Consider the following 115343-nt stretch of genomic DNA (forward strand, 5'->3'; position numbering starts at 1 on the left):
AGAAAGAAGATTTTCTCTACGACGTGAGGGTTGCCAACAGGCATATCAGAGAAGGCGTGATCACGAAAAAAGACTACGACAAGTATTTAAGCAGCCTTCCCGACGTCGAAGACAAGAGCGAGCCTCTCATAATCGAGGATGAGAATGAAGAGGGCCGGGCGGAGACCGGGCGTGAAGAGGAATGAATTCGATGAAATGGGACTATAAGGTAATTTCTGTAGACAAGCTTTTTCAGGGCAGCGAAGACCACGATATAGCGGTATCCAAAGAAGCCGCAATGGCCAGAAGGAACAAGGTAGGTCACGGCATGGAAAACACGCTTAACGAGCTCGGAGAGGAGTCCTGGGAGCTCGTCGCGATAGCCGGGGATTTCGGAATTTTCAAAAAACCTAAAAATTAAGATATGTGGCCGCTTCGTCCGCGGACCGTCTCATTCCCATTCGATCGTGCTCGGGGGCTTGGTCGATATATCGTACACGACCCGGTTGACGCCCCTCACCTCATTGATAATGCGGACCGATATTTTTTCGAGCAGGTCGTAAGGTATGCGCGCCCATTTGGCCGTCATTCCGTCCAGGCTCGTTACCGCCCGGAGAGCGATTACGTTCTCGTACGTCCTCTCGTCACCCATCACGCCTACGGTCTTGACGGGCACGAATACGCAGAACGCCTGCCATATGTCGTCGTAGACCCCGCCCTTTTTTATCTCTTCGATGAATATTCTGTCGGCCTGCCTCAGTATACCGAGCCTCTCCTCGTCGATCTCTCCTATGATCCTGATGGCGAGCCCCGGCCCCGGGAACGGATGGCGGCCGAGTATCTCGTCCGGCACACCGAGCTCGCGGCCCACTTCCCTCACCTCGTCCTTGAACAGCTCTCTCAGCGGCTCGATCAGCTCGAGGTTCATCTTTTCCGGGAGCCCGCCCACGTTATGGTGGGACTTGATTGTCGCCGACGGGCCCTTCACGCTGACGCTTTCTATCACGTCCGGATATAGTGTCCCCTGCGCGAGGAAGCGGGCGTCCTTGATCTTGGACGCCTCCTCATCGAAAACGTTCACGAACTCCTCGCCGATGATCTTTCTCTTCTTCTCGGGGTCGGTAACGCCGCGGAGCCTTCTCAGGAACCTCTCGCTCGCGTCCACGTGCACCAGGTTGAGGCCCATGTGTCTGAACGACTCAACTACATCCTCCGCTTCGTTCAGTCTCAGGAGCCCCGTATCCACGAATATGCAGCGGAGCCTGTCCCATATGGCGCGCTGTATGATTACCGCGGCGACGGCGGAGTCCACTCCGCCGGACAGGCCGCATATGACTGTCGCGTTCCCCGCCTTTTGCCTTATATCCTTTATCGCGGTCTCGACGAAGGACTTGGGAGTCCACTCCCCCTTGCAGCCTGCGATCTTGAATAAAAAGTTCGATAATATTTCCCTGCCGAATTTCGTGTGGACGACCTCCGGGTGGAACTGGGTCCCGTAGATTTTCATCTCACGGTTCTTCATGGCCGCCCTCGGTGAGTTCTCGCTCTCCGCAATGGATTCGAAGCCGGGCGGCAATTCGAGCACGCGGTCTCCGTGAGACATCCAGATGTCGCTCTTGTCCGGGATCCCGCTCAGGAGGTCGAACCCGTCCGTTATCGTGAGAGTCGCAGGACCGAACTCCCGCACCTTCGACCGCTCGACGATCCCGCCCAGGAGCTGCGCCGCGAGCTGCATCCCGTAGCATATTCCGAGGATCGGTATTCCGAGCTCGAAAAGACCCTTGTCCACGGTCGGGGAGTTATCGTCCCAGACGCTCGCCGGGCCCCCGGACAGTATCACGGCCTTAGGTTCCGTTCTCTCTATTTCTTCGAGCGGCGTGCCGTAGGGCTTTATCTCCGAATACACGCCCAGCTCCCTTATCCTGCGGGCGATCAACTGCGTATACTGGGAGCCGAAATCGAGTACTAGAATAGTTTCACGCATATTGCCTGTAGTAGTGCATTATCGTTTCCGGGATTGGTGCGACGGTAAATAATGAGCTTCGGACCGGCGAATTATTCGATCCTGTAATTGGGCGCCTCTTTCGTGATTATTACGTCGTGGACGTGGCCTTCTCTGAGTCCCGCGTTGGTGACCTTTATAAACTTCCCGTTGCTCCTGAGGTCATCTACTGTCCCGCACCCGGTATACCCCATGCCGGCCCTGAGCCCGCCGATGAGCTGATAGACTGTGCCGCCTATCGGCCCCCTGTAAGGTATCCGCCCCTCTATCCCCTCGGGCACGAGCTTTGAATCTATCATGTCGTCGCCCAGGTTCTGCGCGTACCTGTCCTTGCTGCCCTTCTTCATGGCCTCGATCGAACCCATTCCCCTGTATACCTTGTACGTCCTGCCCTGAAACAGTATGACCTCGCCCGGGGCCTCGTCCGTCCCCGCGAACAGGTTCCCTATCATCACCGAATGGGCGCCTGCCGCGATAGCCTTGACTATATCGCCCGAGTATTTTATCCCCCCGTCGGCGATTACCGGTATTCCGTGGAGCTCGGCTACCCGCGTGACGTCCTGTATCGCCGAAACTTGCGGAACTCCGATGCCAGCTATAACGCGGGTAGTGCATATGGAGCCCGGTCCTACGCCTACCTTCACGCCGTCGGCGCCTGCCTTGATGACAGCGTCTGCGCCTTCCCCCGTTCCGATGTTCCCGGCGATCAGGTCTACCTTGGGGAAATTCGACTTCGTGGATTCTACCGCGTCTATAACCCTCTTCGAATGGCCGTGGGCCGTGTCTATCACGATCACGTCGCACCCGACCCCGATCAGCGCTTCTATCCTTTCTTCCCTGTCGGGCCCGACGCCTACGGCTGCCCCGCACCTGAGCCTTCCCATGAGGTCCTTGGACGCCGTCGGATATTTCTCTATCTTCTCTATGTCCTTCATCGTAATAAGCCCGCGGAGCCTGAACTCCTTGTCGACAACCGGGAGCTTCTCTATTTTGTATTTGTGGAGGAGTTCCTTCGCCTCTTCGAGCGTGGTCCCTTCGCCCACCGTTATTAGCCTCTTCTTGGGGGTCATGATCTGCTCGACCCTGAATTCGAGATTTTTCTCGAACCGCAGGTCCCTGAAGGTAATAATTCCCAGGAGCGTATCGTCTTCCTTCGTGACCGGGAGGCCCGTGATGTTCTGCTTGAGCATTATTTCGAGGGCGGCCCTGACCTTGTGCTTGGGCCTTACGGTGAGGGGGTTCACTATCATTCCGCTCTCGTACTTTTTAACTCTCTTGACTTCCGCGGCCTGGTCCTGAATGTCCAGGTTCCTGTGTATTATCCCGATACCGCCTTCCTGGGCCATGGCTATAGCGGTGCTCGATTCAGTGACCGTATCCATGGCGGCGCTGATGAGCGGTATGTTGAGCTTGATATTCCGGGTGAGCCGGGTGGATACGTCGACCTCGTTCGGCAGTATCTCCGAATAGGCCGGCACTAAAAGAACGTCATCGAAAGTTAGACATTCTTCCACGTTTTCAACGCGCATAAAAATTTTCCTTTTTACCTTTTGGATGCAGCTCTTCTGGAAGCGGTCTTTACCGGAGCTTTCTTCTTCCTGCTCGCCGCGGGCGGGGCTTTTTTCTCTTCCGCTACGGCTATAAGTCTTGCCGGCGTTTTAACGATCTCTATTATCTTCTTTCTCATTTCCGGCAGCGTCACGCCGAGCTCTATCTCGATTTCCTGGTCTTTTTCTCCAAGGTTTATGAATACGGGCAGCACGCCTACGTAAGTCTTGGCATCGACCCTCTCGAACCCTAGGGCCTTGAGTAATTTTTTAGGGAGGGCGGGGAATTCGAGAGTCGCGATTTCCGCCGTTTCCTGAGGCAGGAGGCCGTCCTGACTTACACTGATCTTTAGACGGGTCGATTTCATATATTCCCTCACCTTGCGGAGATGATAAACATCCCTTCCGTGTTTGATAAATGCTTAATTATACGCCCAACTTGAATTTCTGTTTTTCCCAGAAATCAGACTGAAAGGTAAAGCCCTCTTATCCGCTATTAAGCTAATTATTGTAATTGATTCTGGAAGATTTATCAAGCGGAAGACGGCTCCGGAGCCGTGCCGCTCGATTATTCAGGGCGGTCTTTACACCCCGCCCGCTCACTCATAACCGGCGACCTCGAGGTCATATTTGAGGCCGAGCATCCTCCCTGAAGCCGGGAATACGGTGTAAAACGGAATGGACTCCCCAGGCTGTATGTTCGAATTGAGCCCGGCGAGCTTCTCGGCGTTGTAAAAATCTACATCGCCTGACCTCTTTTTGAGTTTGAGCAGCGTGTCCTGGAGCGGAGATACCCTGAGTTCGTTTTCGGTGAAGGTATTGCCGGCATATACGACGTTATCATAAACGATCTGCCCTTCCGATATAAATTCACTCCTGATTTTTATGTAACTGACCGGGTGTTCGGATTCATTCGTAACGGTTCCTGATACGACGTACATAGGTCCGTTCCTCGTATCGAGCCATTTACCCCCGTGCGCGGTTATCATGATATCGTGTTTCAGAGACCCGGTTATGCCGACGGGGACGAGCGAGCTCACCAGCCTTTCTATCCTGTCGGCGCTCTCCTTGGGGATAATTCCTGTATTCGAGAGGATGATATAAGAAGCCCCGACTATCACGGCAAATACGATCAGCGTGAGGAGCGTGTATGCCGCTCTCGCAAAAAAACCGCCCCCCTGTCTCTCTCTCGTCGGATGGATCCTGAACGTGTCGCGATACGAGGGGCCGGGCGCGCTCCGGTAGCTCCCGGCCGCGTGCGCGCTCCCGGCGAGGACGTCCATGTCCACGCTCAGGTTCTCGGGGGAATGTCTCACATACGCCCTTTCCTTTGGCCGGGTTTCCTCCCCGACGGTATCCGACACCGCCACGACGTGGGTCGCCTCGTCCTTCATTATCATGAGCTCGTCGTCAGTACCTTCGTCTTCGAACATCCTGGGGACCCTGCTGACGGCGTCGACCGGCTCTTCGTTTATCCTGAGACTCTCCCAGTTAAAATCCGATTCCTGTCTTTTCGTGTCCCGGTGATCTTCTATCCTGAAGTCGTCAGTGGTCCTTTCGGTCTTGCTGATGTTTACGAATTCCTCCCAGTTCCCCTCGTCTCTGGGCGCCGGTTCCGCATCACGAACGCCTTCGTGTTCGTTACTCCCGCCGTTGTGCATCTCTTTTTCCGCTGTTTTAGTTCCCTCGCTGTTTATCGGATACCTGAATTCGAAACCTTCTACTGCCTCTCCGCCGAAGCTGTCTTCCATCCGGACGAGTGTGATGTGACCGCACTCGGGGCATCTGACATCGCTCCCTGCGGGCCTGATGCCGCCCTCGTCTGGATCGAAATTTTTCCCGCACTTTTCGCACTGAATTGTCACGGCCTGCCCTTTGCTTATATATTTCTAATGATATGAACTCGTTACATTGTAAAAACTAATGCTATCTTTACCAAAGTCAATACATGGAAATATTGATTGTTATTTCCAGATACCCGCCCACCCCGGGGTCCTGTGAAAGTCGGTGTATACACTGTCAATTATGCTATCCTCTAAAATTATATCTAATATGTGATATCCGTTTTTAACCCGGTTCAATTTATGCGTTCACTCTTTCTCTGCATTCTTGCCGTCCCGATAATCACTCCCGCCTTGGCGGGCTCCCCTGACGAAGGTGCGTTGGAGAGGGCCCAGTTTCACATGGGGACTTACGCCCGCGTGCTCATTTACGGCGGGACAAATGCGGACGCCGATGCCGCCTTTTTAAAGATAAAGAAGCTCGACGCCCTGCTCTCCGATTATGATCCCGGCAGCGAGATATCGGAAATAAACGGAATGGCCGGGAAGGGCACTCTCAAGGTCAGCCCGGAGGTTCTGGAAGTGCTGAAACAGGCCATCTACGTCGCCGGGGAGACGGACGGCGCATTCGACCCTACGATCGGCGCTCTGACTATCGGCGTTTATCGGTTCGGGCGGGAAGGAGCCGGGGTCCCGACCGACGAAGAGGTGCGGAGAGCGAAATCCCTTGTCAATTACCGGGAGCTCCTGATTACGGGAGAAGAAGTCTATCTTGAAAGAGAAGGCATGAAGCTCGACCTTGGCGGGATTGGCAAGGGGTATGCCGTCGAAAAAGCTGTCCGTGAGCTTAAGCAAAGGGGAATTAAAAGGGGCATGGTCTCGCTCTCGGGCGACATCAAGGTTTTCGGCAACGATATAGAGATAGGGATTCGTGATCCGAAACGAGAAGGGACTATAGCTTCGTTTCATACGGGCACTCACGAGCTCGCCATATCGACGAGCGGGGGATACGAGAGGGTCATAGACCCTATGGGGAAGGTCTATCACCATCTCCTCGTCCCCGCTTCCGGGAAGCCCGGCAGGGATTTCCTTTCCGTCACGGTAGTTCTCGAGGGGGACAGCGCTCTGGCCGATGCCTTCGCTACGGCTCTTTTCGTAATGGGGAAAGACAAATCCGTCGAGTTTTTAAAAAAGCATCCCGAGATCGGGGTCTTCGCCGTCATGCCTGATCGCGAAGTCTACTGCAACGAAAGCATGAAAAGACTTGTCCGGGGTTTAAGATGCGATGATAATTGAAAAACGAGCCTTCCCTCTCCCTTTCCGCCATGTTCCCGGCGGACGGATGCCGTGGGATAAAGGCGTGTCCCGACTGGATTTTACGGCGCGCTCAACTCTAATTTGACAAAACAGGGCTGTCGCTTATATTGTAAGTCGGATAACCTTGGTAAAAACATAAGCGATTTCAATTATTTCAGGGTTGAGGTAGAAGAAAACATGCCAATCAGTTCCATAGAAGAAGCCCTTTCAGATATCAAAAGCGGCAAAATGGTCATACTCGTCGATGACAAGGACAGGGAGAACGAGGGCGACCTCGTCGTCGCTGCCGAGTACGCGACTCCCGAAACCATAAATTTCATGGCCAAGAACGGCAGGGGTCTCATCTGCCTCGCGCTCACCAAGGAGAATGCGGACCGCATAGGCCTCCAGCCCATCAAGCCCGAATACAACCCCGTCCCTCAATACACGGCGTTTACCATCTCGATCGACGCCAGCCACGGCATAACGACCGGTATCTCGGCATACGACAGGGCCTCCACCATACGCTACGCCATATCCGACGATTCAAAGGCTGAGGATTTCATACGCCCCGGACACGTATTCCCCCTCATATGCAGGAAGGGAGGAGTGCTCGTCAGGGCGGGGCATACGGAGGGATCAGTCGACATAGCACGCATGGCGGGGCTCAAGCCCGCCGCCGTGATATGCGAGATAATGAACGATGACGGGGATATGGCAAGACTTCCCGACCTTGAAAAATTCGCGGAAACGCACGATATAAAGATTGCCTCGATTGCAGACTTGATCAGCTACCGTCTGAGGGCCGAGAGCCTCGTGAGGAGGGCGGCTTCCGCCATAATCCCGACCGAGTACGGCGAGTTTCAGATCATCGTATACGAGAGCGACATCGACCCCCAGCACCATGTCGCGTTCGTCAAGGGCGTAATAGACCCCGAAAAGGACGTGCTCGTCAGGGTGCATTCCGAATGCCTCACGAGCGATGTTTTCGGCTCGCTCAGGTGCGACTGCGGGTCCCAGATAAGGCAGGCCATGAAGATTATCAACGACGAGGGTACGGGTGTTATACTTTACATGAGACAGGAAGGGCGGGGCATCGGCCTCATTAACAAGATAAAGGCCTACGCTCTCCAGGACGACGGATTCGACACCGTCGAGGCGAACGAGGTTCTGGGTTTCAAGCCCGACCTCAGGGACTACGGCATAGGGGCGCAGATACTCCTAGACCTGGGCGTCAGGAACATGAAGCTCCTTACCAACAACCCGAAGAAGATAAAGGGGCTCGAAGGGTTCGGACTCCAGATAGTCGAGCGTGTGCCCATAGAGATACCGCCCAACGGAAGGAACTCGTCGTATCTCAAGGTCAAGAAAGACAAGCTCGGACACCTTCTTTCGATGGTCGACTGAAGAGGAGATAAAAATGCCTAAAAAATACGAGGGGAACCTCGACGCCAAGGGGCTGAGGTTTGCGGTCGTGGTCAGCAGGTTCAACGATTTCATAACCGAAAGGCTCGTGAGCGGCGCTCTCGACGTGCTGTACAGGCATAACGCCTCGGATGAAGATATAGACCTCATCAGGGTCCCCGGATCGTACGAGCTCCTCTACGCGGTAAAGAAAGCGGCCGAGAGGAAGAAGTACAACGCGATAATCGTACTCGGGGCTATTATCAGGGGTGAAACCCCGCATTTCGATTACCTCTCGTCCACGGTGACTTCGACGATAGCCACGATAAGCCTCGGAATGGACGTCCCTGTCGCCTCGGGCGTTCTCACGACCGAAACGGTCCAGCAGGCGATAGAAAGGGCGGGGTCCAAGGCCGGGAACCGCGGAGCCGAGGCCGCTTATTCGGCGATCGAGATGGCTAATCTCACTAAAATTCTTTCCCGAAAAGGGTAGATGTCTTCCAGATGGGTATAAGGAGACGCGCGAGGGAACTAGCGCTCCAGTTCCTCTATCAATACGATGCGTTGACCGAGTCTTCAGGCGAGCCCCCCTCGCCCGAAGAGCAGCTTGCTCTATTCTGGGAGAGGAGCGATTCGCCGGTACCGGATGATATGAAAGAATTTTCTTCCGTTCTCATACTCGGCGCCTGCAAGAACATCACGCACATCGATGATATCATCGGCAGGTTCTCGGAACACTGGAGGCTTTCGAGGATGTCGAAAATAGACAGGAACATACTCCGCCTTTCGATATACGAGCTCCTTTATTTGAGCGGCATCCCCCCCGCCGTTACCATAAACGAAGCGGTCGAGCTCGGGAAAAGGTTCGGCACCGAGGAATCTGGCTCTTTTATAAACGGGATACTCGATAAGATCAGGATCGCACGGGACAAAGGTGAGCTGTAAATGATAAAAGAAGCGATAGCTAAAGTCGTAGAGAGGATCGACCTCGAAGAGCACGAGATGTCCGAAGTCGTCGAGATGATGATGGAAGGTGAAACAACCCCTTCCCAGATCTCGGCCTTCCTCGTCGCTCTCAGGATGAAAGGCGAATCGGTCGCGGAAATAACAGGGGCAGCAAAGGTAATGCTGGACAAGGCGACCAGGATAAATTCGAGGCACGAGGTATTAGTCGACCTCTGCGGGACTGGAGGGGACAGGCAGGGCACTTTCAATGTCTCGACCGCGGCGGCATTTGTTGTCGCGGGCGCGGGCGTGCCTGTCGCCAAGCACGGGAACCGCTCTGTGTCGAGCTACGTGGGAAGCGCCGACGTCCTCGAAGCCCTGGGAGTCGATATAAACTATTCTCCGGAGGTCGCGCGGAATTGTCTCGACGAGACAGGTATAGTTTTTCTATTCGCCCCGCTTTACCATCCCGCCATGAAGAACGTCGCCGGACCCAGGAAAGAGATAGGCGTGAGAACGATATTCAACATCCTGGGCCCCATCGCGAACCCGGCGGGGGTCAGGCATCAGGTCGTGGGCGTTTATTCGGAAATGCTTCTCGACCCCATGGTAAAGGTGCTCCGCAACCTCGGCCATAAGAGCGCCATGGTCGTTCACGGATCTGACTCGATGGACGAGATAACGGTCACGGGCAAGTCGGTAATAGCCGAGCTCAGGGACGGAATGGTGAGGAAATATCAGCTCGACCCCTCTGATCTCGGCATAAAGAGATGGAGCGCAGGCGATCTCAAGGGCGGCCGCACGGCGAAGGAGAACGCGCGTATCCTCAAGTCGATACTCAAAGGCGAAGAGAGAGAAGCAAAGAGGGACATAGTTTTAATAAACGCTGCAGCCGCGATCTATGTGTCCGAGACGAGCCCCGACATGAAGGAAGCGCTCGAGAGGGCCGTCGATTCCATAGATTCCGGGAAGGCTCTCTCGAAGCTGGACGGGCTCGTGAAGTTCACTAAAAATAAATGACGGTATCGCTTGCGGATATGATTCTCGACAGAATTCTTGAAAACAAGAGGTCGGAAGTAAAAAAGTCGAAGGAGACGCGCACGCTCGCATCGATCGAGCGCGAGCTTAACGGCGCGCTTCCGGCCCGTGATTTTTATAAGGCCCTCGTCGACGGTGCCCGCATCAGGATAATCGCCGAGGTAAAAAAGGCATCGCCTTCCAAGGGGGTATTGAGGGGAGACTTCGATCCCGTGAAGATCGCGCTCGGCTACGAGAAAGGAGGCGCTGCGGCTTTGTCGGTCCTCACGGACGAGAAATTCTTTATGGGGAGCCTCTCGTATCTTCGGGCGATCGGAGAGGCAGTCGATATCCCTCTCCTGAGGAAGGACTTCATCATCGACCCCTATCAGGTCTACGAGGCGAGGCTTTACGGGGCGGACGCCGTCCTCCTCATCGTCTCGGCCCTTGCACAGGACGAGCTTAAGGAGCTGCTCGGCCTCGCTCACTCTCTCGGCATGAACGCTGTCGTGGAGGTTCACGACGAGAGGGAGTTGGATATGGCGCTTGACGCCGGGAGCAGGATAATCGGAATAAACAACCGGGATTTGAGGACGTTCGAGGTCGACCTCGGAGTTTCCGCCAGGCTCTCGCGGAATATACCTGAAGGAGTGATTGCTATCGCCGAAAGCGGGATAAGCTCGCGCGATGATATAAAGAAGCTCATGGCGCAAGGCGTCCGTGTTTTCCTCATAGGCGAGACGTTCATGAAGGCTGCCGACCCCGGCCTTGAATTAAAGAACCTCCTCTCGTCCCTTCAATCTTCCTAATCCATCAGCTGTTCGTCTTTCGCACACGCTGTGTGGCGCAGAACCTGCGCTCGTATACGATTCTCCTGTACCTCTTCTGCATAAATCAGCAACGAAGCACAACCCGTTCGTCCTGAGCCTGTCGAAGGGTACAGTTTTTATTCCCTCTCCCCACTGAGGGAGAGGGATAGGGTGAGGGGGTATATCGGTATTTTGTCTCCCTTAATTACTTTTCTGAGCAACGGTTCTGAGCAAGTAACGGATTCGAACGAGTAACAGTTGCGAACGAGTGAGCAATTGGTCACAGCTGGCTGATTGCAACGATGCTTATGCCTGGGAACACCCTGACGAAGCCAATACAATCCGGACTCTTCAGGCTGAATACGCAGACATTTATGTGCATGGGATGATCTATCGAAGTCAAAATAAACTGGTCTCTGACGGCTGAGTGCACAAACCTTTTTTGCTCTCCGCACTATTGAATCAGAAGCCAAATTAGCAAGAAACGGACGCCATTGGCTGAATCCAATGATCTAACTATTCTTTGCATATTCATTTATCAAGCCGAAATATTCAGGGTCTCGTCTTTTTCATGAGATTGCCGCGGCTCCTTTGGAGCCTCGCAATGACAGGTAAAGAAAAGATCGCGCCAAGCCTGTCCTGAGCAAGGTCGAAGTAATGGCACTCCTACTGAAACGAGTCATAACTCCGTAGGAGCGGCTTCCAGCCGCGATTCCTTTCATCACCTCCTTCTGCCGTCTGTGTGGTTCTTGAGTAAAGTGTAAACGCAACCAAAAAATATCCTATCATTCGGCCCCATCCGATATATAGTTTTATAAAATGCCACAGGGTAAGAAAAGGAAAAATCCCGTACTCGCGCTCGTGCTTTCGGGTTTGCTTCCGGGACTCGGGCAGCTATACAACAACCAGATACCGAAGGGGCTTGTCTTCTTTGCGCTCAACATCGTCCTCAGCTTTTTTTCTTACGAACCTTTTGTCTACTTTCTGAAATCCTGGGGGTCGTTTCAGGATACGCCTCCCGATATGTCTCAGCTCCTCAAACTGCTTATTTACTCCGCGGCGGCGACCGTAATACTGATAGCGGCCATGATCGACGCTAAGAAGAGCGCTGATAAAATAAATGACCTGAGTGTGGCGACCTGACCGGTTTTTTTTCTTTATATTATGCCGGCTGCGTCTTGACAATCATTCTCTTACGAGATTATTATTTCGTGTAGTTTCTTGGTGCTTTTTCAACGGAGCGCGGGAGCTTAAACCGCCTTACACCTTAATCCTTCTGATCTGATGTGGAGATTCGATTTGCCAAGCTCGAAATCTGTGATTCTGTATGCCATCATCATTTTATCCGCACTGGTTCTCTCCTGCTCTCACGGCCTTCCCGAATTAAACCCCTACAAGGAAGCGTCCTCCGCCCCCGGGGTGGAATGGAAGCCATCCGAAAAGGAGTTACGTGAATCGTTTCAGCTCGAAGAATTGCCGGCAATACCTGAGGACCTGAAATCCGATTCCGGGAACCTCGACCTCTCACAGCTCGTGGACGTCGCGCTTATAAACAACCCTACCACGCAGGTGGCATGGGAGGACGCGAGGGCAGCCGCAGCCGCCTGGGCTGAATCGAGGGGTCTCTACTACCCGCATATTGGAGGTACTGCTAAATACGCTTATGCCAAAGGAGGCGGATCGTCGGTTGGGACCGATCCCTATCAGGAGCAGTACGGCAATGTCGGTCTTACCCTCAATTATCTTCTTTTTGATTTCGGGGGACGCGAAGCAGAGATCGACGCCGCCCGCCTTGCGCTTATTAACGCGAACTGGAACCAGAACCAGGCGATCCAGAACGTGCTTCAGGCCGTAGCAGTGTCTTTTTACAACTACATAGGCAGCAAGGCGCTTGTAATAGCGGACGAAGCGAGTCTTGAGGACGCCAGGACGAGCCTCGACGCCGCCAAGCTAAGGCTCGAGGCTGGCGTTGGCACTCTTCCCGACGTGCTCCAGGCCCAGGCGCAAATGGCCCAGGTCGAGCTCGATCTCGTCGACGCGAAGGGGAACGTGGAGATAAATCGCGGTTTGCTCGCGACCTCTGTGGGCTGGCCTGCGAACACCGTATTCGACGTGGACGGCGATCTGAGCGAGCTGCCCGTCGCTGCGATAAGCGATAATGTCGACAACCTCATAGCGCTCGCGATGAAGAACAGGCCGGACCTGGCAGCGGTCCAGGCGACGGTCAGACGCAGGGAAGCGTTGTTATGGGAAGCCAAATCCCAGTTTTTCCCCGAAATCTCCGCCACTGCCCAGCTCCTCAGATGGTGGGTGAGGCCGGAAGGGGAAGACAACGAGTTCTTCACGAACTATCTGGTGGGGCTTCAGCTTCAGATGCCGATATTCCAGGGATTTCAGATTTTGAACTCCGTACGCAGAGCTAAAGCACAGCTCGAATCCGCGCGCGCCGCGCTCGAGCTCCAGGAGCAGATCGTCATAAACGAGGTCTGGAATTCTTATTACACTTTTACCACGGCCGTCCAGTCGCTCCAGGCGGCCGACAGTCTCGTCGCGAGCGCCGAGGAGTCCTATAACGCTTCGCTTGCCCGTTTTAAGGCGGGCGTAGGCGATATCGTGGAGCTTCTCAATGCTCAGGCCACGCTAGCTCAGGCGAGGGCGGAGCAGGTACAGTCAAAAACGGACATATTCACGTCTTACGCCGATCTAATAAATGCGATCGGCACGGATCTTCCGACCCCGGGCATGCCCGAGGAGCTGAGCCCGGCTGAAGAAGGAGGTAATAATCAGGATGATGAATCGAAATAGATCGATACCGGCCCGCCCGGATTTATTAAAAGCAGCGTCGCTTCTCACGCTCCTGGTTTTCATCCTTACGGGGTGCGGCAAGGATGAGAAGAAAGCCCCTCCCGCTATGCCGGTTATAGTGGCTGAAGTGAAGTCCGAGACTGTTCCCCTTTATCTCGAGTACGTCGGGACCACCCAATCCATTCAGACTGTCGACATCAATGCGAGGGTCGAAGGGTTTCTCGTCAAGAGGGCGTTCAAGGACGGCGCCGATCTTGAGGAAGGGGACCTGCTGTTTGTTATAGACACCAGGCCGTTCGAGGCCTCTCTCCAGCAGGCCCAGGCCCAGCTTGCCGAGGACAGGGCCGCCCTCGCATATGCCGAAGAACAGGTGAGGCGCTATAAGCCCATAGTGGAAAAGGAATACATCACGCAGGATACATACGACGGCTATGTAACGAAAGCCGCCGAGGCGAGGGCCGCGGTGGAGGCCGACATGGCCAACGTTACGCAGGCGAAGCTCAACCTGAGCTACTGTACTATGTATGCGCCTTTCGACGGGCGCATCGGGAGGAGGTACGTGGACGTCGGCAACCTGGTCGGCGCAGCGGGCGCTCCCACGAAGCTCGCCACCATGGTCCAGCTTGACCCGATGTACGTATATTTCAGCGTCGCCGAGCGCGACATACCCCAGATATTCGAGGAGCACAGCAAGAACGACCTGACTGTAAGCATCGTGCTGCCCGACGAAAGCAAGCATCCGGAGGACGGCACGATCGATTTCATCAACAACGAGGTCGACGTCAATACGGGGACTATGGAGATGAGGGCTGTAGTTCCTAACAGCTCCAAGACCATGCTCCCGGGGCAGTTCGTAAAGGTCCAGCTTCTCCTCAAGGAACAGCCTGGCGCGCTTCTTGTTCCGCAGCAGGCGATAGGCGAGTTCCAGGGACAGCAATACGTGTACGTCGTCGGCCCCGACAACAAGGTCGAATACAGGAACGTTACGACCGGCTCCGAGTACAAGGAGCTCGTCGTTGTCGAGGCCGGGGTCAAAGCGGGAGAAAAGGTCATAACGGAAGGCCTTCAGAAGGTCAAGCCCGGCATGACCGTCGTGCCCGAGACCGCTTCCCGGAAATCTCAGGAATCCTCTCCCCACCCTTCGCCACCTGGGGAAAAGGACAAATAATACAGGGTTCTTTGCAATCATTTAAGGAGATCTGTTTTGGTTGATTTTTTTATACAGCGTCCAGTTCTGGCCACAGTAGTCGCAATATTGATAACACTCGTCGGCGCTATTTCCATACCCATACTGCCGGTTGCTCAGTTCCCCGACATCGCCCCCCCGACCGTCAACGTTTCGGCGACTTACACGGGCGCGAGCGCCGAGGTCGTTGAGACGACAGTCACCGACCCTATAGAAGAGCAGATAAACGGCGTCGAGGGTATGACGTATATGGAGTCCTACAGCTCGAACGACGGCACGATGAATATCAACGTCACATTCGAGGTCGGCTATGACCTCGACATCGCAAATGTAGACGTGACGAACCAGGTCCAGCTTGCGACACCCCTAGTCCCCGAGGAGGTGGGCAAGTACGGCATATCGGTAGAGAAGCAGTCGCCGAGCCTTATCCTCGCCGTACACCTCATATCCCCCGACGGGAGCCGCGACGAGCTCTTCCTCAGCAACTATATCGGCATCCAGATATACCAGACGCTCCAGCGTATCCCCGGTGTCGGCAACCTTACGATATGGGGCGAGAGGGAATATTCCATGCGGGTGTGGCTTAACCCGGACAAGATCGCGAGCCTCGGGCTTACGGTCGCGGACGTCATCGACGCCATATCCGAGCAGAACCTCCAGGTCGCCGCGGGCGCGATTGGCGAGCCGCCTGTGCCGGATGGACAGCAGTTCCAGTACACGATCACCGCGCTCGGCAGGCTCGAGACCGTAGAGCAGTTCGGTGACATAATCGTACGCGCCGAGACGGACGGCACCGTGGTCCGTATAAAAGACGTGGCCCGGGTGGAACTTGGAGCCCAGAGCTACGACCAGGACAGCCTCCTCGACGGTAAGCCCGCAATCGGGATCGGCATTTATCAGCTCCCGGGCGCAAACGCCCTCGATGTCGATAAGCAGGTCAGGACCACAATGGAGGAGCTCAAGAAGAACTTTCCATCAGGCGTGGACTACAGGATCGTCTACGATACTACGGAATTCGTAAAGGCGTCCATCGAGGAGGTGGTAAAGACACTCTTCGAGGCGTTCGTGCTTGTATTCATCGTTGTGTTCGTGTTCCTCCAGAATTTCAGGGCTACGCTCATTCCCGCAATCACAATACCCGTATCGTTGATAGGAACGTTCGCACTTATAAACGCGTTCGGCTTTTCCATAAACACGCTCAGCCTCTTCGGCCTCGTACTCGCTATCGGCCTCGTCGTCGACGACGCGATAGTGGTCGTGGAAAATGTCTCGCGTCTCCTCGAGGAAAAGGACCTTTCCCCCAGGGAAGCGACGAGCGCTGCAATGAAAGAGGTGACGGGGCCTATCGTCGCTACCTCTCTTGTCCTCATGGCGGTATTCGTCCCGGTATCCTTCATGCCCGGCATTTCCGGCCAGATGTACAGGCAGTTCGCACTGACTATCGCGTTCTCGGTAGGCATCTCCGCAATAAACGCCCTCACTCTGAGTCCCGCTCTATGCGCGCTATTCCTCCGGAAGGAGACGGGCGGGAAGTGGTGGTTCTACAGGAAATTCAACGAAGGGTTCGACAGGTTCAGGAACGGCTACCAGGGCCGGGTGAAGGATCTGACCGCGCGGTGGAAGCTCGTCGTGCTTGTCTTCGCGGTGCTGATGGGTTTAACGGCTTACATGTTCAAGATAGTCCCTACCGGATTTGTCCCCGAGGAAGACCAGGGGTACTTCATCGTGAATATACAGGGGCCCGAGGGCTCTTCTCTCGAGCGCACGAACGCGACCATGAAGCAGGTATACGACATACTGATAAATACGCCGGGGATCGCGCACGTTGTATCCATATCGGGTCTTAACTTCCTTACGTCGAGCTCGGACTCTAACTCGGGCGCCATGTTCCCCGTGCTCGCGCCGTGGAACGAGAGGAAGTCCAAGGAAACCAAGATCGATTATATTCTTGCCTCCGTGCGGAAGAAGTTCGCGGGGATACAGGGGGCCGAAGTGGTCGCGTTCAACGCCCCCGCCATACAGGGCCTGAGCTCGACCGGCGGCTTTCAGTTCGAGCTCGAGGACAGGACCGACCTCGGTCTCGATACCCTTCAGAAGGTTATGGGAGAAATCATAGAGGCGGGTCAGAAGCGGCCCGAGCTCGTAGGCCTATTCGCATATTTCTCGGTCGATACCCCCGGTCTTTATATCGAGCTCGACAGGACGAAGACGAAGACGCAGGGCGTTTCGATCTCGGCGGTATTCCAGGTGCTCCAGAGTTACCTCGGCTCACTTTACGTAAACGACTTCAACCTCTTCGGCCAGGTCTACAAGGTCTTCATACAGGCGGACCAGCAGTACCGGAACACGATAGACGACATATCGCGCCTGTATGTGCGCACCAACAGAGGGGACCTCGTGCCGCTCGATACGCTCATAGACGTGACGAAGATAGTCGGTCCCGAGACGATCACCCATTACAACCTTTACCGCTCGGCCGAGATCGACGGCGACAACGCCCCCGGTTACAGCTCGGGTCAGGCCATGCAGGCTATGGAGGAGCTCGCGGACGAGTTTATGCCGGAAGGCATGGGGTTCGAATGGTCGGGCATCTCGTATCAGGAAATAAAGGCGGGGAACCTCGCACCCCTCATATTCGGCCTATCGCTCGTATTCGTTTTCCTCTTCCTGGCAGCGCTCTACGAGAGCTGGGCGATGCCGTTCATGGTCATGCTCGCGGTTCCCCTCGCTCTCCTGGGCGCGATGACAGCCCAGTGGCTCCGCGGCCTCTCGGACGACATCTACTGCCAGATCGGGCTCGTCATGCTCATAGGTCTCGCGAGCAAGAACGCGATCCTTATAGTCGAGTTCGCGAAGCAGCGGAGGGAGGAGGGGATGCCGATCCAGGAGGCCGCGATGACGGCCGCCCTCATCAGGCTGAGACCGATCCTGATGACCGCGTTCGCGTTCATACTCGGCGTATTCCCCCTCGTAGTCGCATCAGGGGCGGGCGCCAACAGCCGTCATTCGTTAGGGACGGCCGTATTCGGCGGCATGATAGTCTCAACTCTCCTGAGCCTCATCATCGTGCCCGTATTCTACGTGATAATCGAGTCTCTCAGAGAGCGCGGATCGAGCAAACCGGCTTAGGGTTTTGGCATCTTTTCTCGAATCCGTAGGAACGGCCTCACACCGCGATTAACAGACCCACGCATCCTGAGCTTGTCGAAGGATGTCATTGCGAGGAACGGTTGCGAACAAGCGAGCAACCGGACGCCACTGGCTGATTGCAAGTACGCTCATCGATTGATGCACAAGGGTAATACAACCCAAAATACGAAGTGTGCGACCGCGGCAATCTTATCTTTTCGTCGTTTTTTTATTTTTGTCATCCTGAAACAAGTTCAGGATCTCGTTTTTTGTCCTTTCATTCCCTCCTTTGTAAAAGGAGGGGTAGGGAGGATTTTTTGTTGTCATCCCCGAATGTTTTAATCGTGAATCTCAACTTTTATCCTGCATCCCGCATCACACTTGCTACTTCAGCACCTCCCCCGTCTTCTCGCTCCATAGGAGCAGGTCGAGCTCGTCGAACGGTATGCCTATATCTTCCGCAAATTGCTTGAAGCTGTTTTCTATAGCGATATACCTGTCCCTCGTGCCGGGCGGCTTCGGGCTCCCGATCACACCGAGCTCGCACAGCGTATTCAGTATATGCCTGTCGAGAATTGCGTAACCCTTATAGCCGATGTTCCTCAGGAAATGGCTCGACTCCTTGTACCCTATACCCTTGATGTCCTTGTCCCGGGCGAAGTAGTCTCTCCTTTCGAGAGGGTCTCCGAACGATTCGATCAGGTCCCTCAGCCTGAACCCGTGCTCGCGTCTTAGATACTCCCTGGTGTGGATTATGTAATCCGGTCTATATTTGGGGAACCTGTGGATTCCTTTTAGTCTGCTGCTCAGTTTTCTGAGGCTCCCTTCGAGGAGTATATCCCTCAAAGCATCGATGGACCTTAACCCCATCCTGGCGCTCGCCCCGGCCGTGCATATGCAGAACGCGAGCTCTTCGAATATCCTCCTGTCATCGCCATACCTGTAAACGTCCCGGAATTCTTCGAGCCTCTCCCTGATAATCCCCCTCTTCGCTTTATAGGAGACCCTTAGCTTATCGCAAAGTTCTTTATTCATTTATCACTGCCGTGGGAGGGTATGGATACTGCTCGCGGGATGCTCGACGGTTTTATTTGTAGATAGTGAGGCTCACTCCCGGAGTCAGCTCCGCTGATCTCAGGTTGTTCCACTTCTGGATGCTCGCTACGGACACGTTGTGCCTGCTAGCGATCTCCCAGAGCGTATCGCCTTTCTTGACCCTGTAGCTGATAACATCGCTGCTGCTCGAGAATGATTTCGACGAGGCGTAACTTCCGTTCGGTATTACGAGCACCTGCCCCGATCTTATTACGGAGCCGTTCAGGTTGTTGGCGCTCTTTAACGACGACAGTGCGACGCCGTGCTTTTCCGCTATGCCGCCTAGCGTGTCGCCCGGCTGCACTCTGTATTTGCTTGTAGCAACGCTCGCTGTCTCTACACTCGCACTCGAATACGATGCGCTCGACGTTCCGGGAATAGTCAGAACCTGCCCGTACTTGATAACGGAGCCGTTCAGGTTATTGGCGCTCTGTATGGACGCGACCGATACGCCGAACTTCCGCGAGATGCTGCCTAAGGTATCCCCTCGTGCGACTGTGTATTTGCTTCCGGCGCCGTTATAGCGCTCTCTCTCAGAGACCTCGGTGCCGGTAGAGGCCGTCGAGGAGGTCCCGGGTATGGTCAATACCTCTCCCCGTTTTACCACTGTACCCCTCATATTATTAGCGCTCTGTATGGATGCGGTTGATACGCCGTGCTTCGCGGCTATCTTCCCGAGCGTGTCTCCCGATTTTACCGTATAGCGCGTCGAGGAGCGGGTAGTTGAAGTCCGTGAAGCCGCCGCAGTCGAGGTTACGGAAGAATCGTCGTATCTACCTTCCGAGCTCGCTATATATGTGCTTCCGTCGGTTATGTAGGGTATGTCCAATACCTGTCCCGACATTATCGTCGATCCCTTGATGCCGTTTGCACGCTTTATTGTCGATATGCTGACGTTATATTTCGCCGCAATCCCGCCCAGCGTCTCGCCCGGATTCACCATATGTTTGGCTATCCTGGTGGAGCTGGTCGTCACGACATCGGTATCGTAATAACGGCCCGTGGCTCCAGGGATCGTGAGCACCTGTCCCGACCTTATCATGGAGCTCCTCAGGTTGTTGGCGTTCTTTATAGAAGCGATGCTCACCCTGTGCCTGGCTGCTATAGCGCCCAGTGTGTCTCCGCGCCTCACCCTGTACTCGACGGTAGTACCGCCTCCGTCATTCGACGCGTATGAGCTCGACGGCCCTGAGAGTCCGGGTATAGTCAGCACCTGACCCGTTCTGATGGTCGAGCTTCTCATGCCGTTTGCTCTTTTTATGCTCGACACGCTGACGCCGTAGCGTGCGGCTATCCTGCCGAGGGTCTCCCCGCGCCTGACCTTATGCGTGCCTCCTACGCTCCTCTGGGCAATTACCGGGTTTACGTCTTTGAGGGCATAGAGCTCTTTACTCTTCTGGGACGCGATGGTCGAATACCCCTGGGGGACGTTTATCTGGTAAGGACCTCCGGGAGGTGTCGCGTTGAGGAGGATCGCGGGATTGAGCTCGACGAGCGTGTAATGGCTCACACCTATTACTCTCGCTATGTCGTTGAGGCTCTTTTGAGGAGGAACCATCACCGTCTCGTAGAATTCGGCTTCGTGATAGTCGATTCCGACGAACCCGTACTTATCCGGGCTCTTGGCTATGATGAGAGCGGCCATGAGCTTGGGGACGTAGTTCTTGGTCTCGGTCGGCAGAGTGAACTCGGAGATCTGCCAGAAGTCGTTGATCTGATATTTGTCTATGGCCGCCTGGACACGGTCCTCCCCGCAGTTATAGCCGGCTGCGGCGAGCTCCCAGGACTGGAACATTGCGTAGAGGTCGCTAAGGTAATCCGCTGCGGCGTTGGTTGACTTTCGCGGGTCCATCCTCTCGTCCACCCAGGAGTCGACCCTGAGACCGTATCGGAGTGCGGTGGGCTTTATGAACTGCCACGGCCCTACGGCTGCGCTCCTGGATTCGGCCTTGACGTTGAACCCGCTTTCTATCATTGCGAGATATACGAGGTCAGTAGGCATCCCTCTCTGCGAGAGGATCTCCTTCATCAGCGGGATGAACTTACCCGATCGTTCGAGCCATATGCTGAAAGACCTCCGCCCCTGGTTCTGAAAATAAACCATGTAGTGGATTACCTTGTCGTTGAGCACCACCGGTATCTCTTTTTCGGTTTCGGGGGCGACGTCCGGGAACTGTTCGAATATGTTCTCGATGTAATAATAGGTCTTCCAGCCCTGCACCTGAGGATTGAGGATGAAAAAGCTCGACCTCACGTCTTCTGTGGTCTCGTCTCCGGTATCCTCGTCGACTATTTTGATTTCGGAATCGATTTCCGTGTCCTCGAGTCTGATTCCGGAAATCGCCGGACCTGACATGCCGGTACTGGGTGACTTGGCTCCGCAACCGATCAGAAGGAGAGTTATAACGGCGGCAACAGGGAGTAAGTGCTTGTAAAACATTGGCTTTTTTTTATCATAATTTGGTTTGAATGTCAATGGATTGAGATGCAAATTTAAGCGCTCTTCTTAAAAAAGCCAAACATCACGCTGAATAATATCGACTTCCCGTCTGCACTCTGATTGATTTCTGCGCCGTTTTTAAGGCTCAGAATCTTGTCGTGAAGATTTTATTTACGTGATTTTCTCTTCATACAGCACCCGAAAAATATCTTTTAAAGTCTTCGGGCTTCATGTTGGCGGTCTTCGCGAGCGCTCTCAGTTTCCGCTTGTCGGTGAGGTCGTCTTTACTGAGCTTGATCATATACTTCTGGGCGACTTCATACGATTCGGTGTTTATATCGACGTACCTTATCCTGGGCTGATTCAGCACCGGGTCTATGATTTCATCGAAATATATGGGGATCATCCTTCCGGTCTGTATCGATACTACCGCTCCCGAGCCGCCGCTCAGCAGATATTTCACGGCGCTGTAGCCGAGGTCGCGCGTGTATTTCGCGTCGAAAGGTATGGGCGGCGCCGACCTGAGCTCGTAACCGATCGTCTTTTCTATCACCCTCGTAGTGATTCCTTTCTCGGCCAGTGATTTCATCGTTTCGTGCTTGAGCAGCTCTCCGAGATCAACCTCGGAGAGCCTTATGCGTCCGAGCTCGTCCCTGCTCAGATCCTTCAGATGCTTGAGCTCTTCCTCGTCGAGCTTCTCCGTGAGCCCTTCTGCGAGTATAGCCACGCCGTCCTCCCTCCCGTGCGCGAGGCGTTTTATTATCGACCCTTCGAGGATAGAGGTTATATTCCTGAGAGATATCTTGCCCTCGCCGAACTGCTCCGGGATCAGGGTCAGGGTCGCCCCCGAGGCTTTACCTATCCCGAGGGCGAGATGGCCCGTCCTTCTCCCCATCGTTACGACAATGAACCATCTCTTTGTGGTCCTCGCGTCCTCCATGAGGTAATGGACGAGGTGAGAGCCTATGTGCCGGGCTGTCTCGTAGCCGAACGTCGGTATGTAGCCCGGCAGCGGAATGTTGTTGTCTATGGTCTTCGGGATATGCGCAATCTTTATCCTGCCCTTTGCGGCCTTCTCTACCTCGCTCGCGAGGAACATAGTGCCGTCTCCGCCTATCGTTATCAGGTATCTCACACCGAGCCTAGTGAGGCTTCTTATTGTGTTATTCATCCTTTCGCTGCTCGACGTGGGGTTGGCCCTCGATATGCCGATAACGGAGCCGCCCGTGTTGTGTATACGCGACGTGTTCTGTATCGTCAGCTTCTCGATCTGGCTTGTATCGCCCTCAGCGATCCATCTGAAGCCTTCCCTTATGCCTATCACCTCTATGCCCCTGTTGACGGCTTCGATCGTCGAGGCGCTGATTGCACCGTTGATTCCCGGCGCAGGTCCGCCCCCTACGAGTATGGCGAGTCTGTTTCTGTTAGGTTCTTTCTTTCGGGGCATATCCTCTTACCTTCTCAGTGTGTTTCAACCTGCCGCTCATTATATAATATGAACAAGTCGCATGGAAATTAAATGGCACTTGTGAAGCTAATGAAAATACCTGCCCATGGACGCCTCCCGTATATACGGCCTCCTGTCGAAGAAGCGCGCGAGCAGGAGGCCCGCGACGAAGCCCCCTATGTGAGCCCAGAACGCCACACCGCCCGATTCCTTTGGCGCGCTCAGTGTGCCGAGCCCGCTCAGGAATTGTATTATGAACCAGACGAAAATGAACACCGCGGCGGGGATGTGTATGAATTGTATGAAGAAAAAGACCGGCACGAGGGTCAGTATTTTGGACCTCGGGTAGAAAGTCATGTAGGCCCCCAGCACGCCCGAGATCGCTCCGCTGGCCCCGACCATCGGTATGACGGAACGGACGTTGGTGACGAATTGAAAAAGGGCCGCTATGAGACCGCATACGATATAAAAAGCGAGATACCTGAAATGGCCCATCCTGCCTTCGACGTTGTCCCCGAATATGTATAGGAAGAGCATGTTGCCGATAAGGTGGAGCCATCCGCCGTGGAGGAACATGGACGTCAGGAAGGGGTATACACGGTCGGTGAAAGCGATGTCTGGCGAGGACGAAAATACGTTAGCAGGTATGAGGCCGTACCGGAAGATAAATACGTTTACATACTCGCCGATCGAATACCCGTATAAAAAAACAAGTACATTGATTACAATTAGCATGATGTTCACGAACGGGAATCCGGGAGATTTGGTGGTATCTCGGAGGGGTATCATCTCCCTTAGATTATACATAGGGCGTCCCACCCTCACCACTTGCAATATAGGGACGATTACATAAAATTGAGTGCGTGTTATTATTAAACGGGTCGGGTAAATATGTTTCAGAAGCTCAGATCAGACCTCTATAAGAAGCTCGCCGGGATAAAGCTCGTTCTGATCAACGCGGACGGGTTTATATCTGACGGCGCGAGCGCCGGAGGTGATCGCGGGCTGAACGGCCATCATATCCGTGCGCTCAGGGACTGCGACGTGGAGTTCGTGGCGTTCTCCAGGTCGAAGGACGAGCTCATTTCATCGGCCGCCGAGCGGTTGGGGATAACGCTCCACCAGGGCGTCACGGAATATCCCCGGTTCTTTACCGTCGTAAAGAGCGACTACTCAGTATCCGACGAAGAGATAGCGTTCATATGCAGGGACCGAGAGGACATCCCCGTAATGAAAAGGGTCATCTTCACTGCGGTCACGCCGGACGCCCCGCTTCAAGTGAAAGCGGAATCGTATTTCGCCGCTTATACCATGGGCAGCGGGGTCGTTAGCGAGGTCGCGGAGCTCATACTCACGGCCAAGAAATATCCCGGCGGCTGGTCCGAATAGCCCGCCATCTTTCTGCATTCTTCAAATTCACTTCCGATACCGCTTTTGTGATAAAATTAGACTCCATGGGGATCAGGGAGATCACGGATTCCATAAAGTCGAAGGCGTACGATATCGGATTCGACCTGGTCGGAGTTTCTCCGGTCGGACACTTCCCGGAAAGCCAGTACTATAAAGAATGGCTGTCGAGGGGGTACGCGGGGGAGATGAAATATATGGAGAGGAGCCCCGAAAGGAGGCAGCACGCGGGCCGTGTGGTTCCAGGCGCGAAATCCGTAATTACGTGCGGTCTCAATTACAATACCGATTTGCCCTACTCGACGGCGGCGGGCGACAAGCGGAGGGGCTGGATCGCACGCTACGCATGGGGGGATGACTACCACACGGTTATGGACGATAAGCTGAAGACGCTCGAGGGATTTGTTTCGCGGAAAGCCGGGGAGAGGGTTGCCTCCCGCCGTTACGTCGATACCGGGCCGGTACTGGAAAGGGTTTACGGAAAATACGGCGGCATAGGCTGGACAGGGAAGAACACCTGCCTCATTAACCAGGAGATAGGTTCCTGGATCTTCCTCGGAGAGATCATCACGGGCCTTGAGCTCGAATACGACAGCCCCGTCCCCGACAGGTGCGGCACGTGCACACGGTGCATAGATGCCTGCCCTACGGGCGCTATTACCGGCCCCTACGTGCTCGATTCGAGACTCTGTATCTCCTATCTCACAATAGAGTTAAAAGGCGGCATACCGGCTCGGTTGAGAGACGGTATCGGCAACAATATATTCGGATGCGATATATGCCAGGACGTTTGCCCGTGGAACAGAAATGCCGAAAAGACCGTGGAGCCGGGCTTTCATCCGAAGGATGGCCTTTATAACCCCGACCTCCGTTCGTTCGCCGGGCTCGGTCCGGACGAGTTCAGCGCGCGGTTCAGTGGAAGCCCGATAAAGCGGACGAAAAGGAAGGGGTTACTGCGGAGTGTCCTCACAGCTATGGGCAATTCGGGGGATACGAACCTGGTTCCGGTTGTCGAGGAATACCTTGCGGACGCAGAGCCGCTCGTGAGGGCTCACGCGGCCTGGGCGCTCTGGAAGCTCGAAGGTGAGGAATCCAGAGACAGACTGCTCGAGCGTCTTAGGGTTGAGGACGACCCTCTCGTGGTTGAGGAAATAGGTGCGATTCTCAAGGGTATTCGGTGCTGAGGGGTTCGGCCCGTGGTCTATGGGCTGCGGGACGGGTAAACTTGTGCACGGAATAGAGGAGTGAGAAACCCGAATGCACGGGAGTGACACATGGAAGCTGATCTAAAAAAAGATGTGTTGACAGCGAATTCGAGGTTTTATCAGGCTCTCCGCAACGGCGATCTCGTTTCGATGAGGGAAGTGTGGTTGAACGAGCCCAAGGCTAAGTGTGTTCACCCCGGCTGGCCTATGCTCTACGGATGGGAAGCCATCAGAGAGAGCTGGAAAAATATATTTCAGGCGGGCACGCCCGCACGTATTGAAATTTCCGACGTAAGGGTACACGTCTCGGGCGACCTGGCTTGGGTGATATGTATAGAAAAGATAAGCCAGAAGGCGGGGGATGAGACGCGGCTCGGTTATGCCCAGTCTACGAACGTGTACGAGCTCAGGGGACCTTCGTGGCGGCTTGTCCTTCACCACGCCTCCCCCGTACCCGTGCCTGCCGGCGAGGCCGTATCGAATCAGAATCTTCAGTAAATAATCTTCCGGGAATCAATAATTAAAGTTGTAGAATACGTCGACGCCGGGGTTTTCCCCTCCGACGTCCCCGTTTATCGTTACGTTTTTAAAGATCGTGTATTCGAGCAGGACCCTGTTCTCCGTTATGGTCGTCGAATCGAGCAGGGACTCCGTGGTTTCCCTCTCGTAAGCGATGTAAAGGTCCTGCGTGAGATATTTCCCGACCTCTACCTGCGGTCCGTCGGCGCCTCCTCCAACGCTTATGACGTCGAGCGACAGCTTGCTTCCGAGAAGCTTCTCGAGCTGCGCGGCGGCTATGCCTCCCGCCACGCCCGTGGCTACTCCCTGAATAGACGCCCTGTTCCCGGAGCCGATCTGATCTGAAGGAGCGCCGAACACGATATATGAAACGATGTCGGTCTCAGACATCGGGGGGTCGCTCGAAAGCTTGAGCACAGGTTTTTCCGCTGTCCCGCTGATATTTACATAAATCTGGACGCTCGAGACGCGGTAAAGCGCGGTTACGTCGAGGAGCGGGTTGATCTTCTCCGTCCCGGTGAAGTTCACGCTTCCTTCCTGGATCCGAAAAAGTTTGCCGAGGGTCTCGTAAGTGCCCCTGACGGTGTTGATGGTGCCCGCGATCCTGACGTCGTGACCATACGACTTCTTGACGTCGAGGTCTCCCTTCAGCTCGATGTTGGCGCCCCGTCCCTTTACCCAGTTGTTCTGTCTCATCCTGATGGAAAGGTCAAGCGCGACGTTTTCTTTAAAGTAGTCCGTCGGCGGGCCGCCGACTACGAACTCTTCCTTGTCTTCGTCGACGAATTTAATCTCCTCTATCTCCTTTTCCTGCTGCTCGGGGATAGTGATCCGGGCTTTTTCGACCGTCAGCTTGCCACCGACTTCTATCTTGGTCCCTTCCCCCTTGAGTCCCAGGTTTCCGGTTATATTTGCTGTTATTCTCTTCGGCTTCAGGAGGAAGTTCTTCATATTCCCGTCGAGGTCGTAGGTCATTGTAGGGACGTCGATCTGCCCTTCGAAAGTCCCTTTCCCCTTACCGGAAACGATCTCGGCCTTTCTCAAGAACCCTTTCTGCCCATCGAGCTCTATCAAGGCGTTCGAGACATTGAGCTCGTTCCTGAGGGATTTGATCTTGAACATTGCATCTTTGAGTGTTATCTGTCCATACGCTACGGGATTGTCCAGAGTGCCCTTTGCGTTAACGTCGATTATGAGCAGCCCCGAGGATTTCTCGATCTCGCTGCTGACGCTCGTCAACGGGCTCAGGTCAACCCCGCTCGAGCTGATTGCAAGATTGAACCTCGCCTGCTTGATGTTCTCTCCCAGGTTATTAAGATCGAGGTTCGCGTCCGAGTTCCCGGTTGCCTGCAAAACTACGCCCGAGTCGCCCGTTACGAGAAATTTCATGCCGAGATTTCGTTCGAAGTAATCGAGGTCGAGCGATATATCGTCTTTGAAATCCTTATAGGCCAGGTTGCTCGTATTGAGCTTCGCGTTGAATTGGGGCGCCGCCATAGTCCCTCTTATGCGGGCGTCGGCTGACAGAGTCCCCGAGACATCAGCCTTCGGATTCAGGAGCTTGACTATATCGTTAATAGCCAGGTTGCTGAGCTTTACATGCCCGTCGACATTGCCGTCGTATAAGATACTCGCGTCAGCGAGCGCCGAAGAATCATTATAGTAGAGGTTGAATGAATCCACTATAAGCTTGTTTGGTGAAACGGTCAGAAGAATCTTGTCCCTGTTCACAAGCTCGGTCTCTTCCATATCCAGCCTGAGCTTGCTGATCTCCATGTGCTTCTCGCTCGCCCCGAGGTCTCTGAGCGCAGCTGCAATTTCATACTCGAATTGGTCGTTCTCCGTTATCAACGCGCTTACATTTATACCCTTTCCTTCACTTTCGGCGTCGATCGCGATGCTCTCTATATTCCTATCCTTGATTTTTGCGTTCCCGGTCCTGATTTCCGCTCGCAGGTCGGGATTATCGAGGTCTATTGAGCCGTCTCCTTTTATTGTTACGGATTGAGCCGCGAACACATCGTTTATCTCGAGGTCCCCCGCTTCGGCTTTGATAGTTATATTCGGATTCCTGATGTCCCCTTCGACCTTCCCCGCGGCCTTGAGGGTCCCGGCGAATTCCGTCCCGGGCGTGAATCTTGAGATGAGGCCCAGGTCCCCGACTTCGAGGTCGTAACCGAGGCTCATTCCCTTCCTGCTTGCGGTGCCGTCCTTTACGCTCAGCTTGAATGAATCCCCGTCCAGCGACAAAGCCTTCACGATCAGCCTCTCCTTATCGTATGAGACATCCACGTTCCCTCTTTTCAGGTTTACGTTGAAGATGCCTGACGGTCCGATATTCCCCTTCACCGTTGCGTTCATTTTCTGGAGCACGTCCCCTTGAAGGGGGATAAGCCCTTTAACAGCCAGATCGGAATTTATCTTGCTTCTGAGGTTCTTTTTGCTGAGGATCGTCCCGAGGTCGACGTTCTTAAAAGCTGCTTTGACGTCCACTCCTACCCCGTCTGGCGAATAGCCCGCGGTCCCTGTCAATTTCAGATCCCCCGCCTCCTTTCCCTGTATGTCGAGGCGCTCGATCTTTCCTTTGACCGTCATGTCCCTGAACTCGGCCCACGTTCCTTCGGCTTGCAGTTCGGCATTGAGCACCGCGCCCAGCTTCGCAATGACAGCATCCGTCTTCTTTTCGGTTCTCCCTTCTATGAGGGAAAATATCTCTGTCGTCTTCACATCTTTAAGAGAGAGCTTGACGTCGAAGCTGTTCTTTCCTTCCCCCGTGATCAAGCGGGCCAGGTCCCCCTTCCCGCTCAATAACAGCTCGCCGAGGCCTGATTTGATGTTCCCTTCACCCAGGTCCACTCCCGTCCCCGTGACCGAGATTTTATCGAGAGACCCGGAGAGCTTTTTCCCGAAGATTTCCGATTCGGGGATATTTATATTTATCAGTGCATCTATATCTTTCGGGCCTTTGAATACGCCTTCTCCCTCCGATTCCAGGCTGAATATGCCGATGTCCGGGACCTTGTAGTCACGGGCCGACACCTTGTATGAAATTTCCGGGTCTCCTTCGAGATTGCCGGCTTCGGCGTCGAGCTTGATCTCGGCTCCGTTCAGCAGGACCCCGAGGTCTTTAATTCGGGCTTTGTCGCCCGTGTAGAGCGCTTCGGCTTTCAGGTTCTTGACGCTGAGTCCCAGTGAGGGCGCATCGAGGTCGGCGTTTTTGAGGTCTACGTGTATCTCCTCTATGATATGAAGTAGCTTCGCCGAGAGCTCGGTATTGTCAACTGAGAACTTCGAGACTTTCTTATTTTCCCTGTCGTCTATGGTGAGATCGCTCCGCCCGAGGAGCAGGTCGGAAACTATGATGCTCCACTCCGGAGGGCCCTTTTTCTCTTTATCTCTCTCCTTCTCCTTTTCGGTGCGGCTCCCGATCCGGCTGAAGTTCCATGAGCCGTCCCCGTATTTGATGAGCCTTACCCGCGCCCCGTTTACGGCCACACTGTCTACTGGAACGGTTTTACTGAGCAGCACCGCCGTGTTGAGCATCTGAGGGATGGAGTACGTGACCGAGAGCTCGTTTACGGAAACGAAGCTTTCGCCTTCGACTTCGAACGAAACGTCCTTGAGCTTAATGTTGTAAAAAAAGTTGCCTTCGACCTCGCCTATCTTAAAGGACTGGCCCGTCGAAGAGCTGACGATCCGCTCCGCCGTATTTTTGACGAGCGCTCTGAAATAGGCTGTCTGTGTAAAGTAGTAGGCGGCTATCGTGATGAGTACGAACAATCCGAATATTATAGCGGCGGTGATCAGTATCTTATGACGCATAAGGCGGCTTTTCAGGGAGCGTGAGTTTAAAGCAATGATCAGATCTTGTTATCATGAATGTTTCATTTGAAACTTCACGCCGTCAGGCTTTGACACAATTATACATGAACGGACTCTTAAAATGAACCTCGAAAGAGCAGGGCGGAGTGAGGATTATTTCTTCGACACCATGTAAATCCCCGCCAGTATGAGCGCCCCTCCCGTTATCGTCCCCCAGTCGAGCCCGCTCCCCAGGATAAGCCAGTCGAAGAATAGGCCGAAGACGGGCACAAGCATGGATGAGAAGGTCGTGATGTTGATATCGAGCTTCTTTATGAGATAGAACCATATCGTGAAGTCGACAGCCGAGGCGATGAGGCCGGTAAAGAGGAGCACGTATACTGAGGTCGGCGTCCATTCGACGGTCAATACCCCGTGTGTAGGTATGGCTAAGAGTAAGAGGCCGAGCGTCCCGAAAACGAGCTGTAGCGCGCTTATTCTGTAAACGTCCTCGCCGGCCATCCTCTTCTTCACCCATATGTTCGATACTGCCCACGATACGGCTGCGATAATGATGAGCACCTCGCCGAGGAATATGTCGGGGTTCTGCTTCGATATAACGTCCCATCCGAGTATTGATACAATCCCGAGAGACCCGAGCAGTACTCCCGCCCACTGCCTAGTGTTTATCTTTTCCTTGAGGTAGAAGTGCACAAGGAGTATCGTCCAAACTGGCATGGTGTAGAGGAGCACCGACGTCTTTCCCGCCGTGATGCGCTTCATCCCGAGGAGCATGAATCCGAAGAGGAACGTGGTCTGAAATAACCCGACGGCGATAAAATCGGGCCACCTTCGCGGGTGGGGGAGCTTGATCGACCTCGATTTCACGAATATCAGGAGTGTGACCGCCGCTATCGCGCACCTCCATACGGCGAGTGTGAAGGGCTCCATGTAGCCGAGGCCCATCTTCATCAGTACCCATGAGTACCCCCAGGTTACTATTACGAAAACGAGGAGCAGGATATTCATTACCGAGCGGTTCATTATATTTTATTGATTCGGAACCGTGCCGCCGGGATTCTCCCGAGAGGAGTTTTGCCGGCTGTGTATAGCGCATGCACGCCTTATCCTGGACGGTTTTGCCGTCTTGACAAGGAATGGTCAATATTTATAATTACACAGCTTTTGACTACCGGATAAAATAACTCTTTATTCCGTTAAATTCATTACTTATTTTACATATCCGGCCCGGGTTGAAAAGAGCTAGAGGGGTGCTAAACTAAGTTGGTTTCAAAAAACCTCGTTAATATTTCCATGATTAAATATCTGTTTCGGTTTATTAAATCATAAAAATTCGGAGGTAGGCTAGAGGTGAAGATTCTCGTAATAGTAAGCCAGACACAGGATACGGAGGCGAAGATAAAGGTCTCCGCGGCCGGCAACTCGATCGATACCGAAGGCATGAAATGGATCATGAACCCCTACGACGAGTTCGCGGTCGAGGAAGCTATCCAGACCAAGGAGAAGCACGGAGGAGAGGTGGTAGTAGTCTCCATGGGCCCGGCGAGGGTGGTCGAAACCATCAGGCAGGCGCTCGCGATGGGGGCAGACAGCGCCTTACATATCCTTGACGAAGGGTCCCCTGACGTGGATTCATTCGCAACGGGCAAGATTATCGCGGGCGAGATAAAGAAGCTAGGTGAATTCGATATAGCTTTTACAGGCATGAAGATAATAGACGAAGAGTCGGGTCAGGTCGGCGTCCAGATAGCCGAGGAGCTGGGAATCCCCCACGTATCTCTCGTGAGCAAGGTTATAGAGATAAACCCGTCGGCGAAAAAAGCGGTGTGTCAGAAGGAGATCGACGGCGGACACATGGTGGTGGAAGTTCCGCTCCCCTGTCTCATAACGTGCCCCGATGCCATGAACGAGCCACGGTATGCATCTCTCCCTGGCATCATGAAAGCCAAAAAGAAGCCGCTCACCGAAGTGAAACTTTCCGATATCGGCACGGACGGCCTCGCGCGCGTCAAGACAGTCGAGATCAAGGTCCCCCAGATAGAGAGGAAGCTCAAGATAATAAAAGGGCAGGACGAGCCTATGGTGAAAGGCGCCGAGGTGGAAAATGCCGCTCAAGAGCTGGTAACCCTCCTCAGGGATGAGGCCAAAGTTATATAGCACCTAAGTTTATAGACATTTCAGGAGGAATAATATGAGTAACGAAGTTTGGGTCGTGGCTGATCTCAAAATAGACGGCAGTGTTAGGCAGGTGACTTTTGAGGCGTTATCCGAAGCGAGGGGCAAGATCGCGGGGAAGCTCGGGGGAAAGCTTTGCGGAGTGCTGATCGGCTCGGGCGTGTCGGGACACGCAGCCGAATTGGGCAAATACGGGGCCGAGAAGGTCTACGTCGTCGATAACGAGCTTCTAAAGAACTTCAACACCGAGGGTTACACGATCGCCCTCAGCGAATTGATAAAGAAGCACAGCCCTGCGGTGGTGATAGCGGGGAACACGGTATTCGGACAGGACTATTTCCCTGCGGTCGCCGCCCGGGTCGGAGCAGGCGTCACCATGGATGCTATAGAGATCGATCTGACAGACGACAAGAAACTCAAGATAAAACGCTTTTCCCATTCAAGCAAGGCGATACCGACCCAGGTCTTTCTCGATCACAACCCTATGATGACGACCGTCAGGCCCAACTCCTTTAAAGCGGTCGAGGAGTCGAAGAGCCCCGAAGTGGTAGACGGCTCCGTAACGGTCAACGCTGGGGACATAAAATCGAAAGTGGTCGAGATAAAGACGAAAGAATCGGACAGGCCTGAGCTCACCGAGGCTGAGAGAGTGGTCTCGGGTGGAAGGGGGCTTGGGAGCGAGGAGAATTTCAAATATATATATCAGCTCGCCGATATACTCGGGGCCGCAGCGGGCGCTACACGCGCCGCGGTCGATGCCGGCTACTGTCCTTACGATATGCAGGTCGGCCAGACGGGGAAGGCCGTGTCGCCCAACCTTTATATAGCGATCGCCATCTCGGGCTCTGTCCAGCACTTCGCAGGCATGGGCTCCTCGAAAGTGATAGTCGCGATAAATAAGGACCCGGAAGCGCCGATTTTTCAGAAGTGCGATTACGGTATAGTGGGCGACCTCTTCGACGTGCTTCCGCCTTTCACCGAGAAGGTGAAAGCGCTCGTATCACAGAGCTAGAAACTTCGTCCGGGGGCGGTTATAAAGCCGTCCCCGTTATATCCACCATTTCGATATTTTCTATTTTCTCGCCGAGGAACCTTCCCGCGACTGAGACGAACGTGTCGGAAACGTCCGTGAGATAGTATTCCCTCGATGGAGCCTCGTTCCCGGTATTGAGTAGCCCTCTCTCACTTAGCACCCTTTCGATTTCCTTTGCCGTCTCCTCGGCCGAATCCACTAGAGTTATCCCCTCGCCCATTACTTTCTTTATCGTGCGTTTGAGGAGCGGATAGTGAGTGCACCCGAGGACGAGCACGTCTATATCGTATTCCTTAAAGGGCGCGAGGTACTCCTTGGCAATGAGCTCCGATATATCTCCCTCTGTCCATCCCTCGTCGGCCAGCGGAACGAAGAGCGGGCACGCTTTCGAGTAAACCTCTATGTCGGTGGATACGTCTTCGAGCGCCTTCTTGTAAGCGCTGCTTTTGATAGTCGACGGTGTGCCTATCACACCCACTCTCCCCGACTTCGTCGCGGCTCCGGCTTTTTTCGCGCCCGGCTCAATCACGCCTATTACGGGTATATCGAGCTCGCTGCTCAGGCTCGGAAGAGAAACGGCCGAGGATGTATTGCAGGCGACGACGAGCATCTTTATACCCTTAGACACCAGGAAACGGGCGTTGTGGTGGGAATATGTGACGACCGTCCTGCTCGATTTCGTCCCGTAAGGAACCCTCGCCGTGTCGCCCAGGTAAATAATGTTCTCCCGTGGGAGTCTCTTTATTATCTCTCTTACGACCGTAAGCCCGCCTATACCGGAATCGAATACGCCGATCGGTGCGCTGTTCGTATCTCGCGTCATGCTCTTCCTTTCTATTCCAGGATATTCGGCCCGGGATCAGAAGAATGCCTCTATGGCCCTTTCGACTGAATCCACGCCGATAAGGGCAATAGAATTATCCCCGGACTTCAATCTGTCAAGGTTTATCTTGGGGAGGACGCATCGGGTAAAGCCTAGCTTCACAGCTTCGTTGAGTCTCAGGTCCGCCTGCGAGACCCCCCTTATCTCTCCCGCGAGCCCTACCTCTCCGAACACGATAGTGTCATGCGCGACAGGCCTGTTGAGGAAGCTCGATACGAGCGCGATTGAGATCGCGAGGTCTATCGCGGGCTCCTCTATCTTCACCCCTCCAGCGACGTTCATGAACACGTCCTGTCCAAGTATCTGGAGCCCGGCTCTCTTCTCCAATACAGCGAGCAGGAGCGAGACCCTGTTGTTGTCGAGCCCTATCGTCGTCCGCCTCGGCACCCCGAACCCGCAGGGCGAGACGAGGGCCTGTATCTCGACCAGTATAGGCCTCGTCCCTTCTATGCTCGGTGTCACGACCGAGCCCGACGCGTTCACGGGGCGCTCCGAGAGGAATATCTCGGACGGATTCTTTACCTCCCGGAGCCCGCTGTCGAGCATCTCGAATACCCCTATCTCGTTCGTAGAGCCGAACCTGTTCTTGACCGCTCTCAGTATCCTGTAGGGATGATCCTTCCCCCCTTCGAAGTAGAGCACCGTGTCGACGAGGTGCTCGAGCACCTTGGGCCCCGCTATGGTCCCCTCCTTTGTCACGTGCCCGATGAGGAATATCGCCGTCCCTCTCGTCTTCGCATGTTGCATGAGCTTGGCCGTGCATTCCCTTATCTGCCCGACGCTCCCCGGCGCCGACCCGAAATCCTCGGTAAACATGGTCTGTATTGAATCGATCACTGCTATTTCCGGGGAGAGCTTTTCGATCTCGTCTAGAATCGTCTCGACGGAGGTCTCCGTCAGGACGTATACGCTTTCGGACGATACTCCCGTCCTCGCAGCCCTCATCTTCACCTGCATGGGTGATTCCTCTCCGGTCACGTATAGATAACTCGATTGAGATGAACCCCGTTTATCCCTCTCCCTCCCGATGTCGTTCAGCATCTGTAGCGCGAGCGTCGACTTGCCTATACCGGGGTCTCCCCCGACTAATATGACAGAGCCGGGGACGAACCCGCCGCCCAGGACCCTGTCGAGTTCCTTGTTCCCCGTAGGTATTCTCTCCTCGCCCCCGCTGCTTATCTCCGTTATAGCGACGGGCTCCGATACATCGGCCCTTTTCGCGGTCTTTTTCTGCCTTTCCAGCTTTTCCTCGACGTACGAGTTCCAGCTCCCGCATTCGGGGCATTTGCCGAGCCACCTCGGGGAGCTGTTCCCGCAATTCTGGCATACGAACCGGGTGAGGCTTTTTGCTTTCTTCATAGATATGTCCGGGGAAACACCGGCCTCGAAATTATACTACATAAAAAATGTTAAACGGAATCGAGAGGGTTGTATAATTAGGATATCGTGAATCTTTCGGATGAGGAGGAATGCCATGTCCGGCTATGATAATTTTTCGAGGCGGAAGTTTATACAGCTTACCGGGGCGGGGGTATTGGGAATAGAGTTCATTAAATCGGGAAGGAATTTCTTCGCTCCGCATGAGGCCAGGGCGGCCGAAGTCACTTCACCCATGACTAGCTACGAAGCGCTCAAGGAGCTTATGGACGGGAACGAGCGTTTCATTAAATCAATGAAAGACAGCTGCGTGCTCAGGACGCCTGACCGCCGCATGGAGGTCGCAGAAGGTCAGAACCCGTTCGCGATAATCCTGGCGTGCGCCGATTCGAGGGTTTCCCCCGAGATTATATTCGACCAGTGGATAGGGGACCTCTTCGTCGTCAGGGTCGCTGGGAATATCGTCACTCCCCAAAACTACGGCATCCTAGGGAGCATAGAGTACGGTGTCAAAGCTCTCGGCGTGAACCTCATCATGGTGCTGGGGCACAGCAGGTGCGGGGCCGTGGATTCGGCTATCAAGGCAATTAAAACCGGGACTGCCTATCCGGGCTCGATAGGGACCATAGTTCAGGCTATCAAGCCCTCTGTCGAAAGGGCGAAAAGTGAGCCTGGCGACTTGCTCCACAATGCAATACTCGATAATATCAAGCTTGGCGTAAGCAGGATAAGCGACAGCGATCCGGTTATCGCGCCTATGGTCAAGGAAGATAAGGTCAAGGTCGTAGGCGGGAACTACGATCTCGTGACCGGCGAGGTTACATTAGTCACTTAACCGATATGAAGCTATTCTATCTTGCTTGTGAATAAAATCTCTGGAATTACTTATAAGGCCATGAGGTGATATTCTCCCTGCATACTCCGGGGAGTTGTCCGTATATGCATTAGAAAGAGTTTGACCCCTTAGAATCAGGAGAGGAATACTATGCTCACGAAGAAACTTGCGGACCACCTTATCGTGCATTCCCCCTACTGCGGCGAGATAAGGGAAATAATTAGCGGGAGGGATTACGACAAGCTCGGCATAGCGGTTGCAGTCGATATCAAGCCCACCACGGCGCATTATCACAAAACCTTCGACGAGATCTACTTCGTTCTCGACGGCGAGCTCGAGCTCGAGTTCTACGACCCGGATGCGGATAAGACCTGGAACGAAGTATTGTCCGCGAACGAGTTGGTAGTTGTCTCGAAAGGCGTGCATCATAAAGTCGTCCGAGCATCCGACCACAACAGGCTTTGCGTCGTGAGCGTCCCGCCGTTCCACGCGGACGATGAAAACCCGTCGGCGAAGATCTGATATACGGCGCTTTGTGGTCGGGAATTATTCATAATTTGATTATGCCTGCCGTGAAAGTATAATTTTTACGACTGGTAATGTCCGTGTCCGCTTTGTTTAACGAGCGGTAGCGGACCAAATTCTCAATGTATACGGGGTTTAACGAATGAAATTTGAAGGCACTGAAAATTATATATCCACGAGGGACTTGAATCTCGCGGTAAACGCTTCCATCACACTTCAGCGGCCGTTACTAATTAAGGGCGAGCCCGGAACGGGCAAGACCATGCTCGCCTTCGAGGTGGCCGAAGCCTTGGGCAAAGAGCTTATCACCTGGCACGTGAAATCAACCACGACCGCGCAGCAAGGGCTTTACGAATACGACGCCGTGTCCAGGCTCCGCGATTCCCAGCTCGGCGACGAGCGCGTCAACGACATCTCGCATTACATAAAAAAGGGGAAGCTCTGGGAAGCGTTCGATTCAGACGAGCAGGTCGTGCTGCTGATCGACGAGATAGACAAGGCCGATATCGAGTTTCCGAACGACCTGCTTCTTGAGCTCGACAGGATGGAATTCTACTGCTACGAGCTCCACAAGACAATCAGGGCAAAGGAGCGGCCTATCGTGATAATAACCTCGAATAACGAAAAGGAGCTCCCGGACGCGTTTCTGAGGAGATGCTTCTTCCATTACATCAGCTTCCCCGACAGGGAAACGCTCAAGGCGATAGTGAAGGTGCATCACCCCAAGCTCGAGGACAAGCTCATCGATAACGCTATGGGCATATTCTACGACCTACGGGAAATAGACGGCCTCAAGAAGAAGCCCTCAACGAGCGAGCTCATAGACTGGCTCAAGCTCATCATCGTGGGAAAGATAACGGAGGCCGAGCTCGGCTCAGTCGACCTCGCGGAGAAGCTCCCACCCTTCGCGGGAGCGCTCCTCAAGAACGAGCAGGACCAGGAGCTGCTCACCCGGATAAGGCTCAGGTTCAGGCGATGAGAAATGGGCGACGGGAAAGATTGAGATACTCGCGGCGGTCTTAGTAAAGGTGAGAATATGTTTCTGGATTTTTTTCTATTGCTTAAAAAAGACGGCATCCCGGTAACGATAAAGGAATACCTCACGTTTCTCGAAGCCCTCGACGAGGGCATAGCCGAGTACAGCGTCGACGATTTCTACTACCTCTCGCGCACCTCTCTCGTCAAGCACGAGCACCATCTCGACAGGTTCGACCTGCTGTTCAAATATTTCTTCGAAGGGGTCGAGAAGATAAACGTAGACGACCTCATGAAGATCCCCGGGGACTGGCTCCGTAAGAGCTTCGTCAACGCCCTTACGGACGAGGAGAAGGCGCTGATAAAGTCCATGGGCGGCCTCGACAAGCTTCTCGAGCGCCTTAAGGAGCTGATGCGGGAGCAGAAAAGCAGGCACCAGGGCGGAAACACATGGATAGGGACTGGAGGCACTTCTCCTTTCGGGGCTTACGGGTTCAATCCCGAAGGCATAAGGATAGGGCAGGAAGAGGGGAGGAACAGGAGGGCTGTAAAGGTCTGGGACAAGCGGGAGTTCAAAGACCTCGACGACGGCATCGAGCTTCAGACGAGGAACATGAAGATGGCGCTCAGAAGACTCCGCATACTCACGCGCGAAGGGGTGAAGGAGGAGCTCGACCTCGAGAAGACGATAGACAGGACTTCGAGGAACGCCGGACTGCTGGAGCTCGAGATGGTCCCAGCGAAAAAGAACAACGTGAAGGTGCTCCTCTTCCTCGATATCGGGGGGTCGATGGACGACCACATAGAGCTCTGTTCGCGGCTGTTCTCGGCCGCCAAATATGAATTCAAGCATCTGGAGCATTTCTATTTCCACAACTGTCTCTATGAGTTCGTCTGGAAAAACAACCGGCGCAGGTGGCAGGAAACTGTCCCCACTTTCCAGGTGCTCCACACGTACAACAGCGATTACAAGGTTATTGTCGTGGGCGACGCCTCCATGTCTCCATACGAGCTCTTATATCAGAACGGGAGCGTCGAGCACAATAACGACGAGCCTGGGTTCGTGTGGTTAGAGCGTTTGAAGTCCCAGTATCCCGACATCGTCTGGCTCAATCCCGTGCCCGTCAAGCAGTGGAAATATACCGAGTCTATCGGGATGGTGAGGAAGTTCATGAACGACCGCATGTTCCCCCTCACCCTTTCAGGACTGCAGAATGCTATCAAGGCCCTAAAAGACAAGAAGGTGAAGTTCGAGGGACATTAGCAAATTATTTGTTATTCTGAACTCGATTCAGAATCTCGTTTTTCTTGTATTATTCTCTCGCTTGACGAGCCGCAATCTTGAATAACTAAACAATATATGCCCCTCGCTATAGACCACATCAACATCGTAGTTTCGGACCTCGAAAGATCCGTGAAATTTTATACGGAGCTCCTCGGATTCAATGAATCGAAGAGGGCGCACCTAGAAGGCGAGTGGATAGAGTCGATCGTGGGGTTGAATGGCGTCGTCGCGGACGTCGCGTTCATCGTCGCCCCCGCGGGCGAGCCGAGGATAGAGCTCCTATGCTATAAGACACCGCAGGGCGAAGCAATCCCCGCTAATTCCCTCGCGAACACGGTCGGGATAAGGCACATCGCGTTTAGGGTGGATGATATATATGCGGCTTCTGAAAAGCTGAAGAACGCTGGGGTGAAGCTCATAGGCGAGCCCGTCGTCGTCCCCGAGACCGTTGTCACTCACGACGCGGGTCACAAGATGCTCTGCTACTTTCACGACCCGGACGGAGTGCTCCTCGAAATTACCGAGTACAAGTGATTTCCCGAATCGAATACCGCTTATGGCTTCCGTGGTGGAGAGCGGAGAGCGTTCTTAATCAGGGGCTGAAACTTCTCTCATTACTTCGTTGGAAATACCGGGCCCGCGCTCGAGGAATTCCCCGTCGGGGCCGTAGATAATAAAGTAGGGGATAGACGGAAGCTTGTAATACATTACGAGGGGGTTCTCCCAGTTTATTATGTCTATCTCTCTCAAAGCGAGCTTCTCGCCGCTTTCGACGAAATCTTCGAGCTTCGGTTTCAATACCCTGCAGGGCCTGCACCAGTCGGCATAAAAATAGAATGCCGTATACTTTCCGGGCACCAGATGCTCGATAAGGTCAATGAGCGTCCCCCTGCTTATGACCTCTATCTTGTCGAACCCGCTCTGCGATCCGGCGAGGTCGTAAATATTCGATTCATCGGCGCTTGAGTGCGATCCCGGCGTCTGCCGGCTTTCGTCGTCCTGTATTTCGGTTTCGGCGTGCGCGGAATAAGACAACATTAGTACGATAATTCCTGAAGCGGCGATCAGGCTTAACTTCGATTTCATCTTCGGTCTACCTTCGGCTTTTTGATAAGTATACGTTTTTCACGGCTGGTAACAATCGTCCGTAGGCGGTCAATCGAAAATCAGCGTGCGGTTCCCGTAAACAAGTATCTTCCGTTTGAGGTGGTACCAGATGGCCTGGGAGAGCACTACCTTCTCGAGGTCCCTCCCTTTTCTTATCAGATCCTCGACGCTGTCCTTGTGGGTTATGCGGACGACGTTCTGCTCGATTATGGGTCCCGAATCGAGGTCGGCTGTGACGTAATGGCTCGTCGCGCCGATGATCTTCACGCCCCTCTCGTGAGCCGAGTGGTAGGGCCTTGCCCCGGGGAAGGCCGGAAGGAACGAGTGGTGTATGTTGATTATCCTGTCCGGGTAACGGGATACGAAGTCTTCGCTCAGTATCTGCATATATCTGGCAAGCACGATGAAATCGATATCGTACTCCTTGAGCAAGTCGAGCTGTTTTTTCTCGGACGCCTTTTTGTTTTCCTTCACGCCGGGGGTGACATGAAAATCTATACCGTGCGTCGCGGCTACGGGTTCGAGCTCGCCGTGGTTGCTTATTATGAGAGGTATATCGACGTTCCACTGCTCGGACTGCCAGCGGGAGAGGATGTCATGGAGGCAATGGGGGAGCTTCGAGACGAATATGGCCATGCGCGGTGTATAATCGGAGAAATAGAGGCTCCATTTCATGCCGAATTTCTCGGCGATGAGCGTCTGGAAATACTCTCCGATCTTCCCTGCCGGGATCGTGAAATTCTTGAGGTCCCATTCGACCCGCATGAAGAAGACCTTCTCCTGGGTGTCCACGTGCTGGTCGAGGTATATGATATTGCCTTCGTTCTTGAATATGAATTCCGTAATGGCGGCGACGAGACCCTTCCTATCCGGGCAGTGCACCAGAAGTATCGCGGAGCGGTTTTTATCGTTCTCTTCTTTCCTTCTCATCCCTTTTCGCTCTTTGCTTCGCCCGTATCCCGGACGGGTCAGTCCCTTCCCATCAGCTCGTAAATCTCGTCGTCCGAGAGTCCGAAGTAATGCCCGAGCTCGTGCTTGAGCACTTCGTCGATTCTTTCCTCGATCTCACGGTCGTTCCTGCATACCTTCTCGATGTCTTTCTGATAGAGCACTATTTCGTCCGGCAGCCTTATGCCCTCCCACACGCTGCGGAGATGCAGAGGGGTCCCCCTGTATAGTCCGAGCAGGAGCCCTTCGCCCCTTATTTCAAGTTTTTCCTTGTCGTCTGCGGTGGGGTGATCCTCGACCTTGATAACCACGTTATCGATCTTGTTCCTGAACTGTTCCGGTATCTTTTGATAAGCCCTTTCCACCAGGTCTTCAAACTTTTTTCTGTTCAAATCGTCCAATCTGCAATCTTAGGGGATTTAATACGTTAATCATATTATAGTATGATGCGCGCGCTTTCAATCGCCGGGACAACTAACCGGATTTGTTCCTAGTCTTCGGGGGAGCATCATAGACTCTATCCGCGGGTACCGCGATTTCATCGAGCACATCAGCGACAACCCGGTGAAAAGGGTCAAATTTCCCCTGCGATATTTCAAGGAGCGTTTCCTTGAGGATGCCTTCGAGCCTGTTGCCGGGTCGTGAGGGTCTGTCCATGCCTAATAATAAAAATGTTGAACTTACGAGAAAGTATAATGCCTTAATATAAAAGAGGGACACAAAAATTTCAGCAGTATCAGGACCTGCTCCGAATTGTAACCGAGAGCGCACGCATAGGAGAATGGCCGTTATCAGCAAGGATGTTCTGTGGGCTTCAGCGGCTCCCGAATGAAGAGAGCCTGGGCTCGGCCCGCTCACCAATTCTCAGCTCTTCGACAAACGAGATTAGCTCCGGAAAGAATGCGTTGAAGTTGTCTTCCAGCTCCGCATAATTTGATTCGACCTCGTCGATTGCGCCGCTGAGCGTGTTTTCCCTGCGGAAACGTCTCCTGAGTCTTTCGGATATCCTGTCTAGGGCAACGCCCGTCCCCTCGAGTGTGCCGTAAGAGCCGAGCCAGTCTTCTTCCATCATCCTGGGGAGGAAGAGGCGGAATTTTTCGGGAAGCACCGCTTTCCTTTTGTCCAATACCGAGTAGGCCTTGCGGATAAATGCCCCGAGGTCGGCGTCGGAATAGGCCGGCCAGTTCCTTGAAAGCAGGTGGTCGAAGGCTATGTCTATGATGACGCCTGCGAACCTCCTCCTGCCTGGACTGATCAGCTTCTTGCTCGCTTTAAAAATTTCGTGAGAGTCGGTGAAAACGTCCACTTTCCTGTGCGTCCTTATGCCTTTTTCGATCTCCGGATGATAGCCGTCCCCTATCGATCCCTTCACGAAGTCCCCCATGATGTTCCCGAGAATGGACTCTTCCGAGTCTTCGGCAAGGTAGATGTGCGCAAGGTAATTCATGTGCTCTTAGTGTACCCGTTTATGTGTAGATATACGGGCATGTCCTAATATCCCCTCAAAAAAAACGTCTGTCACAGGCTGAGTGGCGTATTTACTGGATGCCGACGAGCTCCACATCGAAGATGAGCGTAGAGTTGGGCGGGATCACCGGAGGATAACCCCTCTCGCCGTATGCGAGATTCGGGGGGATTATGAGCTGGCGTTTCCCTCCGACCTTCATGTCGGCGATACCTTCGTCCCAGCCTGGAATGACCTGTCCGACACCGAGGACGAACTCTATAGGTTCTCCGCGCTCGATCGAGCTGTCGAAGACTGACCCGTCCTTGAGCTTTCCCGTATAGTGGACTTTGACCGTCTGACCAGTCTTTGGTTTCGGCCCGCTCCCTTCTTCTATAATGATATATTCGAGGCCCGATGCTGTTTTCTCTACCTGAGAGCTGCTCTTCTTTTCGTCTGCGTTCGTATTTATGACTGTGAGATTTACGACGACGAGCGTGAGAAGCATGCAAATCGTGAATACTGCCGAATAACTCAACATGGTGTTCTCCTTTTGACCTTTGTGTTTTAGAAACGGCAAAGCAGGAAAACATTACACAATAATCTCCGAAAGTGCCATCCCTCGGAGGGTGTGTTTTTGTAGGGACGCGAGACCGATATTGCTTTCGGTCGCGCTCCTGAATCAGGCGATTAAATGTCCGTTACGGAGCCTGAACCTGGCGCAGGGAACCGGCTGCTTTCGCAGTAAGAATGCGGGATTGACAAGTACTTTTTACCCTGAATTAATATACATTTCAGTAGGGGTGCTCAAATAAAATAGCAGAGGAGGAGTCTTATGGGATATCAGTTTATAAGCTACGAACGGGAGCCTAACAACATAGGCGTTCTCACGATAAACAGGCCGAATGTGTTGAACGCGCTTAACTGGGACACGCTCGGAGAGCTGAGGGAGTTCCTCGAGGACGTCCTGCCCAAGGAAGAATTAAAGGCGCTGATATTTACAGGAGCAGGCGACAAGGCGTTCGTCGCTGGCGCGGACATCGCGCAGATGAACGAGATGAAGGAACGAGACTTCCAGGACTACGTTGATTACGCCCACAGGGTATACGAGCTTATAGAGAACGAACCCTGCCCCTCTATCGCCGCGATAAACGGATACGCGCTCGGCGGCGGCTGCGAGCTTGCGCTTGCCTGCGACATAAGGATAGCGTCTGAGAAGGCGAGGCTCGGGTTCCCCGAAGTGAAGCTGGGCATATTCCCCGGCTGGGGCGGCACCCAGCGCATAACGAGGATACTCGGACTCGGGAAGACGAAGGAGCTCGTGTTCACCGGAGAGATGATAACGGCCGAAGAAGCGCTCAGGATAGGGCTCGTCGAGAGGGTCGTGCCTCACGGTGAGATAATGAACGAAGCGAAAAAGTTAGCGGGGGCGATAGCGAAAAGAGGGCCCATAGCGGTGAGACTGTCCAAGACCGCCATAAACGCGGGCTCGGAGATGGACTTGCAGAAGGCGCTCCTTCTCGAAAAGACGCTCGTTTCTCTATGCTTCGATTCCCAGGACAGGATAGAGGGAATGAAGGCGTTTTTGGAGAAGAGAGAGCCTTCGTTCACGGGCCAGTAAGGGCTCCGTTAGCGGAAAGTATTCGATACCGGGCTTGAAATTGCGATAAAAATTCTTCCTTCCGGGGTCTGCCTGACCCCTTCCGTGTTAAAGGGATGAACCGCCCTTCGACATGCTCCTCATTGCCGCAACCGTCAGGTTGACAAAAACCTTATTAGGAATAAAATCTATAATCCTTAATTTCAAACGACTGAGACGCGGGCTCTAGGAGGTGTCGCATGCTTGAACAAATGCACGACTTGTCTGGCAAAGTTGCAATAGTAACGGGCGGTTCGAGAGGAATCGGAAGGGCGATCTGTCTTGCGCTCGCGGAGGCCGGAGCGGATATCCTCCTCAATTATTCGAGGAGCGACAAGGAAGCGGACAAGGTGAAGAAGGAGGTAGAGAAGTTCGGGAGGAAGTGCGTGACGGTGAGAGCGAACGTCGGAAACTTCCAGCAGGCGCAGGGGCTCGGCAAAGCGGCCATGAACCACTTCGGCAAGGTCGACATACTGGTCAATAACGCGGGTATTAACAGGGACAGGACTCTTAAAAGAATGACTTACGAGCAGTGGAACGAAGTAATACAGACAAACCTCGGCAGCGTGTTTAACTGCACGAAAGCCGTCATAGACCCCTTGTCCGAGAGGGGCGGCGTCATAATTTCCATATCTTCCATCATCGGCGAGATGGGGAACCTCGGCCAGTGCAACTACGCCGCGACGAAGGCTGGCATAATCGGCTTTACGAAAACCATGGCGAGGGAGCTCTCAAAGAGCAACATACGCGTTAACGCGATAGCCCCCGGGTTCGTGGAAACGGACATGCTCGGGACAGTGCCCGAAGACATAAGGGAGCAGATCAAGAAGGAGATCGCGCTCGGCAGGTTCGGCACCCCTGAGGAAATCGCGCTCGCAGTCGTTTACCTCTGCTCATCCGCCGCGAGCTGGATAACGGGAGTAACGCTCAGGATCAACGGCGGGCATTACATCTGATCGGAACATAAAAATCCGTATTTGCGAGGTCTCTCTCAGGAGACGGCCTCACAAATACGGACCTTGTTTTTTCCCTGGTATTTCTTACTTGGATCTCTCTATCAGCCAGTCCGCCACTTCGGGCCACAGCGCTTTGAGAGACTTGCTGCTTACCGAAAGCCCTATGTGTCCCGTCGGATAAACTATCGTCTTCGCGTCCTTGCTGGACGTCATATCGTTGAAACCCAGGCTCGAAGCGGGCGGCACCAGGTGGTCGTTCTCGGCGATAAGGTTTAACACCGGACACTTTATATCTTTGAGATCCACCCGTTTCCCGTTCACCTTGAGCTTATTCTCGACGAGCTGGTTTTCCTGATAGAGGTATTTGACGAATTCCCTGAATACCTCTCCCGGCACGGGTATGTTGTCGTTAAGCCACTTTTCCATGGCGAGGAAATTCTCGACGAACGCCTCGTTGTCCACGTTCTCGTAGAAGTTCACGTACTTGGATACGAGGTTCTGAATCGGCTTCATGAATAAAAACCCCGACTGCAGGAATTCGGCGGGGACGTTGCCGTATGCGTCGACGAACTTGTCCACGTCGAAATTGGGCTTGTCGCCCCATAGATTGAGCGTCCCTTCTACCTTGTAATCTATCCCTGCCGTCATCAATACGAGGTTCTTTATGTCTTCAGGGTATAACGCCGTATAGATCGCCGACATGGTACCGCCCATGCAGTAGCCGAGCACGCTGACCTTGTCTGAGCCCGAGTGCTTCTTCACCCGCTTCACGACCTGCTTTATGTATCTGTTGATGTAGTGGTTGAGGTCGAGCTTCTTATCTTCGTCTCCCGGGGCTCCCCAGTCTATCAGGTAAACGTCTATTCCCTTCTTCAGAAGCACTTCCACCACACTCCTGCCCGGTTTCAGGTCGAGTATGTAGGGGCGGTTTACCAGAGCGAATATCATGATCAGCGGCACCGGGTAGGTCTTTTCGGCAAGGGGATAGTAGTGAAGCAGGCGGAGCTTGTTTTCTGTGTATATAACCTCGTGAGGTGTTGCCCCGACCTCGACTTCCGGCGGGTTCAGGAGCGCTATCTCAAGCGCCTTGTTGAACTTTTCTCTCGCCTTCCCTGCTTCCTCTATGGCGGAGTCCATGTATTTATTTCCCATGATTGTTAAGAGCCTCCTTGTCTTAAGCCTCACGACCTATATTTGTCGTTGTCGACCCGGCAACGACGTAGTAATTATTTCTTTGAAGGACGCGCGGGCTTGTTAAAGTCGTCCACCTTGTCGAGCAGGTCGTTCACCTTGGCTTCGAGGTTGTTTATGGAAGCGAGCACCCGGTCTATATCGCTTTTCGTCGGGAATCGCATATTCTTCAGCGTCTTTTCAACCGCTTCATCGAAATATTTCTTGAACTCGGACGATTTTTCGACCGCCTTCCCTATGTTTGCGGCGAAGAGAGGGCTGTTTACCCATTTCTCAAGGACTTCGGAAGAGGACTTTTCCCATGTTTCATAGAATTTTTTATATTGCGCTATCGGGTCGTAATCCTCTTTGGCTTCGTTCGCCTCGATCTTGGAGATAGGGTTCTTCTTCCACATGTCCATCGCTTCCGACATGGTTTTTTCCCATGCTTCGTAAAACTTTTTATAGTGCTCGGTGTAGTCGAATGCCTCTTTGCTCATTGTTTCTTCTCCTTAACTTTTTTTCTGACTGTTCTGGTCCTGGTTTTCGGCTCAGGTTTCTTTGCGCTCGACTGGAGGTCGGTGATCTTGACTTCGAGCTCCGCTATCTTCTCGCCCAGTGAATCCAGCGTGTCGATGAGCTTCTCCATATCTCTCTTTTCAGGCAGATACCTCTGTTCGAGCGTCTGCTCGATAAAGCTGTGGATGTAGTTCTTGAACTCGGAGGACTTCTCGACGGCCCTTTCCATAAGTGGGCTGCTCATCCACACGTCCATCAATTTGTTTGTCGATTCTTCCCATGATTCGAAGAGCTTCTTGAAATAGCTGAAGTAATATATTTCCTCGTACTCGTTCTTCTTGTTCAAAAGGTATCTCCCCGAGAACCGGACTCCGGAGCTTCGATGATTATACATATATTATACTACATATTGGCAACTATAAATTACAGCACTGCCCTGCTCTCGGCGCGGGTCAGGAGTTGAAGGAACCCACGTATTTATCGAATGCCGAGAACGCCCTTTCAGCGGATTTCTGGTTGAGATCGAGCAGCTCTTTTGAATAATTATCTGATATTTTTTTAAAGACGGTATAGAAATTGTTCTGAAATTCAATGATGCGGTCTAGTTTTTCGCTGATTCCGAGGCTCGAATACTCTTTCGGCAGCTTATCGACTATGGATTTGATCTGCTCGGTATAATCGTGCTGTATCTTGCGGAGCTGCTCGATCTGCGTATCCATGAGTCTCTTGTTTTCCTCGAGCAGTGAATGAGCCGAGTCAAGTCCTATAAGGTAGTTTTCCTTAACAAGCCCGTTCAAATCGTAAAAAATTTCTTTTTTGACTTCGGCTTTTGCTTCTTTCTTAGGCTCTGCTTTCTTGATTTGCGGCATTTTGTTACCCCCGATTTTTACTTACTACTAATATAATTTGTCCCGGTTTTTTGTCAAGTGATCATGTTAGCAACTGCACAATTATAATAATATGTAATATAAGCTAGTTATGACCAACACACGTTTCGTTTCATAGCATTAGCGATAATGGCGAGAACAGCGGGACCAGGCATTTAGCGCCGTGAGGCAGAAACAGGCAACACAGCCCGGTTTCTATCCTTATGTCGTAAATCCGGTACCATAGTTCCTTTAAGGGAGATAAAGCTTGCCGAGAGTATTCATCCTCATAGCGCTTATGATCCTGACGGCCTTTCCCCCGGGCGCACAGGCCCAGCCGGATATTCCCGAAGATTTGGAGGACACAATCTCCGAAAAGGTGATTACATTCGGCTGTCTCCTCCCGCTGACGGGGAGGTACAGGCTCCTCGGCGAGAAAGCGTTAAAGGGTGTACTGGCAGCTGCGGATAACGCACACGCGGGCGCCCGGTACAGGGTAATAGTAAGGGATATAGGGGATAGCGACGGGCGGCTCGCAGCTTCCCTCGAGGAGCTGTTAAATACCCCGGGTCTTTCATTCATAGTAGGCCCCGTCCCCAGTAAATATATTCAGGCCGTGAGCGCCGGAGTCAATCGGGAAAGGATCCCGGCCCTGGTGTTTCCCGTTTCGGAGAACGAGGCCTCGGGCGGGCCGTATATAATAAAGTATTACTATCCGCTCGAAGAGCAGTCGAGAGTGTTGTCCGGCTACGCTGCGCGCAGTCTCGGAGTCAGACGGTTCGCCGTGCTCTATCCCCGGACCGATCTCGGGTCGAGGATGAAAGAGCTCTTCGTCTCGGACGTAGCCGAAAGCGGCGGTAAGCTCGTGTACGAAGGGTCCTACGATCCGGGCTCGAGGGATATTTCGGGCGAGATTGGCTGGATAAGGTCTCTCGCGCCCGAGGCTGTGTTCATACCGGACGGCGCGGCTAATTCGGCCGAGCTCATCTTGAGACTGAAAAGGGAAGGGAAGTTGAGGGACGTGCTCTTTCTGGGTCCGAGCACATGGAACAGCCCTCTCTTCTTGGATCTCATTGGGGATGAGATAGACGGGTTCGTTTACAGGGCGGTATTCACCGATGTCTTTTACTATGGAGACGGTGATTGGGACGAGTTCTCGAAATTGACGGAAGACAGATATAAAGAGAAGCCGGATATTTTCGGGTACCAGGTTTACAGGGCGCTCAAGCTCTTGCTCTCTCTCGACCTCACACCCGCAAACGGCGGAGCGGTAACCCCGGGCGGTCTCGATTCGCTCAAAAACAATCCCTATTATGACGTGAAAACAGACAAGGGCGGGAGCTACCGGGTCTCGCCGCGTTACAGGATATTATCGGTGAGCGACGGCGAGCTGATAGACATAATAAATGTAAAGTGATTATCTATAGAGTCGGGTTAGTCATCCGAGGAAATCATGACTGCCGGGAGCCAGGTATCCGATCACGAATAGTGTGAAGAGGATTATCCCGAACCCCAGGACCGCGCCGAATGCGGCCTTCCGTCCCTTCCATCCGGAAGCGAGCCTCCCGTGTATGAGTACTGCGTAGAGAAGCCAGGTAACGAGTGACCAGGTTTCCTTCTGTCCCCAGACCCACGCTTCCCCCCATATCTCTTTCGCGAGCAGGAGCCCGAGCGCGAGTCCGACAGTGATAAACGGGAAGCCGATGATGAGGCAGACGTGGTTGATCTTGTCGAGGGTGGTGAGAGACGGGAACTTCTGGAGGAGGCTTCCCACGTGTTTCGCTTTGATCCTCTGTTCCTGAAACAGGTACATGACCCCCGAGATGAACGCCACCGTGAATAGAGCCTCTCCCAGCAGGATCAGCACTATGTGGATCAGTATCCAGGGATTGCTGAGAGACGATTCGTGCTCGATGATTCCCTGCGGGAGAATTACGTGAGGGAGCGTCATTATGAAAGCGAGCGGGGAAACGAACGCGCCTAGGAGCGGGGCGTTGAAAATTAGCTGCGATCCTATGAATACGATTGTGATAGCGAGCGAAAAGAGATATAGAGTCGTATCGAGCCCGCCCGCTATCGCCTCCCCCTTCAGGTAAAGCAGCACGATGCTTACTGCCTGGACTATCGTGCCGAGGACGACCGTGTAGAACCCTGCTCTCGAACCCCTCGGGCTATCGGTCCATATATGGCTCATGTAGAACACGGCCGCGATGAAGTAGAGAAGGGCGGTAAGCCAGTATAAATCCATGTCTATATTCTATTTACGATGGTGTTTAAATACAAATAAAGCCGTTAAATAGAGAGTCTGCTCCGACCCGTGAGGCTTTTCCGGTTACAACAGGCAATAACGAAAAATTGCGCCGCTATCTAATAATGACGTAGGGATATTAAGAAAACGCCGCCTCTTTAAGAATCTCGGTCTGGTAATGGGTGGTGAGGGCGTCGATCAGCTCGTCCATGTCGCCGTTGAGTATAGCCTCTATTTTATAGAGCGTGAGACCGATCCTGTGGTCGGTGATCCTGCCGTCCCTGAAATTGTATGTCCTTATCTTCTCGCTCCTGTCTCCGCTGCCGACGAGGCTCTTTCTCGTGCTGGCGAGCTCGCTCCGTCTCTTTTGCTCTTCAATCTCGTAAAGCTTCGCCCGGAGCATCCTCATGGCGTGCGCGCGGTTCTTGTGCTGCGACCTTTCGTCCTGGCACTGCACTACTATCCCCGTGGGCAGGTGTGTGATCCTTATGGCGGAGTCGGTCTTGTTCACGTGCTGTCCGCCGGGACCGGACGCCCTGTAGGTATCGATCTTCAAGTCCTTCTCGTCTATATCGACTTCGACCTCGTCGGGCTCGGCGAGCACCGCGACCGTGGCGGTCGAGGTATGGATCCTCCCGCTCGTCTCCGTAGTCGGAACCCTCTGCACCCTGTGAACTCCGCTCTCGTACTTGAGCCTGCTGTAGACGTTCTTGCCCTCTATGGCGGCGATGACCTCTTTCAGGCCCCCTATGCCGGTCTCGCTCAGGCTGATGATCTCTACCTTCCACCTGTTGGCTTCCGCGTACCTCGTGTACATCCTGAACAAGTCGGCTGCGAAGAGCGCGGCCTCGTCTCCCCCTGTCCCCGCCCTTATCTCGAGGAAGACGTTTTTTGCGTCGTTCGGGTCCTTGGGGAGCAGCAGGAGACGGAGCTCACCCTCGAGGACGGGCAGCTCTTTATAGAGCTCATCGAGCTCTTCCCTCGCAAGCTCACCCAGGTCTTTGTCTTTAAGGAGAGACTCGTTTTCCTCTATTCTTTCGAGCACGATTTTATACTTGCGGTAAACCTCCACTATTTCATCGAGGTCTGATAATTCCTTGGAATACTTATGAATTTCAGGCGGACTTATGTCGGGTTTACTTAAAGTTTTCTCGATTTCGATGTATTTTTTCTCGACTTCTTCAAGCCGTTTTAACATTCCTAATTCTGCCATTTCCTACTATTATCATCACACATCTTGCAAAAATTTCAAGATAATATTAAACTTATCTAGGTAAAATAATGGAAACAATGGATATTCTAGAAGGCAAAATTAAAGAGGCTCTGTCGAGGAAAACCAAGCTCGAAGTGGAGCACAAAAATCTTATGGAGGAAGTTGTAAATCTCAGGGAAAGTGTAAAAAAACTTGAGAAAGAAAGGGACGAGATTAAACAGAAGTTAGACAGGGTAATCGAGAAGGTCGAGATCTACTTGAGCAGGTCTGAGGCATAGGATGAAACGTCTGAAGATCAGGTTCCTCGATATGGATTATTTTATCAAGACGGACGCGGATGAAGATTATGTCCAGAAGATCGCTGCATACTTGGAGCAAAAAGTGAAAGAGATTTCCGCTCATGAAAACAGCATTGCAGTGCCTAACGCGCTTCTGCTTGCGATGCTGAAGATCACCGATGATTACTTCAAACTATTAAAAGATTTTGAGGAATTTAAAGACGGTGCTGAAGAGAGATCAAAGAGATTGGTTCAAATACTGGAAAGCTCCCTTAACGAAAGAGAAACCTTTGGATTTAACGAAGGAATTCTTAGAGAGGATCTCGGAAGAGAAGAATTGGAAGACTCGTATAAATACAGATGATGTTTATATACCTGATTCGTTTCTTTCCCTCTTGGAGGCAGGGGGTTTAAATCTTGATCAACAGAAAGAATACGCCCGCTCGTATTTCTTAAAGAGAAGGACCCGCCTTTCCAATATCGAAGTAGCCGAGAAAAGCAGCCGGATCACGGATAACCTTGCGCGCTTGGGGCTCTACAGCCGCGCGAGGAGGGTCGGTTTTTACTATCCGGTCAGGAACGAGGCCGATACGAGGGGAATCTTCTCCCTGAGTCTCGGCTCCGGGAAAGAGGCCTACTTCCCGAGGGTAAGCGGGCACGGCCTGATTTTTCATAGAATATTAAGCCTGAACGAGTTTAAACCCGGGAAATTCGGTATCCCGGAACCCGATTCGTCCTCACCCAGCATAGCACCCGAGGATCTGGACCTCGTCCTCGTACCCGGAATCGCATTCGACGACTCCGGCGCGAGGCTCGGGTACGGGAAGGGGTATTACGACCGCCTGCTGGTCGATGTCCCCTTGAACCGAAGGGTCGCGCTTGCGTACTCGCTCCAGATGTCGGATTCGCTCCCCTCAGGGGAGACCGACCTTCGAGCGGGCCTGGTCGTGACCGAATCGGGAATAATCTTTTGCAGAAAAAAAGAAAAAGAAGGAGGAAAACAACATGACTGAACTGATGGTTGCCGTAGCGGCTTCGGTTGTTGCCTTCGCTTTGGGGTACTTAGCTAACCACCTCTATAGACAAATGAAATTGAATAAAAAAATAAGTCTAAAGAAGGACGAAGCAGAGGTCATTATCGAGAACGCCAGGAGAGAAGCCGATAAGATAAGGTCACAGGCGGAGCAGAAGGCGAAGGAGATGGTCGAAAGAAGGAGCTCAGAGATCGAGAACGAATCGAGGGAAAAGCAGAGAGAGGCCTTCAAAACGGAAAAAAGGCTCCAGAAGCGCGAAGAGGTGCTCGATAAAAAATTCGAGGGTGTGGAAAAGAAGGAATCGGAGCTCGCCAAAAAGGAAAGAGACCTCGTGCTGAGGGAGCAGGCCCTCGGGGAAAAACAGAAGGAGCTCGATGCTGTTATAGACGAAGCCAAGAAGAAGATAGAGGACATCGCGGGCATGACGCAGGAAGCGGCCAGAGCGGAGCTCATAAATATAATCGAGGACGAGGCGAGGCATGAGGCGGCTAAAAAGCTCAAGCAGCTCGAGGACCAGCTGCATGAAGATGCGGAGAGGAAAGCGAAGGATATAATTGCGCTCGCTATCCAGAAGTATGCGGGCGAATATACGAGCGAAAAGACGATATCCGTCGTCAACCTCCCCAACGACGATATGAAGGGCAGGATCATCGGCCGTGAAGGAAGGAATATCAGGTCGATCGAGGCCAGGACTGGTGTGGATATTATTATCGACGATACGCCTGAAACGGTGGTCATCTCGTCGCTCAATCCAATAAGAAGGGAAGTCGCGAGGATATCTCTCGAGAGACTGATCGACGACGGCAGGATCCACCCGGCGAGGATAGAGGAGATAGTGTCGGACGTCGAAAAGCAGATAGAGCGCGAGATACTGAAGGCGGGTGAGGAAGCGTTATTCGACCTCGGCATCCCGTCTATACACCCGGAGCTCGTAAAGCTCGTCGGCAGGCTCAAATACAGGACCAGCTATTCCCAGAACATACTCAACCATTCGATCGAGGTTGCGTTCATCTGCGGCATACTGGCCGCCGAGATCGGGTACGACGTAAAGCTCGCCAAGCGGGGCGGGCTTCTCCACGATATCGGCAAGGCCGTCGACCACGAGATAGAGGGGTCGCACGTGGACATAGGCGAGGACCTCGTGAGGAAGTACGGCGAGCCCAAGGAAGTTATAGAGGCCGTAGCGCTCGCTCACGACCCTCAGCCGCAGTCGCTACTCGCTATACTTGTGCAATCGGCTGATGCCATATCCGCGGCGAGGCCGGGCGCGAGGAGAGAGACCTACGAGGCCTACGTGAAGAGGATAACGGACATCGAGACCATCGCGGGCTCCTTCAGGGGAGTCGAGAAGTGTTATGCGATACAGGCAGGGCGCGAGGTGCGCGTTATAGTTGAGAGCTCGAAGGTGAACGACGAGGAAGGGGCGCTGCTTTCCCACGAGATAGCCAAGAAGATAGAGAAAGAGGTCGCATACCCGGGGCAGATCAAGATAACCGTAATAAGGGAAGTGAGGTCCACGGCGTATGCGAGCTAGACGCGGTCGTATTGATTTGTGACGCGGCAGCCCGAGATGAGATTACCGAATTAGAATAGAAAAACCCCCTGAGCCGGAGATTACAGCCGGCTCAGGGGGTTTTATTATGGGTTGAGTTTTCTATTTCTCGTTGAGTGCGCCTTTCGCGGCGGCGAGTCTCGCTATCGGCACTCTGAACGGCGAGCAGCTTACGTAATCGACGCCGATCGCGTTTGAGTACTCGATAGACTGCGGGTCCCCGCCGTGCTCACCGCATATGCCGACCTTGAGGTCGGGTCTCACCTTCCTCCCTTTCGCTATCGCGAGCTTCATAAGCTCGACGACCCCCAGGTCGAGCGTCAGGAACGGGTCTTTTTCGAGGATGCTTATATCCTTTCCGTTGAGAGCCACTTTTTCGTTCATATACGTCTTAATAATTTTTCCCGAGTCGTCTCTCGAAAGCCCGAACATCATCTGTGTAAGGTCGTTCGTCCCGAATGAGAAGAACTCGGCCTCGGTCGCTATCTGGTCGGCGGTGACGGCAGCTCTCGGGACTTCTATCATTGTTCCGATTTTGTATTTTATTTTCTTTCTTGATTTGCTGAGGACTTCGTCGGCCACTTGCTGTATTACGTCTTTCTGCGCTTTCATTTCGGTGACCATCGCCACGAGCGGGACCATTATTTCGGGGACGGCCTTTACCCCTTCGTCCGCCACTTCGGACGCCGCCTCCATTATCGCCGTCACCTGCATCTTTGTGATCTCCGGTATCAGTATGCCGAGTCTGCATCCCCTGAGACCGAGCATCGGGTTGAACTCGTGGAGCTCCTGGACCCTCTCGAGGAGCAATTTTTTTCTGTCGAGTCCCTTCGAGGACGGCTTTTTCATCTCGAGCTCCTTTATGTCCATCATCAGCTCCTGGAGCTTGGGCAGGAACTCGTGGAGAGGCGGGTCGATGAGCCTGATAGTGACGGGGTGCCCCTTCATGTTGCGGAACAGCTCCTTGAAGTCGTTCCTCTGCATCGGCAGGAGCTTCGACAGGTATTTGGCCCTCTCTTCAGGGGTCTGCGAGAGGATCATGTCCTGCATTATCGGTATCCTGTCTTTTGCGAAGAACATGTGTTCGGTCCTGCAGAGCCCTATGCCCTCCGCGCCGAACTTGTACGCTATTCTCGCGTCCTGCGGCGTGTCCGCGTTCGTCCTTACCCCGATCGTTCTGATCTCGTCGGCCCATTTCAGTATTGAATTGAAAATCTTGTAGTTTTCCGATTCTTCCGGTTTTATCTTCTCTTCGACGACCTGTATTATGTCTGACGGTATAACAGGCACGTGTCCGGAATAAACTTTTCCTTCGAATCCATCGAGCGAAATGAAATCGCCTTCCTTGACGATAACGTCGCCCGTCACGAAGCGCCTGTTTTTTTCATCGATGTTTATGTCCTCTGCGCCTACTATGCATACCTTGCCCATCTGCCTGCCCACGACGGCCGCGTGGCTCGTCCTCCCTCCGCGCGCGGTCAATACCCCCTTGGAGGCGGCCATACCCTTTATATCGTCGGCGCTCGTTTCCTTCCTCACGAGAATGGTGTTCTTGCCCTCGCTGCTGAACCTCACTGCCGTATCAGCGTCGAGCGCCACGGCTCCCGACACCGCTCCGGGCGACGCCGCGAGCCCGGTGGCTATGATTTTATGCTTCTCCTTCTCTTCGGGATTGAATATCGGGAACAGGAACTGCTCCAGGTGCTCGGGCTCGATCCTGGAGATGGCCTCTTCCCTCGTTATCAGCTTTTCCCTGACCATGTCGTAGGCGATTTTTAAAGCCGCGATCCCCGTCCTCTTGCCGTTCCGCGTCTGAAGGAAATAGAGCTTCCCTCTCTCGATGGTGAATTCGAAGTCCTGCATATCCTTGAAATGCTTTTCGAGCGCATCTGCGATCTTCACAAGCTGTTTATAGACGGAAGGCAGCTCGCGCTCGAGCTCCTCGATATGCTTGGGTGTCCTTATCCCTGCCACGAGGTCTTCGCCCTGCGCGTTCATAAGGCACTCGGCGTAGAGGTTCCTCTCGCCGCTCGCCGGGTCTCTCGTGAAGCCCACGCCCGTGCCCGAATCGTCGCTCATGTTTCCGAAGACCATGGCCTGCACGTTGGCGGCGGTGCCCAGATCGTCTGGTATGCCGTACTGCTTCCTGTAGAAGATCGCCCTCTCGTTATTCCATGAAAGGAAGACCGCGCGTATAGCCATGTGGAGCTGGTCGAGCGGGCCCTGGGGAAACTCCTCGTTTGCTTTCTTTTTGACGAGCTGTTTTGATTTATCAATGACTTGTTTAAGGATACCGGGCGTGAGGCCGGAATCGCTCTTCACGCCTTCCTTCTTTTTTATATCCGCGAAAAGGTGCTCGAACTCTTCCTTGTCGATGCCGAACACCACGTCGGAAAACATCTCGATGAGCCTCCTGTAGGCGTCCCATACGAATATCGGGTTATCGGTTTTTTTCGAAAGGCGCTCGGCGATCCTGTCGTTGAGTCCGAGGTTGAGGATAGTATCCATCATGCCGGGCATGGAGAATTTGGCGCCTGAGCGCACCGAAACGAGGAGCGGGTTTTCGGGGTCTCCCAGCTTTTTCCCTATGAGCTTTTCGAGCTTCGAAAGGTTGAGCTCGATTTCCTTCAATATGTTTTCCGGGATATGTCGTTTATGATTATAGAATTCGGTGCAGGCTTCCGTGCTTATGGTAAAACCGGGCGGGACGGGTACGCCTATCCTCGTCATTTCCGCGAGTCCCGCGCCCTTTCCGCCGAGCAGGTCCTTCATGTTGCCTTTTCCTTCCGCTTTACCGTTACCGAATAAATATACGAATTTCTTCATGGCAGTTTCCTTTCTGAAAATCTTTTTTTCGTCCTCCGGTAAATTATTTAATCTCTCTCGCTTATGTGCTTAGCTTGGAAAAATCCGCGATTTTAAAAAATAGCTCTCTTATCTCCCGGAGCATCGAAAGCCTGTTCCGCCTCAGCTCCGCATTCTCGTCCATGACGAGCACGTGATCGAAGAATTTATCCACGGGGTCTTTTAACGTTTTCATCAGAGACAATGATTCACGGTAATTCCTCTCCGACATTTTCGCCCCTACCTTTTCGCGGGTTTCGATGAAGGTCATATATAGCTCCCTCTCCGCGGGCTCGACAAACAGGCTCTCCCTGACCTCGCCTACGGGCTGCCCTTTTACTATATTCACTACTCGTTTGAAAGCAATCCCCAGGGATTCGAAATCGCGCGCCTTTCGGAATTCTGAAAGCGCTTCGATCTTCCTCTTCACTTCGACGACGTCATCGAACTCAGTACTTATCACGGCTTCTATCACGTCCTGCGGGAAGCCGTCCGAGATCATTATGTTCCTGAACCTCTCCTTGAAGAATCCGGAAATCTCCGTCAGTACGGCCTCCTGAGATACGGCTGACTTCCCATGGGCCTGATCGGTTATGGCGTCCAGGCTCTTGCGGAAGAGCCCGTTAATGCTCAAATGGTAATTTTTCTCGATGACAATGTTTATTATTCCTATCGCATGCCGTCTGAGCGCGTAGGGGTCTGAAGTGCCTGTCGGTATGAGTCCCGAAACGAAGCACGCCGATACAGTGTCCATCTTGTCGGCGATGCTCAGGACGGAGCCGAGATCGGTTGAAGGCAGGTCCCCTTCGCGGGAAGTCGGCTTGTACTGCTCTTCTATCGCGACCGCGACCTCTTCTTTTTCTCCCGAGAGGAGAGCGTAATATCTGCCCATGATGCCCTGGAGCTCGGGGAATTCGAATACCATCTGGGTCGCGAGGTCCGTCTTCGAGAGCTCCGCTGCGCGGACTGCGTCTGCGAGCGGCTCTATTCCGAGCTGCTGTCCGATCTCCCCGGCGAGAAGCTTTAACCTCTCTGTCTTGTCGTAATATGTGCCGAGGTCGGAGAGGAACACCATTCCTTTGAGCTTTATTTTTTTCTCTTCGAGCGGCGCGCTCCTGTCTTCGTTATAGAAAAACCTCGCATCGGTGAACCTCGCCCTGATTACACGTTCGTTCCCCTTAGACACCACCCTGCCGTCCCTGGCCTTCGTGCCGGCGACGAATATGAAATGCGGAAGTAGCTTCCGGCTCCCCGAGCGGGTGAGGACGGGAAAGTATTTCTGATGGCTTTTCATCACGCTAATAAGGACTTCTTTGGGGAGCTCGAGGAAATCCTCTTCGAAATCACCCTTCAGCACGACCGGGTATTCGACTAGGTAAGTGACCGTCTCCAGAAGCTCCTCGTCTTCGAGCGCGGACCCGCCGATTTTCTCCGCGAGGTCTCTGATCCCCTTTTCTATTAAGCTCTTTCTCCTGTCCTGATCGAGTATCACGAACCCTTTCTCGAGCCCCTTCACATAATCATCCCAGCCCGAGACCGGAAACGGCATCGGGTTCATGAACCTGTGGCCCCGCGATTTCGAAGAGCTTTTGACTTCCTCTATATCGAAACGTACTGTCTTGCCTCCGTATACCGCGAGAATCCACCTTATAGGTCTCGCGAATACCGTGTCCCCGTCTCCCCACTTCATGGATTTCCTGAACGGGAGCTCGAGAATTATTTTCGGAAGCAGCTCTTTTAAGAGTTTTTCGGTTTTCTGTCCCTTTATTTTTTTTACCGCCGCCAGGAACTCGCCCCTGTCCCTCTTTACGGTTACGAGGTCTCTCACGTCCACACCCTGGGATTTCGCGAACCCGACCGTTGCGTCAGTCGGGTTCCCTTTTTCGTCGAACGCTATTCTCACGGGAGGACCGTAAGACTCTCTCGACTGGTCTTCCTGTTTGTCCATGAGCCCTGTAACGCGGAGAGTCAGCCTCCTCGGGGTGCCGAAGGACGAGATATGCCCGTACGGGATTGCGCTCTCGGTAAATTCCCTCGCCGCGGTCTCGGAAAGGTTCCTTATCGCGTCCTTCATGAAACCCGCGGGGATTTCCTCTGTTCCGATCTCCAGTATCAGCTCTTTTGCCATGGATTCTTTTTCGCGAGCGGGAAACCCATTTCCTCCCTTTCGAGGAGATACCCCTCCGCGCATTGTTTCGCGAGCGCCCGTACCCTGCCTATGTATGAGGCGCGCTCGGCTACCCCGATCGCCCCGCGGGCGTCGAGCAGGTTGAACGTATGTGAGCACTTGAGGCAGTAGTCGTAAGCGGGCAGAGGGAGTTTTTTCTTTATAAGCTTCCCGCACTCGCCCTCGAATTTATCGAACATGTCTCTCAGCATCGCAGGGTCGGATTCCTGGAAGTTATATGTCGAGAATTCGAATTCGTCCCGCTGGTGTATCTCGCCGTAGGTTATCCCCTTCGTCCATTCGAGGTCGTACACGCTCTCGACGCCCTGTAGATACATTGCTATCCTCTCCGTGCCGTATGTCAGCTCAGCCGATACGGGTTTTAGGTCGATCCCTCCGGCCTGCTGGAAATATGTGAATTGGGTGATCTCCATACCGTCGAGCCATACTTCCCAGCCGAGGCCCCACGCGCCTAACGTAGGGGATTCCCAGTCGTCCTCCACGAATCTGATATCGTGCGCGAGCGGGTCGATGCCCAGGTATCTCAGGCTGTCGAGATAAAGGTCCTGGATGTCCTTGGGCGATGGCTTGATTATCACCTGGAACTGGTAGTAGTGCTGGAGCCTGTTCGGGTTCTCCCCGTACCTGCCGTCCGTAGGTCTCCTCGAAGGCTCGACATAGGCCACGTACCAGGGCTCGGGCCCGAGGCACCTGAGAAAAGTCGCCGGGTGAAACGTTCCCGCCCCTTTTTCAAGATCGTACGGCTGCACGATTATACAGCCCTTTTTAGCCCAGTAGCTCTGGAGTGACAGTATGAGTTCCTGAAAAGTCATTTATTTCCCTTCAGCCCTGAAAATTAGAGGGAAAAATATACCATTATTTGAATTTTTTGGAAATCCGTGATTCCGGGGATTTCACCCGGCATATTGGAGTGCGTGCCGCCGTTTGACGGACTGAATCGTCCAATCCGTCGGACGGGTATGTCGCGGCGGAGTTCATAGACAAAAACCCCCTCTCAGGTATCTTTCCATTCCGTCATGGCAAAGACTACTTACAAGTCTTCAGGGGTCGATATCGACGCCGGCAACCGCTTTGTCGAGCTCATAAAACCGCTCGCCGCTTCCACCCTGAATAAGAACGTACTGGGAAGGATAGGGGGCTTTTCAGGCGCTTACGAGCTTCCTCTCGGGAAGCATAAGAAGCCCGTGCTCGTAGCCGCGACTGACGGCGTCGGGACAAAGCTCAGGATTGCATTCATGGCGGGAAAGCTCGACACCGTCGGCATAGACCTCGTGGCCATGAACGTGAATGACATAATCGCCTGCGGCGCTGACCCTCTTTTCTTCCTCGATTACATAGCCACTTCAAAACTCAATCCCGAAGAAGGGGCCGAGATCATAAAGGGTATAGTCAAGGGGTGCAGGGACGCGGGATGCGCCCTCCTCGGCGGGGAGACCGCCGAGATGCCGGGATTCTACGGTGAGGGCGAGTTCGATCTCGCGGGTTTCGCCGTCGGGATAGTGGATAAGAACGAGATCATCGACGGCTCGGATGTCGTGCCGGGGGATGCGGTCATAGGGTTCGCATCGAGCGGGCTTCATTCGAACGGATATTCGCTCGCTAGGAAAGTGCTCCTCGAAAAGAAGAGGTACAAGCTCGGAGATTCGCCCGAACACCTGTCACGCCCGCTTGCAGACGAGCTTCTAGAGCCGACACGGATTTATGTAAAAACCGTTCAAAAGCTGAGAAAGCAATTCCGCATCAAGGCAATAGCGCACATTACGGGGGGCGGACTTTTAGAGAATATTCCCAGGGTCATACCGAAGAAATGCACGGCTGTCCTGGACTCATCTTCGTGGTCGCTTCCTCTGATAATGGAGCTTATCAAAAGAGAGGGACGTATCGACGACAAAGAAATGCGGCGCACCTTCAACTGCGGAATAGGACTCGTGATCGTCGTGCGTGCTTCCGACGCCGGCCGCGTTTTGAAAAAGCTCAGCCGACTTAAAGAAAATGCATACCTTATCGGGGAAATAGAGAAAAGAGGCAAGAACGGTCACGGCGTGATCATAAAATGACGCTCGGCACGCCTGCTCCGGTATTACCTGATGAACCCGCCGAACTGATAGATGAAAGTCGCCCTGATGTGGAGCCTTTCGAGTGAGCCCCAGCTTTCTGGAAAGGGGGAGTAAGGGGAGGCCGATCTTATTGCCCTGATTGCCTCATTGTCGAGACGCGCGTACCCGGAAGAGTTAAGGAGCTCGATATTTTCCAGGTCGCCGTTCCGCTTGATCGTGAACACGAGGAACAGCTGTCCCTCTTCCCCGCGGTAGCGCGATTCTTCGGGGTAGTTCCAAACGCTTTCAATCTGGTGCTTCAGCTTTGCGAAGTAGGACAAGTACCTGAACTCTGTCGTGCTCAGCTCAACCGTGTCCTCCTTCATGTTCACGTCCCGGGCGCCCAGGTAGTCCTGGGTGCTCTGCGAGCTCTCGGGGAACGTATTCGGAACGTTGCTGAACAGCTGCTCTCTCGAAATGTCGGGTACGGCCCGTTCCTCGTATTTTCGCCCGGTCACTTTACTGCCGCCTGTATCATCCTTAAGCTGCTCTTTGGGCAGCGAGGCGAGAGTCTTGTCGCGGAGCAGGTCTTCTCTAGTGATGCTCTCCTTGGCCGTTTCCTGTTTGGGTTTTTCTGCTGCCTTTGTTTTAGGTGCCTCTTTCTTTGCGGTTTTTTTAGGCTCTTCCTTTTTTACTTCCGGCTTGGGTTTCCGGGGCGCGGCCGGCTTTTGCGGCGGCGGCAGAGCTACTGTCCTCTTCGTGAACTCGTCCCTCGTCTTTTCTTCCTTTGCTTCGTGTGAGCGCTCCGCGAGCCGCTTGGTCTCTTTAGGCGGCTTCGTTTCCTTTTCCTTGGGCACGGGCAGCTCGGTGATCTCTATATACTGGGGCTCCTTCTTCTCCTTCTTTGCCTGTTTATCTATGATCTCGAATTGAAGGACCAGGATCAGCGCCAGTATCAGCAGGTGAAAGAATATCGAGCCGATTATAAAGGGGAGAAAGGATTTTTTACGCGGTTTTTTCAGGTGTTTGAGCCTTATTTGCCTCACGATCTATTAATGATACCACCCGGTATATTTAAATTCTATTTTCAGTAGATGTTTTTTCTTCATACTTTATAAAAAACTTTAATAATGCGGAGTTAAAGCCGGAGGGGCCTTCCCCGTCCGCGAGCGTCGCGTTTCCGAGCCGGCACCCGCTGTCATAGATTCCTCCTCTTTTCCGGACGAGCACGGGGAAATCGACCTCTTTCAGCATCGGGAGGTCGTTCAGGCTGTCTCCGACCCCTATGGTTTCTATAGACGGCGACTCGTTTCTATAAATTCCGGTGAGGATTCTTACCGCCTTGCCCTTGTCGTTATCCCCCAGGATGTGGTGGAACCTGCTCCCGCGCGTGTAGCTATAACCTCTTTCGGCTATCTTTCTCCCGACCTCCGCCTCGTCTCCGCCTATTATAAGGAAAGGCTCGCTGTAGCTCCTCTCCATCGCCAGGAAGGCTGACTCCTCGTCGAGTCCGGTCGATTCCATTATCTCGGCTAAAGACATATCCGAGATGCCTCTTATGCTTATCCCGGTTTCGGAAGCCACTCTACTGAGAACGCCCCTGAGTATATCGCGCGGCGTCCCTCGCTCTATTACGTGATATCCGCCGTATGTCCTGTCGTAACGGAATTTGCGGCTGAAGTAGCCCTCCGGTATGAAGATGCCCCCGCCGTTTTCCGATATGAACGGGTGGGCGTTCCCGAGGAGCGATCTGTACCTCTCGATCTCGCCGCGGGATTTGCTGGTATTGATGACTAGGGGGATATTTTCCACCTCCAGCAGACGGAGAGCGGGAAGCGCCTTGTCGAATGAATATGTATCGTGATCGAGAAGCGTTCCGTCGAGGTCGGTATATACGAGGAATTTATGACGCATTGTCCTTATCGACCGAGTCCTTTAACATATCGAGAATATCCGGGATGGCCGAGGCCACCCTGCTCCAGTTCGGGATCAGGGGCGATCCCAGGGGGTTTTCGAGGAATTGCCGGCTTGCTATCCTTATGCCACGGGCGAATGTCTCGACTGCGAGCGCTTCCGAGTGCCTGTCGAAAAAGAGACCGTTTATCGCCGCATCGTCTTCGTACATCTTTATCGTATCCTGGGCTATTTTCAGGTAAGTGACCAGGAGCGTATTGAAGGTGCTCTCCGGGAAATTTACCCCTTCCGAAGACAGGGTCCTGAAAAGGGACATGGATATATCGGCGCACATCTTTAGGAGGCCGCCCATCTCGTCATCCGGCGACAGCTGCTGGTGCTTATGCTCGTAATTGTCCGCGAGGTCCACCTGGCATATCCTCTTGAGCGAAACGTTTCTGAACACTTCGGCGAGCGAGCCGACTTCGAGCCCCCAGTCTGCGGGGATCCTGTTCACCCTAACGAGGTCCGTCTTCATCGAGAACTCCCCCGCGAGCGGATACCTGAACCCGTCGAGATAGACGAGGAACGGGATGTGTCCGAAGATCTTTTTGAGCGCCCTGATCACGGGTGATATGAAGAGCCTCGTGACCCTGCCGTACATCCTGTCGGTCACTCTCGAGTAATACCCCTTGCAGAATTCATAATCCATATTCGGGTTCGCAAGCGGGTAGCACAGTCTCGCCAGAAGCTCTCGGCTGTATGTGAGTATGTCGCAGTCGTGGAGGACTATGACTTCGCTCGTCTCTCCCGCGAGGACGTAGCCGTAAGCTATCCATGCGGCACGCCCTTTTCCGGGCTCGCCGACTTCGAGTCCGCTCTCTTTAAGCAGATTGAAGATAGCGGTCATCCTGTCCCCGTCGTCCCAGATGATCTTGTAATTATCCGGGAGCACCGAGAAGAACTCCTGAGCGTGTCTGAATTCCCTCTCGTTCGCCCTCCCCAGCGTTATCACGATCTCGTTCAGGTACCTGACTTCTTTCAGCTGTTTCAGGATTTGTTTGAGGGCTTTCCCCTTGAGCTCCGAGTAGAGGCACGGAAGCACGAGCGCGATCGGGCGCGTCTCGCAGAACTCGAGCAGCTGTTCTTCCAGCTGTCCGACATTGTTCTTGTTGAGCCTGTGGAGTGTCGAAAAAGACTCTGTCTGATAAAAATCGCCCATGTCTGTGACCTCCCCCCCACGAGCTATAAATGATAGCACACGGGCATATGACAACCTAACGCTTTTTTCGCGGCTCGGAGGGCGATAAATATTATGATACCGGGAGCGCTCGCATGCCGCAGCGGCTGATTCCGTCGGGCGCTATTTATTCGGTAGTATAAAAGTTACCGGGAAAGGTCGGTTCTCAGCTTTTCCAGATAGCCGTAGTTAGTGAGGTCGAGACATATCGGAGTCACCGAGACGTAGCCGTCTCTCACCGCCGTTATGTCCGAGTTCTCGATCTCTACCGAGCCGAGCTCGTATCCGCCGATCCAGTAGTATTTCTTCCCTCTGGGATCGACCTTCTCCACGACCGGCTCTCCGTAGACGCGCTTACCCTGTCTCGTCACCATGACGCCTTTGATATCATCGACGGGGAGGTTGGGTATGTTAACATTCAGCACCGTATCCTCGGGGAGCTTGTTTTCGAGGACATACCTCGCTATGATCTGCGAATAATGGAAAGCCGGATCGAAGTTGAAGTTGACCTTCGTCGCGAGCGATATAGCGATAGAGTTGATTCCCAGGAGCGCCCCTTCCATGGCCGCGCTCACTGTGCCGGAGTACGTTATATCGTCGCCCAGATTTTCCCCCTTGTTTATTCCCGAGACGACGAGGTCGGGCTTCCTGTCTTTGAGGATCCCGTTTACGGCAAGGTTTATGCAGTCTGTCGGGGTCCCGTCCACTGTATAAACGTAATCCGATATCCGCTCGATCCTGAGCGGACGGTAAAGGCTCAGCGAATGGCTCACCGCGCTCTGGTCCCTGTCCGGGGCGACTATGTATACCTCTCCCAGGGGCTTGAGAGCTTCGTTGAGCCTGTGGAGCCCTTCCGAATTTATTCCGTCGTCGTTCGATATGAGTATGGTCGGAGGCATGTCACTATTACCGAGAGAAAGGAGTCAATCGGTCAGGCAATACAAAATACACAATTGACAGCGCCGGGCAAGTTTCATCAATAATTCTTCGATTGAAAACACGCCTGAGTTGATGGTCGGGGTGGCCGGAATCGAACCGGCGACCCTCGGCACCCCATGCCGATGCGCTACCAAGCTGCGCTACACCCCGTCTGAGAGCTATGGAAAATTTCTATTGAAAAAGGGGGAGGCGAAAAGCTAACCCAGGTTCTGCTTGATGGATTTCAATTCGCCCAAAACTTCATGCAGCAAAACGTTTACTTTCGTGCTGACCCGTTTCTGATTAGCTTCTTCTTTGAGCTTCTTCTTTGCGCCAGCTATCGTAAAACTTTGCTCATAAAGCATATTTTTAATCTTTACTATCGTGTGTATGGCTTCACGGTCGTAAAGTCTCTGAGACTTTCTCCTGATCGGGGTTATTTCCTCGAACTCGCTTTCCCAGTACCTGAGCACATAGGGCTTTATACCGGTGAACTCGCTTACTTCCCCGATCCGGAAATATATCTTGTCCGGAAGACTCACTTCAGCTTTATTCTGCAACATATTTTAAAAATTAGACCACTTTGGTCTGATTGTCAAGTCTAAATGATTAGGTATTACGAATATTTATAGAGTGATTTTAAAGTATGGAGAACTTTCATGATTATAGCGCTTTTTCGTTTAATATGACTGCGTTCGGAACGGGCAAAACCGGCCCATAGCCCCGAGCGCCCTTTCCGCTATCCAGCATTTCTTACGGGATTTCGGTATCTTTTCCAGGGGAGGGGGGAATAGTCCGAAATTTATGTTCATCGGCTGAAAATTCTTGATGCTGCTGTCGGATACGTACCTCAGGAGTGAGCCTATCGCGGTCTCTGGCGGCGGAATCACCGGGCTTTGGCCGAGCGTTACCCTTCCGGCGTTGATGCCGGCGATAATGCCCATCGCGGCCGATTCGACGTACCCTTCAACGCCCACTATCTGGCCGGCAAAGAATATGAGGTCGCTTTTTTTAAGCTGGAGCGTTTCGCGCAGGAGCCTCGGGGAGTCGATGTAGGTGTTTCTGTGGACGCTCCCGTACCTCATGAACTCCGCCCCCTCGAGCCCTGGTATCATCCTGAATATGCGCCGCTGCTCGGGATATTTGAGCTTCGTCTGGAACCCCACCATATTGTACATCGAGCGCTCCGCGTTCTCGGCCCGGAGCTGTACGACAGCAAACGGTGTCGCGCCCGTGCGCGGGTCCCTGAGGCCCACGGGACGCGCCGGACCGAACCTGAGCGTTTCCCTCCCGCGACCGACTATCTCCTCAACCGGCAGGCAGCTCTCGAAGTAGATGCCCTTTTCAAAATCCCTGGTCTCGATCTTCTCCGCCTTATTTATCTCGTCGACTATGGCGTAATATTCATCCTTTTTTATCGGACAGTTTATATAATCGCCTTCCCCCTCGTTCTCCTTCTCATACCTCGAAGCCCTGTAGACCTTCGAATAATCAATGGAATCCGCGTCGATTATCGGGGATATCGCATCGTAGAAATATAAATGTCTTGAGTCGGTCAAAGCCCGGATGTTTTCCGCTAGAGACTCTGAAGTGAGCGGGCCCGTCGCGATTATAAGGGGGGAAACGGGAGAATCCGGAATACCCCCGAATTCCTCTCTCACGATCTCGATAAGCGGATTGTTTTCAATTATGCCTGTGATATACCGTGCGAACGCGATCCGGTCCACCGCCAGGGCCTTGCCCGCGGGCACTCGAGTCTTCTCGGCAGCCTCTATGACAAGAGAGCCCAGACGTCTCATCTCTTCCTTCAGTATGCCGCTTGCGTTATCAATTGAGTCTGATTTAAGGGAGTTGCTGCAAACGAGCTCGCCCAGGTCGCCCGTGCTATGAGCCGGGGACGATTTAAGCGGTCTCATTTCGTATAATTTGACCCTGACGCCTAATTTCGATGCCGCATGCGCTGCCTCCGAGCCGGCAAGCCCCCCGCCTGCTATGATTATTTCATTCTCATTTTTCATGCGCTTAATTCTACCCGAACAGTGGTATTTCGGCGCAGCCGGGACTGGTGACAAATAAAGTCTCTATAATACAATATTCGTCATTTTAAATCATTAGTGATAAGTGCGGGTTACACTAAATTCTTAAGATTTTATTGTTATCTTGGCAACTTAAGTTGGGGCCGGGTTTGTTAAGTCCAATGGCATATATTTTGCTAAAATTTAGTAAATGGTTGATCGGTACGGATTGATTTAAACGCCAACCAACATTGAAACGTGTTTTTGGGCCTATAATTGGATATGGGGAATATGTTCAAGATAGATATGTGCAAGTTTCTTGCCCGGGACGTTCGGGACAGGTGGGGCCGGGTAGCGAATGCATGCGGCTGTGGGAATGCCCGATTAAGGGGGCTATCTATATCTATTTCCCTGTCCGACTGTCCCTGAAGAGGGTTTTGTACGAATCGATCAATCCGCGCGGCGGCCGTAAACCGTAACTTAATTATGAACCGGGTGAAAACAAGATTGAAATGAAAGAGCAACGAGTCAGCGCACAGATGGGCGATATCCTGATCAAGGAGGATGTAATAAACCTTGACCAGCTTAAAACGGCCATACAGGAGCAGAAGGAAACGGGGAAAAGGCTCGGGGAGACCCTGCTAAATCTAGGATACATCGACGAACACCAGCTCGTCGCTTATCTAAGCAAGCAGTACGGAGTCCCGGCGATCAATCTGGATCAGTTCGATATATCGATGGACGTTCTCAAAACCGTTTCCAGAGAATCCGCAATAAAACATAAGCTCATCCCGATAAACAGATCAGGCTCAACTCTTGTCGTCGCCATGTCGGACCCCTCCAACATCTTCGCCGTCGATGACCTCAAGTTCGCGACCGGCCATAACATCGAAGTGGTCGTGACTTCGGAACGTTCGATAAGAAACGCGATCGAGAGGTTCTACGGCTCCCAGCAGGAATGGGAGGACGCAAGGAAGGCGCAGGAAAGCACTGCCGCCGTCGACAAGCTCATGGGCGACCTCGACGATTTCCTCATCGAGATAAGCGGCGAAGAAAATATAGACCTCAACGACCTGGAAAAAGCCTCCGAAGAAGCGCCCGTGATCAAGCTCGTGAACCATCTGCTCATGGATTCTATCAGAAAAGGGGCGAGCGACATACACATCGAGCCTTACGAAAAATCTCTCAGGGTCAGGTACAGGATAGACGGGGTGCTCTACGATGTAATGCATCCGCCAGTGAAGCTAAAGAACGCGGTGACTTCGAGAGTGAAGGTAATGTCGAACCTCGACATTGCCGAGAGGAGGCTCCCGCAGGACGGCCGAATCAAGGTGAAGATGGCCCAGAACAGGACGATGGAATATCGTGTTTCCGTGGTTCCAACCCTGTTCGGAGAAAAAGTCGTCATGAGGATACTCGACAAGGAATCGCTTCAGCTGGACCTGACCAAGCTCGGATTTTATGAGGACCAGCTCGAGGTCTTCAGGAGGTCTATATATCAACCCTTCGGAATGGTGCTCATCACGGGACCGACGGGCAGCGGTAAAACGACGACACTGTATTCGAGTCTAATGGATCTGAACCGTATTGACGTAAACATCTCGACTGCCGAAGACCCGGTGGAATACAGCCTTCCGGGTGTAAACCAGGTGCAGGTGCACGAGGAGATCGGGCTGACATTCGCTTCCTGTCTCAGGTCTTTTTTACGGCAGGACCCGGACATCATCCTCGTCGGCGAGATCAGGGACTACGAAACGGCCGAGATAGCGATCAAGTCTGCGCTCACGGGACACCTCGTCCTTTCGACGCTCCATACGAACGACGCCCCGTCTACGATAACGAGGCTGCTCAATATGGGCGTTGAGCCGTTCCTCGTAACGGCGTCCCTGAACGCCATTGTCGCTCAGCGACTTGTGAGGGTTGTCTGTCCCGAATGCAAGAAAGAGACGGAGGTCGCTCCCCAGGTGCTTATAGACCTCGGGGTCTCCCCTAAAGAAGTCGCTGATTATATAGTTTATAAAGGGAGCGGCGAAGGCTGCAAGACGTGCTCCGGGACGGGCTACAAGGGCAGGCTCGCCGTATTCGAAGTCATGGAACTGACGGATGAGCTCAAGGAATTCATACTGAGCGGCGCCTCGTCGCTCGAAATAAAGAGGGAAGCGATCAGGCAGGGCATGAGGACGCTCAGACAGAGCGCTCTACAGAAGCTGAAGCAGGGTGTAACCTCCATAGAAGAAGTCGTGAGGAACACCGCAGCCGACGATTAGCGCGTGGAGGACAGAGTGGCTATAGCGATAGACAAGCTTTTAAAACTCATGGTGGAGAACGGAGCGTCGGACCTGCACATCACCGCAGGCGTGCCGCCGATGCTCAGGATCGACGGAAAGCTGGTTCCGGTAAAGCACCCCCCGCTTACCCCTCCCGATACGAAAGACATCTGCTACAGCGTGCTCACCGACATGCAGAAGCACAGGTTTGAAGAAAACTGGGAGCTCGATTTCTCTTTCGGAATGGAGAATCTAGGCCGGTTCCGCGGTAATGTCTTTACGCAGAGGGGCGCTGTTGCGGGCGCATTCAGACTCCTGCCATTCGTGCTGAAAAGTTACCAGGAGCTGGGGCTCCCCCCGGTGCTCGCCGACCTCGCAAGGAAGCCGAGGGGCCTGATCGTGATCACAGGGCCTACGGGCTCGGGTAAGACCACGACGCTGGCGAGCGTCGTCGATCAGGTAAATAAGGAGCGTCACGAGCATATAGTTACGATCGAGGACCCTATAGAGTATGTTTTCGAGCACAAGAACTGTATAGTTAACCAGAGGGAGGTAGGGAGCGATACCAAGAGTTTCGCAAACGCCCTTAAAAGCGTGTTGAGGGAAGACCCGGACGTCGTACTCATAGGTGAAATGAGGGACCTGGAAACTATAAAGATAGCGCTCACCCTGTCCGAGACCGGTCACCTTACTCTCGCCACGCTCCATACGAACACGGCCGTGCAGACCATAAACCGAATCATAGACGTTTTCCCTCCGCACGAGCAGTCGCAGGTGAGGGCTCAGCTCTCGTTCGTCCTGGAAGGCATACTATGCCAGACGCTTATCCCGAAGATAGGCGGCGGGCGCGTCCTTGCAGTCGAGGTGCTCGTGCCCAACCCCGCTATAAGGAACCTTATCAGAGAAGATAAAGTGCATCAGATCTATTCGCAGCAGCAGATCGGACAGGAGAAGTGGAAGATGCAGACCCTCAACCAGAGCTTGGCTGACCTGTACCTTAGGAAACTCATCAGCTATGACGATGCAATAGGGAAATCCCAGGAGCCCGAGGAAATAAAACGGATGATAAGCGAACGCTCTGCGCCCGAGGGTACGAAAGAACGGATGATAAGGCAATAAGTATCCGAGGTGCGGAATGAATATATATGAAAATGTTTTGATGAAGAGAGAGAGGGAAGTCTGATGCCTGTATTCGTGTGGGAAGGAAGGCTGGCGGGCACAATCAAGAAGGGCGAGATGGACGCCCCCAGCAAATCTGCGGTTCTGGCCCGTCTCAGGCAGATGCAGATACAGCCTATACCGAACCGGATCAAGGAGAAGGGCAAGCTCTTCGGTCTGGACCTCTCCTTCGGCTCGGTGTCGACGAGGGACCTCGTAGTTTTCACGAGACAGCTCTCGACGATGATAGACGCTGGTCTTCCGCTGGTGAGGGGTCTCGATATCATCGCGTCCCAGCACCCGAATCAGAAATTCAAACAGATCATTATCAGGGTCAAAGAGGACGTCGAGGCCGGCTCCACGTTCGCCGAAGCTCTGGGAAAGCACCCGAAGGTGTTCAGCAACCTCTATACCCAGCTCATTAAAGCGGGAGAGACGGGCGGCGTGCTCGACGTGATCCTGCAGAGGCTCGCCAACTATCTCGAAAAAATGGATTCGATTAAAAGAAAAATCAAGGGTGCGATGATCTACCCCTCGATAGTCATCAGTGTAGCCGTGCTCGTCCTTGCGATAGTAATTATATTCGTCGTTCCCGTATTCGCCGAGATGTTCAAGGACATGGGGACGACTCTGCCCGGGTTAACGCAGCTCGTAGTGGATATCAGCTTTTTTACGAGGCACAACATTCTATATATATTGATAGCGATTGCAGCCATTGTTTTCCTTATAGGATTCAGCTACAACAGATCGTTCAGGGTGAGAAGGCTCTTCGATGCATTCCTGCTCAGGCTTTGGCTTGTGGGGCCGCTCCTGCTGAAGACTGTCATCGCCAGGTTCTGCCGGACGCTTGCCACGCTCACGGCGGGCGGTATAGCGATATTGGACGGTCTCGAAATTACGGCAAAGGCCTCGGGCAACATGATAACCGAGGAAGCCATCCTCGAAGCCAGAAAGGGGGTCAGCGAGGGGCAGACGCTAGCGGAGCCGCTTGCGGTGAGGCCGAAGCTCTTCCCGCCGATGGTCGTTCAGATGATCTCGGTCGGCGAGCAGACAGGCGCACTCGAGGACATGCTGAATAAGATCGCCGACTTCTATGAAGAAGAGGTCGATATAGCGGTCGCATCGCTTCTCTCGGCTCTGGAGCCCCTCATGATAACGGTCCTGGGGGCCACAGTCGGTGTCATAGTCGTCTCGATGTACCTTCCGATGTTCAAGCTCGTGGCGACTATGGCGAATTAACGCCCTGACTGAATATCGGCGCTCAAGTTTCCTATATCCTTGTCAATTCGTTGATAGACCGGTGTTCATTGGTATTGCCACAATCGAACTGGAGGTATAGTCTTAAAGCGGATATGAAAGTCCTGCAGAGCCCCGACGGAGGGCTTAAGAGCTCGGTAGTACTAAGGGTCGTCATCACGACCGTGCTGCTCGGGTCGGGAGCCGTGATTTACTACGGGAGAGGCGCGAGAAAGGAGGCCTTTTATCTCGCAGTCATCGTAGCCTTAATCTATTTCCTGAGCCTCGTTTCCCTCCTCCTTCAGTCTTTGTTTCAGCGGCACCCCAGGATCTTTAAGATTTCTCAGCTCGTCTTCGACCTGGCCCTGGCTTCGACAGTCATCTTCGTGACGGGCGGTAAATCGAGCCCTTTCATTTTCCTCTATGTACTCATAATCATTTATTCGAGCATAGTGCTCACAAAGGTGGCGAGCTACGTTACGGCCCTAGTTTCGGGGCTTGTCTATGTCCTGATCGTATTCTACCAGATCAGGATCGAGGTGCCGCTTGAGCCCGGCCAGAGCATCTGGAGCTCTGTCTCCCTGTGGGGGGAGATAGGGCTCGTTTCCACTTACTTCCACCTGACCGGATTCCTGCTCGTCGCCATCCTGTCGGGTTATCTTTCGGAGAGGTTCCGTGCGGCCGGGAGGGAGCTCGGCGAGAGCGAAAGAAGCCTGCGGATACTCCAGAACCTGCACGAGAATATTATTCAGAGCCTCACGAGCGGCGTGATCACCCTAAATCTCGACGGCAGGATCATTTCTGCTAACAAGGCGGGTCTAGATATCCTGGGTATAAACGGCGAGGATAAGATCCTGGGCAAGGACCTGAGTCAGTTCATGACGGGACTCCATCTCGATGACCTGGTCTCGAAGAAGAGGGAGCAGATGCTGTATACGTCGCCCGACGGGAGAATGGTTACACTCGGCTTCTCCTCCTCCGAGCTCAGGGATACGGAAGAAAAAGCGCAGGGGTATATAATCATATTCCAGGACCTGACCGAGGTGAAGGAGCTCGAAGACCGCCTGAGGACGTCGGAGAAAATGGCGCTCCTCGGTCAGCTCGCGGCGGGTCTCGCCCACGAGCTGAGGAACCCGCTATCGGCTATAAGCGGCGCGGTCGAGATACTAAGCAGCGACGTCAAACCCACTGAAGAGAACCTGAGGCTCGTACGCATGGCTTCTCAGGAGGTGGAGAGGCTCAATCTGCTCGTGGAAGATTTTCTCATACTCACCATGCCGATACAGAAGCTGACTACGCTCGTAGACCTCGGACGTATTATCGCCGACACGGTCGAGTCGTTCGCGAAAACAATAAGACGCGGCAACATAGAGATAGTGAACCAGGTCGAAAAGGGGATATATGTCCAGGCGGATTCATACCGGCTGAAGCAGGCGGTGTGGAATCTCCTCCTCAATTCCGTGGACGCCATGCCTATCGGCGGCCTTATAATAATTAAATCGAAGACCGGGGAAAACAGCGTGGTTATAGAAATATCGGACGAGGGCAAGGGGATCGACGAGAATTTTATCTCGAGGATATTCGAACCGTTTTTTACGACCAAGGAAGTGGGCACGGGGCTCGGCCTTGCAATTGTACAAAAGGTTATAGAAGGTTATAATGGAAACATCAATGTGGTGAGTTCGCGGGGCAACGGGGCGACATTCGTTATCACATTGCCGAGGTTTAAAGAGGTGCCTGCCGATGTCATACATTGAATCCCGCCCGGAGGTATTGAATGGGACAAAATGACAGCAACATTCTGGTCGTAGACGACGAGCCGGGTATGAGGGAGTTCCTGGAGATCATGCTCCAGAAGGACGGTTATAACGTCGAGACCGCAGCCGACGGCTCCGAAGCAATAGACAAGATCGAGGAGAAGCTTTTCGACCTTGCCATTGTCGACATCCAGATGCCTGTGCTGAACGGGATCGAGGTGCTCAAGAAGTTCAACGAAAAGAGCCCGGACACCACGGTAATAATGATTACCGCGTACGCATCGCACGAAACGGCGATAGAGGCGATGAAGCTGGGCGCGTACGACTATATCACCAAGCCCTTCAAAATAGATGAGATCAAGCTCGTGATAAAGAAGGCGCTCGAAAAGAAGAAGCTCGAGCGCGAGAACACAAGGCTGAGGAAGGAGCTCGAGACACAGTACGGCTTCGGAAACATCATAGGCAGGAGCCCGTCCATCGTAAAAGTCTTCGAGCTCATTAAGAGGGTCTCCGAGCTCAATGTGAACGTGCTTATCACCGGCGAGAGCGGTACGGGAAAGGAGCTCGTGGCGAGGGCGATACATTACAGCGGCACGAGACACGATAAACCGTTCGTCCCGGTAAACTGCGGGGCCATTCCCGAAACGCTTATGGAGAGCGAGCTCTTCGGTTATAAGAAAGGCGCCTTCACAGGCGCGATGAGGGATAAGCGCGGACTCTTCGAAGAAGCGGACGGGGGTACCATTTTCCTCGACGAAATCGGGGACCTGCCGCTCCACCTCCAGGTAAAGCTACTGAGGGTGCTCGAGGAGAAGAAGATAAGGCCCTTAGGCGGCACTGAAGCCGTGAACGTCGACGTCAGGGTCATTGCCGCGACAAACAAGAAGCTCGAGGACGAAGTCGCAAGCGGCAGGTTCAGGGAAGACCTCTTCTATCGTCTTAACGTTATAAAGATCGTGCTGCCCCCGCTGAGAGAAAGGAAGATAGACGTATCTCCGCTCGCCATCCATTTTATCAACAGGTATTCGGTCGAGATGGGGAAGGACATACGGGGGATATCGCCTAAGGCGCTCGAGATACTGGAGAACTATCATTACCCGGGCAACGTGAGGGAGCTCGAGAATATAGTCGCGCGGTGCGTGGCGCTCGAGTCCTCAAACGTCATACGCCAGGAGACGCTGCCTCAGCTCGTCACCGGAAGGGACTATCTCGACCTCGACACGAGCTTCGCCTCGAACTCGAGCCTCGACACGCTCCTCGGGGACGTGGAGAAAAAGATGATAGAGAAGGCGCTCAGGACGACTAACGGGAATAAGACCGAAGCCGCGAGGCTCTTGGGCATAACGCTCCGTTCGCTAAGGTACAGGCTCGCCAAGCACGAGCTCGACGACGGGAACGGGGATGACCTTGAGGATATGGACGAGGCGGGGGAGCTTTGAGTCCGAATCCTAAACGTCACTCACGGTAAATCAGGACTACATCTTATACTTCCCGAAATCTCCTTCGGGTATCTTGTCCAGGAGCTCGGCTAATTTATCTTTATCTTCGTCTATCTCTATCTTCTTCGATTTTTCGATGACCTCTTCGTTTACGTATATAGGGGAGTCCGTCCTGAGGGCTATGGCTATAGCGTCGCTCGGTCTCGAATCGAGAGAGTATTCTTCGCTATCCCTCTTGAGGTAGATGCGTGCGTAGAAGGTATCGTCGCGGAGATCTGTGACCTCTATCTTGGTCACTATGAATTTCAGCTTCTCGAGGAGGTTCCTGACCAGGTCGTGTGTGATAGGCCTCAGCCTGGGTGTTTTCTCGAGCTCCATTGCAATCGAGCTCGCTTCCATGAACCCGATCCATATAGGAAGGGTCTTATCGTTTGCGCTGTCCTTCAATATTACGATCGGGGTGTTCGTAAACGGGTCGAGCGCTATCCCTGACACTTTCATCAGAAGAAACATAGGTCACCTCCCATTTAATTATACAGACAGTTCGCCGCGAAGGGAATTAAACAGCCCTTCCGTGATCCTGACCCTGAGTATTTTCCCGGAAAGCACGCTGCTCCCCTTAAAGTGGGTGATTCTGTTGTGACTAGTCCTGCCTGTAAGAAACTCCGGATCGCTCTTGCTCGCCCCCTCCGCGAGCACTTCTTCGATCTGTCCGACCCTCTCCCGGTTTTTCCTCGACGTAACTTCACGCTGGAACGCCTGAAGGAGGGAGAGCCTCCTGTCGGCGGTATCCATATCCACAGTTTCATCTGCCGGGCAAGCGGCCGCCTGAGTGCCGGGGCGAGGGGAGAATTTAAATGAGAACGCGCTGTCGAACTCTATCTCTTCGAGTAAAGACATCGTGTCCATGAAGTCCTGCTCTGTTTCCCCGGGATACCCGACTATTATGTCCGTGGACAGAGCCATGTCGGGCACGGCGTCCTTCAGTCTCTTAACGGTGTCCGAATACCATTCCCTCGTATACGTCCTCTTCATCTTTCCGAGTACCTCGTTAGAGCCGGACTGGACAGGCAGGTGGATGTGGCGGCAAATTTTAGGCACGTCCCTCACGGCTTCGATCATCCTCGCCGTGATGTCCCTCGGGTAGGAAGTCGTGAACCTTATCCTTTCGAGGCCCTCCACGTCGGCCGCGGCCCTGAGGAGGTCACCGAACTTATATCCGTTCTCCTTCCATGAATTGACTGTCTGGCCTATGAACGTGACCTCGCGCACGCCCTTGCCGACGAGGTTCCTCGTTTCTCTCAATATGTCAGCGAGCGGTCTGTTGACTTCGTTTCCCCTTACGTAGGGTACTATGCAGTATGAGCACCTCTTGTTGCATCCCTGCTGGACCGATACGAACGCGGTGACCTTCCCTTCGGCGTGATAGGGCTCGATATCGAAGAGCTCCTGAACGTTGTAAGAGGTTTCCACCGAGCGCCGCTTTTCGTTTTCTATCTTTTTAATCAGCTCGGGCAGTTTGGGGATAGCCCTCGGCCCCAGCACGAAATCGAGGTGCGGCATTCTGTGAAGGAGCTTGTCTCCGTAGAGCTGCGCGACGCAACCCGAGATGCCTACTATGAGATCGGGATTGTTCGACTTCAAATGTTTATACTTACCGAGACTGCTGAACGCCTTCTGGTCGGCCTTATCCCTAATGGCGCATGTATTGATGATGATAATGTCGGCTTTTTCCGGGTTGTCGGTCGTCTCGGCACCAAGCGCGTTTCGAATCCTGTCGGAATCGTACTCGTTCATCTGACAGCCGTAGGTCTCTATGTATAAATGCTTATTGCTCATGTAATTAACAATGTAACGCTCACGCCGGGCTTAGTCAAGAAAAAATCCGGGGTGAAAATACGCGTAAGATGCAGTAAATTTTATATTTAGGGGCCACGACGCGGCCGATTTTACCTGATTGACATAGACAGGGAAATTTAGTAGGATGGAGGAAAGTTGCGCGGGCAACTAGACTGGGGGCAAGGAGAATGAAGAATGAACGGCGGCACTGCTGACAGCGCTAACGCACGGCACGGGCTCTTCGCCTGGACGAGGGTGATAACCCCCGATCAGTGGAGGGCGTTTCTCGCGGCATTCCTGGGATGGACCTTAGACGCGATGGATTTGCTTCTCTTCGCATTCGCCGTGGGGTCTATAGGAAAGGTGTTTAACCTGTCCGAAGCCTGGGTCGGCGCGCTGTTCTCGGTCACACTGTTTTCATCCGCGTTCGGCGGTGCTCTCTTCGGCATAGTGTCCGATTACATCGGGCGGGTGAGAGCCCTTACCTATACGATAATAGTGTATTCCGCGTTCACCGGCCTGAGCGCCTTTTCACCCAACATCGTGTTCCTCCTCGCCTGCCGTCTCATCCTCGGGCTCGGAATGGGCGGTGAGTGGGCATCGGGCGAGGTGCTTGTCGCTGAGAAATGGCCGAAAGAGCACAGGGGAAAGGTCATCGGCATGGTCCAGAGCGGCTGGGGGATAGGCTACATACTCGCGGCGATACTGGCCACGCTCATCATCCCGTTTTTTAAAGCCGGTCAGACATATACAATACCTCTCCTTAATATTAGTCTCGACGGGCTCGACCTTGGATGGAGGGTGCTGTTCTTCGTGGGTGTAGCGCCCGCCTTTCTGGTTTTCTATATCAGGAAACACCTCGATGAGCCTGAGGTCTGGAAGAAAACGAGCGAGCTCAGAAAGGAAGGCAAGCTGAGTGAAAAGGGTCATGGCTTCACCCTCGGACAGATATTCGGGGCAGATCTAATAAGATATACGATCACCGCCTCCCTGCTTACGAGCCTGTGCATGATAGCCTACTGGGGGTTATATTTCTGGCTTCCCCAGTTTCTCGCGAGCGACAAGGGCGTGGGTTTGAATACGAAGGGCTTTATCTGGATCATACCAATTAATATAGGGGCGTTCATCGGGTGTAATACATTCGGCTTTATAAGCGACAAGTTCGGGCGCAGACCCGTTTTCGTAGGGTATCTCCTAGTTATGGCCGTTTTGGTATGGTTTTTCGGTCACGCAACCACTTTGAGGGAGGTCCTCATATTGGGGCCCTTTATCGGGTTTTTCGGCACGGGTTTTTATTCCGGCTTCGGAGCTATTTTCTCCGAGATTTTCCCGACAAGGGCTAGAGGTACGGCCCAGGGGTTTTGCTATAACGTCGGAAGGGGTGTGTCTGCCGTCGCCCCTCCTCTTATTGGATTCCTCGTGGACAAGTACGGATTTGCCGTCGGGCTTACGACGGTTTCGGTTTTTGCGGTTGCGGCCGCTGTGGTGGTTCTGACTCTCCCCGAAACGAAGGGCAAGGCGCTGGATATAGAATAAAAATCGTACCCGGTATAACCATGCCATCCCCTGTTCACTCCTCCGTCTTCAGGAGCCTCGCCTAATCGCAATCATTTTTGCCTGATTTCGCACATGCACGAAAATCAAACCTGTGTGCTTAATAACTAAGCAATAAACATACTGCAAACGGTTCTCCCGGCCTGCCAGCTGCGACAATTATAATTCAATGATTATAAGCTGTAAGAGCCGTATTTACTTCTGTAATTTCTTCTGAATTCGCATGGCATATCTCTTGCACCTTAATCCCGCCAAGATCTCGTTTCAGATCGTTTCCAAAGGAGGATTTAAGATATGGAATGGCTTGATCGCGGATTGAAGGGAATAAGAAGGTATGCGGGTTTGATGCTTCTTCCGGCCCTGCTGGTTCTGGGGTCGTCACTGTCTTACGCTCAGGAAGATGCCGGGCCGACCGTGGCTGACACAATGTTTACCGTCAACAACATATGGATGCTTATCGCTGCGTTCCTCGTATTTATCATGCATCTGGGTTTTGCAACGGTTGAATCCGGACTTACCCGGGCGAAAAACACAACGAATATTTTATTCAAGAATACTGCGGTTCCGGCGATAGGTCTGCTCACGTATGCGATCGTGGGCTTCAACCTGATGTACCCGGGAACTTTTTCGATGGGGGAATATTTCGGATTTTCGGGTTTTGGTTTAACAATGCCCGAAGGGGCCGCGGGGTTAATCGGATATGCAGATGGTCACTATACCTATTGGACCGACTTCATCTTCCAGGCGATGTTCGCCGCGACTTGCGCGACGATCGTATCCGGAGCTGTCGCGGAGAGGATAAAGCTCGCGAGCTTCCTCGTATTCACGGTATTCTTCGTTTCGTTTGTATATACGATAGCGGGCTCATGGAAGTGGGGCGGCGGCTGGCTCAACACCATGGGTTTTTACGACTTTGCAGGTTCGACGCTCGTGCACAGCGTAGGCGGGTGGGGGGCTTTGATCGGCGCTATAATTCTCGGCCCGCGAATCGGAAAATATACCAAGGAAGGAGTGAAGCCGATCCCCGGTCACAGTATGCCGCTTGCTACGATCGGCGTGTTCATGCTGTGGCTCGGCTGGTTCGGGTTTAACGGCGGGTCCGTGCTTTCTGCGGATGCCGGTCCGGTCTCCCTTGTATTCGTAACGACCTCGCTTGCAGCCGCTGCAGGTATTATCGGAGCCATGATCGTTTCGTGGATAGTATTCAAGAAGCCCGACCTTTCGATGATGCTGAACGGGTGTCTTGCCGGCCTTGTAGGCATAACTGCCGGAGCAGACGTCACTACACCCTTGACTTCCGTCATCATAGGTGCGGTGGCGGGGTGCATAGTTGTCATGTCCGTAATAATCATTGACAAGGTAATCAAGGTGGACGATCCGGTGGGAGCCGTCTCCGTACACCTCGTATGCGGTATCTGGGGAACGTTGGCAGTCGGTATATTCAGCACTAATCCGGAGCACAGCTTCATTACGCAGCTCATCGGAGTCGCCGCTTACGGGATATTCACCGTCGTTTGTTCGCTCATTCTCTTCTTGGTCATAAAGGTCACGATGGGGCTCCGTGTATCCGCGGAAGAGGAAATGGCCGGACTTGACATAGGCGAGCACGGAATGACCGCATACCCCGATTTTCAGCAGGTGGCTGAGGCCGGAGGCTCCACGATGTATATGTCGACAGCCGAGCCCTCGGAAAAAGGCGGGTCTAAAGTGTTTAAGGAAAGCGAGCAGAAGTCTTGAATGCAGCATGAAAGCAGAGATAAGAGGCGAGGCCTTCCGGTCTCCGGCGGGTCTCGCTACGAAACGAAACAAGGTGTAAAAACTAATTTAAAGGAGGATAGGTCAGAAATGAAAAAGTTAACTCTCATGATTCTGATGTTAACTCTTTTGTTGCCGGTCGGTTCGCTTCCTTCATTCGCCCAGAGCACGGAGCAGGAGATCCAGGAGCTCAAGCAGATGATTGAGCAGAACAGCAAGCAGAACGAAGAGCTGATGAGGAGGATAGAGCAGCTCGAATCCGAGAAGGCCTCTACTCAGATGAAGATGGACAAGTTCATATCGGAGCAGGAAGACAAGGACCTGAAATACGACGGCCTCTTGACTTTCTTCGACGCCATCGACCTCGGGTTCTATGTCGACACGACTTATCAGTACGTATTTAACCGCGGTCTCACGGACAGCCTGCAGCTGAGGGCGCTGTATCCCGACAACCAGCAGTTCGCGCTGAACGCAGCCACGCTCACTCTCTCCAAGACGCCGTCGATGGAGGGCGGGTTGATGAACCTGCTAGGTTTCAGGGCGGACATACTCTTCGGTGAGCAGGCCACGGAGCTGGGCGGGGAAGGTTTCGACAGCGACGTCGTAGACCCTTACCAGGCGTACCTCCAGGTATTGGCCCCTGTAGGGAACGGCATCAATATATTCGCGGGCCGCTTTGTGACTCTCGCAGGATACGAAGTAATCGAGGCCTGGAAAGACCCGAACATCACCCGATCGATTTTGTTCGGGTTCGCGATTCCGTTCACCCATACCGGTATAAGGACGAATTACACGGCAGGGCCGATAACGCTCACGGCAGGTCTTAACAACGGTTGGGACCAGGTCGAGGAGCTGAACGATTCCCCGACGATAGAGAGCCAGATAGCATACAGCTACGCGGGGACTACGATATCGAGCGCCTGGCTTGGCGTGACCGGTTACTTCGGCGAAGAGCCGAGCGGACTCGGGTTCGGTGGACAGGGGTGGCGCGAGCTTATAACCGCGGTCGGCACGATAACGTTCGTGGAGAAGCTTACGTTCATAGTGGATGCCGACTTCGGCTGGCAGCAGGACGTAGTGTTCGACGAGCTAGGCAGCGAAGAGAACGTATCCTGGTGGGGTATAGCGGGATACATCGTTGTCGATCCGCATCCGGCGGTCAGACTCGCGCTCAGGGGCGAATACTTCGACGACCCCGAGGGATACAGGACCGGTCTTAACCAGAAGCTCTTCGAGTTTACGCCGACTCTGATATTAAAGCCTTTCAAGGGTCTAATTGCGGGTAACAAATTCCTCGATAACTTCGAGGCCCGTGCCGAGTTCAGATGGGACCATTCGGACGAGAATTTCTTCATCACCAAAGACGACGGTTTCAAGAAGGACCAGTACGGTGTGATGGGACAGCTGCTTTACTGGATACAGTTGTAAATGATTTGATTTAGAGTACTCATCTCTCCATATCTCCTTTGTGTGGGCGGGGGGAGAACAGCGCGGGTTATCGGCTGTTCTCCCTTTTGTCTTTTAAGGAACTTGGAGCCGCCGTATCGATAATTTTCTCGCTTGCCTGTAAATTTTTAGTTAGGTAGAATTAAATCCGCTTTTCGGGGGGATGCCTAATCGGCCCCCGTATTCTTCCTTAATATACCGTGTGCCCGGATAGCTCAGTCGGTAGAGCAGAGGACTGAAAATCCTCGTGTCGGCGGTTCAATTCCGTCTCCGGGCAATTTTTGTTCAATAAAATCAATAGGTTGTATCAGATTATCACTTAGCGATTAAACTTCTACCAAAGAATAACCAAAGAATGAATCATGAAAAGTTGAGCCACTTTTACAAGTTGAAATTAAGCAGCAGAAATATGTTTGTTTGGTAACAAGTACTTACAGGAAATGAATTTAGACCGATGCTTCCCTTTAAATAGAGCAAGAGGACTAAAGTCCTCAGGTCGGATGTTGGAACCCTCTCCGGACGCGCTAATATACTCAAGTGAATTCAGATAGTTATAAGTGTATTTAGAATACGGAGTGTATTTCATAATCTAAGAATCTTCTTAGAATCATCTAGCCTTTGCGATTGGATGTAGCGGACTCTACACACAGTATGGAGCAGCTCTGTAAGCTCCCCATTTATGTAGACAGTTTTAAAGTAGAACTTTTGGTTGTTACTATTTCCCTGAACACGCTTGGCGGCAGCCCTCCGAGCGACTCATGGGGACGCTGTTCATTATAGCCCCTGAGCCAGTCATCCGCCATATCCTGTGCCTGCTCAAGGTCTTCAAATAAGTAAGTATCTAACACTTCCTCACGGAATGTTCTGTTTAAGCGTTCTATATACGCATTCTGCACAGGCTTACCCGGCTGTATATAGAGTATGTCGATGCCGTGCTCTCTGCACCAGTCAACGAAGCTCTGGGAGGTCAGCTCCGGGCCGTTGTCACAGCGAATAGCCCCCGGAAGCCCTCTCCACTCCCTGAGCTCCTCCATTACCCGCACCAGCCTTCCAGCAGGCAGTGAAGGATCTATTACTATACTCAGCGCCTCCCTCACACCCTCGTCCAAGACGTTGAGTACACGGAAGCGACGCCCCGAGTACAACGTATCACTCATAAAATCAAGTGACCAGACCAAGTTCGGCATATTTGTTACTTCCATGCTCTGGCGCTCCCGTATAGGAACCCGCTTCCTCGTCCTTCGTTTCAAATTCAGTCCCATGGCGCAATATACCCTGTAAACACGCTTATGATTCCAGAAGTGACCATCGAGCTTAATCCTCCCGTAGCACTTCCAAAACCCCCACCGGCCGTGCTGCCCTATTACCGCATTGAGCGCTACTATTAAAGGCCCGTCCCTTTCCGACCAGTCTACTCCTTGCCTGTAGTAAGCCGCCCTCGATAAAAACATGGAACTGAATGCCCTCTTCACCGTAAGCCTGTGCTCTGCCACCAGAAACTCTACCGCTTCCCTCTTCTCAGGTGGCCTTAAAGCTTTTTTTCAATCAGGTACTTAAGCGCCCGGTTCTCCAGGCTCACATCGGCATACATCTGCTTTAGCCTCCGGTTCTCCCCCTCAAGCTCCTTGAGCTTCTTCACGTCGGAGACTTCCATGCCGCCGTACCTGGACTTCCACTTGTAATACGTCGCAGAGCTTATGTTGTACTTACGCCAGATGTCCTGAACCTTAACCCCGGCATCGACTTCCTTCAGAATCCCAACTATCTGCGATTCGCTGAATCTCGACTTCTTCATTTGAACCTCCTGACCTGCGTTATTTTGCCAGAAAGTTCTACTTATCGCCTGTCTACCTTTTAGGGGAGCTTACAATCGCCTTATAAAATATAATTGAGTGGTCGTCAGAAAACTTTTGACTAATCGTTAGAGGGCTCATTCACAATGTTGTTCCAGCCACTCCAGCATTTTGCTCACGCTTCCGGTGGCCAGGGCAATGCTCGTATCCGCTGCGCCGTAATACATGTGGATGATATCACCGCCGGGTTCCATGGTATAACCGCAGGGAAAGACTACGTTGCCTACATCGCCAGCCCGTTCGTACAGTTCTTGCGGGGCAAAGAACCATTCGTTGCTGCGTTTTAGACATCGCTCCGGTGTATCCAAATCAAACAGCGCCAGCCCAAGCCGGTAAATGCTGCCGCTTGCTGTCTGACGCACGCCGTGATAAATCACCAGCCAACCCTCTGGGGTTTGTATCGGCGGGGGAGAGAGGCCGATTTTATTCGCATCCCACCACGCGCCGCGGCGGGCTACGAGCATCAGCTTGTGGTCACCCCAGTGCCGCAGGTCCGGTGAGTAGGATATCCACATGTGTGCGCGTGGAGCGCTGACAGGACGGTGGATCAAAGCCCAAAGGCCGTTGATACGATGAGGCAGCAGGGCTGCATCCTTATCTTCCGGCGACATGATAAAACCGTAGCGCTCGAAGTGGGAGAAATCTTCTGTGAACGCAAGGGCGACGCCCGGGCCGTCGCGTGTGTAGGCAGTATAAACAATTGCATACTTACTCATTTCGGGAACGTATGTAATACGCGGATCCTCAATTCCCCAAAGCTCTTCGGGAAAGTGCTTGGGATCGGCCAATAATGTAGGCTGGGGATCAATCTGCCAGTTATCGACGCCGTTCGCGGAACGAGCCACACAAAAGTGGGAATGCCCCCGCCTATCCTCCACACGGCACAAGAGCAGTGTGGTTCCATCCGGTAGCAATGTCGCACCGGGGTTAAACACACTATGGGCTGGATAAGGCCAATCAGCAGCGGTCAGGATCGGATTTTGTTTGTGACGGTGAAATATTTGAGAGTATTGATTATTCATTGAGCTCATGCCTCCACAGTTAGAATAGTGCTCTCGGCCAGGCGCAGCTCCAGCAGCGCCTGAAGAAAGGCCAGTGTGGACTCGGCGCCCTGATTCTCGTTCGGACGGTCAGGATGCAAACCGTCCCGGCAACCTCCCGTGGTCGGGTCATAAACCGAGAGGTTTAAGTCGTTTCGCCCCAGGAACCACTCGAAAGCACGCCGGGCTTCATCACGCCAGCGCTTGTCTCCTGTGCTCCGGTATGCTTCGAGGCAGGCTGAGACCATGGTCTGCGCCTCCACCGGCTGTTGATCGAAGCGGGCGCGCTCGGAGCCCCGCTTATAAAAGCCGTTGGATCCAATAGGGACAAAATGACCTCCGGGCGCGGCGGCGCGCTGCATGTCGGCCAGCCAGCTGAGCGACTCTAACCCTACCTCTGTCATGGTGTTATTCGGAATCCATTGACCGCACAAGATCATGGCTTGCGGTAGAGCGGCGTTGCAGTATGATAGCTCATCTTCATACCAGCGCCATTCATCAGAGCGGTTATGTTGATATAAAGCCAGCAATCGCCCTGCCAATTCATCACGGACGTGTCCTGCCCTGCTGTCACCGGAATATCGACGCAGATACTCGTGTATGCCAATGAGCGTGAAAGCCCATGCTCTTGGGCTAGTCGTCTCGAGAATGGCGGGCAATGCCTGCTCAAACACCAGTCCTGCGATGCTCCGTAGGGCCGCCGTGCTGGACCTGCCCAATACAGCGGTCAACGCTAATAAAGCACGTCCTTGACTGTCTTCTGAACCGACCTCTTCCAGCCAATGGCGCTGGTAATCCAGGAAGTTGCGAAATCGGCCGGTCTCGGAACTGAATGCATATAAGATAAAAGCAAGATAGCGGGAAGCCATTTCCAAGGCATCACTGCTGCCCAGCTCATCCAAGAGGGTTGCAATTATGAGAGCGCGGGCGTTGTCGTCGGTTGTGTAGCCTTCGCTGTAATTGGGTACGGTGACAAGGGCATGTTGCAGCATCCCCGTCTCGTCCGTCATGCGTTCCAAGTGGTCGAGTTTGAGAGGGGGTAATTCAGCTTCTTGGGGTTTTGCTCTAAATCCGGGAGAGACGAAATGCCGGCGCTCGGCTCGGGCTCGTTCAAAGCTCTCCATGTACAGCTTTGCTACCTGCGGCCATATCATCGCTCTGCCAAACAGATAGGCCCGCTTCCGCATGGCGTGGCGCTCGGATTCGTTGTCGAGGAGACAGATCACCTCCCGGGCCAGAGCAGCCGGGTCATTGAACGGAACCAGGGAGCCGCGGCCTTCGGCCAGCATCTCCTCCGCATACCAATAGGGTGTTGAGACCACTGCCTTGCCAGCCCCCAGCGTGTAGGCCAGGGTGCCGGAAACGATCTGCGCTTCGTTGAGATAGGGTGTGATGTAAATGTCCGCCGCGCTGATGAACTCGATAAGCTCCTCCAGACTGACGAAACGGTTGTAGAAAACCACGTGATCCTCAACTCCAATTTCACGGGCTCGCCTTTGAAGGGACAACCTGTACGTCTCGCCCTCATGCTGAATCACATGGGGATGTGTTGCGCCAAGGATCATGTACACCACGTTCGGATAGCGTTCCACGATTTCAGGCAGTGCTGCGATAACGTTTTCTATTCCTTTGTTCGGCGAGAGCAAGCCGAAACTGAGCAAAACGAGCTTGCCTTCCACGCCAAAAAGGTCTTTGTGGTAACTCGGGTCAACAAACGGCAAATCGGGAATTCCGTGAGGGATCAGTTCGATTTTATCCGGCGGCACACCGTAGATCTCCCTGAGAAATTCTGAGCCGCGTTCGCTCATGACGACCAGCCGGTCGGACAGGGCGGCAATTTCTTTCAGCACACGGCGCTGATCGGGACTGGGGTCTTGCAAAATGGTATGCAGAGTCGTGACGATGGGCATGCGTAATTCAGCAAGGAGGGCCAGGATATAACTGCCTGCCTTCCCGCCGAAGATGCCATATTCGAATTGCAGGCACACCATGTCGACATTATTGATATTCAGGAAGTCGGCGGCGCGGCGGTAAGAGTCAATGTTCTTTTCCGTAAGTTCGAACCGTACGCGGGGCGGGTACGGGTATCCCTTTTCGATGTCGTTGACCGGTAAAGCAATGCATGTTGTTCCGGTGTATTCGGCGGCGATAGCATCACACAAGTCGGTCGTAAACGTAGCTATGCCGCACTGACGCGGCAGATAATTGCCGATGAAGGCAATACGGTTAATAGTAGAATTGGTAGAGAGTTGTTCCATAAAAAGCATCTCCTAAATTCGTAATTTGCTGGCCTATTAATGACAAATGTGCGGGAGCTCGCGTTATTACCTGTGCTTTATGCCGGATAGATTTGGATCGAACAATTTCAGCTTGAAGCCGTAAAATACTATACTTGTTATTGCCCGTTACCCAAAGACAAATTTAATTACTCAGGATACTTCCACGCAATTCATTTCGGTTAATTAGATATAAAGTTCGAAAGTTAGAGGTGGAACCCGAAACTAAGACGCAGGCTGGCGTATTCCCTTAATTCGTATCCAAATTGTAAATCATAAAGCACAAATTCGCCGAACGTATTTTTGCAGGGTGTATATTCCAATTTATTTTAACTGCAACTTGGAATATTCATTGACAACACTATTAATTATCATTTCTTTTGTCAATGCGTGTATAAAGTATCCTGCATGTGTTTTAAGTTTTACATTATGTGGTTTTTGAGTTATTGGATCATAAGTAAAAAGGTGCACCAAAATATTTGTTTCATCAAATAGAACTTTTGCGGTGTAGTTAAACTCTTTGTCGTTATTTCTATATACTATAAATTCCGCATTGGGTAATATGTCTTTATTATCTATTTCGGAGCTTACAACCACGCTTCTGTTGAATTTGCTTATGATATCTCTTAACTCTTGGAATGCTGGTATTACAACGGTATTGATAAATTCAACTGCCTCTGCCCGGAAATTGCTTAATACTAAATCTGATATATCCCTTTGATCGTCTAAGATTCCTAATAGTAGTTTTATTTTATCTTGCCATGCTTGAGACATATTTACCCCTGTCGACTAATTTGTTGCTAAATCCTTTGAGGTTGAGCATCGAATTTTCATTAAACTGTAGAGACTAAGTTTATGCATCATGTTAAGCTGCAGATGTACCGGCTAACTCTTCTTGCTTTCAACAATCAGGTATACCCTGCGGCGGACTGTATGATTTAGCGCCAAAAAAACCACTGCACCGCTTATAGCCACGATTAAGCTATATGTATTCAAGCCCTTTACACCATGCATGCCGAATAGTCCAAATAGCCAGCCGCCGGTCACTGTACCTATAATCACAAGCGGTATATCCGGAATAAACCCTTCTCCTGTTCTGTTGACTATCTTGCTGGCAATGAACCCTGCGGCCAAACCCAATATTATCCAAGCTATAATCGACATATCTGTCTCTCTAGTTCAGTTGGATTTTAATAAATATTATAGCATCTTTAAAATGCCCTGTCAACAATATTCTAATAAAATTTGCTTGTAATTTGACATTGTCATTTCATATGCATATATTTTATATTAATATAGCTAAGTGTGAAGTGGAGATAGTTGATGACGGGTAAGATAAAGTGTCATTTATCAAGAATCCTCGGAGAGCAGCGCATCTCTCAACTTGAGCTTGCCAGAATAAGCGGGCTTTCTACTTACACGATACACAAGTACTACCATGAGAATTGGAAAGGAATTGATGAAGCAACCATGGTGAAGTTGTGTAGCGCTCTGAAAGTGCAAGTGGGAGATTTATTCGAGTACGTAGATAATCACGATGATTCTCAGGACAAAAAGTTCAAATCCTAGCTTTCTACACCAAGGATGGTAGGAATTATTTATTACGAGTGGTGATAGAGAGATTAACGTAGCTGTGTACTGATCGAATTGTCCGAAGAGACAATGGGGAGTGTCTAGTGAATAACAACATAGAACAAATATTTTCAACTACGATTGATGCGATATTAAATAATCTTATATCTGAATACTCTCAGGATGGTTATTCCGCGGAAAAAGCAACGACCGGGCCGTTTATGAGCCGTAGTAGACCTGTAGGGAGTGGGATTTCTCCTCAACGAGAGCCGCCAAAACATAAAAAATCGATTACTGTATCTTCAAGAGAAAAGACGTTTCATATTACGATATTTTATGATGAGATCTCGCAAGATATTATGGTAGGGTATGTATATCCTAAGAATCTGGAAAACCGATATGCTCGCATAAAGTTGGATCAAATTCAAAATTCGCTTGAGAATGCGATAAGAGGCTGTATTCGACTCTGAAAATTCTCAATGTGCATCTGATATCCGGGATACTTACATAGTTTCAAAGAACCACCATAAAATGGGATCGGTTGGATAACGTGAGAAATGTGGCTATTTGGATTATGGTCGAAGATAAATGGTCGAAGATAAAACGTAAAACAGGAAATACTTATATGGACTTAATGAAAATGATATAAAAAGTTCGTTTTCCTTACTAAGCATTTTCTAAGAGCCAACCATAATTCTTGTTACTATATGGAATCAATGGAACCAAATGAAATAGATGGAAATCGTTTTTGCAGGGGGATTAGAAATATTTTAACGATCCAGATTGGTTAGAACTGTCCACTATATAGGTCTTGAAAACCGGCGTCCGAAAGGACTTGGGGGTTCGAATCCCTCGCCCTCCGCGATAGAATTTGACTGCTTATTTGTTGTATTTAATTTATACGAATATGGGGGTAATCGCCTTCTTTTCTTTGCCAAAGAATAGCCAAAGAACCAAACGAAATTTTTAGTATTCTTTGAACCAAATGTAATTCCCTGCATTAAATAATCCCCCCTAAATTCAAGGGTTTAAACTAAATTTCTATGTATTCAGGAAGTTAGAGTTTCGGGTTAAAACGGACTGAAAATCCTCGTGTCGGCGGTTCAATTCCGTCTCCGGGCATTCTTCCCGGCCCATCACTGTTTCTTTCCCGGAGGGCGGAGCACCCCGGCCGGTTATGAATGGGTCTTGCATACGGGAGACACCAGGCACCGCGGTCGCCGGGCCACCCCGAACATTCCCTGATATGCGACGATTATATTTTATTCTTGGGCGATTATGTCTTGCCATTTCATACGGTTATAATGTAAAATTAATACTGCCGTAAGAGTAAAAATAAAAAGGATTCCTTTAATCTTTTGGAGGCAATAATGATGAGATTTGGCGATTACTTGAAGAGCAAAAGGAAGCAAAGAAATATTACCCAGGAGGACCTGGCCCGCTCGCTCAGCGTATCGAGCGTTTTCATCCACCAGCTCGAGACCGGCAAGGTGGACGCCCCTTCAATCGAGCGCTGTCAGCAGATAGCGGCCATCCTGGATGTAAATATTGAAGAATTATGGACTGTTGCGAAGAAAGAGCGCCTCAAGAGATTTATGGAAAAGGAAGAAATAACCGAAGACAGCTTTGAAGTCCTGACGGATGCCGAGAAAGCCCTCATTAACCTCTACAGAAGCCTGGATTCGGATATGAGGAGGGACTTCGGCGGCATGATATTCATGCTTCTGAGGCATTCGCAGGACGAAGGCGTGCAGGAGATACTCGAAGAATTTATCAAGTGCGCATGATGAACAAGATATCTATTGTCCTCAAGGCGTTTGGAATAGAGCTTTGTATTCTAGCTTTAATAGGGCTCGTGTTCTTATTCCAGTTCAATAAGGCCAAGGGGGAATTTGTAATCAAGACCAGGGCGATATCCGAAACCATCGGAGACCTGGCCAGTGATTTTTATTCGGAAGAAGGTAAACAGCCGACGAGCGGCGAGTTCTACCATTTTCTCGACAAAAGGCTCGGAAGGAAGAAGCTGTTCAACACATTCGAGATTGCGCCAAAGTTCTTCAGCGTCGTATTCAAGAAAGACGTGGAGAACAGTCTGGCCTCGGACGGCCTGTTCATGAAGGAGTTTTATCCGGAGGGCGGCTACACTGTCAAGGACAATAACGGGATCATATCCGTTTCGGTCCCCTTCTCCACGCAGGCCGAGACCGAGCCTTACGGGATAGTCAAGATCGACTCGGACACTAAGGCTATATTAAAGAAGGTGCTGGCCGACAACTATCTCCTATATGCGGCCATGTTAATAGTGCTTAATAACCAGGCGTTCATCTTTTACCTTCTGATGAGGAAAAAGAAGGAGATAATATTCGAAAAGGGGTATCTCAAAGAGCACTCCGTAGGAGCTCTCAAGATAATGCACAAGGTCTTGGGTGATATCATCGACGACCACAAGACGGATTACGAGACCCCGGATCAGGCCAAGAAGCAGGAATCGGGCAAGAATGTGATTTCAATATCCGAACTGGCGGAAAAAAGAAAACAATGAAGAGGATCATCTTCGCTGCTATATTTATCATGTTTGCAGCTGTTCTGGGCTGTGACAGCCCGAACGAGAACGGCGTGGTTCAGCTCGACGGCCCGATCCTCGAAAGTATGGACGCCAATAGCAACCTTGAATTCAACGGCGCAGTTATAAACACCGGCGGCTCGCCCGTGCGCTCAGTCTACGTCGTCATCGTGCTGAAGGACCAGGATGGCAATATTGTTGAAGCGAACTCGGTCTCTATATTCGATGAAGACCCTGAAGCACTGCTTTACCCTTCCGAAAGGGCTTTCTTCACCCTTTCGGTCGCTTCGGACCCGAACAGGGTATTTTCGAAGGAAGTCGAAATCTACTACGAAGACGCTTCGGATTCCCCCCCGTCGTCATAAACCGCCTGCTTTACACTCTATAAATTTTGTGTCTGTTATTCCCTCTTTCCAAAATAGTATTGACATAGAAGGACTTAAATAGTATTGTTGAAACTGTTGTAGAAGTTTCCGACCGATAAAGGCAAACTGTGCGAAAGCATGGGGCGCAAAGCCTACGGTCTAAGGGTTTACAACCTATGACGGCAGGGTTACCGGAGCTGGAAAATATTACCCTTGTACTCGACATATGGCGCACCTTCCACCCATATTTCATCCTAACCTACTGTAAACATATAATATTAACTCCGATATGAACAATCGCCGCTTCTGGGCGAAGCCGCATATAAAGGTTACTGCATTTGTTAAAATTAAGGGTTACAATAGACTATTGGCAATTATTAAAGAGCAGTTTGATATTTTTTAAACTGAGTATTGCAATAACTTCAAAAAGGTGGTTAAATTAGTAATGTAACATAGGAGGATGATTTGTTTTTAAGCAAAAAAGAACTTGTAGGACTCGATATAGGTTCTAACGCCGTCAAGCTCGTCGAGCTAAAGTCATCCAAGAACGGCTTCCAGCTGATAAATATCGGCGAAGCCATTCTGCCCCATCATTCCATAGTCAATAAAATTATCGAAAAGCGCGAAGCTGTCACGGATACCATTTCATCCCTGTTTGAAGACCTGAGGGTCAGAACCAAAAATGTGGCGATTTCTATTTCCGGACACTCCGTGATAATAAAAAAAGTCAGTCTGCCGAAGATGTCCGAGAAGGAACTCCGGGAGTCGATCCCGTGGGAGCTCGAGCAGTACATACCGCAGAGTATCCAGGAAGTTAACTACGACTATCAGGTCATCCCTGGAGAGACCCCTGAGGGCAACATAGACGTTCTGATCGTCGCGGCGAAGAAGGACGTCACTAGCTCATATGTCTCTACCGTGAGGGATGTCGGCCTCAATCCGGTCGTCGTGGATGTCGATGTCTTCGCACTCGAAAACATGTATGAAATAAATTATCCGGAATCGGAGGGACTCATCGCGCTCGTCAATATCGGCGCGTCTGTGACGAACATAAATATACTGAAAGACGGCGTTTCGATATTCACGAGGGATATAACCACCGGGGGGAATCAGTTCACCGATTGGATAGTAAAAGACCTGGGGCTCGAATATATGGAAGCGGAGAGGATCAAGTCTTCCATGCGCGAGGGGGAAATATCGCCTGAGCTCGAAACCCTGACCCACAACTTCAACGACTTGATCTGCGGAGAGATAAAGCGGACCCTCGATTTCTTCTCCTCGACGCTCTGGACGAGCAAGGTCGGCAATATCATGATCGGCGGCGGGTCGTCGAAGGTCCCCGGGTTGAGGGATGTCCTCGCTGACATGACCGACGCGAGCGTCGATTTCATGAATCCGTTCAGAAATATCTCCTATGATAAAAACGAATTCGATCCCGAATATATCGAGGCGATTGCTCCGAAGATGAGCGTCGTAATGGGTCTCGCGACCAGAAAACCGGGGGATAAGTCATGATAAGGATAAACCTTATCCCCGAGCCGGAAAGGAAAGAGGTCAAGGGGATAGGCGAGATCTTTATAGGGATTTGCGTTCTAGTGGCTCTGTTCGTCGCTATCGCCGCAATCCATATTTTGCAGGGCAACAAGATCGACGACGTTAACCGGAAGATCGCCAGGGCCGAGAAGAGGATCAAGGAGCTCGAGGTCGTCAAGAAGAAGGTCGACGATTTCAAGGCCAAGAACGCGGAGCTCAAGAGGAGGATCGAGATCATCAACGTGCTCGAGAAAAACCGCACGGGGCCGCTGTACGTGATGGACGCGCTCTCACGCGCCATGCCGAACAAGGCCTGGATAGACGAATTTACGGAGAAGGGCGGGCAGACCAAGCTCGTAGGGGTGGCCGATAACGAGTTCACCGTAGCGGATTTCATGCAGGCCCTTCAGACTTCGCCTTATTTTGTCGGCGTGGAGCTGGGTGTGATAAAGAAGACCGAGCTGCGGAAGCTCGACTTGAGGACTTTCGTCATAAACACGAAGCTCGATTATGCCGGAAAGTCCCGGACTCAGGATAAGACTCAGGCTCCTAAAACGCCCGGACAGAATTCGGAGCCGAAGAAGGCGGTGACAGAATAATGGCTTTCCTGGACGATTATTCCGAAAGACTGAACGAGCAGCCTCTCCACATAAAAGCAGGCATCCTGCTGCTAATAATAGTCGTGGTATCCGCGGCCTACTGGTATTTCTTCTGGTCGCCCAGGGCGGAGGAGTTGGAGCGCGCCGAAACCAGACTGAGACAGGACGAGATAAAAGTGAGGGAATACGAAGCGGTCGCGGCTGAGCTTCCCAAGTTCGAGAGGGAATACAAGAGGCTTGAGAATGAATTCAAGCTCGTCGCGCGCAAGCTGCCCAAGGATAAGGAGATACCGGCTCTGATCGACGGCGTTTATTCCGAGATTGCCGCTTCTAACCTCGACTCTATAATATTCGCTCCCAAGCCGCAGGTCACAAAAGAGATATACGCCGAGATACCGATCGAGATGGAGGTTATAGGCACATATTTTAATCTCGCCGATTTCTTCGACCGCATATCGAGGCTGCCGAGGATAGTGAACGTGAGGGACCTCCAGCTTACCCGCAACAATATCCGCGGGGGCACCGTCATACTGAATGCCAAATTTAACGTCGTGACGTTCAGGCTCCTTCCCGAGCAGGAAGCCAAGCCTGCCGACGACAAAAAAACGAAAGGGAAGAAACGCAGGAAATGAGCGTGTTAATGAACGCATTGCGAATTGATAGAACAATGCCCGGACTGCCCGGATTATTACTAATCCTGCTGATTGTCCTATTGCTTTCGATGCCGGCAGGCGCGCAGGAAGGGAGCGCTCCCGCCGACGATACCCTGTCTCAAGGCTTGAACGTGATCAAGGACGCCAGGGAGAATAAGCTCGAAACACCCGAGGAGAGGGCCGGGAAAGCCGCCGGCGAGGAAGACCCTTACGCTGCTCCGAGCTCTGCCCAGGAGGGTACCGAAGCATCGAGCCCTGATAAACCGGCCGAGCCCGGGAAAGAGGATGCCTTGGCGGAAAGTGCGGAGAAGCTCCCCTATGATTCGACAGGCATGCGCGACCCGTTCAAGCCGTTCATCAAGCTCGTCGATACCCCTTCTGCACCTTCCGTCGTGCTCCGCCCACCGATCCAGAGATACCCGCTCAACCAGTTCAGAATAGTAGGGATCGTGTGGATAGGGGGGAAGCCCCAGGCTATGGTCGTGGACCCCGAGGCGAATACGTATTTCCTGGGCGTGGGCGACAAGATAGGGAGCAGCGACGGCGAGATAGTTGAAGTAAGACAGAACGGAATACTCGTTAAGGAGACAATGAAGATCGAGAACGTATACGGCGAGGTAAAGGTCGAGGTAAAAGAATCGGTACTGGCGTTTCAAAACGAAGAATGACGAGGGGAAATTGTATTCAGGAGGACGATTAAGTTAAGGAGGATGGATTAATGAGAATCCTGATAATATCAATCGCGATTATACTGTGTGTCCTGTATTCGGGACCGCCGGCACATAGCGGCAGGCTCGGGCAAATTAACGACAATCATTACTCTCAAGCGGCCGGAGCGGGAATAATCGCTTCGGAGACGACGGATAAAGTTCCGCCTGTCGAGCTTGCCCAGGCCGAGACCGGCACTACGGCGGTGCCCCGGAATACGACCGTCGATATGCCCAACCCTTCCGATGAATATAACCACATCGAGAGCATCGGGTTTGAGGTCCAGCAGGGCATGGGGATCGTAACCATAGGTACGGCTTCGTCCGTTCAGTATGAGAGGCTCCAGGACGAAGACAGGAAAGTAACCCTCAAGATCATGGACGTAATACTCGCCGACAAGTTCCAAGTCTCGCGTGACGTCAGTGATTTCGACAGCCCGATCAACTTCATCTCGTCTTTCAGGGACCCGATCAAGCCTAACGACGTGATAATGGTGATAGAGCTCAAGGAAGACGACGTGCCTGTGGATATCGGGCAGAACGGTAACGTCATCACGCTCAATTTCGGTGAAACGCGGGAGCAGCAGAAGATAGCGGAGGAGAAGGGAGAAGTGGAGGTCGAGGTGAAGCCCGAGGACCTCTATGCCTTCGATTTCAGGCTCACCTCGATGCCGGGCGCGACCAAGACGTACAAGGGCCAGCTGGTTTCGTTCGATTTCAAGGACGCCGACATCAGGGACGTGCTCAGGATTATTTCCGACATAAGCGGACTTAACATGATAATTTCGAAGAACGTGACGGGCACGGTCACTCTCAAGCTTACTAATGTCCCCTGGGACCAGGCGCTCGACGTGATCCTCGAGGACGCGGGACTCGGCGCGTTCATAGACGGGAACGTGCTCAGGGTCGCGCCTCTCGGGACTCTTCAGGCCAGACAGAAGGCGGTAAAGAAGGCGGCCGAGACGAGCGAGGAGCTCGAGCCCCTCATCACGAAGCAGATATTCGTCAACTACGCCACGGCCGAGGAGCTCATACCGCTCGTAGAGCCGCTCCTTAGCGACAGAGGGGAATTGAGGGTCGACATACGCACAAACAGCATTCTCATTAACGACACCGGGGTCAGGGTGGCCCAGATAGAAGACTTAGTAGGGGACCTCGATACGAGGACCCCGCAGGTATTGATAGAGTCGCGTATCGTGCAGGCGACTCTCGATTTCACGCGTGACCTCGGTATACAGTGGGGGTTCGATTACAGGGCTTCAGCCGCGACCGGGAACCCGACGGGAGCGACTTTCCCGTCTAGCGTCGAGATCGGCGGCTCCACGACAGGGAGCCCGTTCGGCACGACGGGAGACAACTTCATTATCGACCTCCCTGCCGCGGCCGGCCAGGGGGCGGGCGGTGTCCTGGGGATCGTGCTCGGCAGTCTGACCGGGGCGTACGACCTCGACCTCAGGCTTTCGGCCCTCGAATCCAGAGGGGACGGCAGGATACTGTCGTCGCCGAAGGTGCTTACGCTCGAGAATACGCCCGCGAGGATAGAGCAGGGCGTGTCGATACCGTTCCTGAGCGTATCGGCGGCGGGCACGCAGACACAGTTCGTCGACGCCACTCTCAGCCTAGAGGTTACGCCGCAGGTGACGAACGATAACAGGATATTGATGAACATAGTAGTCACGGACAACTCGCCAGACCCGGCGCTTACAGGGGCGGGAGGACAGCCCAGCATCAGGAGGAACGAGGCTACGACCCAGGTGCTCGCGAGCGACGGCGAGACGATAGTAATCGGCGGTATATTTACGAGGAGGATCACCGATACCGACAGCAGCATACCGTGGTTCTCCAGGCTGCCTCTCCTCGGATGGCTTTTCCAGAGGAGCACGACTGACGACGAGCGGAGGGAGCTCATAGTATTTATCACTCCGAGGATCGTAAGGTAAGAGCGAATTGAAACATACAAAGAGGAGGATGATGTGATGAACAGGAAACTAACGGGGAAGCTCATATTCCCCTTGATAATTGCGGTGATGCTGACGGCGGGAGTGATAGCCGTAAGCTGCGGAGGGGCAAACCCGCCTTTCGCTCCGTTCGGCTCGACGGTCGAGATACTCGACCCCCCCGGGGATGTCGCGATTCCGAATAACTCCCTTACGACGCTTCTCGTGCAGGCCATAGTCCTGGGTCCTGAAGGAGAGCCTTTGAACAGCGTGAGGGTTATATGGATTGCGTCATTCGCTGGCCAGAACGACTTGGTGGTCGACACTAACGGAGACAATGTGGGCGATGCGAGAGCGGTGCAGCTCGTCAACGACGACGCCTGCGAACCGCAGAGGTGCGCTCTCACGCCTATTACCGAGTGGTTCGCCATGGGGGCTTTCGTCGATTCCCCGTTCGAGACGCTCACGGACGACCGCGGCATAGCGTTCGTTGACATTTTGATCAGCGGCGAGGACATAATCGACCCCGCTTTCCTCGAAGCTTCGACGGACAGCGGCTCGGTGGACGTAGTCGAGTTCTCGATCAACGTGCCAGCGCAGTAGTTAATACAAGGAGGGATGGATTTCCATGAGACTCAGAAACTTGTTCAAGCATAAACCGGTGCGCATTTTCTCTGTCATATTATTTATGATATTGCTTTTAGGCTCTCAATACGCCTGTCTCGACGGACTCGGCGGCGGCAGCTCCGGGAACCCCATTAACACAGCCATCATCGGACTAAGCGCGAATCCGGCTTCTCTCTTCGGCAATGCGAGCCATGATTCGGTTATTCAGGTAAATACAAACCTTGTCTCCGACGGGACTCCGATAACGTTCGAAATCACATTTTCCCCTACCGGGCTGAGGCCGGAGTTAAGGGGCTGCCTGTTCGATAGCTCGGGGACGGTCGAGGGGAACCTGGCTTTCGTGAATTACCTGGCCGGAGTGCATAAAGGGGTAGGTGCGACGATCCAGGAGATCGCTGCCGATATCGCTACCGTGAATATATCTGCCACGATTAACCCCGTGGGCGGGGACGAGGAGAGCGATTTTATCACCATGACGCTGAGGGGCGTCGGGATAGCGGCGCCGCCGGATCAGGACATCACAGTTCCCAACCCGGAAGATACCGAAGCGGAGGATATATTTTTAACGCTGATTTTTGAGACGATAGGGATCGAGCCGGGGACGCTTGCGGAGGTATCGCTCAGCAATCCCGCGCTCGGATCATTAAATGAGGGAGTGAGTGTCGTCACCGTGCCTGTTTTGGGAAGCTCGGACGGCGGGCAGTTTATAGTTCAGTACAATGCGTTCAGGGTGGGCGGGACTCAGATAATAACCGCGAGAATCCAGCTCCAGGTGCCGCCCGAATTCGCGGCTATCTGCCCTATACCCCCGGCGGAGGACTTGCTCATAGAAGCGGTCGTAGTTATCACGCAGTCGGTCGAATCGCTCGAGCCGTCGCCCTCGCCTTCGGCTTCGCCGACTCCGACTTCAACGCCATAAGTGGCGAGATAGGATGAAACTTTGTTCTAAAGCGCCTGAAAACACCTGGTTGAGGTAATGGAATATTTTTGTCCTGTGTTTTCCAATACCTATAATTTTCAGTGATACTTTTATGGCGGTGAGGTTTATAATGACAAAACAGTTCAAAGTTATAGTTGAAAAACATTCAGATGGTTATGTTGCCTATCCTATCGGATTGAAAGGCGTGGTCGCCGGTGAGGGCGAGACTTATGATGAGGCCGTAGCCGACGTCAAATCAGCTATCAGTTCCCATATTGAAACTTTTGGAGAATAGATCTTTATCACCAAATACGGCTAGCAGAATCGTGAGTAATCAAAAGTCAAGTAGAAGTTTCTTAAGATTTCCTGTAATTTCCCATGGTGCAGAATTTCTCGTTCAAGGCTATTTGATGAGAAGAAATATACTCACTTATAAAGCACCACCAAATAATGAAGGTTACGATCTTATTTGTATTCATCCAGATCCCCACATAAAGAGTAGACAATTAAGGGTTCAGGTAAAAAGTCGTTATCAATCAGATTGCGATAGGGGATTTCCAGTTAATGAAAAATCTCTGAGCGCTTTTGATTATCTGATAGTTGTTTTTCTAAATGTAGGTTATTTCTACAGAAAAAATAGCTCGGTGAAGGAAGGCATACAGGAACCGGAATTTTACACATTTCCCGTAAACTTCATAAAAAAGCATCACAATAGGAAATATTCTTGGCAAAAAGTTATGACGAAAGGGCTCAAAATAGATAAATATAAAAATGATAAGGGGTTTGAGCTTATTGCAAAAGAATTGAGGATTGATTATCCATCGAGAGACCATGACTTAGAGTAATTATTAGGTGATCGTTGTAATAGATCGGTTAAATAGCCCACCAGAATTGTCCTAATATTTAAAAGTGTCGTAATTGAAACTACCTTAATTCTATTTGACTTAACCCCGGCCTTTTTTTACTATTTATTTGATAACTGTTTTCCAATACGTTTAATTTTCGGTAATATTTATAGTACGTTGTGAGGGTCGATTCACAGGCTCAGAGATACATTCAAGTCCACAGGGTCGGAGGCTCAGATGTCCGTTGACAAAAGCGAGCTTTATAAGCTGAGAAAAGCGAAAAAGCATTGGGAAAAAGATTACGGCAGCGCCCCGAAAAGGGAGGCCGACTTTACCACTATCTCCGGCATGGAAGTACCGCCCCTTGCCACCCCTCTCGATTTGAACGGTTTCGATTACGAGAGCCGTCTGGGGTTCCCCGGCTCCTATCCTTATACGCGCGGCATCCACAACTCCATGTACAGGGGGCGTCTATGGACAATGCGCCAGTTTGCGGGGTTCGGCACCCCAGAAGACACCAACAGGCGCTTCAAGTACCTGATGGAGCACGGGCAGACCGGTCTCAGCACGGCGTTCGACATGCCGACTCTCATGGGATATGACTGCGACAGCGAGCGCTCAAGGGGGGAGGTCGGGAAGGAAGGCGTGTCAGTATCCTCGCTTGCCGACATGGAAGCCCTCTTTGACGGTATCGATCTCGAAAAAGTGACCACGTCCATGACCATCAACTGCAGCGCGAGCATCATATTCGCGATGTATCTCGTCATGGCGGAAAAGAAAGGCGTAAGCTGGCGGAAGCTCCGGGGCACGCTCCAGAACGATATGCTGAAGGAGTTCATCGCGCAGAGGGAATGGATATCCCCGCCCGAGCCTTCCGTAAAAATAGTCGTCGACATCATCGAGTTCTGCGCGAAGGAAGTCCCCCACTGGCACCCCGTTTCCATATCCGGCTACCATATACGCGAGGCGGGCTCGACCGCGGTACAGGAGCTTGCGTTCACGCTCGCGGACGGCATAGCCTACGTTGAAGAGGGCGTGAAGCGAGGACTCGACGTGGACGAATTCGCGCCGCGTCTGTCTTTCTTCTTCAACGTGCACAACGACTTTCTCGAAGAGGTCGCCAAGTTCAGGGCCGGGAGGAGGATGTGGGCGAAGATCATGCGCGAGCGCTTCGGCGCGAAGAATCCGAAGTCTCTCATGCTTAAGACACATGCGCAGACTGCAGGAGCGAGCCTCACCGCACAGCAGCCTATAAACAACGTCGCGAGAGTAACTATACAGGCCTTGGCTGCCGTGCTCGGCGGCACTCAATCTCTCCACACGAACTCTATGGACGAGACTCTCGCACTTCCGACCGAGGAATCCGTCACAGTCGCGCTCAGGACCCAGCAGATAATCGCCGAGGAGAGCGGGGTCGTGAACACGATCGACCCCTTCGGCGGAAGCTACCTCATGGAATCGCTCACGGACAGGATGGAGGATGAAGCGTTCGCCTATATAAAGAAGATAGACGCTATGGGCGGCATATTCAGGGCGATCGAAACCGGTTATCCGCAGAAAGAGATCGCGGACGCGGCGTATAAATATCAGAGGGAGCTCGATACGGGTGTTAAAACCATCGTCGGCGTCAACAAGTACAATACGGAAGGGGAGGTTACGATACCGACGCTCAAGATCGAGGAAAGTGTGGAAGAGGGCCAGATAGAGAAGCTCCGGGAGCTTAAACGGAAAAGGGACAACAAGGCCGTACAGGCTAAACTCAGCGATATAGTCACCGCGGCTCGGAAAGGGGGCAACCTCATGCCTTCGATCATAGACGCCGTGAGGGAATACGCTACTCTGGGGGAAATATGCGACATATTCAGAGAAGTGTACGGGGTCTACAGGGACCCGGGACATTTTTAAATGATGAAAGAATCCGCCCGAATCTTCAGCGTTCGAAAAAAGAGTGCGGGCGGTATTATCTCAACAACATGACCAGGGAACTACCGGGTGTTCGGCATGGGTGAGGGTTCGAGAACGAGGATTCTGATAGGGAAGGCGGGACTCGACGGTCACGACAGGGGCGTTAAGATAGTAGCGCGCGCGCTGAGAGACGCGGGGTTCGAGGTCATTTATACGGGACTCCACAATACGCCCGAGGCTATAGTGGAGACGGCGCTCCAGGAAGACGTAGATGCCGTCGGGTTGAGCATCCTCTCGGGCGCTCACAATTATATCTTCCCCGAGGTGGTGCGCCTCTTGAAAGAGAAAGGCATAGGCGACGTTACGGTCTTCGGAGGCGGTATATTCCCCAAGGAAGATATCGAAGCATTGAAATCCAAGGGAGTAAAGGCTCTCTTCGAGCCTGGCGTCTCGACCGACGAGATCATCGAGTGGGTCAGGGAGAACATCACTCCCAGGTCATTTTAGGTTAATCCGATGAAGTGTGTAAGCTGCGGTAAGCGGAAAGCGAAGAGGCATTGTCCGGCGTTGAGATCGTCGATATGTCCCGTGTGCTGCGGGGAGAAGAGGGGGGTCGAGATAAAATGCCCGCTCGACTGCGCCTACTTCGTGGAAGGGCAGAAGCATCAGCAGCTCAAGGTAATGCACCAGAGGCTCAGGAAGGAAGGCGCGGTGAGCTACGTGCGGAGGGCGGAGCTTTACAACCGGAACCCCGCCGTTTTCGCCAGGATCGAGAAGATATTCGCAGACGCATTCCGTGCAAACAGGAAGCTCAGGAACGACGATGTCGTAGCCGCGCTCGCCCTCGTGAAGAGCACCCTCGATACTGAGAAAAAGGGGCTCATCTACCAGCACCAGAGCGAGAACAGTTACGCCAACGAGCTCTCGACCCGCATACTGATCGCGCTTACGGACCTCAAGGACACACCCGACATACGGGAAGACAGGATTACTATAGATTTTGCCGTCACTGTCGTTGACGAATTCCTGAAAGAGGCAAAGTTCTATATGGAGAACGATTCGAGCCCGGAAAGCTACCTCGTCCATATACTGCGTTATCATCCCGAAGAGGAGGTCGCGGCCGGGAGGCAGAGCGAGCTGATAATTACGCCCTGATGTCGGAGTAGTTTTTTTGAGGCGGATTGGGGAGCTGTAACTATTTATTTTTATTCCCTGCGGGGACTGTGTTGATGATCGCCGAGACTATTACGGCGATCACGGCTACAATTGAAAGAATCTTGAAATACGCCTGCCAGTTAATCTTTACCCCTAGATAAAAACCCGTAGCGATAAACGAGAGAACTATCAGAATCACCAGTATTGCGCCGGGTATGTTCTTTCTGAGCATGTTGTATCAACACTCCTTAATCATTATATAATTCGCCGAGCGGACATAATATTATCTGAATTTTACCGCATATTCAACACCCGCAGTCTGGTTCGGATAACATCCCTCCGGATGCGCGGCCGGGGCGCAGGTTTGAACTTAATCCATAATATATGTAACATTACTAGATATTATTTTCTCTTAACGGAACGAGACCCCGCTTGTCCTTAACAGATAATATTTCAAACTACCCATCGAAGGTGAACTATAATTTCTACTGATTTGTATATGCGGATTCCCAAACCAAAAGAAATTCTAAAGCTTTTAAAGAATAATTCTCACCGTCCTATGAGGACCAAGGAGCTTTCCAGGCGGCTGGGCGTGCCCAAGGAAGGGAGAGTGCTCCTTAAAAAAGTGCTGGGCAAGATGGTGACGGACGGGAAGATAGGCAGGACCAAGGGCGGGTACATATATTCCGCCGTAAAGGAACCCACCAAGGCCAAGACCGAGCCCGGAAGGACGAACGCCCTGATAAAGGGGATGGTCAAGGGCGGCAAGATACTCGGTAAGTTCGTCAGGACGGGGAATACCGGAAAGATAATACCGAAGGACGACAGGATACCCCATATTTACCTCCAGGCCCGCGAAATAAAGAATCTGAGGAACCACAGCCTCGTCGTATTCGAGATAAGCGGCGGGGTTTCGACGAGCCGGAAGGTAAAGGGTCATATTGTGGACGTCCTCGGCAGGGCAGGGGACCTCGAGGTCGAGAAAAAGGGCCTGCTTGTGGAATACGAGCTTGAGGAACAATTTCCGCCCGAAGCGATGAGGGAGTTGGCCGAGATACCGGACGAGATACCCGAAAGCGAGATCAGGAAGAGGGTCGACCTAAGGAACGAGATAATATTCACTATCGATAACGACGACGCCAAGGATTTCGACGACGCGGTCGGTATAACGAGGACTCATTCCGGATACAGGCTCCTGGTGTCGATCGCCGATGTTTCCTACTATGTGGGAGTAGGGAGCGAGATAGACAACCAGGCATTGGGCAGGGGGACGAGCGTCTATATGCCGCACATGGTCGTGCCGATGCTTCCCGAAAGGCTCTCGAACGACCTCTGCAGCCTCGTGCCTTACAAGGACAGGCTTACGAAAACGGTCGAGATGGATTTCAACCGCAAGGGCCAGATGACGGACTTCAAGATTTACAACAGCGTAATCAGGAGCGCGGCCCGTCTTACGTACTCCAAGGTCGCGGCCAGGCTCGGCGGTTCTGACCATGTGCCTCTCGAAGAGAAGCAGATAACGGAGAAGCTCTTCATGATGAACGAGCTCTACCAGCATATAAGGTCGACGAGGATGGAAAAGGGCGAGCTCAATTTCGATATTCCGGAGCCCGACCTCATAAGGGACGAGCTCGGAAGGATCGTTGACGTCGTCAGGACTCAGAGGAACCTGGCGCACGGCCTGATCGAAGAGTTCATGATCGCTGCCAACACGGCGGTCGCCGTATTTACATGCCGCGCCGAAGCGGATTCCCTCTACAGGATCCACGAAATGCCCGATGAGGAATCCATGCTCGAGCTCTCGGAAGGACTGAAGAAGCTCGGGTATACGCTCTCGACGGGGGGAAAGGTGGATACGCTCAACTTCCAGCGCATTATAAACATGAGCAGGGGGAGGCCCGAGGAGATAGCCGTCAACATGCTCATACTCCGCTCTCTCAAGCGGGCAACATACTCGACCGAAACTAAAGGTCACTTCGGGCTCGCGATAAAGCATTACACGCATTTCACCTCTCCGATCAGGCGTTACCCCGATCTGATCGTCCACAGGATTACCAACTCCCTCCTCAAGCACGGCTCGCATCCCTATGACAAGGAATCCCTCGACTGGGTAGCCGAGCATGCATCGAAGAAGGAGAGGTACGCCGACGAGATCGAGAGGGAAGCCATTAACCTCGAGAGGGCGTATCTGATGAAGTCCTATATCGGACAGGAGTATGAAGGGGTCATACTGAGCGTCCTTCCATTCGGCATGTTCGTCGAGGTCAAGGAGGTCTTCGTCGAGGGCCTCGTTCCCAAGGACAGCATCGTGAACTGGAGGAAGCGCTGGTTCGACATAGGCCAGACCGTTCGTGTAAAGGTGACAGCGGCCGACGTCGAAAAGAGAAGGATCACGCTTAACCTCACGTCCTGAGGCGTGGACCCGCGCTTCTACCCAAAATATTTCTGCGTGATTGTAAAGCCGATTTTAAATCCCGTTGCCGCTCTCAGATTTCTACCCTGAACAGTCCTTTGAGTGCGAATCCGAAGACAATGGATAAGACGAATACTATTACGAGCCAGTGGACGCGCCATTTATATATCCCGATCGAGTTCGCGGGATAATCGATCCTGATCCACTCCACGATCGATCCTTCCGAGATAGGTTTCAGTGCGGGATTCAGGAGCATGTCTCTCGTGTCCGATGCGGCTACGAGCGGAGAAATTTGCGCGAGGCCGTCTTCCGAAACAATTACTTGCTGTACGGCATCTTGGCCAGGCATCTTGAACTTCAGTTCGTGCGCTCCGGGTTCCTTCGCCCGTATCCTCCAGTCCACCTCTCTCTCGTCAGGGATCCTTAAAGGAGGCGTCTCGATATCGACACCCTCGCCGGTCGTAAGCGTTATGTCCGGAATAGGATCGACGCCGTACTTGAGCTTGAGGGAGATTATCGCCGTCTCTTCTGGTCTCAGCGGCCGGTGGCCGTACCAGCTCTCGAGCTGGATCAGGATCAGCACGAGCGGTATCATCATGAAGAGCATCGGCTTGAGCGCGTATTTTATATATTTGAGGTTGTAGATAAAAATATTTTTCTGCGCCGACAGCACTATGCCTATATCGTCCTTGAAAAGGCTGAGCTCGAATATATAGGCCCTTATCCTGCTCTTGGTCTCCCTGATCTTCTGCTGGTCGGACGTGAAGCGGAAGATTATCAGCATCAGTATTCCGATGAGGAGCGAGAAAACTGCGAGCGACCATACGGGATCGATTGCTTTGAAAGGCGAGATGATAATGTTAAAGAACCCGCTTACCGCTGAATTGAAATTCTGCATTTGTTCCATTGCCGAAAATGAGAGCCGCTGAGCCGTCTCCATGCGCAGGGGAGGCGTGGTTTCACTGCGGCTCTTACGATACTTTCTTGTCTACTCGATATATCCGAGTCCCTTGAGTCTCTTTGCGACCTTTTCTTCATCTTCCGGGGATTGTTTCTGTCCCTTCTTTATTTCCCTTTCGAGCGTATACGCTATGAACTCTTCGACCGACGTATAGCCGGCTCCCTCGGCGTGCTTCCTGCATCTCTCTAGCAGGTCCTTATCCAGTTTTATTTTCGATCCGCCGAACATATATGTTCCTCCTTATACAGGCGTTAATTATTTCCGGTAATATCTTCCTTGAATATGCTGTGGCCTATCATCCCGTCCTGCTTCGGGATCCCGAACTCCTCTAGGATCGTCGGGGCCAGGTCCGTGAGTGCGGGTCTTTCCGACTTTATCTCCTTGTTCGAGAGCAGGATGCCCGGTACGAGCGCGGCCTCCATAAGGTGGTCTCCGCTCCATTTCTGCTTGTTGTCTCTCAGTATCCCCTCGGGGAAACTGCCTAGCACGGTCTCCCAGGAAGCCCGGTACCCCTTATTGTAACCCACTATGAGGTCGGGCGCATCCTGTAGATACGGGCCGCTGTATACCTCCTCCGCCCTGTAAACCCTTGAAATCACCTGCTCCCCGTTTTTGGGGTCCCTAATCGTAAGGAGCTTTTCGGATATCTCGTCGAGGAGCTCATCCCTGTCAGCAGGCTCTACCGTCCCTTTGAACTCCCTGCCCTTCAAATTCAAAAAGAGACCGTTGAACCCGACCCCGTATGCGCGCGTCTTGTCCCAGTCTACGTTCTTGAAGAACTCGCCCTCGGAGTCGTCGATAAGGTGCGCGTATCCGTTTTCCTTGAGCCACGTATTAAGGTTAAATGCCCTGTAAAACGGGGCAAATCCGTGGTCGGACAGTACGATGACGGTGGTATAGCCGTCGATAGAGTCGAGCACGCGCCCGAGCACTTTGTCCATTTCGATATATGTGTTCTCGATCACCGCTTTGAGCTTGCTCCCTTTGTCATAGGCCGGGTGTTTCGGGTCCATCGTGCGCCAGAACATATGCGAGAGCTGGTCGACCCTGCCGATATAGAAGAAGAGGAGTCCCGAGCGGAACCTGCCGAGCTCGTAGCCGAGCATATCCTGCTCCTCGCCGAAGGCTATGTTCGTCTGGTCGAGGAACTCGCCGTCTTCGAGCACAAGCTCTGACAGAGCTTTTGAATCTTCCGGTATCCCCTGCGTGTAATAGAGACCCACATTCTCCGCTATCTCGGCCGAGTAATCCTCCGGCGTGGAGATAGGGAGGGCGGGATTGGATGGGTCGATATTTACGGGCGTCGCATACATCTTGAAATTAGGCCTCAGCTCCTTAATGTAAAAGCGCACTATCCCGCTCGCCTTTTCCATATAAGGCAGCAATTCGTAATTTATCCTGACCCAGTCGCTCCACTCGCCTTCCTTGATTATGTATTGCTTGCCCTGGAGAGAAATTTTCGCTACCGCGTTATCGGGGTCTATAAAAACGGTGAAATCCACCCTGCTCTCGGGCGCGTCTTTCCTGAACGTATTAATAGGCCCGGGGAGCCTGCCGCGGACTTTATTCCTGAAAACGTCGACGGGAAAAATCTTGCCGCCCGACAGGTTCTCGAATTTGTCCGTGTCCTCGTCGGTATAATACGAATAAGTCCCGTACGTGCCCTGTATATCGGGCGTGCCCATTCCCGAGAGCTGGTAGGCCTTATCGTCCACAGTCGGAAAATTCGCAGGCACGCGGAATACAGTCGTAGGGATGCCGTTCTCCGAGAGGTACTCCCAGAACGCCTTGCCCTGACGCAGCAGAGAAACATTGCCCGAGGAGAGAGGTATCACCCATTTGCCGATTCTGACGGTCTTTGCGGCTGATTCGGTCCTGGAAGTAGACAGGTAGGGGAAGACGTTTTCGGGGTCCCTGTGGATGAAGTCGAATATTCCGTGCCCGCCCGGGTTCATGCCGGTGATGAAGTCCGACCAGGCTACAGGGCTCTGCGGAGGGACGCTCGTCTGGAGAGGCATGTAGCCGCCCGTTTCGCTGAGCTTACTGAAGTTAGGCAATTTCCCCTCATCCATGAGGCGCGTTACGATTTTCGGGTCCATGCCGTCGAACCCTATGACTATCATCTTCTTGTCCGTGCCGTCCGCACCGGCATGGGACGGCGCCTCACCTTCTCCGCATCCCGCTGATAAGAGCAGGAGCGCGATAAATACGGAAAAGAAGATTGAATTTCTTAAAAAGGACAAATAGTTCTGTTTCATCTAGCAGCCGTCGTGTTAATTTTTATAGTGGTTTTAGCCTCTCGGGCAAGAGTGACGGGTAAATTTTCGTTGCGATTTTAGACCGCTCTCTTCTTCTCCTCTTCCTCGAATTCACTCCCGCCTTCCTGAACGATCTCCGCCGGTTCATCGAAGAGAGGTTTTCCTTTCATATAGTTTGGTATCCCCACGCCGAATAGCTTAAGCACTGTCGGAGCCATATCGTTAAGGTGAGGGTTCTCTTTCGCTATCCTGCGGTTCGAGAAAATGACGCCCGGCACTATTTTGGGATCGACGCAGTGGTCGCCGCTCCAGTGTTTCGTGTTATCCTCGAACACGTCCTCCGTAACGCGCCCCACGGCGCACGTCCACGAGCTCCTGTACCCCGCATTATAACCGACAAGCAGGTCAGGTGCGTCGTGTTTGTAAGGTCCCGTTGAAGAGGCGTCCGTGTCTATGACCTCCCTTATCGCCACGTCTCCCCATTGCTCGTCCCTGAGTCCCGTGAGCTTCCTTATGAGCTCGGACTTCAGGAGCGAGACCTCTTCCCCTTCCTCTACAACCCCCTTCATTTCCCTTCCCTTTCTGTTTATGAATATTCCGGCGAGTCCGAGCGAGAAAGCGCGCGTCCCTTCCCAGTCCACGTCCTGAAACCAGTCGCCGCTCGTGCTCCGGCCTTCCCTGAGCTTGAGGTATCCCTCCTTAAAGAGCCAGCTGTTCAGATTGACTCCCCGTTTGAACTGGGTGAATCCGTGGTCGGATATCACCATCAGCACCGTCTTGTCGTCCGTGTATTCGAGGGCCCTGCCGATCAGCCCGTCCATCCTGACATAAAGGTCTTCTATGACGTTCTTATACTTCTCTGTCTCCTTGCCCTTGTTAGCCGGGTGGCCGTCATCGAGGCAGCGGAAGAACATGTGCTGTACCCTGTCGGTCGTGTCGAAGACGCACGTGCAGAGCCCTCTCGGGGTTCTCTCCAAAGCGTTAAAAAACATCTTCTCCCTCTCTTCGTAGAGCAGGTAGGCCTGTTCTAAAAATGCGTCTTCGTCTATCACGCCTTCGTTAAGCGCCCAGGTGTCTTCCGCGAGCCCGAGCGTCCCGAACGAGCCCTGGAGCTTGGCGAGGTATATGGAATATATGAAGGGATGGGATATGGGGAGGGCCGGATTCTCGGGATCGATGTTGATGGGAGTAACGTACATATCGAACCCCTCATCGAGGGTGTTTATATAAAAGCGGCATATGCCGTGCACTTTTATTCCCAGCCCCGCCGGGAACGAAAGCCTTATCCAGGGGGAGTACTTCCTCGGCGCGAGCCCGAAGCGCTGTCCGGATACATCGATAAACGCCTTCCCGGCGCCCTTGTCGATCCTTATTTTCAGCGGGATTTTGATTTCCTCTCCTGACCTGACGAGGCTGTTTTCCGGGCCGTATAACAGCGTATCGATCACCCCGTCCTTTATTTCCACGAACCTGCTTACCCCTCCTGTCTCGACTTCGTTCTTATCCTTGTCGGTCGTATAGTGCGCGAATGTGCCCTGCGAGCCCTTCAAGTCGGGGACGCACATGCCGGAGAGCATTACGCCGTTGAATTTCTCGGGCGGGAACGTTATCGGGACGCGCAGAACTGTGCTCCATATCCCGTGCTCGCCGAGAATCTTCCAGAAGGGGCGGCCTTTCCTCAGCAGCTTCATCCTCGGCTTCCCGAGCGGTATCATGTACTTCCCGATCGGGAGCACTTTCGAAGCTTTACCTATTTCGGCTGAGGTGAGCATCGGTTGATACGTGCAGGGGTCTCTCGTAATGAAATCGAATATGTTGTGGTGCGAAGGGTCGACACCGGTCATGAAGGAGGACCATGCAACGGGTGAAATGGAGGGGTAGCTCGTCGCGAGAGACGTGAAAGTACCCCGCTCGGTCAATCTCGCAAAGTTAGGGAGCTTTCCCCTTTTCATGAATTCTTCGGACAGCTTCGGGTCCATGCCGTCGAGCCCTATTATTATCACGCGTGTTACGCTGCTTTTCGCTCTCCTGCCGCTCCGCAGTAGGGCCCTCACCGCATAGCGTACAGGCCAGGAAAGAAGGTAGAAGATTGCGAGCGCGAACGTCACTATGAGTATCAGGAAGGACGACAAAAACGCGAACCCCGCGCCGGGCCCTATATATGCGTGAGCGCTTCCGGTTAGAGCGTGACAGAGGACCAGAGAAATAACTAATGTAGCAGCTATTTTTTTCAGATTTTTCCTCGGCATTTAATCCGGTATTCTAATGGAGTTTTTATATGATGTCATTTCCTGTCGGGGTTCTCGCGGGTCTTTACTGACATCTTGACTGAGAAAGGGCTACTGGATGTAATTGAGCGCCTTGAGCTTCTCTGTCTTTTCTTTATCCAGAGCTGCCTTTTCCGTGTTTGTGACGCCTAGCTCCTTGGTCAGCATCTCTGATTTCCGGCCGTGGTTTTCCATTATGTTTTTGGCCTGATCGGTTTTTAATTTGTTCCGGGACAGCGCGAGCGGGCTCTGCTCCCCCGGGTCAGTCTTGAGGTCGTAGAGCTCGCCACGCCCCGTCACAAGGCTCTGGATGTATTTAGTGCCGCTGAAAATTACCCCCTCCCTGTTTTCGTAGTAAAGAAGACCCGTGCTTACTAAAGGCTCCTCGGCATAAGAAGAGGGGCTTTCGGCTAGCAGCGGGGCCAGGGAATCTGCTGTTGCGGATGCGCTTTCGTTCGGTATTCGCACTATGTCGAGCACGGTCGGCATGAGGCTTTGAGTAGTAACCTCCTCCTCAACGATTATTCCCGTATGCCTGCCGGGCAGCTTGACTATGAGCGGGACGTGAATCAGCTCGTTATAGAGAGTGTGGCCGTGCTCGAACCCGCCGTGGTCCCAGAATTCTTCGCCGTGGTCGCTCGTGAGTATTATCAGCGAGCTCTTATAGAGGCTGTTCTCCTTGAACGCGTCAAGCAGCCTCCCTACGTTCGCATCGACATAACGGACCTCGGCGTCATAGAGCTCCTTTATCCATTTCCTCTGTGAGGCGTTGGGGGCGAAATGTCCGTCCCTTATCGCGGACGCGCTCTCGAGCTTGTAACCTATGAAACCGTCGGGCACTGCGTCTTTGGAAATGTATTCTCTCGGCGGCGTGTACGGCAAATGCGGGTCGTAATAATGCACCCACAGGAAGAAATCGGAGTCCCTGTTCTTCCCGATCCAGTCGATCGCCATATCGGTCAATTCTCCGGTGGACGCGTACGGATTCATCGCGCGAGGGTATGTTTTTTTTATCAGGAACGCGCCGAACGAATCGACTATCATTTGCCGTCTCGGGTAAAAATTATATTCCATGAAGCCCTGGTCTATATTGAATTCCGGATGGAGATAAAAGTTGTCGCCTATCGCCGCCGTGTAATAACCGGAGTCCCGCAGGTACTCGGCGATCGTTTTGAATTTCTCAGGTAACACGGAATCGAACGCGATAGTTTTATGGACGGTAGGGGACACCCCGGTCATCATGGACGAAAAGGACGGAAGAGTCCAGGGCGCGGCCGAGTAAGCGTTTTTGAACAAAGCGCCGTCCATGGCCAGACCGTCTATGTTGGGGGTCGATATACGCTCGCTGCCGTACGAGGAGAGGGCGTCTGACCTGAGCGTATCTATGCTGATCAATATCACATGCCTCACTTTGTGGTCGGACGACGGCGTGAAGCCGGTTGCTGAGGGCTCGTAGGTTTTTTCCGACATCACGAAATAAACCGGGCCGCCGCCGATCGCCAGGACCATCAGAACCGAAAGAGGAACGGCCGTATTGAACCCCGTCTTTACGAGCAGAAAGAATAACCCGAGCGTGATTATGACTATAGTAATAAAACCCAGGGATAAATCGTAGACCGTGACCTCGCTGTGTTTGTTGAGCCAGATCATGATCATGACGATAGTCAGCAGCAGGGGCATCATGATGCTCAGCATGGAACCGGCGAGCGCTCCCGATTGAGACCGGTAAATCCGTTTCGACACGTGATACGATATGACGAGCGCGAAAACCGATATGACGATAAAGGCTAATAATTCTGTCCTGAACGCGGCCCAGTCGGCGTTGAAATCGCGATGGTTGAGCGAGATCAGGAGCTCCGTGACCCCGATTCCTATTCCAAGCGATACGACGGCGGGTATGATTTCGAGATCGAACCTCTTCGCAAGCCTCGCCCCCATGAAATACCATAAGACCAGAATCAGGAGTAATGAAAACCCGGCTGTTACAGCAACGGGGAGCAGGATCGACCTGAACATCAGGAACTTGGTTTCAGTCGTTACTATTCCGATCGACGCGTCGAGTAGAGCGATCGAGAGAGAAACTGCCAGTGCCGCTATCATTATCTGTCTTGCCGAGTCGCCGGTTCGCCGCATTTCGCTATATTATTCCCACCCCGTTACAACTTAGTCAATTCCGTACCGCTTTTGACTGCTTCACGGGATTCTCCTAGCTCCAGATCCTCTTGATCCTGCCGATCAGTCCGCCGTTCCTCGTCCTGGTCAGGCTTTGCCCCGTCATCTCGCCCTCTATCCTCATTCCGAAGAGATCGAGCACCGTGGGCGCTATATCATAGATACTGGTTCCTTCCCTGTAACCCCCCTCGAGGTTCCCCGCCCTGCACCCGTTTTCGTTGAGTATGAATATCCCGTTCCAGTCGTGGTTGGCTTCGTCCGAGCCCGTATCGTTCTCGAAAGTGTGTATGTTTCCGAGTCCGACGCTCCCGACAGAGCGCCAGCCGAGAGCGCCGAAGTAGACGATCAGGTCGGGGGGGACTCCGTTCGTTTCCCTGTAAATGTCCCCGGGCCTGTACGCCCTAGTGCCGATGTCCTCGCCGTCGGGTCCCGGGATAGCCTCGATCTTGCGGATGAGCTCCGAGCGGACCATTTCGTAATCCCCGGGCTCTATTATCCCCTCGGGCTCTCTCCCCTTGACGTTCATGAAGAGGCGGCCGTAATACCCGCCGTCACCCCACGCGAGCGTTTTGCTCCAGTCGATCTCCACGTCGGCGATCCTCGTCTGTTCCCGCGGATAATTCCTTAGCGTCAGATACCCTTCCCTGATGAGCCATTCGTTAAAGCATATGCCACCTTCCATTTTCCTCGCCCCGTGGTCGGATATGACGATCACGACCGTGTCCTCGGGTACGATCGACAGCAGCTCTCCGATCTCTCTGTCGCAGTATTTGTAATATTCCTTTATAGAGCCCTCGAATGGGTTGCCAGGCTCGAACTTCCTGTGCTCCGGGTCAACGAAGCTCCAGAACCCGTGGTGAATGCGGTCGACACCCATCTCGACCAGCATGAAGAAGTCCCAGGGCTTTGTCTTTATGAGGTGCTTGGCGACCTTGAAATGCTTCCCGGTCTTTTCGTAAATCCGTCCGAGGAGTCCCTCCTTGTCGTCCGTCCTGAAATTCTCCACATCGAGAACATATCCGCCCGATACTTCTTCTATCTCGTCTTTGAGTGGGGCGGGGTATGTGTAATTGCTCTCCGTCGATGGCGCGAGGAAGCCGCTTACGACGCAGCCGTTTACGGGTTTGGGCGGGTATGTCTGCGGCACGCCAAGGAGCACTACCTTCTTACCCGCGCGGGAGAGTATGTCCCACACCCTGTCGCACTTGACGGCCGTTGCGTTCGCTATTGTGTATCCGTCATAGGAGTAGTCTTTTCTGTTCCTGAAGCCGTAGTACCCGAGCTCCCCCGGGTCCTTTCCGCTCATCATCACGGCCCACGCCGGGACCGTGATCGGGGGGTGGCAGGAAAGCATGGGTCCGTATGCACCCTTGTCCATGAGTTTTCCGATGTTGGGAAGCTCGTCCTTCCATCCGAAGACGAACCTCGGGTCGGCGCAGTCAAGGCCGATAATCAAGAGCTTCATTCACTGTTTCCTTCTTCTGAGGAAACCGATCGCGGTTACAAAGACCGGAATCATCAGGATCAGAATATTTGTAAACGCGGTTACCGCTGCGATTTCGTTCCCGCCTGAGCCGTAGATGGCGCATCCGCCGCTGTCGTTCGAGTCACCGTCGCCGGGCGGGGGTTCGACGCCGTTACACCCGTCTTCTCCCAGGGCTTCCGCTACCGCTGCGCAGGCGTTAATGCTCCCGAAGCCGGAAATATTATCGAAGCCTGCCGGCGACAGGTCGTCTGCGGTGCCGGTAATAATATCCGTAACCTCTTCGACCTGCCTGGCTGTTATGATTGAGGATTCCGCCGAATTGGCGGATTCTATATCGGCTCCGAATCCGAGGGCCTGAAGCACGAGCGCCGCGACCCCGGCCGCGTGCGGAGCGGATGCCGATGTGCCGGCGAAGCTGAAGAATCCCGGAACGCTCGTCGATACCCTGTTAGGCGCGACGACCGTCGGCGTATCCCTTTCTTCCAGGAGTGACGCCGCCCGATCGGACGGGAGGCTCGAAACCGTAACTGTCGGCGGAAAGAATATGGACGAGGGACCTTCCGAGCTGAAGAAGTCCACTTCACCGTTGAATGTCGCGCCGACCGCAATGACGCCGGGCGCAGCCGGATGGCCGTATACGCTGTCTTCAGGGACGTTGAACTCTAAGGGATCACCTCCGAGGTTAAAAAAGATTTCGAGCGTCTGGTCTTCGCCGCTGAATTTATTTATGACTATATCGTAGAATCCTGTGCCCGGCCCTTCGTTGGATATACTCGCTATCTCTATCGGGTCGTCGTCGCCGTCCTGGGTATCGGTGCTCGAGCTGATAATCTCCGCCGTATCCGGGTCGACGAGAAAGAGGTCGTAGTCGTCTGAGGCCTCTCCGAAGGGGTTACTCCACTGGAGCACGACGACCGAGCTCCTGTTCGCGGGCAGCTCGATTGTCATGCCCACATCGCTCCCTTCTCCTGCCGCGAGCCCGTAATCGTGGAGCTCGGTCTCGGCGTCCTCAGGGTCTGTATCGACGAACACGGCCTGATAATGGGCGTCACTGTCGTTCCCGGCTGCAGAGACATATATAATGCCGTTTGCGACCGCCTGTGCCGCGGCCTGTGCAACGGAGCCGTCCTGAAAGAAGGGCTCGGAAAGAAAACCAATGTCGTCTACTATTACGTCGGCGCCGATATCGGTGAAGAATTCGATAGCCTCGATGAAATTGAGCGTTGTAGTCCCGTTGTGAAACGCGAGGTTGGCCCCGGGTGCTATATCGTGCACGATCTCTAGAATAGCCGTGCCCTCGTCCCCGGTTCCGGCGTCGCCCACCTGTATTATATTCGGGAGGTCGCCCGTCATCCGGGAAGCCGCGACCGAGTCGATGCCGTCCGATATGACGCCTACCTTTATGCCCGAGCCGTCGACGCCGAACGTCTCCCTCGCTTCGTCCGAGCCCATTATCGCGTCGCCTTCCGTGGTGACCGAGCCCTCTCTCGGATAGCCATAACTGGGAGGCGTTATCTTGGAGACGAACCCGAGCCCGGCCGCCTGTTCAATGCTGCCGTATGGGAGCCAGCCCTGGACTATATTCAGGTTTTCATTTACGACCTCGGTGACCATGCCCAGTTCTTTTAACTGCCCGATATTCTCATCGCCCGGCTCGCTCATCTGCACGTAAACCTGAATGTTCCCCTGGTCGTCCACCCTGACGAGCGGGGTGGAAAAATCCTTTGCGCTCAGGCTCTCTATGCCGTTTCTGGC

Annotated in this window: 102 protein-coding genes, 2 tRNA genes and 1 riboswitch (2 of these 105 only partly in view); of the genes, 56 read left to right on the forward strand and 48 right to left on the reverse strand. The window is 52.9% G+C overall.

The window, feature by feature from the left end; genetic code table 11:
- Both AB1598_09730 and AB1598_09735 read left to right on the forward strand, forming a co-directional pair.
- A protein-coding gene (locus AB1598_09730) for a hypothetical protein (GenBank protein MEW6145285.1) crosses the window boundary here: on the forward strand, positions 1-185 show its 3' portion. 7 nt of this gene lie to the left of the window's left edge; 185 of the gene's 192 nt are visible here — the last part of the coding sequence; its start codon lies off the left edge, out of view; the stop codon is at positions 183-185.
- Positions 182-400 (forward strand): hypothetical protein, encoded by a 219-nt coding sequence (locus AB1598_09735; protein MEW6145286.1) that lies wholly within the window; start codon positions 182-184, stop codon positions 398-400. The genes AB1598_09730 and AB1598_09735 overlap by 4 nt, the downstream gene beginning before the upstream one ends.
- Before the next feature lie 30 nt (positions 401-430).
- On the opposite strand, the gene guaA is transcribed toward AB1598_09735, so the two are convergent.
- The 4 genes from guaA to AB1598_09755 form a co-directional block, all read right to left on the reverse strand.
- Entirely contained in the window at positions 431-1963 is a 1533-nt protein-coding gene (gene guaA, locus AB1598_09740) for a glutamine-hydrolyzing GMP synthase (protein ID MEW6145287.1), read from the reverse strand.
- 71 nt (positions 1964-2034) lie between these two features.
- On the reverse strand, positions 2035-3510 hold the full coding sequence (guaB, locus tag AB1598_09745) for an IMP dehydrogenase (GenBank protein ID MEW6145288.1): 1476 nt from the start codon (positions 3508-3510) through the stop codon (positions 2035-2037).
- Positions 3511-3524: 14 nt separating this feature from the next.
- Positions 3525-3896: a hypothetical protein gene (locus AB1598_09750; protein ID MEW6145289.1), complete on the reverse strand. Its 372-nt coding sequence runs from the start codon at positions 3894-3896 to the stop codon at positions 3525-3527.
- A gap of 231 nt (positions 3897-4127) precedes the next feature.
- Positions 4128-5393, reverse strand: a complete 1266-nt coding sequence (locus AB1598_09755; protein ID MEW6145290.1) for a zinc-ribbon domain-containing protein — start codon at positions 5391-5393, stop codon at positions 4128-4130.
- Between the two features lie 219 nt (positions 5394-5612).
- Here AB1598_09755 and AB1598_09760 point away from each other — a divergent pair, with 219 nt between their 5' ends.
- From AB1598_09760 to AB1598_09805, 10 genes are all read left to right on the forward strand, one after another.
- On the forward strand, positions 5613-6605 hold the full coding sequence (locus AB1598_09760) for an FAD:protein FMN transferase (protein MEW6145291.1): 993 nt from the start codon (positions 5613-5615) through the stop codon (positions 6603-6605).
- A gap of 198 nt (positions 6606-6803) precedes the next feature.
- On the forward strand, positions 6804-8012 hold the full coding sequence (locus AB1598_09765) for a bifunctional 3,4-dihydroxy-2-butanone-4-phosphate synthase/GTP cyclohydrolase II (protein ID MEW6145292.1): 1209 nt from the start codon (positions 6804-6806) through the stop codon (positions 8010-8012).
- A 13-nt stretch (positions 8013-8025) separates the two neighbouring features.
- Complete coding sequence (gene ribH, locus AB1598_09770) at positions 8026-8502, forward strand: 6,7-dimethyl-8-ribityllumazine synthase (protein ID MEW6145293.1); 477 nt, start codon at positions 8026-8028, stop codon at positions 8500-8502.
- Positions 8503-8513: 11 nt separating this feature from the next.
- The gene (nusB, locus tag AB1598_09775) at positions 8514-8954 is read left to right on the forward strand and encodes a transcription antitermination factor NusB (GenBank protein MEW6145294.1); all 441 of its coding nucleotides are present in this window, start codon (positions 8514-8516) and stop codon (positions 8952-8954) included.
- Positions 8955-9974, forward strand: a complete 1020-nt coding sequence (gene trpD, locus AB1598_09780) for an anthranilate phosphoribosyltransferase (protein MEW6145295.1) — start codon at positions 8955-8957, stop codon at positions 9972-9974.
- 17 nt (positions 9975-9991) lie between these two features.
- Complete coding sequence (gene trpC / locus AB1598_09785) at positions 9992-10780, forward strand: indole-3-glycerol phosphate synthase TrpC (GenBank protein ID MEW6145296.1); 789 nt, start codon at positions 9992-9994, stop codon at positions 10778-10780.
- Positions 10781-11599: 819 nt separating this feature from the next.
- Entirely contained in the window at positions 11600-11923 is a 324-nt protein-coding gene (locus tag AB1598_09790) for a hypothetical protein (GenBank protein MEW6145297.1), read from the forward strand.
- A gap of 156 nt (positions 11924-12079) precedes the next feature.
- Positions 12080-13585 carry a TolC family protein gene (locus AB1598_09795; GenBank protein ID MEW6145298.1) on the forward strand — a complete coding sequence of 502 codons (1506 nt, stop codon included), beginning with the start codon at positions 12080-12082 and terminating at the stop codon, positions 13583-13585.
- The gene (locus AB1598_09800) at positions 13569-14753 is read left to right on the forward strand and encodes an efflux RND transporter periplasmic adaptor subunit (protein MEW6145299.1); all 1185 of its coding nucleotides are present in this window, start codon (positions 13569-13571) and stop codon (positions 14751-14753) included. The genes AB1598_09795 and AB1598_09800 overlap by 17 nt, the downstream gene beginning before the upstream one ends.
- Positions 14754-14789: 36 nt before the next feature.
- Positions 14790-17900, forward strand: a complete 3111-nt coding sequence (locus AB1598_09805; protein ID MEW6145300.1) for a multidrug efflux RND transporter permease subunit — start codon at positions 14790-14792, stop codon at positions 17898-17900.
- Between the two features lie 384 nt (positions 17901-18284).
- On the opposite strand, the gene AB1598_09810 is transcribed toward AB1598_09805, so the two are convergent.
- The 4 genes from AB1598_09810 to AB1598_09825 all read right to left on the reverse strand — a co-directional run bounded on the left by AB1598_09810 (position 18285) and on the right by AB1598_09825 (position 23689).
- Positions 18285-18935 (reverse strand): N-glycosylase, encoded by a 651-nt coding sequence (locus AB1598_09810; GenBank protein MEW6145301.1) that lies wholly within the window; start codon positions 18933-18935, stop codon positions 18285-18287.
- A 52-nt stretch (positions 18936-18987) separates the two neighbouring features.
- Positions 18988-21351, reverse strand: coding sequence for a LysM peptidoglycan-binding domain-containing protein (locus AB1598_09815; protein MEW6145302.1), 2364 nt, complete (start codon positions 21349-21351; stop codon positions 18988-18990).
- Positions 21352-21622: 271 nt separating this feature from the next.
- A complete protein-coding gene (gene pfp, locus AB1598_09820; protein MEW6145303.1) occupies positions 21623-22882 on the reverse strand; it encodes a diphosphate--fructose-6-phosphate 1-phosphotransferase in 1260 nt (419 codons plus the stop codon).
- Positions 22883-22969: 87 nt separating this feature from the next.
- On the reverse strand, positions 22970-23689 hold the full coding sequence (locus AB1598_09825) for a rhomboid family intramembrane serine protease (protein MEW6145304.1): 720 nt from the start codon (positions 23687-23689) through the stop codon (positions 22970-22972).
- An 84-nt stretch (positions 23690-23773) separates the two neighbouring features.
- Here AB1598_09825 and AB1598_09830 point away from each other — a divergent pair, with 84 nt between their 5' ends.
- The 3 genes from AB1598_09830 (at position 23774) to AB1598_09840 (ending at position 25992) form a co-directional block, all read left to right on the forward strand.
- Positions 23774-24271 (forward strand): hypothetical protein, encoded by a 498-nt coding sequence (locus AB1598_09830; GenBank protein ID MEW6145305.1) that lies wholly within the window; start codon positions 23774-23776, stop codon positions 24269-24271.
- Positions 24272-24318: 47 nt separating this feature from the next.
- Positions 24319-25473, forward strand: coding sequence for a tRNA epoxyqueuosine(34) reductase QueG (queG, locus tag AB1598_09835; GenBank protein MEW6145306.1), 1155 nt, complete (start codon positions 24319-24321; stop codon positions 25471-25473).
- Between the two features lie 90 nt (positions 25474-25563).
- Positions 25564-25992, forward strand: a complete 429-nt coding sequence (locus AB1598_09840) for a nuclear transport factor 2 family protein (protein ID MEW6145307.1) — start codon at positions 25564-25566, stop codon at positions 25990-25992.
- A gap of 15 nt (positions 25993-26007) precedes the next feature.
- On the opposite strand, the gene AB1598_09845 is transcribed toward AB1598_09840, so the two are convergent.
- Both AB1598_09845 and AB1598_09850 read right to left on the reverse strand, forming a co-directional pair.
- Positions 26008-29835, reverse strand: a complete 3828-nt coding sequence (locus tag AB1598_09845) for a translocation/assembly module TamB domain-containing protein (protein ID MEW6145308.1) — start codon at positions 29833-29835, stop codon at positions 26008-26010.
- A 153-nt stretch (positions 29836-29988) separates the two neighbouring features.
- Entirely contained in the window at positions 29989-30858 is an 870-nt protein-coding gene (locus AB1598_09850) for a DMT family transporter (protein ID MEW6145309.1), read from the reverse strand.
- A gap of 327 nt (positions 30859-31185) precedes the next feature.
- Here AB1598_09850 and AB1598_09855 point away from each other — a divergent pair, with 327 nt between their 5' ends.
- The gene (locus tag AB1598_09855; protein MEW6145310.1) at positions 31186-31992 is read left to right on the forward strand and encodes an electron transfer flavoprotein subunit beta/FixA family protein; all 807 of its coding nucleotides are present in this window, start codon (positions 31186-31188) and stop codon (positions 31990-31992) included.
- A 34-nt stretch (positions 31993-32026) separates the two neighbouring features.
- A complete protein-coding gene (locus tag AB1598_09860; protein MEW6145311.1) occupies positions 32027-33022 on the forward strand; it encodes an electron transfer flavoprotein subunit alpha/FixB family protein in 996 nt (331 codons plus the stop codon).
- A gap of 19 nt (positions 33023-33041) precedes the next feature.
- On the opposite strand, the gene murI is transcribed toward AB1598_09860, so the two are convergent.
- A complete protein-coding gene (gene murI / locus AB1598_09865) occupies positions 33042-33866 on the reverse strand; it encodes a glutamate racemase (protein ID MEW6145312.1) in 825 nt (274 codons plus the stop codon).
- 36 nt (positions 33867-33902) lie between these two features.
- Positions 33903-35285 carry a DNA repair protein RadA gene (gene radA, locus AB1598_09870; protein ID MEW6145313.1) on the reverse strand — a complete coding sequence of 461 codons (1383 nt, stop codon included), beginning with the start codon at positions 35283-35285 and terminating at the stop codon, positions 33903-33905.
- Between the two features lie 115 nt (positions 35286-35400).
- Here radA and AB1598_09875 point away from each other — a divergent pair, with 115 nt between their 5' ends.
- From AB1598_09875 to AB1598_09895, 5 genes are all read left to right on the forward strand, one after another.
- Positions 35401-36138, forward strand: coding sequence for a carbonic anhydrase (locus AB1598_09875; protein MEW6145314.1), 738 nt, complete (start codon positions 35401-35403; stop codon positions 36136-36138).
- A gap of 150 nt (positions 36139-36288) precedes the next feature.
- Positions 36289-36660 carry a cupin domain-containing protein gene (locus AB1598_09880; protein ID MEW6145315.1) on the forward strand — a complete coding sequence of 124 codons (372 nt, stop codon included), beginning with the start codon at positions 36289-36291 and terminating at the stop codon, positions 36658-36660.
- A 145-nt stretch (positions 36661-36805) separates the two neighbouring features.
- The gene (locus tag AB1598_09885) at positions 36806-37642 is read left to right on the forward strand and encodes a MoxR family ATPase (GenBank protein ID MEW6145316.1); all 837 of its coding nucleotides are present in this window, start codon (positions 36806-36808) and stop codon (positions 37640-37642) included.
- Positions 37643-37699: 57 nt separating this feature from the next.
- On the forward strand, positions 37700-38902 hold the full coding sequence (locus AB1598_09890; protein MEW6145317.1) for a VWA domain-containing protein: 1203 nt from the start codon (positions 37700-37702) through the stop codon (positions 38900-38902).
- Positions 38903-38998: 96 nt separating this feature from the next.
- Entirely contained in the window at positions 38999-39457 is a 459-nt protein-coding gene (locus tag AB1598_09895; GenBank protein ID MEW6145318.1) for a VOC family protein, read from the forward strand.
- A gap of 54 nt (positions 39458-39511) precedes the next feature.
- Here the strand turns inward: AB1598_09895 and AB1598_09900 are convergent, their stop codons facing one another.
- The 5 genes from AB1598_09900 to AB1598_09920 all read right to left on the reverse strand — a co-directional run bounded on the left by AB1598_09900 (position 39512) and on the right by AB1598_09920 (position 42963).
- Positions 39512-40009 carry a thioredoxin family protein gene (locus AB1598_09900; GenBank protein ID MEW6145319.1) on the reverse strand — a complete coding sequence of 166 codons (498 nt, stop codon included), beginning with the start codon at positions 40007-40009 and terminating at the stop codon, positions 39512-39514.
- Positions 40010-40078: 69 nt separating this feature from the next.
- Entirely contained in the window at positions 40079-40960 is an 882-nt protein-coding gene (purU, locus tag AB1598_09905; GenBank protein MEW6145320.1) for a formyltetrahydrofolate deformylase, read from the reverse strand.
- Between the two features lie 38 nt (positions 40961-40998).
- A complete protein-coding gene (locus tag AB1598_09910; protein ID MEW6145321.1) occupies positions 40999-41370 on the reverse strand; it encodes a metallopeptidase family protein in 372 nt (123 codons plus the stop codon).
- 422 nt (positions 41371-41792) lie between these two features.
- Positions 41793-42425 (reverse strand): ACP phosphodiesterase, encoded by a 633-nt coding sequence (locus tag AB1598_09915; protein MEW6145322.1) that lies wholly within the window; start codon positions 42423-42425, stop codon positions 41793-41795.
- A 91-nt stretch (positions 42426-42516) separates the two neighbouring features.
- Positions 42517-42963 (reverse strand): FKBP-type peptidyl-prolyl cis-trans isomerase, encoded by a 447-nt coding sequence (locus tag AB1598_09920; protein ID MEW6145323.1) that lies wholly within the window; start codon positions 42961-42963, stop codon positions 42517-42519.
- Positions 42964-43257: 294 nt separating this feature from the next.
- Between AB1598_09920 and AB1598_09925 the strand changes: the two genes are divergently transcribed.
- Positions 43258-44043, forward strand: coding sequence for an enoyl-CoA hydratase-related protein (locus tag AB1598_09925; protein ID MEW6145324.1), 786 nt, complete (start codon positions 43258-43260; stop codon positions 44041-44043).
- A 218-nt stretch (positions 44044-44261) separates the two neighbouring features.
- Positions 44262-45017: a 3-oxoacyl-ACP reductase family protein gene (locus tag AB1598_09930; GenBank protein ID MEW6145325.1), complete on the forward strand. Its 756-nt coding sequence runs from the start codon at positions 44262-44264 to the stop codon at positions 45015-45017.
- An 84-nt stretch (positions 45018-45101) separates the two neighbouring features.
- On the opposite strand, the gene phaC is transcribed toward AB1598_09930, so the two are convergent.
- The 4 genes from phaC to AB1598_09950 all read right to left on the reverse strand — a co-directional run bounded on the left by phaC (position 45102) and on the right by AB1598_09950 (position 47575).
- Positions 45102-46169: a class III poly(R)-hydroxyalkanoic acid synthase subunit PhaC gene (gene phaC, locus AB1598_09935; protein MEW6145326.1), complete on the reverse strand. Its 1068-nt coding sequence runs from the start codon at positions 46167-46169 to the stop codon at positions 45102-45104.
- 74 nt (positions 46170-46243) lie between these two features.
- Entirely contained in the window at positions 46244-46687 is a 444-nt protein-coding gene (locus AB1598_09940) for a poly(R)-hydroxyalkanoic acid synthase subunit PhaE (protein ID MEW6145327.1), read from the reverse strand.
- Positions 46684-47052, reverse strand: a complete 369-nt coding sequence (locus AB1598_09945) for a hypothetical protein (GenBank protein MEW6145328.1) — start codon at positions 47050-47052, stop codon at positions 46684-46686. The genes AB1598_09940 and AB1598_09945 overlap by 4 nt, the downstream gene beginning before the upstream one ends.
- A 106-nt stretch (positions 47053-47158) precedes the next feature.
- Positions 47159-47575, reverse strand: coding sequence for a hypothetical protein (locus AB1598_09950; GenBank protein MEW6145329.1), 417 nt, complete (start codon positions 47573-47575; stop codon positions 47159-47161).
- A gap of 265 nt (positions 47576-47840) precedes the next feature.
- Here AB1598_09950 and AB1598_09955 point away from each other — a divergent pair, with 265 nt between their 5' ends.
- A complete protein-coding gene (locus AB1598_09955; protein ID MEW6145330.1) occupies positions 47841-48989 on the forward strand; it encodes a penicillin-binding protein activator in 1149 nt (382 codons plus the stop codon).
- Positions 48990-49010: 21 nt separating this feature from the next.
- Here the strand turns inward: AB1598_09955 and ccsA are convergent, their stop codons facing one another.
- Together ccsA and prfA are read right to left on the reverse strand one after the other, a co-directional pair.
- Positions 49011-49820: a cytochrome c biogenesis protein CcsA gene (gene ccsA, locus AB1598_09960; GenBank protein MEW6145331.1), complete on the reverse strand. Its 810-nt coding sequence runs from the start codon at positions 49818-49820 to the stop codon at positions 49011-49013.
- Between the two features lie 139 nt (positions 49821-49959).
- Positions 49960-51018 carry a peptide chain release factor 1 gene (gene prfA / locus AB1598_09965; protein MEW6145332.1) on the reverse strand — a complete coding sequence of 353 codons (1059 nt, stop codon included), beginning with the start codon at positions 51016-51018 and terminating at the stop codon, positions 49960-49962.
- Between the two features lie 92 nt (positions 51019-51110).
- Between prfA and AB1598_09970 the strand changes: the two genes are divergently transcribed.
- The 4 genes from AB1598_09970 to rny are packed head-to-tail and all read left to right on the forward strand — an operon-like array spanning position 51111 to position 53879.
- Positions 51111-51311: a hypothetical protein gene (locus AB1598_09970; protein ID MEW6145333.1), complete on the forward strand. Its 201-nt coding sequence runs from the start codon at positions 51111-51113 to the stop codon at positions 51309-51311.
- Between the two features lies 1 nt (position 51312).
- The gene (locus AB1598_09975) at positions 51313-51675 is read left to right on the forward strand and encodes a cell division protein ZapA (GenBank protein MEW6145334.1); all 363 of its coding nucleotides are present in this window, start codon (positions 51313-51315) and stop codon (positions 51673-51675) included.
- 31 nt (positions 51676-51706) lie between these two features.
- Positions 51707-52324, forward strand: a complete 618-nt coding sequence (locus AB1598_09980) for a 5-formyltetrahydrofolate cyclo-ligase (GenBank protein MEW6145335.1) — start codon at positions 51707-51709, stop codon at positions 52322-52324.
- Complete coding sequence (gene rny / locus AB1598_09985; protein ID MEW6145336.1) at positions 52317-53879, forward strand: ribonuclease Y; 1563 nt, start codon at positions 52317-52319, stop codon at positions 53877-53879. The genes AB1598_09980 and rny overlap by 8 nt, the downstream gene beginning before the upstream one ends.
- 120 nt (positions 53880-53999) lie before the next feature.
- Here rny and ppdK read toward each other — a convergent pair whose 3' ends face one another.
- From ppdK to glyQ, 3 genes are all read right to left on the reverse strand, one after another.
- A complete protein-coding gene (gene ppdK / locus AB1598_09990; protein MEW6145337.1) occupies positions 54000-56723 on the reverse strand; it encodes a pyruvate, phosphate dikinase in 2724 nt (907 codons plus the stop codon).
- Positions 56724-56784: 61 nt separating this feature from the next.
- Positions 56785-58869, reverse strand: coding sequence for a glycine--tRNA ligase subunit beta (gene glyS / locus AB1598_09995; protein ID MEW6145338.1), 2085 nt, complete (start codon positions 58867-58869; stop codon positions 56785-56787).
- Positions 58854-59741 carry a glycine--tRNA ligase subunit alpha gene (glyQ, locus tag AB1598_10000; protein ID MEW6145339.1) on the reverse strand — a complete coding sequence of 296 codons (888 nt, stop codon included), beginning with the start codon at positions 59739-59741 and terminating at the stop codon, positions 58854-58856. Before glyQ ends, glyS begins: the two co-directional genes overlap by 16 nt.
- Positions 59742-59945: 204 nt before the next feature.
- Between glyQ and purM the strand changes: the two genes are divergently transcribed.
- Positions 59946-60986 carry a phosphoribosylformylglycinamidine cyclo-ligase gene (gene purM / locus AB1598_10005; GenBank protein MEW6145340.1) on the forward strand — a complete coding sequence of 347 codons (1041 nt, stop codon included), beginning with the start codon at positions 59946-59948 and terminating at the stop codon, positions 60984-60986.
- Positions 60987-61009: 23 nt separating this feature from the next.
- Here purM and AB1598_10010 read toward each other — a convergent pair whose 3' ends face one another.
- The 7 genes from AB1598_10010 to trmFO all read right to left on the reverse strand — a co-directional run bounded on the left by AB1598_10010 (position 61010) and on the right by trmFO (position 67034).
- The gene (locus tag AB1598_10010) at positions 61010-62011 is read right to left on the reverse strand and encodes an energy transducer TonB (protein ID MEW6145341.1); all 1002 of its coding nucleotides are present in this window, start codon (positions 62009-62011) and stop codon (positions 61010-61012) included.
- 28 nt (positions 62012-62039) lie between these two features.
- Complete coding sequence (locus tag AB1598_10015) at positions 62040-62879, reverse strand: HAD-IIB family hydrolase (GenBank protein MEW6145342.1); 840 nt, start codon at positions 62877-62879, stop codon at positions 62040-62042.
- On the reverse strand, positions 62869-64080 hold the full coding sequence (locus AB1598_10020; protein MEW6145343.1) for a glycosyl transferase: 1212 nt from the start codon (positions 64078-64080) through the stop codon (positions 62869-62871). The genes AB1598_10015 and AB1598_10020 overlap by 11 nt, the downstream gene beginning before the upstream one ends.
- Before the next feature lie 164 nt (positions 64081-64244).
- Positions 64245-64997, reverse strand: coding sequence for a 5'/3'-nucleotidase SurE (gene surE, locus AB1598_10025; GenBank protein MEW6145344.1), 753 nt, complete (start codon positions 64995-64997; stop codon positions 64245-64247).
- A gap of 113 nt (positions 64998-65110) precedes the next feature.
- Positions 65111-65187, reverse strand: a tRNA-Pro gene (locus AB1598_10030).
- Between the two features lie 47 nt (positions 65188-65234).
- Positions 65235-65558 carry a MerR family transcriptional regulator gene (locus AB1598_10035; GenBank protein MEW6145345.1) on the reverse strand — a complete coding sequence of 108 codons (324 nt, stop codon included), beginning with the start codon at positions 65556-65558 and terminating at the stop codon, positions 65235-65237.
- A 138-nt stretch (positions 65559-65696) separates the two neighbouring features.
- Positions 65697-67034, reverse strand: a complete 1338-nt coding sequence (trmFO, locus tag AB1598_10040; protein MEW6145346.1) for a methylenetetrahydrofolate--tRNA-(uracil(54)-C(5))-methyltransferase (FADH(2)-oxidizing) TrmFO — start codon at positions 67032-67034, stop codon at positions 65697-65699.
- 509 nt (positions 67035-67543) lie between these two features.
- Here trmFO and pilB point away from each other — a divergent pair.
- The 5 genes from pilB to AB1598_10065 all read left to right on the forward strand — a co-directional run bounded on the left by pilB (position 67544) and on the right by AB1598_10065 (position 74888).
- Positions 67544-69298 (forward strand): type IV-A pilus assembly ATPase PilB, encoded by a 1755-nt coding sequence (pilB, locus tag AB1598_10045; GenBank protein MEW6145347.1) that lies wholly within the window; start codon positions 67544-67546, stop codon positions 69296-69298.
- Positions 69299-69313: 15 nt separating this feature from the next.
- Positions 69314-70417, forward strand: a complete 1104-nt coding sequence (locus AB1598_10050; protein ID MEW6145348.1) for a type IV pilus twitching motility protein PilT — start codon at positions 69314-69316, stop codon at positions 70415-70417.
- A 63-nt stretch (positions 70418-70480) separates the two neighbouring features.
- Positions 70481-71695, forward strand: a complete 1215-nt coding sequence (locus AB1598_10055) for a type II secretion system F family protein (protein MEW6145349.1) — start codon at positions 70481-70483, stop codon at positions 71693-71695.
- Between the two features lie 113 nt (positions 71696-71808).
- Entirely contained in the window at positions 71809-73449 is a 1641-nt protein-coding gene (locus tag AB1598_10060) for an ATP-binding protein (GenBank protein ID MEW6145350.1), read from the forward strand.
- A gap of 20 nt (positions 73450-73469) precedes the next feature.
- Entirely contained in the window at positions 73470-74888 is a 1419-nt protein-coding gene (locus tag AB1598_10065) for a sigma-54 dependent transcriptional regulator (protein ID MEW6145351.1), read from the forward strand.
- A 36-nt stretch (positions 74889-74924) separates the two neighbouring features.
- Here the strand turns inward: AB1598_10065 and AB1598_10070 are convergent, their stop codons facing one another.
- Positions 74925-75401, reverse strand: a complete 477-nt coding sequence (locus AB1598_10070) for a bifunctional nuclease family protein (GenBank protein ID MEW6145352.1) — start codon at positions 75399-75401, stop codon at positions 74925-74927.
- Positions 75402-75419: 18 nt separating this feature from the next.
- The gene (gene miaB / locus AB1598_10075; protein MEW6145353.1) at positions 75420-76727 is read right to left on the reverse strand and encodes a tRNA (N6-isopentenyl adenosine(37)-C2)-methylthiotransferase MiaB; all 1308 of its coding nucleotides are present in this window, start codon (positions 76725-76727) and stop codon (positions 75420-75422) included.
- A gap of 195 nt (positions 76728-76922) precedes the next feature.
- Between miaB and AB1598_10080 the strand changes: the two genes are divergently transcribed.
- The 4 genes from AB1598_10080 (at position 76923) to AB1598_10095 (ending at position 81759) form a co-directional block, all read left to right on the forward strand.
- On the forward strand, positions 76923-78263 hold the full coding sequence (locus AB1598_10080) for an MFS transporter (GenBank protein ID MEW6145354.1): 1341 nt from the start codon (positions 76923-76925) through the stop codon (positions 78261-78263).
- Positions 78264-78707: 444 nt separating this feature from the next.
- Positions 78708-80018 (forward strand): ammonium transporter, encoded by a 1311-nt coding sequence (locus AB1598_10085; GenBank protein ID MEW6145355.1) that lies wholly within the window; start codon positions 78708-78710, stop codon positions 80016-80018.
- A gap of 108 nt (positions 80019-80126) precedes the next feature.
- Positions 80127-81464, forward strand: a complete 1338-nt coding sequence (locus AB1598_10090) for an outer membrane beta-barrel protein (GenBank protein ID MEW6145356.1) — start codon at positions 80127-80129, stop codon at positions 81462-81464.
- A gap of 222 nt (positions 81465-81686) precedes the next feature.
- Positions 81687-81759 (forward strand) — tRNA-Phe (locus AB1598_10095).
- A gap of 400 nt (positions 81760-82159) precedes the next feature.
- Here AB1598_10095 and AB1598_10100 read toward each other — a convergent pair.
- From AB1598_10100 to AB1598_10120, 5 genes are all read right to left on the reverse strand, one after another.
- Positions 82160-83277, reverse strand: a protein-coding gene (locus AB1598_10100; protein ID MEW6145357.1) for an IS3 family transposase whose coding sequence is annotated in 2 segments (ribosomal slippage) — positions 82160-83016 and positions 83016-83277 — 1119 coding nt in all. Because the reading frame shifts where the segments join, the coding sequence is not laid out codon by codon here.
- Positions 83278-83412: 135 nt separating this feature from the next.
- Complete coding sequence (locus AB1598_10105; GenBank protein MEW6145358.1) at positions 83413-84357, reverse strand: glycosidase; 945 nt, start codon at positions 84355-84357, stop codon at positions 83413-83415.
- Between the two features lie 5 nt (positions 84358-84362).
- Positions 84363-86633 carry a glycosyltransferase family 4 protein gene (locus AB1598_10110; GenBank protein ID MEW6145359.1) on the reverse strand — a complete coding sequence of 757 codons (2271 nt, stop codon included), beginning with the start codon at positions 86631-86633 and terminating at the stop codon, positions 84363-84365.
- A gap of 342 nt (positions 86634-86975) precedes the next feature.
- Positions 86976-87425: a hypothetical protein gene (locus AB1598_10115; GenBank protein ID MEW6145360.1), complete on the reverse strand. Its 450-nt coding sequence runs from the start codon at positions 87423-87425 to the stop codon at positions 86976-86978.
- 111 nt (positions 87426-87536) lie between these two features.
- Positions 87537-87815, reverse strand: coding sequence for a GlsB/YeaQ/YmgE family stress response membrane protein (locus AB1598_10120; GenBank protein ID MEW6145361.1), 279 nt, complete (start codon positions 87813-87815; stop codon positions 87537-87539).
- A 159-nt stretch (positions 87816-87974) separates the two neighbouring features.
- On the opposite strand from AB1598_10120, the gene AB1598_10125 reads away from it, so the two are divergent.
- The 16 genes from AB1598_10125 to AB1598_10200 all read left to right on the forward strand — a co-directional run bounded on the left by AB1598_10125 (position 87975) and on the right by AB1598_10200 (position 102031).
- A complete protein-coding gene (locus AB1598_10125; protein MEW6145362.1) occupies positions 87975-88220 on the forward strand; it encodes a helix-turn-helix transcriptional regulator in 246 nt (81 codons plus the stop codon).
- Positions 88221-89593: 1373 nt separating this feature from the next.
- Positions 89594-90010 carry a helix-turn-helix transcriptional regulator gene (locus AB1598_10130; GenBank protein MEW6145363.1) on the forward strand — a complete coding sequence of 139 codons (417 nt, stop codon included), beginning with the start codon at positions 89594-89596 and terminating at the stop codon, positions 90008-90010.
- Entirely contained in the window at positions 90007-90765 is a 759-nt protein-coding gene (locus AB1598_10135; protein ID MEW6145364.1) for a hypothetical protein, read from the forward strand. The genes AB1598_10130 and AB1598_10135 overlap by 4 nt, the downstream gene beginning before the upstream one ends.
- Positions 90762-91151 carry a hypothetical protein gene (locus AB1598_10140; protein ID MEW6145365.1) on the forward strand — a complete coding sequence of 130 codons (390 nt, stop codon included), beginning with the start codon at positions 90762-90764 and terminating at the stop codon, positions 91149-91151. The genes AB1598_10135 and AB1598_10140 overlap by 4 nt, the downstream gene beginning before the upstream one ends.
- A gap of 110 nt (positions 91152-91261) precedes the next feature.
- A riboswitch (cyclic di-GMP riboswitch) is annotated at positions 91262-91347 on the forward strand.
- A 269-nt stretch (positions 91348-91616) separates the two neighbouring features.
- Positions 91617-92666 (forward strand): type IV pilus assembly protein PilM, encoded by a 1050-nt coding sequence (gene pilM / locus AB1598_10145; protein MEW6145366.1) that lies wholly within the window; start codon positions 91617-91619, stop codon positions 92664-92666.
- Positions 92663-93283: a PilN domain-containing protein gene (locus tag AB1598_10150; protein ID MEW6145367.1), complete on the forward strand. Its 621-nt coding sequence runs from the start codon at positions 92663-92665 to the stop codon at positions 93281-93283. The genes pilM and AB1598_10150 overlap by 4 nt, the downstream gene beginning before the upstream one ends.
- Positions 93283-93915 carry a type 4a pilus biogenesis protein PilO gene (gene pilO, locus AB1598_10155; GenBank protein ID MEW6145368.1) on the forward strand — a complete coding sequence of 211 codons (633 nt, stop codon included), beginning with the start codon at positions 93283-93285 and terminating at the stop codon, positions 93913-93915. Before AB1598_10150 ends, pilO begins: the two co-directional genes overlap by 1 nt.
- Positions 93912-94604 (forward strand): pilus assembly protein PilP, encoded by a 693-nt coding sequence (locus AB1598_10160; GenBank protein ID MEW6145369.1) that lies wholly within the window; start codon positions 93912-93914, stop codon positions 94602-94604. The genes pilO and AB1598_10160 overlap by 4 nt, the downstream gene beginning before the upstream one ends.
- Before the next feature lie 50 nt (positions 94605-94654).
- A complete protein-coding gene (gene pilQ / locus AB1598_10165) occupies positions 94655-96583 on the forward strand; it encodes a type IV pilus secretin PilQ (GenBank protein MEW6145370.1) in 1929 nt (642 codons plus the stop codon).
- 36 nt (positions 96584-96619) lie between these two features.
- Complete coding sequence (locus AB1598_10170) at positions 96620-97183, forward strand: hypothetical protein (GenBank protein ID MEW6145371.1); 564 nt, start codon at positions 96620-96622, stop codon at positions 97181-97183.
- 25 nt (positions 97184-97208) lie between these two features.
- Complete coding sequence (locus AB1598_10175; GenBank protein MEW6145372.1) at positions 97209-98126, forward strand: hypothetical protein; 918 nt, start codon at positions 97209-97211, stop codon at positions 98124-98126.
- 130 nt (positions 98127-98256) lie between these two features.
- Positions 98257-98421: a type II toxin-antitoxin system HicB family antitoxin gene (locus tag AB1598_10180; protein MEW6145373.1), complete on the forward strand. Its 165-nt coding sequence runs from the start codon at positions 98257-98259 to the stop codon at positions 98419-98421.
- A gap of 31 nt (positions 98422-98452) precedes the next feature.
- The gene (locus AB1598_10185) at positions 98453-98971 is read left to right on the forward strand and encodes a hypothetical protein (GenBank protein ID MEW6145374.1); all 519 of its coding nucleotides are present in this window, start codon (positions 98453-98455) and stop codon (positions 98969-98971) included.
- A gap of 237 nt (positions 98972-99208) precedes the next feature.
- Complete coding sequence (locus AB1598_10190) at positions 99209-100876, forward strand: methylmalonyl-CoA mutase family protein (protein MEW6145375.1); 1668 nt, start codon at positions 99209-99211, stop codon at positions 100874-100876.
- Positions 100877-100972: 96 nt separating this feature from the next.
- Complete coding sequence (locus AB1598_10195; protein MEW6145376.1) at positions 100973-101383, forward strand: cobalamin B12-binding domain-containing protein; 411 nt, start codon at positions 100973-100975, stop codon at positions 101381-101383.
- A 9-nt stretch (positions 101384-101392) separates the two neighbouring features.
- Entirely contained in the window at positions 101393-102031 is a 639-nt protein-coding gene (locus AB1598_10200; GenBank protein MEW6145377.1) for a hypothetical protein, read from the forward strand.
- Between the two features lie 40 nt (positions 102032-102071).
- On the opposite strand, the gene AB1598_10205 is transcribed toward AB1598_10200, so the two are convergent.
- Positions 102072-102263 carry a hypothetical protein gene (locus tag AB1598_10205; protein ID MEW6145378.1) on the reverse strand — a complete coding sequence of 64 codons (192 nt, stop codon included), beginning with the start codon at positions 102261-102263 and terminating at the stop codon, positions 102072-102074.
- A 327-nt stretch (positions 102264-102590) separates the two neighbouring features.
- Between AB1598_10205 and AB1598_10210 the strand changes: the two genes are divergently transcribed.
- Entirely contained in the window at positions 102591-104444 is a 1854-nt protein-coding gene (locus AB1598_10210; GenBank protein MEW6145379.1) for a VacB/RNase II family 3'-5' exoribonuclease, read from the forward strand.
- Positions 104445-104517: 73 nt separating this feature from the next.
- Here the strand turns inward: AB1598_10210 and AB1598_10215 are convergent, their stop codons facing one another.
- The 7 genes from AB1598_10215 to AB1598_10245 all read right to left on the reverse strand — a co-directional run.
- Positions 104518-105342 (reverse strand): hypothetical protein, encoded by an 825-nt coding sequence (locus AB1598_10215; GenBank protein MEW6145380.1) that lies wholly within the window; start codon positions 105340-105342, stop codon positions 104518-104520.
- Between the two features lie 90 nt (positions 105343-105432).
- Positions 105433-105633, reverse strand: coding sequence for a hypothetical protein (locus AB1598_10220; GenBank protein ID MEW6145381.1), 201 nt, complete (start codon positions 105631-105633; stop codon positions 105433-105435).
- A 23-nt stretch (positions 105634-105656) separates the two neighbouring features.
- Positions 105657-107663 (reverse strand): alkaline phosphatase family protein, encoded by a 2007-nt coding sequence (locus AB1598_10225; GenBank protein ID MEW6145382.1) that lies wholly within the window; start codon positions 107661-107663, stop codon positions 105657-105659.
- A gap of 77 nt (positions 107664-107740) precedes the next feature.
- A complete protein-coding gene (locus tag AB1598_10230) occupies positions 107741-109912 on the reverse strand; it encodes an alkaline phosphatase family protein (protein ID MEW6145383.1) in 2172 nt (723 codons plus the stop codon).
- Between the two features lie 90 nt (positions 109913-110002).
- Positions 110003-112063 (reverse strand): sulfatase-like hydrolase/transferase, encoded by a 2061-nt coding sequence (locus tag AB1598_10235; GenBank protein ID MEW6145384.1) that lies wholly within the window; start codon positions 112061-112063, stop codon positions 110003-110005.
- A gap of 73 nt (positions 112064-112136) precedes the next feature.
- Complete coding sequence (locus tag AB1598_10240; GenBank protein ID MEW6145385.1) at positions 112137-113567, reverse strand: alkaline phosphatase family protein; 1431 nt, start codon at positions 113565-113567, stop codon at positions 112137-112139.
- Positions 113568-115343, reverse strand: the 3' portion of a protein-coding gene (locus tag AB1598_10245; GenBank protein ID MEW6145386.1) for a S8 family serine peptidase. 192 nt of this gene lie beyond the right edge of the window; the window shows 1776 of its 1968 coding nt (coding positions 193-1968); its start codon lies beyond the right edge, outside the window; it ends in the stop codon at positions 113568-113570.

This window comes from Thermodesulfobacteriota bacterium (genome assembly GCA_040754335.1).
Lineage (GTDB): Bacteria > Desulfobacterota_D > UBA1144 > Nemesobacterales > UBA2774 > 2-12-FULL-53-21.

Excerpts from the sequence above, each read along its gene's own strand:
- AB1598_10150 (MEW6145367.1), top strand. The coding sequence starts at position 92,663 with ATGATAAGGATAAACCTTATCCCCGAGCCGGAAAGGAAAGAGGTCAAG.
- AB1598_10210 (MEW6145379.1), top strand. The coding sequence starts at position 102,591 with ATGAGGACCAAGGAGCTTTCCAGGCGGCTGGGCGTGCCCAAGGAAGGG.
- phaC (MEW6145326.1), bottom strand. The coding sequence starts at position 46,169 with ATGGGAAATAAATACATGGACTCCGCCATAGAGGAAGCAGGGAAGGCG.
- AB1598_10225 (MEW6145382.1), bottom strand. The coding sequence starts at position 107,663 with ATGAAACAGAACTATTTGTCCTTTTTAAGAAATTCAATCTTCTTTTCC.
- AB1598_10115 (MEW6145360.1), bottom strand. The coding sequence starts at position 87,425 with ATGTCTCAAGCATGGCAAGATAAAATAAAACTACTATTAGGAATCTTA.
- AB1598_09735 (MEW6145286.1), top strand. The coding sequence starts at position 182 with ATGAATTCGATGAAATGGGACTATAAGGTAATTTCTGTAGACAAGCTT.
- AB1598_10215 (MEW6145380.1), bottom strand. The coding sequence starts at position 105,342 with ATGCAGAATTTCAATTCAGCGGTAAGCGGGTTCTTTAACATTATCATC.
- AB1598_10070 (MEW6145352.1), bottom strand. The coding sequence starts at position 75,401 with ATGTTTCTTCTGATGAAAGTGTCAGGGATAGCGCTCGACCCGTTTACG.
- AB1598_10120 (MEW6145361.1), bottom strand. The coding sequence starts at position 87,815 with ATGTCGATTATAGCTTGGATAATATTGGGTTTGGCCGCAGGGTTCATT.
- trpD (MEW6145295.1), top strand. The coding sequence starts at position 8,955 with ATGATAAAAGAAGCGATAGCTAAAGTCGTAGAGAGGATCGACCTCGAA.
- AB1598_09925 (MEW6145324.1), top strand. The coding sequence starts at position 43,258 with ATGGGATATCAGTTTATAAGCTACGAACGGGAGCCTAACAACATAGGC.
- miaB (MEW6145353.1), bottom strand. The coding sequence starts at position 76,727 with ATGAGCAATAAGCATTTATACATAGAGACCTACGGCTGTCAGATGAAC.
- AB1598_09850 (MEW6145309.1), bottom strand. The coding sequence starts at position 30,858 with ATGAACCGCTCGGTAATGAATATCCTGCTCCTCGTTTTCGTAATAGTA.
- AB1598_09940 (MEW6145327.1), bottom strand. The coding sequence starts at position 46,687 with ATGAGCAAAGAGGCATTCGACTACACCGAGCACTATAAAAAGTTTTAC.
- AB1598_10085 (MEW6145355.1), top strand. The coding sequence starts at position 78,708 with ATGTTTACCGTCAACAACATATGGATGCTTATCGCTGCGTTCCTCGTA.
- AB1598_10190 (MEW6145375.1), top strand. The coding sequence starts at position 99,209 with ATGTCCGTTGACAAAAGCGAGCTTTATAAGCTGAGAAAAGCGAAAAAG.
- purU (MEW6145320.1), bottom strand. The coding sequence starts at position 40,960 with ATGAGAAGGAAAGAAGAGAACGATAAAAACCGCTCCGCGATACTTCTG.
- AB1598_10170 (MEW6145371.1), top strand. The coding sequence starts at position 96,620 with ATGAACAGGAAACTAACGGGGAAGCTCATATTCCCCTTGATAATTGCG.
- AB1598_09920 (MEW6145323.1), bottom strand. The coding sequence starts at position 42,963 with ATGTTGAGTTATTCGGCAGTATTCACGATTTGCATGCTTCTCACGCTC.
- prfA (MEW6145332.1), bottom strand. The coding sequence starts at position 51,018 with ATGTTAAAACGGCTTGAAGAAGTCGAGAAAAAATACATCGAAATCGAG.
- AB1598_10060 (MEW6145350.1), top strand. The coding sequence starts at position 71,809 with ATGAAAGTCCTGCAGAGCCCCGACGGAGGGCTTAAGAGCTCGGTAGTA.
- AB1598_10205 (MEW6145378.1), bottom strand. The coding sequence starts at position 102,263 with ATGCTCAGAAAGAACATACCCGGCGCAATACTGGTGATTCTGATAGTT.
- AB1598_09970 (MEW6145333.1), top strand. The coding sequence starts at position 51,111 with ATGGATATTCTAGAAGGCAAAATTAAAGAGGCTCTGTCGAGGAAAACC.
- AB1598_10160 (MEW6145369.1), top strand. The coding sequence starts at position 93,912 with ATGAGCGTGTTAATGAACGCATTGCGAATTGATAGAACAATGCCCGGA.
- AB1598_09900 (MEW6145319.1), bottom strand. The coding sequence starts at position 40,009 with ATGAAATCGAAGTTAAGCCTGATCGCCGCTTCAGGAATTATCGTACTA.
- ribH (MEW6145293.1), top strand. The coding sequence starts at position 8,026 with ATGCCTAAAAAATACGAGGGGAACCTCGACGCCAAGGGGCTGAGGTTT.
- AB1598_09750 (MEW6145289.1), bottom strand. The coding sequence starts at position 3,896 with ATGAAATCGACCCGTCTAAAGATCAGTGTAAGTCAGGACGGCCTCCTG.
- AB1598_10110 (MEW6145359.1), bottom strand. The coding sequence starts at position 86,633 with ATGGAACAACTCTCTACCAATTCTACTATTAACCGTATTGCCTTCATC.
- AB1598_09915 (MEW6145322.1), bottom strand. The coding sequence starts at position 42,425 with ATGAATTACCTTGCGCACATCTACCTTGCCGAAGACTCGGAAGAGTCC.
- AB1598_09800 (MEW6145299.1), top strand. The coding sequence starts at position 13,569 with ATGATGAATCGAAATAGATCGATACCGGCCCGCCCGGATTTATTAAAA.
- AB1598_10105 (MEW6145358.1), bottom strand. The coding sequence starts at position 84,357 with ATGAATAATCAATACTCTCAAATATTTCACCGTCACAAACAAAATCCG.
- AB1598_09930 (MEW6145325.1), top strand. The coding sequence starts at position 44,262 with ATGCTTGAACAAATGCACGACTTGTCTGGCAAAGTTGCAATAGTAACG.
- guaB (MEW6145288.1), bottom strand. The coding sequence starts at position 3,510 with ATGCGCGTTGAAAACGTGGAAGAATGTCTAACTTTCGATGACGTTCTT.
- surE (MEW6145344.1), bottom strand. The coding sequence starts at position 64,997 with ATGCCTCCGACCATACTCATATCGAACGACGACGGAATAAATTCGGAA.
- rny (MEW6145336.1), top strand. The coding sequence starts at position 52,317 with ATGACTGAACTGATGGTTGCCGTAGCGGCTTCGGTTGTTGCCTTCGCT.
- AB1598_10090 (MEW6145356.1), top strand. The coding sequence starts at position 80,127 with ATGAAAAAGTTAACTCTCATGATTCTGATGTTAACTCTTTTGTTGCCG.
- AB1598_10065 (MEW6145351.1), top strand. The coding sequence starts at position 73,470 with ATGGGACAAAATGACAGCAACATTCTGGTCGTAGACGACGAGCCGGGT.
- AB1598_09950 (MEW6145329.1), bottom strand. The coding sequence starts at position 47,575 with ATGCCGCAAATCAAGAAAGCAGAGCCTAAGAAAGAAGCAAAAGCCGAA.
- AB1598_09830 (MEW6145305.1), top strand. The coding sequence starts at position 23,774 with ATGTTTCAGAAGCTCAGATCAGACCTCTATAAGAAGCTCGCCGGGATA.
- AB1598_09860 (MEW6145311.1), top strand. The coding sequence starts at position 32,027 with ATGAGTAACGAAGTTTGGGTCGTGGCTGATCTCAAAATAGACGGCAGT.
- AB1598_09815 (MEW6145302.1), bottom strand. The coding sequence starts at position 21,351 with ATGTCAGGTCCGGCGATTTCCGGAATCAGACTCGAGGACACGGAAATC.
- pilQ (MEW6145370.1), top strand. The coding sequence starts at position 94,655 with ATGAGAATCCTGATAATATCAATCGCGATTATACTGTGTGTCCTGTAT.
- AB1598_10220 (MEW6145381.1), bottom strand. The coding sequence starts at position 105,633 with ATGTTCGGCGGATCGAAAATAAAACTGGATAAGGACCTGCTAGAGAGA.
- AB1598_09765 (MEW6145292.1), top strand. The coding sequence starts at position 6,804 with ATGCCAATCAGTTCCATAGAAGAAGCCCTTTCAGATATCAAAAGCGGC.
- AB1598_10235 (MEW6145384.1), bottom strand. The coding sequence starts at position 112,063 with ATGCGGCGAACCGGCGACTCGGCAAGACAGATAATGATAGCGGCACTG.
- AB1598_09880 (MEW6145315.1), top strand. The coding sequence starts at position 36,289 with ATGCTCACGAAGAAACTTGCGGACCACCTTATCGTGCATTCCCCCTAC.
- pilO (MEW6145368.1), top strand. The coding sequence starts at position 93,283 with ATGGCTTTCCTGGACGATTATTCCGAAAGACTGAACGAGCAGCCTCTC.
- AB1598_09975 (MEW6145334.1), top strand. The coding sequence starts at position 51,313 with ATGAAACGTCTGAAGATCAGGTTCCTCGATATGGATTATTTTATCAAG.
- AB1598_10180 (MEW6145373.1), top strand. The coding sequence starts at position 98,257 with ATGACAAAACAGTTCAAAGTTATAGTTGAAAAACATTCAGATGGTTAT.
- AB1598_10015 (MEW6145342.1), bottom strand. The coding sequence starts at position 62,879 with ATGCGTCATAAATTCCTCGTATATACCGACCTCGACGGAACGCTTCTC.
- radA (MEW6145313.1), bottom strand. The coding sequence starts at position 35,285 with ATGAAGAAAGCAAAAAGCCTCACCCGGTTCGTATGCCAGAATTGCGGG.
- nusB (MEW6145294.1), top strand. The coding sequence starts at position 8,514 with ATGGGTATAAGGAGACGCGCGAGGGAACTAGCGCTCCAGTTCCTCTAT.
- AB1598_10230 (MEW6145383.1), bottom strand. The coding sequence starts at position 109,912 with ATGCCGAGGAAAAATCTGAAAAAAATAGCTGCTACATTAGTTATTTCT.
- AB1598_09810 (MEW6145301.1), bottom strand. The coding sequence starts at position 18,935 with ATGAATAAAGAACTTTGCGATAAGCTAAGGGTCTCCTATAAAGCGAAG.
- pfp (MEW6145303.1), bottom strand. The coding sequence starts at position 22,882 with ATGCCCCGAAAGAAAGAACCTAACAGAAACAGACTCGCCATACTCGTA.
- AB1598_10240 (MEW6145385.1), bottom strand. The coding sequence starts at position 113,567 with ATGAAGCTCTTGATTATCGGCCTTGACTGCGCCGACCCGAGGTTCGTC.
- AB1598_09825 (MEW6145304.1), bottom strand. The coding sequence starts at position 23,689 with ATGTATAATCTAAGGGAGATGATACCCCTCCGAGATACCACCAAATCT.
- AB1598_10175 (MEW6145372.1), top strand. The coding sequence starts at position 97,209 with ATGAGACTCAGAAACTTGTTCAAGCATAAACCGGTGCGCATTTTCTCT.
- AB1598_09845 (MEW6145308.1), bottom strand. The coding sequence starts at position 29,835 with ATGCGTCATAAGATACTGATCACCGCCGCTATAATATTCGGATTGTTC.
- glyQ (MEW6145339.1), bottom strand. The coding sequence starts at position 59,741 with ATGACTTTTCAGGAACTCATACTGTCACTCCAGAGCTACTGGGCTAAA.
- trmFO (MEW6145346.1), bottom strand. The coding sequence starts at position 67,034 with ATGAAAAATGAGAATGAAATAATCATAGCAGGCGGGGGGCTTGCCGGC.
- AB1598_09790 (MEW6145297.1), top strand. The coding sequence starts at position 11,600 with ATGCCACAGGGTAAGAAAAGGAAAAATCCCGTACTCGCGCTCGTGCTT.
- AB1598_10200 (MEW6145377.1), top strand. The coding sequence starts at position 101,393 with ATGAAGTGTGTAAGCTGCGGTAAGCGGAAAGCGAAGAGGCATTGTCCG.
- glyS (MEW6145338.1), bottom strand. The coding sequence starts at position 58,869 with ATGGCAAAAGAGCTGATACTGGAGATCGGAACAGAGGAAATCCCCGCG.
- AB1598_10140 (MEW6145365.1), top strand. The coding sequence starts at position 90,762 with ATGAAGAGGATCATCTTCGCTGCTATATTTATCATGTTTGCAGCTGTT.
- AB1598_09890 (MEW6145317.1), top strand. The coding sequence starts at position 37,700 with ATGTTTCTGGATTTTTTTCTATTGCTTAAAAAAGACGGCATCCCGGTA.
- AB1598_10195 (MEW6145376.1), top strand. The coding sequence starts at position 100,973 with ATGGGTGAGGGTTCGAGAACGAGGATTCTGATAGGGAAGGCGGGACTC.
- AB1598_10125 (MEW6145362.1), top strand. The coding sequence starts at position 87,975 with ATGACGGGTAAGATAAAGTGTCATTTATCAAGAATCCTCGGAGAGCAG.
- AB1598_09875 (MEW6145314.1), top strand. The coding sequence starts at position 35,401 with ATGTCCGGCTATGATAATTTTTCGAGGCGGAAGTTTATACAGCTTACC.
- ccsA (MEW6145331.1), bottom strand. The coding sequence starts at position 49,820 with ATGGATTTATACTGGCTTACCGCCCTTCTCTACTTCATCGCGGCCGTG.
- AB1598_09760 (MEW6145291.1), top strand. The coding sequence starts at position 5,613 with ATGCGTTCACTCTTTCTCTGCATTCTTGCCGTCCCGATAATCACTCCC.
- murI (MEW6145312.1), bottom strand. The coding sequence starts at position 33,866 with ATGACGCGAGATACGAACAGCGCACCGATCGGCGTATTCGATTCCGGT.
- AB1598_09895 (MEW6145318.1), top strand. The coding sequence starts at position 38,999 with ATGCCCCTCGCTATAGACCACATCAACATCGTAGTTTCGGACCTCGAA.
- ppdK (MEW6145337.1), bottom strand. The coding sequence starts at position 56,723 with ATGAAGAAATTCGTATATTTATTCGGTAACGGTAAAGCGGAAGGAAAA.
- AB1598_10020 (MEW6145343.1), bottom strand. The coding sequence starts at position 64,080 with ATGGGCGATTTTTATCAGACAGAGTCTTTTTCGACACTCCACAGGCTC.
- guaA (MEW6145287.1), bottom strand. The coding sequence starts at position 1,963 with ATGCGTGAAACTATTCTAGTACTCGATTTCGGCTCCCAGTATACGCAG.
- AB1598_09885 (MEW6145316.1), top strand. The coding sequence starts at position 36,806 with ATGAAATTTGAAGGCACTGAAAATTATATATCCACGAGGGACTTGAAT.
- AB1598_10135 (MEW6145364.1), top strand. The coding sequence starts at position 90,007 with ATGATGAACAAGATATCTATTGTCCTCAAGGCGTTTGGAATAGAGCTT.
- AB1598_10080 (MEW6145354.1), top strand. The coding sequence starts at position 76,923 with ATGAACGGCGGCACTGCTGACAGCGCTAACGCACGGCACGGGCTCTTC.
- trpC (MEW6145296.1), top strand. The coding sequence starts at position 9,992 with ATGATTCTCGACAGAATTCTTGAAAACAAGAGGTCGGAAGTAAAAAAG.
- AB1598_10055 (MEW6145349.1), top strand. The coding sequence starts at position 70,481 with ATGCCTGTATTCGTGTGGGAAGGAAGGCTGGCGGGCACAATCAAGAAG.
- AB1598_09840 (MEW6145307.1), top strand. The coding sequence starts at position 25,564 with ATGGAAGCTGATCTAAAAAAAGATGTGTTGACAGCGAATTCGAGGTTT.
- purM (MEW6145340.1), top strand. The coding sequence starts at position 59,946 with ATGGCAAAGACTACTTACAAGTCTTCAGGGGTCGATATCGACGCCGGC.
- pilB (MEW6145347.1), top strand. The coding sequence starts at position 67,544 with ATGAAAGAGCAACGAGTCAGCGCACAGATGGGCGATATCCTGATCAAG.
- AB1598_10130 (MEW6145363.1), top strand. The coding sequence starts at position 89,594 with ATGATGAGATTTGGCGATTACTTGAAGAGCAAAAGGAAGCAAAGAAAT.